At 43.3% G+C, this 115,343-nt stretch carries 102 protein-coding genes, 1 tRNA gene and 1 pseudogene (2 of these 104 running past the window's edge); 36 read left to right on the plus strand and 68 right to left on the minus strand.

Annotation, left to right across the window (positions count from 1 at the left end; genetic code table 11):
• A protein-coding gene (locus tag DBT50_RS05940) for an ABC transporter ATP-binding protein (RefSeq protein ID WP_111853102.1) crosses the window boundary here: on the minus strand, positions 1–270 show its 5' portion. 648 nt of this gene lie to the left of the window's left edge; only the first 270 of its 918 coding nucleotides appear in the window; it begins with the start codon at positions 268–270; its stop codon lies off the left edge, out of view.
• Between the two features lie 392 nt (positions 271–662).
• Entirely contained in the window at positions 663–1,334 is a 672-nt protein-coding gene (locus DBT50_RS05945; RefSeq protein ID WP_111853101.1) for a response regulator transcription factor, read from the minus strand.
• Between the two features lie 111 nt (positions 1,335–1,445).
• On the opposite strand from DBT50_RS05945, the gene DBT50_RS05950 reads away from it, so the two are divergent.
• A tRNA-Arg gene (locus DBT50_RS05950) sits at positions 1,446–1,519 on the plus strand.
• Between the two features lie 316 nt (positions 1,520–1,835).
• On the opposite strand, the gene hflX is transcribed toward DBT50_RS05950, so the two are convergent.
• The 19 genes from hflX to comGA all read right to left on the minus strand — a co-directional run bounded on the left by hflX (position 1,836) and on the right by comGA (position 17,670).
• Entirely contained in the window at positions 1,836–3,068 is a 1,233-nt protein-coding gene (gene hflX, locus DBT50_RS05955; protein WP_111853100.1) for a GTPase HflX, read from the minus strand.
• Positions 3,069–3,087: 19 nt separating this feature from the next.
• Complete coding sequence (miaA, locus tag DBT50_RS05960) at positions 3,088–4,026, minus strand: tRNA (adenosine(37)-N6)-dimethylallyltransferase MiaA (protein ID WP_111853099.1); 939 nt, start codon at positions 4,024–4,026, stop codon at positions 3,088–3,090.
• Complete coding sequence (gene recN, locus DBT50_RS05965; RefSeq protein WP_111853098.1) at positions 4,023–5,729, minus strand: DNA repair protein RecN; 1,707 nt, start codon at positions 5,727–5,729, stop codon at positions 4,023–4,025. The genes miaA and recN overlap by 4 nt, the downstream gene beginning before the upstream one ends.
• Before the next feature lie 15 nt (positions 5,730–5,744).
• A complete protein-coding gene (locus DBT50_RS05970) occupies positions 5,745–6,563 on the minus strand; it encodes a TlyA family RNA methyltransferase (protein WP_111853097.1) in 819 nt (272 codons plus the stop codon).
• Between the two features lie 2 nt (positions 6,564–6,565).
• Complete coding sequence (locus DBT50_RS05975; protein WP_111853096.1) at positions 6,566–7,465, minus strand: polyprenyl synthetase family protein; 900 nt, start codon at positions 7,463–7,465, stop codon at positions 6,566–6,568.
• The gene (locus tag DBT50_RS05980; RefSeq protein ID WP_111853095.1) at positions 7,465–7,710 is read right to left on the minus strand and encodes an exodeoxyribonuclease VII small subunit; all 246 of its coding nucleotides are present in this window, start codon (positions 7,708–7,710) and stop codon (positions 7,465–7,467) included. Before DBT50_RS05980 ends, DBT50_RS05975 begins: the two co-directional genes overlap by 1 nt.
• Entirely contained in the window at positions 7,703–9,088 is a 1,386-nt protein-coding gene (gene xseA / locus DBT50_RS05985; RefSeq protein ID WP_111853094.1) for an exodeoxyribonuclease VII large subunit, read from the minus strand. Before xseA ends, DBT50_RS05980 begins: the two co-directional genes overlap by 8 nt.
• On the minus strand, positions 9,081–9,932 hold the full coding sequence (locus DBT50_RS05990) for a bifunctional 5,10-methylenetetrahydrofolate dehydrogenase/5,10-methenyltetrahydrofolate cyclohydrolase (RefSeq protein WP_111853093.1): 852 nt from the start codon (positions 9,930–9,932) through the stop codon (positions 9,081–9,083). Before DBT50_RS05990 ends, xseA begins: the two co-directional genes overlap by 8 nt.
• 226 nt (positions 9,933–10,158) lie before the next feature.
• On the minus strand, positions 10,159–10,743 hold the full coding sequence (gene nusB / locus DBT50_RS05995) for a transcription antitermination factor NusB (RefSeq protein ID WP_111853092.1): 585 nt from the start codon (positions 10,741–10,743) through the stop codon (positions 10,159–10,161).
• A gap of 13 nt (positions 10,744–10,756) precedes the next feature.
• Positions 10,757–11,128, minus strand: a complete 372-nt coding sequence (locus tag DBT50_RS06000; RefSeq protein ID WP_181566063.1) for an Asp23/Gls24 family envelope stress response protein — start codon at positions 11,126–11,128, stop codon at positions 10,757–10,759.
• A 95-nt stretch (positions 11,129–11,223) separates the two neighbouring features.
• Positions 11,224–11,781, minus strand: a complete 558-nt coding sequence (gene efp / locus DBT50_RS06005) for an elongation factor P (protein WP_013668769.1) — start codon at positions 11,779–11,781, stop codon at positions 11,224–11,226.
• 77 nt (positions 11,782–11,858) lie between these two features.
• Positions 11,859–12,938, minus strand: coding sequence for a M24 family metallopeptidase (locus tag DBT50_RS06010; protein ID WP_111853090.1), 1,080 nt, complete (start codon positions 12,936–12,938; stop codon positions 11,859–11,861).
• A gap of 260 nt (positions 12,939–13,198) precedes the next feature.
• A complete protein-coding gene (locus DBT50_RS06015) occupies positions 13,199–14,149 on the minus strand; it encodes a hypothetical protein (protein WP_111853089.1) in 951 nt (316 codons plus the stop codon).
• Positions 14,136–14,615 carry a competence type IV pilus minor pilin ComGF gene (gene comGF / locus DBT50_RS06020; protein ID WP_181566062.1) on the minus strand — a complete coding sequence of 160 codons (480 nt, stop codon included), beginning with the start codon at positions 14,613–14,615 and terminating at the stop codon, positions 14,136–14,138. Before comGF ends, DBT50_RS06015 begins: the two co-directional genes overlap by 14 nt.
• The gene (locus DBT50_RS06025) at positions 14,584–14,886 is read right to left on the minus strand and encodes a hypothetical protein (protein ID WP_111861681.1); all 303 of its coding nucleotides are present in this window, start codon (positions 14,884–14,886) and stop codon (positions 14,584–14,586) included. The genes comGF and DBT50_RS06025 overlap by 32 nt, the downstream gene beginning before the upstream one ends.
• Positions 14,861–15,313, minus strand: a complete 453-nt coding sequence (locus tag DBT50_RS06030) for a type II secretion system protein (protein ID WP_070559857.1) — start codon at positions 15,311–15,313, stop codon at positions 14,861–14,863. The genes DBT50_RS06025 and DBT50_RS06030 overlap by 26 nt, the downstream gene beginning before the upstream one ends.
• Before the next feature lie 2 nt (positions 15,314–15,315).
• The gene (comGC, locus tag DBT50_RS06035; RefSeq protein ID WP_224783829.1) at positions 15,316–15,639 is read right to left on the minus strand and encodes a competence type IV pilus major pilin ComGC; all 324 of its coding nucleotides are present in this window, start codon (positions 15,637–15,639) and stop codon (positions 15,316–15,318) included.
• A complete protein-coding gene (gene comGB, locus DBT50_RS06040; RefSeq protein WP_070559855.1) occupies positions 15,636–16,721 on the minus strand; it encodes a competence type IV pilus assembly protein ComGB in 1,086 nt (361 codons plus the stop codon). Before comGB ends, comGC begins: the two co-directional genes overlap by 4 nt.
• Positions 16,666–17,670 (minus strand): competence type IV pilus ATPase ComGA, encoded by a 1,005-nt coding sequence (gene comGA, locus DBT50_RS06045; RefSeq protein WP_070559853.1) that lies wholly within the window; start codon positions 17,668–17,670, stop codon positions 16,666–16,668. Before comGA ends, comGB begins: the two co-directional genes overlap by 56 nt.
• 344 nt (positions 17,671–18,014) lie before the next feature.
• Here comGA and DBT50_RS06050 point away from each other — a divergent pair, with 344 nt between their 5' ends.
• Genes DBT50_RS06050 through DBT50_RS06090 form a run of 9 tightly spaced genes read left to right on the plus strand, consistent with a single transcriptional unit; the run spans position 18,015 to position 26,607 of the window.
• Entirely contained in the window at positions 18,015–18,344 is a 330-nt protein-coding gene (locus tag DBT50_RS06050; protein ID WP_070559851.1) for a hypothetical protein, read from the plus strand.
• Positions 18,337–19,374, plus strand: a complete 1,038-nt coding sequence (locus DBT50_RS06055; RefSeq protein ID WP_070559849.1) for a V-type ATPase subunit — start codon at positions 18,337–18,339, stop codon at positions 19,372–19,374. Before DBT50_RS06050 ends, DBT50_RS06055 begins: the two co-directional genes overlap by 8 nt.
• A 14-nt stretch (positions 19,375–19,388) precedes the next feature.
• A complete protein-coding gene (locus tag DBT50_RS06060) occupies positions 19,389–21,338 on the plus strand; it encodes a V-type ATP synthase subunit I (RefSeq protein ID WP_070559848.1) in 1,950 nt (649 codons plus the stop codon).
• Positions 21,339–21,390: 52 nt separating this feature from the next.
• Positions 21,391–21,837 (plus strand): ATP synthase subunit C, encoded by a 447-nt coding sequence (locus tag DBT50_RS06065; RefSeq protein ID WP_083300499.1) that lies wholly within the window; start codon positions 21,391–21,393, stop codon positions 21,835–21,837.
• Complete coding sequence (locus DBT50_RS06070) at positions 21,837–22,145, plus strand: V-type ATP synthase subunit F (RefSeq protein ID WP_070559846.1); 309 nt, start codon at positions 21,837–21,839, stop codon at positions 22,143–22,145. Before DBT50_RS06065 ends, DBT50_RS06070 begins: the two co-directional genes overlap by 1 nt.
• A 14-nt stretch (positions 22,146–22,159) precedes the next feature.
• The gene (locus DBT50_RS06075; RefSeq protein ID WP_070559844.1) at positions 22,160–22,738 is read left to right on the plus strand and encodes a hypothetical protein; all 579 of its coding nucleotides are present in this window, start codon (positions 22,160–22,162) and stop codon (positions 22,736–22,738) included.
• 3 nt (positions 22,739–22,741) lie between these two features.
• Positions 22,742–24,505, plus strand: coding sequence for a V-type ATP synthase subunit A (locus DBT50_RS06080; RefSeq protein WP_070559842.1), 1,764 nt, complete (start codon positions 22,742–22,744; stop codon positions 24,503–24,505).
• A gap of 12 nt (positions 24,506–24,517) precedes the next feature.
• Entirely contained in the window at positions 24,518–25,951 is a 1,434-nt protein-coding gene (locus tag DBT50_RS06085) for a V-type ATP synthase subunit B (protein ID WP_064292165.1), read from the plus strand.
• On the plus strand, positions 25,951–26,607 hold the full coding sequence (locus DBT50_RS06090) for a V-type ATP synthase subunit D (RefSeq protein WP_070559838.1): 657 nt from the start codon (positions 25,951–25,953) through the stop codon (positions 26,605–26,607). Before DBT50_RS06085 ends, DBT50_RS06090 begins: the two co-directional genes overlap by 1 nt.
• Positions 26,608–26,752: 145 nt before the next feature.
• Here the strand turns inward: DBT50_RS06090 and DBT50_RS06095 are convergent, their stop codons facing one another.
• The gene (locus tag DBT50_RS06095; protein WP_070559836.1) at positions 26,753–27,247 is read right to left on the minus strand and encodes a YtxH domain-containing protein; all 495 of its coding nucleotides are present in this window, start codon (positions 27,245–27,247) and stop codon (positions 26,753–26,755) included.
• A gap of 43 nt (positions 27,248–27,290) precedes the next feature.
• Positions 27,291–27,809 carry a DUF948 domain-containing protein gene (locus DBT50_RS06100; RefSeq protein ID WP_013668516.1) on the minus strand — a complete coding sequence of 173 codons (519 nt, stop codon included), beginning with the start codon at positions 27,807–27,809 and terminating at the stop codon, positions 27,291–27,293.
• 167 nt (positions 27,810–27,976) lie between these two features.
• Between DBT50_RS06100 and DBT50_RS06105 the strand changes: the two genes are divergently transcribed.
• Complete coding sequence (locus tag DBT50_RS06105; RefSeq protein WP_070559832.1) at positions 27,977–28,864, plus strand: mechanosensitive ion channel family protein; 888 nt, start codon at positions 27,977–27,979, stop codon at positions 28,862–28,864.
• A gap of 157 nt (positions 28,865–29,021) precedes the next feature.
• Here DBT50_RS06105 and DBT50_RS06110 read toward each other — a convergent pair whose 3' ends face one another.
• From DBT50_RS06110 to racE, 3 genes are read right to left on the minus strand one after another with little or no spacing between them, the layout of a single operon-like run.
• Positions 29,022–29,522 (minus strand): metallophosphoesterase, encoded by a 501-nt coding sequence (locus tag DBT50_RS06110; protein WP_070559831.1) that lies wholly within the window; start codon positions 29,520–29,522, stop codon positions 29,022–29,024.
• A complete protein-coding gene (locus DBT50_RS06115; protein WP_070559829.1) occupies positions 29,519–30,133 on the minus strand; it encodes an XTP/dITP diphosphatase in 615 nt (204 codons plus the stop codon). The genes DBT50_RS06110 and DBT50_RS06115 overlap by 4 nt, the downstream gene beginning before the upstream one ends.
• A gap of 3 nt (positions 30,134–30,136) precedes the next feature.
• Positions 30,137–30,958, minus strand: a complete 822-nt coding sequence (gene racE / locus DBT50_RS06120) for a glutamate racemase (RefSeq protein ID WP_070559828.1) — start codon at positions 30,956–30,958, stop codon at positions 30,137–30,139.
• Between the two features lie 355 nt (positions 30,959–31,313).
• Between racE and DBT50_RS06125 the strand changes: the two genes are divergently transcribed.
• Both DBT50_RS06125 and mgsA read left to right on the plus strand, forming a co-directional pair.
• A complete protein-coding gene (locus DBT50_RS06125; protein WP_083300498.1) occupies positions 31,314–32,534 on the plus strand; it encodes a sodium/glutamate symporter in 1,221 nt (406 codons plus the stop codon).
• A gap of 95 nt (positions 32,535–32,629) precedes the next feature.
• Positions 32,630–33,097, plus strand: a complete 468-nt coding sequence (mgsA, locus tag DBT50_RS06130; protein ID WP_070559826.1) for a methylglyoxal synthase — start codon at positions 32,630–32,632, stop codon at positions 33,095–33,097.
• Between the two features lie 76 nt (positions 33,098–33,173).
• Here mgsA and DBT50_RS06135 read toward each other — a convergent pair whose 3' ends face one another.
• From DBT50_RS06135 to DBT50_RS06205, 15 genes are all read right to left on the minus strand, one after another.
• A complete protein-coding gene (locus DBT50_RS06135; protein ID WP_111852144.1) occupies positions 33,174–33,602 on the minus strand; it encodes a hypothetical protein in 429 nt (142 codons plus the stop codon).
• Positions 33,603–33,847: 245 nt separating this feature from the next.
• Positions 33,848–34,162 carry a thioredoxin gene (gene trxA / locus DBT50_RS06140; RefSeq protein ID WP_064292157.1) on the minus strand — a complete coding sequence of 105 codons (315 nt, stop codon included), beginning with the start codon at positions 34,160–34,162 and terminating at the stop codon, positions 33,848–33,850.
• 158 nt (positions 34,163–34,320) lie between these two features.
• On the minus strand, positions 34,321–36,708 hold the full coding sequence (locus DBT50_RS06145) for an endonuclease MutS2 (RefSeq protein ID WP_070559822.1): 2,388 nt from the start codon (positions 36,706–36,708) through the stop codon (positions 34,321–34,323).
• 74 nt (positions 36,709–36,782) lie between these two features.
• Entirely contained in the window at positions 36,783–37,352 is a 570-nt protein-coding gene (locus DBT50_RS06150; RefSeq protein ID WP_070559820.1) for a CvpA family protein, read from the minus strand.
• Positions 37,353–37,367: 15 nt separating this feature from the next.
• Entirely contained in the window at positions 37,368–37,937 is a 570-nt protein-coding gene (locus tag DBT50_RS06155; RefSeq protein WP_070559818.1) for a cell division protein ZapA, read from the minus strand.
• 126 nt (positions 37,938–38,063) lie between these two features.
• Entirely contained in the window at positions 38,064–39,548 is a 1,485-nt protein-coding gene (gene nagE / locus DBT50_RS06160; protein WP_070559816.1) for an N-acetylglucosamine-specific PTS transporter subunit IIBC, read from the minus strand.
• Positions 39,549–39,580: 32 nt separating this feature from the next.
• Positions 39,581–40,474, minus strand: coding sequence for a DUF7916 family protein (locus tag DBT50_RS06165; RefSeq protein WP_111853086.1), 894 nt, complete (start codon positions 40,472–40,474; stop codon positions 39,581–39,583).
• Positions 40,475–40,681: 207 nt separating this feature from the next.
• Positions 40,682–41,590, minus strand: coding sequence for a DUF368 domain-containing protein (locus tag DBT50_RS06170; RefSeq protein ID WP_070559813.1), 909 nt, complete (start codon positions 41,588–41,590; stop codon positions 40,682–40,684).
• Positions 41,591–41,709: 119 nt separating this feature from the next.
• Complete coding sequence (locus tag DBT50_RS06175) at positions 41,710–42,327, minus strand: ABC transporter permease (RefSeq protein WP_224783830.1); 618 nt, start codon at positions 42,325–42,327, stop codon at positions 41,710–41,712.
• Positions 42,291–43,736, minus strand: a complete 1,446-nt coding sequence (locus tag DBT50_RS06180; protein WP_224783831.1) for an ABC transporter ATP-binding protein/permease — start codon at positions 43,734–43,736, stop codon at positions 42,291–42,293. Before DBT50_RS06180 ends, DBT50_RS06175 begins: the two co-directional genes overlap by 37 nt.
• 174 nt (positions 43,737–43,910) lie before the next feature.
• Positions 43,911–44,552 carry a TetR/AcrR family transcriptional regulator gene (locus tag DBT50_RS06185; protein ID WP_070559811.1) on the minus strand — a complete coding sequence of 214 codons (642 nt, stop codon included), beginning with the start codon at positions 44,550–44,552 and terminating at the stop codon, positions 43,911–43,913.
• A gap of 197 nt (positions 44,553–44,749) precedes the next feature.
• The gene (locus tag DBT50_RS06190; protein ID WP_111852145.1) at positions 44,750–46,561 is read right to left on the minus strand and encodes a DUF2207 family protein; all 1,812 of its coding nucleotides are present in this window, start codon (positions 46,559–46,561) and stop codon (positions 44,750–44,752) included.
• The gene (locus tag DBT50_RS06195) at positions 46,555–47,100 is read right to left on the minus strand and encodes a LemA family protein (RefSeq protein ID WP_111852146.1); all 546 of its coding nucleotides are present in this window, start codon (positions 47,098–47,100) and stop codon (positions 46,555–46,557) included. Before DBT50_RS06195 ends, DBT50_RS06190 begins: the two co-directional genes overlap by 7 nt.
• Before the next feature lie 93 nt (positions 47,101–47,193).
• Positions 47,194–47,880, minus strand: coding sequence for a tRNA (N6-threonylcarbamoyladenosine(37)-N6)-methyltransferase TrmO (tsaA, locus tag DBT50_RS06200; RefSeq protein ID WP_111852147.1), 687 nt, complete (start codon positions 47,878–47,880; stop codon positions 47,194–47,196).
• A gap of 46 nt (positions 47,881–47,926) precedes the next feature.
• Positions 47,927–49,015 (minus strand): alpha/beta fold hydrolase, encoded by a 1,089-nt coding sequence (locus DBT50_RS06205; protein ID WP_111852148.1) that lies wholly within the window; start codon positions 49,013–49,015, stop codon positions 47,927–47,929.
• Between the two features lie 238 nt (positions 49,016–49,253).
• On the opposite strand from DBT50_RS06205, the gene DBT50_RS06210 reads away from it, so the two are divergent.
• The 8 genes from DBT50_RS06210 (at position 49,254) to DBT50_RS06245 (ending at position 58,145) form a co-directional block, all read left to right on the plus strand.
• The gene (locus tag DBT50_RS06210) at positions 49,254–49,904 is read left to right on the plus strand and encodes a hypothetical protein (RefSeq protein ID WP_111852149.1); all 651 of its coding nucleotides are present in this window, start codon (positions 49,254–49,256) and stop codon (positions 49,902–49,904) included.
• A 187-nt stretch (positions 49,905–50,091) separates the two neighbouring features.
• Positions 50,092–51,177, plus strand: a complete 1,086-nt coding sequence (locus tag DBT50_RS06215; protein WP_111853085.1) for a M42 family metallopeptidase — start codon at positions 50,092–50,094, stop codon at positions 51,175–51,177.
• Between the two features lie 312 nt (positions 51,178–51,489).
• Positions 51,490–52,416: a YsnF/AvaK domain-containing protein gene (locus DBT50_RS06220; protein WP_111852152.1), complete on the plus strand. Its 927-nt coding sequence runs from the start codon at positions 51,490–51,492 to the stop codon at positions 52,414–52,416.
• Between the two features lie 218 nt (positions 52,417–52,634).
• A complete protein-coding gene (locus tag DBT50_RS06225) occupies positions 52,635–53,102 on the plus strand; it encodes a GNAT family N-acetyltransferase (RefSeq protein ID WP_181566061.1) in 468 nt (155 codons plus the stop codon).
• Between the two features lie 430 nt (positions 53,103–53,532).
• On the plus strand, positions 53,533–54,888 hold the full coding sequence (locus DBT50_RS06230; protein ID WP_198434763.1) for a DNA/RNA non-specific endonuclease: 1,356 nt from the start codon (positions 53,533–53,535) through the stop codon (positions 54,886–54,888).
• Positions 54,889–55,768: 880 nt separating this feature from the next.
• Complete coding sequence (locus DBT50_RS06235; protein WP_111852154.1) at positions 55,769–56,284, plus strand: hypothetical protein; 516 nt, start codon at positions 55,769–55,771, stop codon at positions 56,282–56,284.
• 38 nt (positions 56,285–56,322) lie between these two features.
• Positions 56,323–56,895 carry a hypothetical protein gene (locus DBT50_RS06240; protein WP_111852155.1) on the plus strand — a complete coding sequence of 191 codons (573 nt, stop codon included), beginning with the start codon at positions 56,323–56,325 and terminating at the stop codon, positions 56,893–56,895.
• A gap of 344 nt (positions 56,896–57,239) precedes the next feature.
• Positions 57,240–58,145, plus strand: a complete 906-nt coding sequence (locus DBT50_RS06245) for an Abi family protein (RefSeq protein WP_181566060.1) — start codon at positions 57,240–57,242, stop codon at positions 58,143–58,145.
• 255 nt (positions 58,146–58,400) lie between these two features.
• On the opposite strand, the gene guaA is transcribed toward DBT50_RS06245, so the two are convergent.
• Positions 58,401–59,951: a glutamine-hydrolyzing GMP synthase gene (guaA, locus tag DBT50_RS06250; protein WP_111852349.1), complete on the minus strand. Its 1,551-nt coding sequence runs from the start codon at positions 59,949–59,951 to the stop codon at positions 58,401–58,403.
• Positions 59,952–60,210: 259 nt separating this feature from the next.
• Here guaA and mvk point away from each other — a divergent pair, with 259 nt between their 5' ends.
• The 8 genes and pseudogenes from mvk to DBT50_RS06290 all read left to right on the plus strand — a co-directional run bounded on the left by mvk (position 60,211) and on the right by DBT50_RS06290 (position 67,521).
• Complete coding sequence (mvk, locus tag DBT50_RS06255) at positions 60,211–61,185, plus strand: mevalonate kinase (RefSeq protein ID WP_111852348.1); 975 nt, start codon at positions 60,211–60,213, stop codon at positions 61,183–61,185.
• 3 nt (positions 61,186–61,188) lie between these two features.
• A pseudogene (gene mvaD, locus DBT50_RS06260) lies at positions 61,189–62,160 on the plus strand (diphosphomevalonate decarboxylase); the annotation flags it as partial.
• 273 nt (positions 62,161–62,433) lie between these two features.
• Positions 62,434–63,555, plus strand: a complete 1,122-nt coding sequence (locus DBT50_RS06265) for a phosphomevalonate kinase (RefSeq protein WP_111852346.1) — start codon at positions 62,434–62,436, stop codon at positions 63,553–63,555.
• 64 nt (positions 63,556–63,619) lie between these two features.
• A complete protein-coding gene (gene fni / locus DBT50_RS06270; RefSeq protein WP_111853084.1) occupies positions 63,620–64,669 on the plus strand; it encodes a type 2 isopentenyl-diphosphate Delta-isomerase in 1,050 nt (349 codons plus the stop codon).
• Between the two features lie 229 nt (positions 64,670–64,898).
• Entirely contained in the window at positions 64,899–65,816 is a 918-nt protein-coding gene (gene cysK, locus DBT50_RS06275) for a cysteine synthase A (protein WP_060778484.1), read from the plus strand.
• A gap of 116 nt (positions 65,817–65,932) precedes the next feature.
• Positions 65,933–66,493 carry a serine O-acetyltransferase EpsC gene (gene epsC, locus DBT50_RS06280; protein ID WP_111853083.1) on the plus strand — a complete coding sequence of 187 codons (561 nt, stop codon included), beginning with the start codon at positions 65,933–65,935 and terminating at the stop codon, positions 66,491–66,493.
• A 186-nt stretch (positions 66,494–66,679) separates the two neighbouring features.
• Entirely contained in the window at positions 66,680–67,162 is a 483-nt protein-coding gene (locus tag DBT50_RS06285) for a patatin-like phospholipase family protein (RefSeq protein ID WP_224785057.1), read from the plus strand.
• Positions 67,163–67,209: 47 nt separating this feature from the next.
• Positions 67,210–67,521, plus strand: a complete 312-nt coding sequence (locus DBT50_RS06290) for a DUF6363 domain-containing protein (RefSeq protein ID WP_224785058.1) — start codon at positions 67,210–67,212, stop codon at positions 67,519–67,521.
• 93 nt (positions 67,522–67,614) lie between these two features.
• Here the strand turns inward: DBT50_RS06290 and DBT50_RS06295 are convergent, their stop codons facing one another.
• The 17 genes from DBT50_RS06295 to DBT50_RS06375 form a co-directional block, all read right to left on the minus strand.
• Entirely contained in the window at positions 67,615–68,508 is an 894-nt protein-coding gene (locus DBT50_RS06295; protein WP_111852343.1) for a DMT family transporter, read from the minus strand.
• A 246-nt stretch (positions 68,509–68,754) separates the two neighbouring features.
• Positions 68,755–70,041: a glycosyltransferase gene (locus tag DBT50_RS06300; protein WP_111852342.1), complete on the minus strand. Its 1,287-nt coding sequence runs from the start codon at positions 70,039–70,041 to the stop codon at positions 68,755–68,757.
• Positions 70,038–72,704 (minus strand): SP_1767 family glycosyltransferase, encoded by a 2,667-nt coding sequence (locus DBT50_RS06305; RefSeq protein WP_111853082.1) that lies wholly within the window; start codon positions 72,702–72,704, stop codon positions 70,038–70,040. The genes DBT50_RS06300 and DBT50_RS06305 overlap by 4 nt, the downstream gene beginning before the upstream one ends.
• A 27-nt stretch (positions 72,705–72,731) precedes the next feature.
• On the minus strand, positions 72,732–72,926 hold the full coding sequence (locus tag DBT50_RS06310; RefSeq protein ID WP_111852340.1) for a hypothetical protein: 195 nt from the start codon (positions 72,924–72,926) through the stop codon (positions 72,732–72,734).
• A 7-nt stretch (positions 72,927–72,933) separates the two neighbouring features.
• Positions 72,934–74,268, minus strand: a complete 1,335-nt coding sequence (gene gtfB, locus DBT50_RS06315) for an accessory Sec system glycosylation chaperone GtfB (protein WP_111852339.1) — start codon at positions 74,266–74,268, stop codon at positions 72,934–72,936.
• On the minus strand, positions 74,265–75,776 hold the full coding sequence (gene gtfA, locus DBT50_RS06320; RefSeq protein WP_111852338.1) for an accessory Sec system glycosyltransferase GtfA: 1,512 nt from the start codon (positions 75,774–75,776) through the stop codon (positions 74,265–74,267). Before gtfA ends, gtfB begins: the two co-directional genes overlap by 4 nt.
• Before the next feature lie 16 nt (positions 75,777–75,792).
• Positions 75,793–78,165 (minus strand): accessory Sec system translocase SecA2, encoded by a 2,373-nt coding sequence (gene secA2 / locus DBT50_RS06325; protein ID WP_111853081.1) that lies wholly within the window; start codon positions 78,163–78,165, stop codon positions 75,793–75,795.
• On the minus strand, positions 78,152–79,114 hold the full coding sequence (asp3, locus tag DBT50_RS06330; protein WP_111852336.1) for an accessory Sec system protein Asp3: 963 nt from the start codon (positions 79,112–79,114) through the stop codon (positions 78,152–78,154). Before asp3 ends, secA2 begins: the two co-directional genes overlap by 14 nt.
• Positions 79,105–80,643 carry an accessory Sec system protein Asp2 gene (asp2, locus tag DBT50_RS06335; protein WP_111852335.1) on the minus strand — a complete coding sequence of 513 codons (1,539 nt, stop codon included), beginning with the start codon at positions 80,641–80,643 and terminating at the stop codon, positions 79,105–79,107. The genes asp3 and asp2 overlap by 10 nt, the downstream gene beginning before the upstream one ends.
• Positions 80,643–82,148 carry an accessory Sec system protein Asp1 gene (gene asp1, locus DBT50_RS06340; protein WP_111852334.1) on the minus strand — a complete coding sequence of 502 codons (1,506 nt, stop codon included), beginning with the start codon at positions 82,146–82,148 and terminating at the stop codon, positions 80,643–80,645. The genes asp2 and asp1 overlap by 1 nt, the downstream gene beginning before the upstream one ends.
• 20 nt (positions 82,149–82,168) lie before the next feature.
• Positions 82,169–83,419: an accessory Sec system protein translocase subunit SecY2 gene (gene secY2, locus DBT50_RS06345; protein WP_111852333.1), complete on the minus strand. Its 1,251-nt coding sequence runs from the start codon at positions 83,417–83,419 to the stop codon at positions 82,169–82,171.
• Between the two features lie 245 nt (positions 83,420–83,664).
• On the minus strand, positions 83,665–92,784 hold the full coding sequence (locus tag DBT50_RS06350) for a Rib/alpha-like domain-containing protein (RefSeq protein WP_146742896.1): 9,120 nt from the start codon (positions 92,782–92,784) through the stop codon (positions 83,665–83,667).
• Positions 92,762–94,396, minus strand: a complete 1,635-nt coding sequence (locus DBT50_RS06355; RefSeq protein ID WP_111853078.1) for an accessory Sec-dependent serine-rich glycoprotein adhesin — start codon at positions 94,394–94,396, stop codon at positions 92,762–92,764. Before DBT50_RS06355 ends, DBT50_RS06350 begins: the two co-directional genes overlap by 23 nt.
• Positions 94,397–94,800: 404 nt before the next feature.
• Positions 94,801–96,015: a M20 family metallopeptidase gene (locus DBT50_RS06360; protein ID WP_111852330.1), complete on the minus strand. Its 1,215-nt coding sequence runs from the start codon at positions 96,013–96,015 to the stop codon at positions 94,801–94,803.
• Between the two features lie 56 nt (positions 96,016–96,071).
• Positions 96,072–96,911, minus strand: a complete 840-nt coding sequence (locus tag DBT50_RS06365) for a MetQ/NlpA family ABC transporter substrate-binding protein (RefSeq protein WP_111852329.1) — start codon at positions 96,909–96,911, stop codon at positions 96,072–96,074.
• 444 nt (positions 96,912–97,355) lie between these two features.
• Positions 97,356–97,592 (minus strand): LPXTG cell wall anchor domain-containing protein, encoded by a 237-nt coding sequence (locus DBT50_RS06370; RefSeq protein WP_111852328.1) that lies wholly within the window; start codon positions 97,590–97,592, stop codon positions 97,356–97,358.
• A gap of 93 nt (positions 97,593–97,685) precedes the next feature.
• Entirely contained in the window at positions 97,686–98,975 is a 1,290-nt protein-coding gene (locus tag DBT50_RS06375; RefSeq protein WP_111852327.1) for a Y-family DNA polymerase, read from the minus strand.
• Between the two features lie 221 nt (positions 98,976–99,196).
• On the opposite strand from DBT50_RS06375, the gene DBT50_RS06380 reads away from it, so the two are divergent.
• The 4 genes from DBT50_RS06380 to DBT50_RS06395 all read left to right on the plus strand — a co-directional run bounded on the left by DBT50_RS06380 (position 99,197) and on the right by DBT50_RS06395 (position 102,276).
• A complete protein-coding gene (locus DBT50_RS06380; protein WP_064292120.1) occupies positions 99,197–99,748 on the plus strand; it encodes an NADPH-dependent FMN reductase in 552 nt (183 codons plus the stop codon).
• Positions 99,749–99,964: 216 nt separating this feature from the next.
• Positions 99,965–100,837, plus strand: coding sequence for a DUF975 family protein (locus tag DBT50_RS06385; protein WP_111821901.1), 873 nt, complete (start codon positions 99,965–99,967; stop codon positions 100,835–100,837).
• A 153-nt stretch (positions 100,838–100,990) separates the two neighbouring features.
• Positions 100,991–101,755, plus strand: a complete 765-nt coding sequence (locus DBT50_RS06390) for a threonine/serine exporter family protein (protein WP_181566059.1) — start codon at positions 100,991–100,993, stop codon at positions 101,753–101,755.
• A gap of 14 nt (positions 101,756–101,769) precedes the next feature.
• The gene (locus DBT50_RS06395; RefSeq protein ID WP_181566058.1) at positions 101,770–102,276 is read left to right on the plus strand and encodes a threonine/serine exporter family protein; all 507 of its coding nucleotides are present in this window, start codon (positions 101,770–101,772) and stop codon (positions 102,274–102,276) included.
• Between the two features lie 72 nt (positions 102,277–102,348).
• Here DBT50_RS06395 and pdxT read toward each other — a convergent pair whose 3' ends face one another.
• Positions 102,349–102,939: a pyridoxal 5'-phosphate synthase glutaminase subunit PdxT gene (pdxT, locus tag DBT50_RS06400; RefSeq protein ID WP_111852325.1), complete on the minus strand. Its 591-nt coding sequence runs from the start codon at positions 102,937–102,939 to the stop codon at positions 102,349–102,351.
• Position 102,940: 1 nt separating this feature from the next.
• Positions 102,941–103,816 (minus strand): pyridoxal 5'-phosphate synthase lyase subunit PdxS, encoded by an 876-nt coding sequence (gene pdxS / locus DBT50_RS06405; protein ID WP_111852324.1) that lies wholly within the window; start codon positions 103,814–103,816, stop codon positions 102,941–102,943.
• 117 nt (positions 103,817–103,933) lie between these two features.
• On the opposite strand from pdxS, the gene pdxR reads away from it, so the two are divergent.
• Together pdxR and DBT50_RS06415 are read left to right on the plus strand one after the other, a co-directional pair.
• On the plus strand, positions 103,934–105,331 hold the full coding sequence (gene pdxR, locus DBT50_RS06410) for a MocR-like pyridoxine biosynthesis transcription factor PdxR (RefSeq protein WP_111852323.1): 1,398 nt from the start codon (positions 103,934–103,936) through the stop codon (positions 105,329–105,331).
• Between the two features lie 88 nt (positions 105,332–105,419).
• Positions 105,420–105,974: a GNAT family N-acetyltransferase gene (locus tag DBT50_RS06415; RefSeq protein ID WP_111852322.1), complete on the plus strand. Its 555-nt coding sequence runs from the start codon at positions 105,420–105,422 to the stop codon at positions 105,972–105,974.
• A gap of 130 nt (positions 105,975–106,104) precedes the next feature.
• On the opposite strand, the gene DBT50_RS06420 is transcribed toward DBT50_RS06415, so the two are convergent.
• From DBT50_RS06420 to DBT50_RS06445, 6 genes are all read right to left on the minus strand, one after another.
• Positions 106,105–106,293, minus strand: coding sequence for a hypothetical protein (locus DBT50_RS06420; RefSeq protein WP_111852321.1), 189 nt, complete (start codon positions 106,291–106,293; stop codon positions 106,105–106,107).
• 9 nt (positions 106,294–106,302) lie between these two features.
• The gene (locus DBT50_RS06425; protein ID WP_181566057.1) at positions 106,303–106,983 is read right to left on the minus strand and encodes an NAD(P)H-dependent oxidoreductase; all 681 of its coding nucleotides are present in this window, start codon (positions 106,981–106,983) and stop codon (positions 106,303–106,305) included.
• A gap of 168 nt (positions 106,984–107,151) precedes the next feature.
• The gene (locus tag DBT50_RS06430) at positions 107,152–108,477 is read right to left on the minus strand and encodes an extracellular solute-binding protein (RefSeq protein ID WP_224786507.1); all 1,326 of its coding nucleotides are present in this window, start codon (positions 108,475–108,477) and stop codon (positions 107,152–107,154) included.
• A 5-nt stretch (positions 108,478–108,482) separates the two neighbouring features.
• Entirely contained in the window at positions 108,483–109,322 is an 840-nt protein-coding gene (locus DBT50_RS06435; protein WP_111853077.1) for a carbohydrate ABC transporter permease, read from the minus strand.
• Complete coding sequence (locus tag DBT50_RS06440; protein WP_111852317.1) at positions 109,319–110,197, minus strand: carbohydrate ABC transporter permease; 879 nt, start codon at positions 110,195–110,197, stop codon at positions 109,319–109,321. The genes DBT50_RS06435 and DBT50_RS06440 overlap by 4 nt, the downstream gene beginning before the upstream one ends.
• The gene (locus DBT50_RS06445; protein ID WP_111852316.1) at positions 110,190–111,275 is read right to left on the minus strand and encodes an ABC transporter ATP-binding protein; all 1,086 of its coding nucleotides are present in this window, start codon (positions 111,273–111,275) and stop codon (positions 110,190–110,192) included. The genes DBT50_RS06440 and DBT50_RS06445 overlap by 8 nt, the downstream gene beginning before the upstream one ends.
• Before the next feature lie 840 nt (positions 111,276–112,115).
• Here DBT50_RS06445 and ltrA point away from each other — a divergent pair.
• The gene (gene ltrA, locus DBT50_RS06450) at positions 112,116–113,504 is read left to right on the plus strand and encodes a group II intron reverse transcriptase/maturase (RefSeq protein ID WP_224785078.1); all 1,389 of its coding nucleotides are present in this window, start codon (positions 112,116–112,118) and stop codon (positions 113,502–113,504) included.
• 214 nt (positions 113,505–113,718) lie between these two features.
• On the opposite strand, the gene gshAB is transcribed toward ltrA, so the two are convergent.
• Positions 113,719–115,343 carry the 3' portion of a bifunctional glutamate--cysteine ligase GshA/glutathione synthetase GshB gene (gene gshAB / locus DBT50_RS06455; RefSeq protein ID WP_111852543.1) on the minus strand. Its footprint extends 667 nt past the window's final position, so 1,625 of the gene's 2,292 nt are visible here — the last part of the coding sequence; the start codon falls outside the window, past its right edge — the gene reads right to left on this strand; the stop codon is at positions 113,719–113,721.

Below are 115,343 nucleotides of genomic sequence, written 5' to 3' on the forward strand. Positions count from 1 at the left end.
GTGAGGATACAGCCCTGGCCCTTCAATCATCATCCCTAGTCTCAGGTCATGCGCCCTGCTTTCCACCCTTTCATTAAAGAAAGTGTAGGAACCAGATGTGGCTTGGATCTGTCGACTTAATATCTTTAGAAGCGTAGTCTTCCCCGCTCCATTCCTACCCACCAAGCCATAAATTTCCCCCGCTTTCACCTGGATAGAGGCCTGTTCTAAAGCCACTTGCTGGCCATAACTTTTAGATAAATTATCGGTTTCAATTGCTAAAGTTGCCATACTGCTATTCCTTTCTTTTTCTTAAGCCTATTATAAAAAATGAAGACTCAGAATAAATAAAGGAAGTGCAAAGAAAGTTCAAAGAATGTTAGAGTGCGACAGTCACACCAAAGGACGAAAGCACTGGAGAAAACTGGAATAAGCTCAACAAAGTTGAGCGTTTCCAGTTTTTGAAGTGGACGTTCGTCCTGTGACTGGAGCAGGTTTGTAAAGGATGTGAGGAAGGATCAGGGAGGGAGATTCCTTGGAAGAAAAGATGATAAGATCAGCTTGCTGATCGTTCAACTTTTCTGAAAGGACATCCCCTACCCCTTCCGAACTCAACTACAGAGTGCGACCGTTACAACAAAGGACGAACGAACACTAAAAAAAGTCATTCACTTTGACAATTCTTATAAACGAAATCCTAGCCCCCAGATAGTTTCAATCCAGTCTTTACCACTGACTGCTTTCAGTTTCTTACGCAAGTTAGATATATGCACACTAAGGGTCTTGTCATCGCCAAAGTAAGCTTCCTGCCAAGCCCCTTCATAGATCTCTTGCTTAGAAAAGATTCGCTTAGGATAAGTCAATAAGAGCCTAAGAATCGCCCGCTCACGTGGAGTAAGTGACAATTCCTTTCCCTGATAGCTAATCAACTGATTAGCTTGATCTAGACTTAAACCTTGACAGGAAATTATTTCCGTATTAGAAGAGCAAGTCCCCTGCTTATTTTTTAACTGAATCTCAATTCGAGCCATCAGTTCGTTTAAGTCGTAGGGTTTGACCATATAATCGTTAGCACCCGCCCTTAATAAAGATACCTTACTTGTGGAGGAATCTTTGGCTGACAGGACAATAACGGGAGTATTATTTTCTTTTCGCAAATTGCTTAGGAAGTCTTCCCCTGTCATGCCTGGCAACATCAAATCCAGAAGTATTAGGTCAAAGGCTGCTTTATCAAGATTAAGTAAGGCTTCCGTTCCTGAATAAGCCTGTTTATAGTCATAGCCATCGCGCTTTAATTTCTCACTTAGCATGTCTTGGATACTAGGATCATCTTCTACAATTAAAATAGTGGTCATTTCATCCCTCCTGTTTATTTTTTTAAAACTTCCTTTGGCTTGTTTGATCATATTAGCATAAAAGCTTGACAAAATCCGCTTGAATTGAGTAGAATATAAGAGTTGTTACTTCTCGGGGTAGCTCAGCTGGATAGAGCAACGGTCTTCTAAACCGTGGGTCGCGAGTTCGAATCTCGCTCTCGAGATAAACGAGTGCATAAAATAAACACTCAAGCAAGTTAAAAAGCTGGTAGATTAATTTCTACCAGCTTTTTTCTATAGATTGATTTTAAGAGACTTATGATAATAAAAATTTCATTTTGGTAATTAACTTTGAGCAGTAGTGGCGCTTTGAAAGTTGGGTCTTAGCCATGACTAAGCAAGCGATGTGAAATATCGGCTAGTAGGCATCAGCCGTACTAGCCGTTTGAAGCTCGCTAGGCGAGAGACCTCGTGCTCGAGCCGGTGCCATGGCTTTTCAAGACCCAAACTTCAAAAGCAGAACGGATGCTCCCTGTTCTTTTACTCTGTTTTAGGAAGCGGAAGATAGTCGGGCTTATAACCCATAATCTGATAAGATTCGCTTTCCCTATCGAATTCAAATTTTTCAATATAAAAACGGTTTTGATAACCCAGCCACTCATTAGCTGCTTGGGGAGCGACTTGAACCGCAAAGGGTTGATAAATCGTCTTCACCTGGTCAATAATTACCTGACGTAAGGCTTCAATATCTTGGCTGTCCTGAGCCGACATCAAGAGGTGAGGACTAGACGGCGTAAGAACCTCTTGGTCTGACTCCACCTGGTCACGCTTATTATAGATATAAAGCTTGGGCAGGTCTTGCATATCCAAGTCATCCAATAATTGGTTGACCACAGCCTCCTGTTCTAAGGCAAAAGCCGAAGAGGCATCCACAACAATCATCAATAAGTCCACATTACGACTCTCTTCCAAAGTTGAATGAAAAGCATCGATAATCATGGGTGGCAGATCTTGGATAAAACCAACCGTATCTGTCAGGGTAATTTCAAAATGATTAGGTAAACTAAATTTCCGCGTTAAAGGCGTTAAGGTAGCGAAAAGTTGGTCAGCCTGGTAGGTTTGGGCATCAGTTAAGGCATTTATCAAGGTGGATTTTCCAGCATTAGTATAGCCTAAGAGGCCGTTTTTAAATAGGCCTGACTTCTGCCGACGTTCCCGGGTTAATTCTCTTTGCTTTTCCACTTCTTTTAACTCATGGCGGATTTTTTGAATTTCATTACGGAGAACACGGCGGTCTTGTTCCAACTTGGTTTCCCCTGGGCCCCGGGTACCAATCCCCCCACCGAGACGGGATAAGACTGTCCCCATCCCAGCTAATCGGGGTAAGAGGTATTCATTCTGGGCCAAGGCCACCTGCAACTTCCCTTCCTTAGACGTTGCCCGACTGGCAAAAATGTCTAGGATTAATTGGACCCGGTCAATGACGGGACAATCAATAGCCTCTTGCAGGTTACGGTTTTGTGAAGGCGACAATTGTTGATAGAAAATCACCAAATCAATGTCTAACTCCTGGCTCAAATCATGGATTTCCCGAACCTTACCGCTCCCGATCAGGTAACGGGCATCTTCTTGGTCACGCTTCTGACTTTGCCGGCTGACCACTTGACCACCCGCAGTTTCTACTAAGGCTGCTAATTCATCCATTTGCATGGTGAAACGCAGGTCAGTGGTTTGTGGGAGTTGTAAACCGATTATTAATACATTTTCTGGCATAGAAACCTCCTTTCACTCTCTATTCTTCTAGGAAAGCTGCCACATCACTAATTACAGTGGCTAAGCTATCCTCTTTTTCGACTAAATTATACCAGTGAACCTGGTCCATCCGATTCTTCAGCCAAGTCAACTGCCGTTTGGCATAATGTCTCGAATTTCGTTTCAGCCGGTTGAGGCTAGTATCTAAGTCCTCTTCCCCCCTTAAATAGGGAAAGACTTCCTTGTAGCCGATGGATTGTAAGCTTTGGCTTTTAGGATCTAGGTCTTGGTCTAAGAGCCACTGGGCTTCCAGAAGTAAACCCTGGTCGACCATCAAGTCCACCCTATAGTTAATGCGCTCATACAAACGCTGGCGATCGCAGTGAAGGCCTATGAAGTAATAGTCATAGGGGCTGTGATGGTCGTCATGGGTTTCCTTGGCTTGGGAGAAGAGTTGATCAGAAAAAGTTCCTACCTCTAGGGCGCGGATCACCCGCTTCACATTATTGGGATGGATCTTTTCCGCCGCTTGGGGATCTAAGTCCTCAAGCTTTTGGTGGAGGGCTTGGTTACCCTGATTAGCTGCAAAGGCTTCCATTTGCCGTCTAAAGTCTGGCCGAGGCTCAACATGACCTCCTAAAGAGAGGTCAAAGAGAAAAGACTCAAGATAGAGTCCTGTTCCCCCAACTAAAATAGGCAAATCTTGGTCCGCTTTGATTTCTTCAACCGCCGATTCAGCATCCCGTTTAAAGTCAGCCACCGTATAAGGCTGGTCAACTGACCTGATATCGAGTAAATGATGGGGAATCCCTTGTCGCTCATCTAGGGTCGCCTTGGCGGTACCGATATCTAAGCCCTGGTAAACTTGCATGGCGTCACCATTAATGACTTGACCATGAAAATGCTTGGCCAATTCAATACTTAGGGCGGTTTTACCTACGGCGGTAGGACCACCAATACAAATTAGCTTAGTCTTCATGAATAATCTCGCCTTCTTTGTTGACGATAGTCTTGAGCTTGTTTCAACTGGTCTTGAGCAGCCCGGCGACTGGCTTCAGTCATGACTTCACCAGTCGTCATATGGCCAATCTCACCAATCCGTTCCTCTTCATTCAAGCGACTCACTTGGGTTTGGGTCTGATCTTCATCACTAACTTTAGCGATATGTAATTGCTGGTCAGCCATAGCAGCCGCTTGGGGCAGGTGGGAAATACACAGGACTTGGGCTGATAAGGCAATCTCAAACATCTTGTTAGCAATAGCTTGGGCCACCCGTCCACTCACCCCGGTATCCACTTCGTCAAAGACCACCGTAGAAGTGGGTCGACTAGCCTGCAAGATGGCCTTAATGGCTAAAATAATCCGCGAGAGTTCCCCACCACTGGCAATTTTATGTAAGGGGCGCAAGGGTTCGCCAGGATTGGTTTGGATATAGAAGGTCACTTCATCCGCTCCGGAAGCAGCAAAGCTTTTTCTTTGTTTAAAGTCAACTGCAAAACGGGTATTCTTCATATACAAGTCGGCCAGCTGTTCTTCAATGGCTGCTTCCAATTCTTCTGCCACTGTCAGGCGTTTGTGATGGAGAGCCTTGGCAGACTTGGCAATGGCTTGTTTAGCCTGCTTAAAGTCAGCCTCTAATTTTTCTTGATGGTTTTCCCGGTCTTGTAAGTCTTGGTAGTCCTTTTGGGCCTCTTGATAATAGGCTAAGATTTCAGCAATCGACTTGCCATACTTATGCTTCAATTGGTCAATCGTGGCTAACCGTTCTTCAATCTGGTCCAGTCGTCTAGGATCATAGGATAAAGAGTCCAAGTTATCGCGGATACTGTAAGCCAGTTCCTGGACACTGTAGTAGGCGGATTGGGCTTGTTCATAATAAGCCTTATAATCACTATCCAAGTCTTCAATTTGTCCTAAAGCCTGGCTAGACTCACTCAGTAAGTCCACCGCATTGCCTTCCCCTTCTGACAAAGCATTGAGAGCCTGACCTAGGGAAGCAACAATGTTTTGATAGCTTTGGAGCTTTTGACGCTCTTCGGTTAATTCATCGTCCTCGCCCTCGACCAATTGGGCCAGTTCAATTTCATTAAGCTGAAACTTCAATAAATCCAGACGTTGGGCCACTTCTTGCTCATTTAAGGCAAAATCTTTGATGGCTTTTTTAGCCTGGCGGTAGTTTTGATAGTCATTTTCGTAGGCTTCCTTCTCTTGGGCAATCCGCTTACCGGCATATTGGTCTAAGAGATCCAAGTGGTTTTTAGGGTCAAGTAAGGTTTGGTGTTCATTTTGCCCATGGATTTCCAGTAAATAATCGCCCAATTCCTTGAGCAGAGAAACCGTTAAGGGCACGCCATTCACCTTGATGGTGTTACGCCCCTTTTGGTCTAAAGTCCGGGTAATTAGTAATTGATCATCTTCAAAGGGGATCTCTTGGTCCTTGAGAAAGTCTCGCCCTGCTTGGGAAAAATCAGGTAGGTAAAAAATCCCCCGTAATTTTAAGGCCTTGGTTCCATAGCGGATAAAGTCGACTGACCCCCGGCCACCAGCTAAGAGCCCGAGAGCATCGATAATGATAGACTTCCCTGCCCCTGTTTCCCCGGTGAGGACCGTCATGCCTTCATCAAAGTCAATGGTCACTTGGTCGATAATGGCAAAATTTTCAATGACGATATTTTGTAACATGACCCCTTTTCCTTTCTAGTGAAATTGTTGGTGGGCAGCTTGGACGACTTCCTGACTATTGACTGAGTCGACAATTTCTCCCTGATGGTCTTCTTGGTGGTTTTGGAGCAAGGTTAAAAACTCGATATTTCCCGTTCCGCCAGTAATTGGGGAATAGGTCAGGTCTAAGACATCGTAGCCCATTTCAGTTGCTGCTTGGAAGATCATTTCAATAACTTCTTCATGGATTTTTCCGTCCCGGACTAAGCCTTTCTTGCCTACCTTATCCTTGCCCGCTTCAAATTGAGGTTTAATCAAGGCCACCACCTTGCCTTGGTCTTTAAGGATGGCTTTAAGGGGCGGCAGGATGAGTTTTAAGGAGATGAAGGAAACATCGATAACCGCAATATCTGGCACGCCTTCAGTGAAGTCTTCCGGTTGGCTGTAACGGAAATTGGTCTGTTCCATCACGGTCACCCGGTCATCATTACGGATCTTCCAATCCAGTTGGTTGGTTCCCACATCCAAGGCATAGGAATGGACTGCTCCGTTTTGCAGAGCCACATCGGTAAAGCCTCCGGTAGAAGAACCGATATCCAAGACATTCAAACCGGAAAAATCTAGGCCAAATTCCTTGATGGCCTTTTCCAATTTGAAGCCCCCCCGGGACACATAGGGCAGTTCATGGCCCTTTCTTTCTAGGACCGATTCGACGGGAATTTTTTCTCCGGCCTTGTCAATTCGTTCTTGTTTTTCATTATAGATCTTGCCCGCCATGATTAGACGCTTAGCCTTTTCCCTGGAATCGGCTAGCCCTTGGCGGACCACCATAATATCTGCACGTTCTTTTGTCATGGCTATCCCTTTCCATAATCCATGCTGAGGTAATTGAGAAAGTCGCTTAATAATTCAGGATCAAAGTCCTCTGATTGACTGCTTAAATCATCCAGGGCAGCTTGGCAGGCTTGGCGTTCATTATCCAAAGCATCAAGAGCCCCCTCTTTACCGAGGAGACTAGGATAAGTATTCTTATCACTGTCTAGGTCCCCGTGCGACTTCTTGCCCCGTTCTTCATCCGTCCACATGACTTCTTGGAGGTCGTTTTGAATTTGATAGGCAATGCCAAAGTGCTTAGCATATCTAGCTAACGAATCCTTAGCAGCCGTGTCAAGATTCATAATTAAAGCGGGAGCCATGATGGCAAAGTATATCAGGGCACCGGTCTTCTTAGCATGTAAGTTTTTAAGTTCTTCGATTTTTAACTGCTTTTCTTCACTAGCCATATCCATAATCTGTCCGTCTACCATGCCTGACTTGCCCGCCGCTTGGGCTAAGAGTTGGACTAGTTGGAGACTGAGCTTAGGATCAATGTCTGCTTGCCCTTGGCTTAAGACTTCAAAGGCTAGGGTCAATAAGGCATCCCCCGCTAAGATAGCCGTGGCTTCGTCAAACTTCTTATGGTTGGTGAGTTGGCCGCGACGGTAGTCATCATTATCCATGGCCGGTAAATCGTCATGGATCAAGGAATAGGTATGGATATATTCCAGCGCACAGGCTGGCGCCAGACCTAAGTGATAATCATAGCCAAAACTCGCTAACGTGGCTAATAAGAGGCTAGGACGGAGGCGTTTGCCCCCATTTTCTAAGGAATAGCGCATAGAAGCTAGCAAACTGTCCTGGCTATCCTGACCTAAGTGGTCGATTAATGCCGCCTCTAAATCACTGTTAATGCTTTGGCGGAAGCTCTTCAAATCCATTATTGGTCCTCATTTCCCTTAGCAACTTCAAATTCTTCCAATTCATCCTGGTCGTTCATGAGTTTAGCCATGGTTTTTTCGGCATTTTCTAAGCTTTGGCTACAGTAATTAGAGAGCTTGACCCCCCTTTGAAAGGCATCCATGGATTCTTTCAGAGGGATGTCGCCGTTTTGTAGTTGAGCGACAATGCCTTCCAATTCCTTTAAAGCTTCTTCAAAGCTGAGTTCCTCAATCTTACTATTCATCATCATTCTCCTTATTCTGTAATGGCTGTAGAGCTTCTTTCTTGGATCCAATAACCTGACTGTTTAAGTAACCATCAGCTAGTCTGAGCTGGACATTATCGCCAATAGTCACTTGGTCAACCGATTCCACCGGTACCTGGTTCTTACTTAAGTAGACATAGCCGCCCGATAAACGCTTGAGGGGAGACAAGAGGTCTAACTTACCCGCCAATTGCTGTAATTGGTATTGCTTACGTTCCAGGAGTTGCCCTTGGACTTGGCGTAATGACTCACCTAGACTGGCTAACTTGTGCTTGTTTTCTAAGACTAATAGTTTAGGACTCAAACCTTGTAATTCCGATTGGACCTGTCTCAGTCGCCGTTCCTCTTGGTAGAGCTTGTTAGACACTAGGTCATTCAAACGATTATCTAAGTCGGCCAACTTGAGCCGGTAACCGTCATACATCTTCTCGGGTTGCTTGAATAGATAAGATGACTTGACTTGCTCTAAGCGGTGCTTGAAGTAGTTCAAACGGTTGAGTTGGATTTGAACCAGCCGCTGCTTATAGTCGTTAATAGTAAAGATTAGGTCATTGAGAACTGGAGTTGCCAGTTCAGCCGCCGCTGTTGGGGTAGCCGCCCGCTGGTCACTGACATAGTCCGACAAGGTTGTATCAGTTTCGTGGCCAATGGATGAGATGACTGGCGTTTGACAAGCAGCAATAGCTCGGACAACTTCCTCTTCATTAAAACACCACAAGTCTTCAATAGAACCCCCACCCCGACCAATAATAATAGTATCGTATTCCCCACTTTGGTCAGCTCTTTGCAGGTTCTTAACAATGCTCTTGGCAGCTTGTTGGCCTTGGACCACGGTCGGATAGAGGACAATCTGGACAATGGGATAGCGACGTCTAGCGGTGGTAATAATATCGCGAATGACTGCCCCCGATGGTGAGGTTACGACCGCAATCCGCTTGGGGTACTTAGGGATGGGCTTAGCTTCAAAAGTAAAGAGCCCTTCTTCGCCTAGTTTCTGCTTCAATTGTTCAAAGCGGACATAAAATTGACCGATCCCATCGGGCTGGATATGGTCAATAATGATGGAATAGCGGCCCGTTTTTTCATAGAGGCTCAGTCTGCCGATGACTTGGACCTTCATCCCATCTTCTAAGTCGAAATTAAGTTTGGAAAATGTTCCCCGAAAGATAATGGAAGAAATATAAGCGTCGTCATCCTTGAGACCAAAATATTGGTGCTTATTCTTGCCCCGGTTACGGAAGCCTGACACCTCGCCCACCAAATGGACCGTTTGCATATAGGGGTCACGGTCAAACTTGGCCTTAATGTACTTGGTTAATTGCGAGACCGAGAGATACTGGTCTTGGGCATCATTCATTCATAACCCTCGTTTCTATGGCGCGGATTAACTGGTCAAAGATCAAGGTTGTGGTTAAGGGGCCTACCCCACCCGGAACTGGGGTCAGGAAACCTGCCTTACTTTCTAAGGCTTCGAAATCCACATCCCCGCTGACTTTTCCCTTTTCATCATAGTTGGTCCCAATGTCAATGACTACTGCGCCCTCCTTAACCATATCCGCTTGGATAAAGTGGGACTTACCGATCGCCACACAGAGGATATCGGCTGCTTGGGTAATGGCTGTTAAATCTTTGGTGTGGGAATGGCAGACGGTAACGGTAGCGTGGCGAGAGAGGAGTAATTGGGACAAGGGCTTACCAACAATATTACTGCGGCCGATAACTACGGCTTGCTTACCCGCAATCTCAATTCCGGAAGCTTCGATTAGACGCAAGGCTGAGAGGGCTGTATTTGGAATCATCTTAGGGGTTCCTTTTAATAAATAGCCCAGGTTGAGAGGATGGAGGCCATCCAAGTCTTTTTCTGGGGCGATGGCTTCAATCACTGCTTGTTCATTGATATGCTTAGGCAGGGGCATTTCCACCATAACACCGTGGACATTAGGGTCAGCATTCTTTTCTTTAATGGCTTGGACCAGTTCCTCAGTCGAAGTGGCTTCTTTTAGGGAGATAAAATCATAGGTCACCCCTAATTTTTCCGCTAGACGGCCTTTAACCTTAGCATAGGCAGCACTGGCATCATCACTCTCCACTAGAAAGGTCACCATCCGTGGCTGAATGCCCTGGTCTTTTAAGGCGGCCACCCGCTGGCTTAAGTCAGCCTTCAGGGGCTCTGTAATCGTCTTCGCTTGCAATGCTTGCATGTTATCGCTCCATTCACTTTACAAATTCTCTTACCACTAAGTATATAAGAATTTTCCCTAAAACAAAAGTCAGGAAAACAGGTCAAAAAAGCCCTGAACCACTAGGACAAACCCAGGCCGGCAGTTACAACTACCTGCTATGGTTCACCCAGTGGTGGTCAGGGCTGACTATTAAAGCACATATTTATTTAACAAGAGGCCTTGATAAAATCACCAATGACCTTAATCAGTGATTCTCCTCTGACTGCTTATTTCCGGCTGTAGCTAAGATACTGGAAAGAACGCCATTGATAAAGCGTCGGGAGGCTTCGTCGGAATAGCGACGGGCTAAGTGAATCGCCTCATCAACTGCAACCACTCCCGGTACCCGGTCATGGTTCCCATAAAGAATCTCATAGGCGCCTACCCTTAAAATAGCCAGGTTCATCGCCTCCAAGCGTTTGAGTGACCACTTGCCTTGGATGTGGTCTTCAATAGCTTGGTCAATACTTGCTTGGTGGGACGCAATACCATCTAAAAGTTCTTGGTAATAAGGCGGTAAGCTGAGCTCCTCATCTTCTGAGACAGCCGCTTGTTTAAAGCGCTTATTGCCCTTCATTTCCCCTTGGCTCTTCTCCAAGGGGAGGCCTTGACTCTTCAATTGGCCCAATTGTTCTTCATCAATTTCTTCATAGCTCAATTGATCTTCTAGATCGTCAAGATTGGCTAATAAGTAAGCAAAGCTCTCTTCTTTCGTGCTTTCTGGCACCATAGCCTCTTGGTAGAGGGTGAGTACCGCTAGTTCACGTATTTGTGATAATCCTAAATTCATTATTGCCACCTAACTATTGTTCCCAAATGGCGAGATCGCAAACCACAACATTGACCCGGTCTACCAGAATATCTGTCATTTCATAGATCGTTTCTTTGACATGTTTTTGTAAAGCCAGCATGGTTTTAGGAATGTCGCGACCATACTCACTGACGACTGCCATTTCAACCACTACTTGGCCGGACTCATCATTATAGAGTCTGACACTGTTGGCTTTTGAAAAGAAAGCTTGAAATGAGCCTTGGTATTCATTGATCGGTAGCGCACCTTCGATATGCTCACAAGCAATGCGGGCTATGGTTTCAATCACTTCTGGAGCTATGTTGATACTTCCCTTAGCATCCACTTCATGGGAAAGGACTTCTTGTGCTGTTGATGTTGTCATATTATCGCCTCTCTTCATGACATCATTCTTTATGAGATAGACAAAAGGATTTTTTCATCCATTAACTGACGGCCACTTGGTAAGTCAACTAGAAACTAAGCCCGGGAAATGTATTCGCCGTCGTTGGTGTTGATGACTAATTTATCACCCTTGTTAACAAAGAATGGCACGTTAACGACTAGGCCGGTTTCCATAGTAGCTGGTTTGCTTCCGCCTGATGCGGTGTTGCCTTTGATTGATGGTTCAGTTTCGGCTACTTCGAGTTCTACGGTGTTAGGAACTTCTAGACCAATGACTTCCCCTTCAAATGAAACCACTGAAACGATCATGTTTTCTAATAAGTATTTTAATTCGTTTTCAATTTTTTCAGTTGGAATTTCGATTTGTTCGAAGGTAGTGGTATCCATGAAGACATGGGAGTCCCCAGCTGCATATAGGTATTGCATTTCTTGGGAATCAATGTGGGCAGTTTCCACTTTTTCCCCTGCACGCCAGGTCTTATCGGTTACGGCACCTGAACGTAGGTTTCTTAATTTAGAACGAACAAAGGCACTCCCCTTACCTGGTTTAACGTGTTGGAATTCAATAATCCGATATAAGTTGCCGCCGTCTTGGATGGTTAAGCCATTTTTAAAGTCATTTGTTGTTATCATTCTTTATCTCCTTTTTTCTTGAAATCATTTCTATTTTAGCATAGACGCGCTAATTTTTCCCTAACTAGCTTGATATTTTACAAAACAATCAATTCACGTGGGGATTTGGTGATGTATTCGTTGCCATCTTCATGGATGAGTAAGTCATCTTCAATCCGGACACCACCTAGGTTTTCCAGGTAAATTCCTGGTTCATCAGTAATAAATTGGTCGGCCTTGAGTACATTTTTACTGTTTGGTCCAGCCATTGGGGCTTCGTGGACTTCCAGACCGATACTGTGGCCTAGTGAGTGGCCAAAGTTTTTACCATAGCCTTGGCCTTCGATGTAGTCACGAGCAATAGCATCCAACTCTTGACCAGTCATGCCAGGTTTGAGGGCTTCTTGGACCATGCGGTTAGCATCATAGACAATTTGATAGATCTTCTCTAGGGTAGAATCCACTTGTCCCACGGCTACGGTCCGAGTCATGTCAGAACAATAGCCTTGATAGTAGCAACCAAAGTCAATGGTAATTAACTCATGGTTGGCGATTAATTTATCCGTAGCAACCCCATGAGGCATGGCTGAGCGTTTACCAGAAGCCACGATGGTATCGAAGGAAATCCCACTAGCACCGAATTCGCGCATCTTAAAGTCCAGGGTGTTGGCAATATCAATTTCACTGATCCCCGGTTTAATGTAGCCCAGGATATACTCGAAGGCCTTATCAGTAATTTCACAGGCTTTTTTGATCTTGTCAATTTCATCAGCGTCTTTGACTTGACGGAGGACTTCAATCATCCCGGAAGCAGGCACCAATTGCACTTCTAAAACATTTTCAAAGTCGTCAAATTGCGCGACTGTCACATGTTGTTCTTCATAACCGAGTTGACTAACCCCATTTTCTTGGAGTAGTTCTTGGATCAGACGCAAGGGGGAAGAATGTGAGGCAGAACCACCTGCTTCAATGACCTCATAACCTTGGCACTGGAGTTTCGCTTGCTCGGTGTAACGAAAATCGGTAATAAAGTAAGCGTTCTTGGTTGTTACTAAGGCTAGTCCACTTGTCCCAGTAAAGCCAGTCATGTAGCGCAAATTATAGGAATCGGTCACTAAATAAGCGCCCAAACTTTCTTCTTGCAAACTCGCTTGGAGCTTTTTGATACGTTCTTTCACAATAGTTCCTCCTTATTTACTGAGTAAGTAATGTAAATCGTACACTCCATTCTACCACAAGTTGGGAAAAATATTTTATAAACTTTATTTGATGCCTCTTTCTTAGGTTGATTGACTATTTTGGGCAAAAATGTTTATGTCTAATGATCTCCATAGAAAAAGGCTGTGGATATAACCACAACCTTCTATAAAATAGAAATTGTCTAATTAAAATTCTCTCCAGCGATTTCGCCCTTTGATGTGACTGTCGCACTCTCTTCTTAAAAATTTAGGTCATAAACAGTATCACTGGCATAGATGGTGACACGACATAGTTGCTGGTCATTTTGGGTGTAGTAGTCAACTTGGCCGAGGTTAAAGTAAAAGCGTTTATTGAGCTTTAGCTTTGCTCGTTGATCTTTAATCTGCTGGCGGACCTCCTTATCCTGCTGGTCTTTGAGTTTGGCTTTGACTTGCTTGAGCTCTTTTTCTTTGGCATCATTCATTCTTTTTTGTCTAGCCTCTTCTTGAGACTCTCTCTCTTCAGGAGAAAGCTCCTCAGCTAAATCTTCCTCCTCTAAATCGGCTTCCTCCCTGGAAGTTTCTTCCGCTGCTTTTCTAGCGGACAGGTCTTCTTGAGCCTGATCATAGTTTGGATAGACATTAACGAGTAAGATTTCTGTCTCCTCATCCTCATTTTCCAGCATTTCCTCTAAACCAGGTCCATTAACTAAGACTTCTTCAGAGTCAGTATCGGTATTGACTTGGATAAGATAGACTTGGTCGGGATCAGAAGTATCCAATTGTCCTTGATCGATTATGGCTGCAAAATACTCCTTATTTAATGAAGGAATTGGTTCATAAGCGTCTCGCTCTTGATTCTGCTTTTCCTTATCTCGCTTTAGACCTGCTTCTTGTTCTTCGCGCTCTTTTTGCTGGGCAGCTTCCTCCTTATCTTGGATCGCTTTTTCGATCCTTTTCTCTTCTATAGCGAGGCGGTCTTCATACTTGGCTTCCATTTCACTTTCTACCTGGTCTTCAATTTTCAAGTATTCATGTTGGTAGGCCATTTCTGCCAAGCTATGGACCAGGTACCCTTCCGCCACTGTCCGCATATTGGTGATATTAACTTGGTAGAGCTTGAGACTGGCTAGCGACAACAAACTTAAGATAAAGAGCAGGGAGAGAGAATAAAAAAGGATGGAGCCCGACTTATCCTTAATCGCTTTCACTTTCCCTAGCCTCCTCTCTAAAGGAAATCAGTGCTTGGTATTCCTTTTGATCAGCCAAGCGGCAATTTACCCTCACCTGGTGGGAGTTGACCATGGTGAACTTTACCCATTCCACCCCCATCAAATAGGGTTGGTGGCCCCGACCTGAGACCAGGCGGCGGATCATTGAAGACTCTTGGTTACTGTAATACTCCATCTGAATCCGTTGGCCACTAGCCAGTTGGTAGTTCAAGCGAGTGCCGGTCGCCCAATTGAGCCGACTATGGCGGGCTTCTCTTTGCAGCTGCATCAAGAAAACGCCCCAATCATCTTGCTGGATATCCTTAACCGCTTGGTAGTGGTTAATCTCCACTTCGACCACCAGGACAAAGAGGGACTGGATCATAAAGAATAAGGCTAGGGCCAGGACTGCTTCAATTAAGGTAAAGGCCGACTTATTCCAAGTCTTCCACACTTTCCAATTCAATACTGACTGCCTCCACTTCTTCTCGACCGGGAACATAGGCGGTTCCCTGGATAAAATTCACTTGCTCTGTTTTTTCTTGGCCGACGCTATCTAGAATATCAGCGTACAGGGTTTCCTGTTGGTCAAGGGCTGCTTGCTGGCGGTTGAAGTGCCCTATCTGTAAAGGAATCATAGTGACAAATAATGATACAAAGGAGGCAATTAAAAATAAAGAAACTAGGGCTTCGACCAGCATAAAGCCAGCCTTATTCCTTACGTTTTTCCACCACATACTTGCCCACTCCTAACTGAAATTTCACCATGTAACGTCCTTGAGGATAGCGTAGGGTAACCGTTCGCGGCTGGATATAACCGGTCCCTGGTTGGATGCTGACCTTTTGGTAGGACTGGATTCGGGTACCTTTGGGTAAGAGGATAATATCTTTTATATAAGGATCTTGTCCCTCCTTGGCCTGCATAATCCGTACCTGGTCAGAGAGAAAATAAAGATAGTAGTATTCGCCCTTGATAATGGCCTCCTTCTGACAGGCTTCATAGCTCTGCAAGATTTTCTGGAGGCAGGTTTCAACAGCTAAATTTTGACTGGCCTTTTGGCTTTGAATCATGGTTACCGTAAAGATCACCCCCACAATAAATAAGGTTAAAACCATGGACAGGAGGGTCATCCCTGCCTTGGCCTGTACTTGCTTAAACTTCATGCTTACTCAGCGGATATGGAATTGAAGCGGTCTGCTTGCTCTTGGCTTAAGTATTCTTCTGCCACCAATTGGTCAATTGTCCCCTCTTGACCATCATGGTCATTTTTGTAGAGGATCTGCTGGGTTTCAACAGTTTGTATGAGGGCTTCGTCCCCGGTTTCCTGGGCACTGTCTCTTTGGTTCATGATATTAGGTAAAAAGAGTAAGATCAGTAAGCCTAAAATAAAGAGGACAACGATCATTTCTAAAAGGGTAAAACCCTCTTGCTTATGGACACCTAATTTTTTCATCATTCGATTCGCTTTATGATTTAAGACATTCATCATCCTGGTATCTCTCCTATCATATTAAACATGGGTAGCATCAACATCAGATAAATGGTTACGATAAATAGAGCAATCACGATAAATAAGCCATTCTGAATCCAACGCATGAGGAGTTTGACCTGGTCTTGGTAATTCTTCAGACAGCGCTGACTGTAAAGACGCATCTTGAGCGCCAATTGACTCAGTAACTCCCCCTGGTGGACAATGGCGGGAAATTCCCGGGTAAAAATATTAACCGCCCTTAGCTGGCCCACAATGGCCTGCCCTTCTTCATAAGAATGAGCTAGATAGTGGCCAAAGTCATAGAGGAAAGGAACTTCTTCTTGCTGGCTAAAGGTATCAATAATCTGTTTAATGGAATAGCCCACCTGGAAGAGCTGGCTAAATTCATAGGCAAAGTAATAGGTGTAATAAAGCCGCAAAAGTCTGCCTAAAATTGGAATTTTAACCAAGGTCTGGGCTTGAACCAAGGGGCCCACCTTTCGCTTCCAAAGTTGAAAAAGCAAATAGAAAACCACTAGCGCCACGACAAAAATTCCTAAAAGTAAGGGGAGGTTTTCCAAGCACCAAAAGAGTAAACCTAGGACTCCAGAGTCAGGACTGGCTTGGAGGCGGTCAAATTGAGGTAAGACAAATCCCCGCATTCCCAGAAGCATGGCTAAAAGTAAGACCACTAGAAAGACCGGATAGCGTAAGCTTTGCCTGATAGTGGCTTGCTGCTGGGCTCTCTCCTTGAGATAGGAACTGATGGTCTTTAGGCCTGGAGCAAAATCACCCCAGCGTTCAGCGACTTGGATTTGGAATTGAATATCCTTAGCCAGTTTCATTTCTCCAGTGGTTTCATAGAAAAAATGCCCTTCAATTAATAAGGCCTCCATGGCTTTAAAGGTCTCTTCCTCCTTGGGATAGAGGGCAGCCAAGAAGGAAAAGATATCAATCATTTGAAAACCTTCCATTAACATGTCAGCGATATAGGCAAGCACTTCCGCTTGGAGGCTTTTATTCCAAGAGGAAGTAATTTCATAATTAGCAATTTTCTTCCAATTGATAGGCCGCCAAAAGTTCGGCTTGGATTTTTCCATGGGTATAAGCCTCCTGCAATTTACTATTTAAAGACTTAAAGTCACTGGCCACTTCTCCCTTAGTGAGGTAGAGGGCCAACATGCGGGCATTCATCCATTCACAAAAAAGTTGCCGCGACACTCCTTCTCCTTTGACAGGAATGAGGCGCTGAGAAGCTACAAACAAGAGCGTTTGCAGTAGTTGTTCTTGGCTCAGTCCCAATTCCTTGAGACGGCCAATGACGCCGATACAGTTCTTGGCATGGATGGTGGCAATCACCAAGTGCCCGGTTAAGGCTGCCCGCATCACCATCTGAGCAGTTTCTTCATCACGAATTTCACCGATCAAGAGAATATCGGGATGGTGGCGGAGACTGGCCTTGATCAAGCGTTCATAAGTTAATCCTGCCTTGCGGTTGACTGAGATCTGTAGAAAGTTGGCTTCCTTAATTTCGACCGGGTCCTCCATGGTGATCACCTGGCAGGCGCGTTCCTGGTAGACCTCTCTTAAGAGATGATAGATGGTTGACGTCTTTCCCGAGGCCACCGGGCCAGAGAAAAGCATGAGTCCACTTTTTCGATAAAGGTATTTCTTCATCTCAACTAAGTCTTTAGCCTCTCGCTCACTGTAATGCCACTGACTTTGGTCATAGAGCAGACGGATCACCAAGGATTCCTGCATAAGGTAGTTGGCTAAGGTGGACAGCCTGAGTTCAATGTCTCCTTGGTCTAATTGATAGATCAAGGCCCCTTCTTGAGGTAAACGTTGCTCGCCCACATCTAAATGACTAATATACTTCAAATAGCGAATCCAACGGCTTCCAAAGTCTAAGTCAAACTGGCGCACCGGCTTTAGGATTCCCTCTTGGCGAAAATAGACTTGGTAAAGGCCCCTTTCTGGCAAGAGATGGATATCATCCACCCGAGCTTGGTAGGCTTCCTTGAGTATTTCTTGAGTGACTTCCTGCAAATTATCCCTCCTATTCCTTCATTAAATACTATGAATGACTTAGGCGTTAACCGCCTACTTATTGGTCCGCAAAACTCTTCACTTTTTATTTTTAATTTTCTCAGCTTTTTAAGCTAAAAATCAGTTTGCTGAACTCTCATCCGTCTGAGACCAAAAATGTCAAATAGCTAAAGCGCTATCATTTTTCTCCATGCAAAAATCGTCAGCGAATGCCGACTTTTTACTGTTTTTTCAAGATTTAATCCCGGGTAAAAATGACTTTAATTGCCTTCTGTCCTATAATGAATTGCAGAGCTCAAACTGGCTTTGTGCTTATAAAATAAAAAAGAAGGATGGTGGAATAGATGGATAAAATCATAGAGCAATTGCACCATATGGAAGTTGATGCCAATCGTCATCTTGAGAGTGTTCAAGAAGAAAAATTAGCCTTGCGTCAAGACTATGACCAAAAAAAAGCTGATTATAAGAAACAAGCTCAAGCAAAATATGACGAAGAATTAGCCAGGGTCCAAGCCCGTAACCAAGACTTACGCGAGAAACGTACCCAAGACTTGCAAGCAAGCTACAACCGACAAATGGAGCAAATCAAACAGCTCGTTGATCATGATCAAGACAGCTACCTCAAGGATTTCTTCAATCAATTACAGGCACTCGGAGTGACAGGCGATGACTAACTATACCGCTATCAACACCAAGGTCCGGGCCATGAAAGGGAGCCTCGTCTTGACTCCAGAAGAAATCGATGACCGCTTAGCAGGTTATACTTTGTCAGACCTCTACCAGGTCCTCGACCAATTGCCCTCCTACCACCAAGTGATGCCCAGCGAACAGAACAAGCTTGACCTCACTGCGGAAAACTTGATTGAACTGATTGATCGGGGCTTGCGCTATGACTTTCTCAAGCTCTACCGCTTTTCTGGTTTCGAACAACGGGCGGCCTTGTCAGTCTATGGGATTCGTTTTGAACGTGAATTTATCACCAAGGTGCTCAGAGGCTTGGAACGCCAAGAATCGGTACCCTTTGTCGTTAACCCCTTTACTGACTACTTGGAAAAACACCGCCACTTTCATATCGGTGAACTAATTACCAAGACATCGGTCCTTGATGCGATTGATACCTTTAGAGATACCGATTACGGTAAATTCTTTGAGGATTATCATGATTATTTCCATGACCACGACTACAACCATTACATTATCAGTACCGTCTTTGAACAATACTGTGCGGTCTTGGTTTGGAAGAAGGCCAGTCGGGTACTTAATGATAAGGCCCTGACCCGCTTTAAGAAGTTATTTGGTAGAGAGATGGACTTAGCCAATATCCGGACCATTTTTCGTTTGAAATTCTACTATAAGGTGGATGAGAACTTTATCCGCTCCCAACTCTTTAGCCCAGGTCGCTATCTCAATGAAGCTAATATCAGTGCCCTCCTGGCTAGCCAGGACAAGAACAGCTTCTTCAATCTCTTGACCAATTTGGGTTACCAAGATTTATTCAAGAGTGGGGAGAATAAGGTCGTAGGATTGAAGCAACAAAAGGCTTGGTTAAAGACCATTGAACACCGCTTCGCTAAGAGTTTACCGCAGTCGGTTTTACCCCTCTTTGACTATCTCAGCCTCAAAGAACTGGAAGCTGACCTCCTCAAAGAAAAGGTCGAAGCCATTGCCTACCAATCCCCTGTTACTATGCCATTCCATAATTGAAAGGAGTTCCTTGGATGATTACAAAGATGAGTATGGTCAACATATCTGGTCCACGTGATGATATCGACCGGATGGCTGACCAATACTTAAGTCATTATGATATTCATTTAGAAAATACGCTAAAGGAATTATCAGAAATTCAGACTTTAAAACCCTATACTAGTCCTGATCCCTACCAACCCTGGTCTGATCGGATTGATAACTTATTACAAATCACGAGTGATGAAGAAGAAGAATTAGAAGGCGATTGTCGCGACTTAGACTTTGACTATATCAAGCGTCTAGTGACTGAAGTCGAAAAAGATTGCTCCGATGTCCAAGGGCAATTAAATGAAGTCAATGAATCATTGGAAAAGTTAGAGGCTGACTACCACACCTACCTGCCTTTTTCCGAAATCGATTATAACTTAGCCGATATTCTTTCCATGGAAAAGATTAAGTTTCGCTTTGGTCGTTTTACTGAAGCCAATTATCGCAAGTTTAAAAAATATATCGACAATATGATTCCTTCCATCTTCATTCCTTCTAAAACCGAAGACGGCTATGTTTATGGCCTTTACTTTGTGCCCGCCGAAGCCCGGCAACGGGTAGACGCTTTGTATTTCTCCCTAGCATGGCAAAGAATTTACCTGCCTGAAGAAAGTGGGACTTTTAAAGAAATTCTCAGCCGTTACCAAGGCGAAATCCAAAAACTCAAGAAGATGCAAGCTGATTTAGAAACCAAGCTTAAAGCCTTCCTCCTACCTGTTAGAGACAATTTATTGGAAGCTAAACAACGTCTCCATAAGTTATCCAAGGCCTTTGGGGTCCGCCGTTATGCAGCCATTACCCGTAACGAATTTGCTAAGAAGGAGACCCGCTATCTCTTAATCGGCTGGATGGATGAAGATGATGCCAAGTCCTTAGTCAACGATGTCAAAGATGATCCTAACGTAACCATCTATATTGAAGACGATAGTGATGAAGATAATATCGAACCACCCACGAAGTTGAAGAATAATTTTTTTACCAAACCTTTTCGCATGATCACTAAGATGTATGGGACCCCCAATTATGAAGAGATGGACCCTACACCCTTAGTGGCAGTAACCTATTCCTTAATGTTTGGGGCCATGTTTGGGGACGTGGGCCACGGGCTCTTACTCTTTTTACTGGGCTTAGCGTCCTACCATCTGCCTAAAGTCGCTATGGCCAAGATGTTCTTGCCAGTGGGTATTTCATCCATGCTTTTCGGTTTCTTATACGGTTCCGTGTTTGGGATTGAAGACAAGATTATTGAGCCCATCTGGTTGAGTCCAAGTAAGGCCATGACCAATGTGCCCTTCTTTGGGACTTTGAACACGGTCTTCGTGGTGTCAGTTTGCTTTGGGATGTTCTTAATTCTCTTAACCATGCTGATGAATTTTGTCTTACGGCTTAAAGAAGGCGAAAAATTAGAAGCCATCTTCGACCGCAATGGCCTCATGGGTTTGATTTTCTACGGATTAATGGTTTTGACCCTGGTCCTCTACATGACCGGTCATTCCTTACCTGCCCTAGGCATCATCATTGCCGTGATGGTTATTTCCCTACTCTGCATTGGTTTTAAGGAACAAATCATTAACTTTATTGAAAAGAAAAAAGCCGACAATGAAGACGGGATCGTGATTCAATTAATCACCGTTTTCTTTGAAGCTTTTGAAACCTTATTATCCTTTATTTCCAACACCATTTCCTTTGTCCGGGTGGGTGCCTTTGCCATCAGCCACGGCGTGATGATGGGGATTGTTTTAATGTTTGCCAATCTAGAAGGTAATAACCCTAACTGGTTGGTCTTTATCTTAGGTAACCTCTTTGTCACTGGATTCGAAGGTTTGGTTGTCTTTATCCAAGTCTTACGGCTAGAATTCTATGAACTCTTCAGTCACTTCTACAAGGGCGACGGGATTGAGTTCAAGAGCGTCTGGTCATCAACCAAGTCATAATTCATAAGTTTTCGATTTAATTCAATTTAATTTTAAAAAAAGGAGAATGAAAATGTCTATTGCTACTATGCTTAAATTAACTATTGCCTTAACCTTTATCCTTGCTTTTGTCCTTCCAGGCGCTTACTACTTCTTAGGCCATGCTGGTCGAGAACGTTATAAGAAAACCTTGGCTTGGAATGTCTTTGCCCTGGTTTCAGGAATTGCGATCGCCTTAATTATTGCCTACCACCCAGAAGTGGCCTTTGCGGCTGGTCAAGAAGCTGGCGCTGCTAGTGACGGCTTAGCCCGTGGTTTAGGTTTTATCGGTGCTGCCCTTTCTACTGGTCTATCCTGTGTGGGTGCTGGTATTGCCGTATCTAACTCTGCTTCTGCAGCTCTTGGTGCTATTAGTGAAGATTCATCTATCTTTGGTCGTTCATTGATCTTTGTTGGTTTGGCTGAAGGTATCTCCCTCTTCGGTTTAATTGTTTCCTTCTCTATCCTAGGTCAACTTTAATGAAACAATATCTCATTAGCGATAATGTGCATTCCTTAACCGGGATGAAACTGGTGGGCGTTGATGGCGTCTTGATCAAGGACCACGATTCATTTGAAGAGGCTTTTCAAGCAGTCTTGGAAAGAAATGATATTGGTGTTTTGATGATTTCGCCCCAGCTGATTGCTGACCACCAAGACCTAGTCGATGAGGTGCGATTCAACCGCTCAACACCTCTGATTGTAGAGATGTTAGGCCCCAATGAATATGCATCCGAACAATCCTCAATCGCTGACACCATCCAGCGTGCCATTGGGATATCCATTTAGGAGAGGAGCCTAGTATGAAACTTGAAGAAAAAATGGCTTATTTTAAGGATCAAGTGACCCAACAAAGCCAATCTGAAATTGACCAACAAATTAACCAATATCGGCAAACTCTAGAAGACGATTACCAAAAATTTCAAGAGCAAACCGATGAAACCTTTGCTCACCGTTTAGTTAACGAAAAAGAAGCCTTACGCAAGGAAAATAATAAGGCCATTTCTCAAATTCAAATCAACCAACAACGAGAATTGTTCTTAACCGAAGAGAACATGAAACTAACTCTCTTCAAAACCTTCACCAAGCAAATCGAAAGCTATCAAGAGAGTGAAGCTTATATTGAACAATTGAAAAAAATGCTGAAGAATATTCAAGCCTACGCAGGTCGTGAAAAATACGACCTCTACATCGATGAAAATGATAGTCATTTAAGAAGTCAATTAGAAAGTTATGCTTCCCACCCTATCATTATCTCTGACCGTCCCTTCATGGGCGGCATCCGGGCGGTATTAAGAGAGCGTCAAATCTTAGTAGACTACTCTTTCTTAACCTTTCTTGACCGCCTCAAAGAAAACTTTGTCATTAAGGAGGCTGATTAATCGATGGGAGAAAATACAATTTATGCCATTAATGGCCCCATTGTTACCGTCAAGGGCAATACTGATTTTTCCATGCAAGAATTGGTCCATGTCGGTAAGAGTCGCTTAGTTGGCGAAGTGATTCGTATCGACCAAGCCAAAACCACCATCCAAGTCTACGAAGAGACCGCCGGCTTAAAACCAGGTGAACCCATTTACGGGAGTGGCTCAGCCATGACGGTTGAGCTGGGTCCTGGCCTCTTGAATAATATCTACGATGGGATTGAACGGCCCCTAGAAGATATCGCTGAATCCAGTGGTTTCTATATTAAAAGAGGGGTCAATGTCGACTCGCTCGACCGCCAAAAAGCATGGCAAATCACCCCAACCGTTCAAGTCGGTGACCAAGTATCAGCCGGTGACGTTATTGCTGAAGTGCAAGAAACCCAAGCCATTAAACATAAAATTATGGTGCCTAATTCTGTGGTCGGTGAAGTGGTTGATGTAGTGGCTCCTGGATCCTATACCATTGAAGAGACCCTAGCTACTATCCGCCAATTTAATGGTGAGGAATACCAAGTCAAGGCCTATCAAAAATGGCCTATCCGTACCCCACGTCCTGTGGCGAAGCGGCTAGAAAGTACTACCCCACTGCTCACTGGGCAACGGATTATTGATACCGTCTTCCCGATTGCTAAGGGCGGGACAGCGGCCATTCCAGGTGGTTTCGGCACTGGGAAAACCACCATGCAACACCAAATCGCTAAGTTTGCCGATGCCGATGTCATTGTCTACATTGGTTGCGGGGAACGTGGCAATGAAATGACGGAAGTCTTGGAAGATTTCTCCAAACTGATTGACCCGCGTTCTAACGCCCCATTAATGGAACGGACCGTCTTAATCGCTAACACTTCCAATATGCCAGTGGCAGCACGGGAAGCTTCCATATATACCGGCTTAACCATTGCTGAATATTATCGGGATATGGGTTATGATGTAGCCATTATGGCCGACTCCACTTCCCGTTGGGCGGAAGCTTTACGTGAATTATCGGGCCGTTTGGAAGAAATGCCAGCTGAAGAAGGTTATCCAGCCTACCTGGCTAGTCGGATTGCAACCTTCTATGAAAGAGCCGGCGACATGGAAACCCTCAACCACGACAATGGTTCAGTGTCAATTATCGGGGCGGTTTCCCCTCAAGGTGGGGACTTCTCTGAACCCGTGACCCAAAACACCAAGCGTTTTGTCCGTTGTTTCTGGGGACTGGATGCCAACCTGGCCCATGCCCGTCACTACCCAGCCATTAACTGGATGAATTCCTATTCTCAATACGTGGATGACTTAACGGCTTGGTATAATAAACAAGTTTCCGAAGAATTCGTGGAGAACCGCTCACAAATGATGGCCCTACTCCACGAAGAAGATGAATTAAATGAAATCGTAAAATTAATTGGTTCAGATATCTTACCTGATTCGCAAAAATTGACCCTTCAAACCGCACGAATTATTCGTTTAGGTTTCTTACAACAAAACACCTTCCACGAAATTGACCAAGCGGTACCGATTGCTAAGCAAGCCAAGATGTTAGATGTGATTCTCTATCTACATTCCCGCTGCCAACAATTGGTCCAATGGGGGATGCCAATGTCTTATATCGCTAAGGCTGATATCTTTAACCAATTAATTACTATGAAGTTTGATGTGCCAAATGATGACTTAGAAGCTTTTGATCATTATTATGAAGATATCGATCGCTTCTATGAAAAAGCAATGCAAGAAAATGGATAAGGGGGAAAATAAATGGCAATTGAATATTTAGGATTAAGTTCGATTGAAGGCCCTCTTGTCGTGGTCGACGGAGTTAGGGGGGCGGCCTATGGTGACATTGTCCGCTTCCGAACTAACCGTTCTGACCAAAAAGTGGGTCAAATTATCACAATTGAAGGCGAACATGCCCTGATACAGGTTTTTGACTCGACTACTGGAATGTCCTTGGATAATACCCATACCCACTTTACCGGTAAGGGGATGGAATTAGGCCTAGGTCCTGATATCTTAGGACGGACCTTTAACGGGATCGGTCAACCGATCGATGGCTTAGGCGCTATCCACGCTGAAGTGAGCCGTGATGTCAATGGAGCGCCCCTCAACCCGGTCTCACGGATCTACCCGCGTGACTATATCGAAACCGGTTTTTCCGCTATTGACGGCTTAACTACCCTGATTCGCGGGCAAAAGCTACCAATCTTCTCCGGTGATGGGATGCCCCATAACCAACTGGCTGCTCAAATTGCTAAACAAGCCAAACTCGGTGACGGCGTAGACGGCGAATTTGCGGTCGTCTTTGCAGCCATGGGGGTTAAACACGATGTGGCCGACTTCTTTAAGCGATCCTTTGAAGAAAGTGGCGCCATGGAACACGTGACCATGTTCGTCAATACTGCTGACGACCCCGTGATGGAACGTTTGATTACCCCACGGATGGCCCTCACTACCGCCGAATACTTAGCCTATGATTTAGGTAAGCATGTCTTGGTTATTTTGACCGATATGACTTCCTTCTGTGAAGCTTTACGTGAAGTTTCTAACGCTAAACAAGAAATTCCTTCCCGTAAAGGTTATCCTGGCTACCTCTATTCCGAGCTAGCTACCATCTATGAACGGGCAGGAATTGTTAAAGGACGGCAAGGTTCTGTAACTCAAATTCCAATTCTAACCATGCCTAACGATGACATCACCCACCCGATTCCTGACCTTACTGGTTATATTACTGAAGGCCAGGTGGTATTGGACCGGAGTATTGAAGGGAAGAATATCTACCCACCAATTAATCCTCTCCCTTCCCTGTCACGTTTAATGAAGGACGGGATTGGGGACGGCTACACCCGTGAGGACCATGACGCGGTATCTAATCAACTCTTCGCCGCTTACTCCCAAGCCATTGATGCCCGTTCGCTAGCATCGGTTATCGGGGAAGAAGAACTTTCTGACTTAGATAAGAAATACTTAGCCTTCGGGGAAGCCTTTGAACAAGAATTTATTGGGCAAAAGCAAGATGAGAACCGGACAATTACCGATACCTTGAACTTAGGATGGGACCTACTCCGTAGCTTCCCACGGACCGAGTTAAACCGGATGGATAGTCAATTACTCGACAAATATTATGAAGATACCACTTATTCTTACAAAAAAGATGCCCTAGATAAGGATAGTAAGCAGGACGGTGAGGACTAATGGAAGTCAACCACACCCCCACCAAGGGGAATCTCATGCAGGTTGAAAAAACCTTGCGCTTATCCAAGAACGGCCACGAATTAATGGACCGTAAACGGATGATTTTAATGAATGAAATTATGTCCCTGGTGCAAAAGGCTAAGAAAGTCCAAGAGCAATTAAAGGAAGCCTATCAAAAGGCCTATGAGTGCCTCTTTGAAGCCCAGAGAGAGATTGGTTTACATACCATTGCGGACTGGGCCCAAGATGTGCCCCAATCCGATAGTCTTAGCCTCAAAGTTCGTAGCGTGATGGGCAGTGAGGTGCCTGAGGTCGACTACCAAGCTGAGGCCATGCAACCGGCCTATTCCTTCTCTCAAACCACCACAAAAATGGATGAAGCCCGGATTGCCTTTGAAACAGTTAAGGACTTAGAGATGCAACTGGCCCAAGTAGAGAACGCGGCTTACCGGCTAGCCTCAAATATCCAAAAAACCCAAAAACGGGTCAATGCCTTGAAGAATATTACCATTCCGCAATTGCAAGACGCTCAAAGAGACATCTCCTCAGCCCTTGAAGAAAAGGAAAGAGAAGAATTCACCCGCCTTAAAGTGGTTAAACGCATCCTTACTGCCAAGGATGAAGCCCAAAAAGAACGCATGCGCTCTGAAGCATAGAGTGCGACAATAGCCAAAAAGAAGTCTAGGATTTGCCTAGGCTTCTTTTTTATACATAATAGCTTATTCAGTAATGTCTTATTTAAAAACGAGTATAAAAAAGGAAGCTGATTGATTCCAGCTTCCTTTTCATTTATCCTAAGCCTTATTTTTTAGCTTGGTTTTTAGCTTCTTCTTTACCGTCTTTGGCTTCTTTTTTAGCGGTGTCTGCGACATCTTTTGATTTTTCTTCGACTTCTTTACCAGCTTTTTTGGCTTCGTCTTTGGCGTCTTGAGCAGCTTCATCGACATATTCCTTGGTGTAGTCGTAAGCTTCCTTAACGTCGTCTTTAGCCTTGTGGTATTGTTCGTTAGCTACACGGCCAGTTTCTTGTAAGGAGTCTTTAAGGGTGTCGGCACTTTCTTGTAAGTTAACGCGGATGTCGTTAGCAGCATCTGAAGTAGCTTCGTAGATAGTGTTTCCTTTTTCGATAGCAAGATCAGCATAGTCCATCGCTGTGTCTTTTAAGTTGTTCGCTTGGTCATTGATGTCTTGACGTAATTCTTTACCAGATTTTGGGGCGAATAATAAAGCTGTTACAGCAGCGGCTGATCCACCAATAATTGCTCCGAGTAAAAATGCACCTGTTTTATTTGACATAAGATATACTTCCTTTCCTTTTTCACACATTCACACTATTCGGCTAAAATGCCTTGGTTTCTGATTGTTCTTGAGCCTTACGCATGTCGCGTTTTTTCTTAAGTAATTTAGCTGATTTTCCAATCTTTTCAAAGCCAGAAACCTTGGGATCAACCTGGCTATTTTCACTGGCTTGACGTACTTTCTTGTAACCGGCTTTGGCTTGATCAACTTTTTCATCCGCTTTATTGGTGATATTCAATACCAAATCGCGGGTAGAATCATTCACATCGGAAATGGAAACTCCAACATCTCCCACTGCTTGGAATAAAGGATCAACCTTAGCTACCTTACCGTTAACGTCTTCCAGTAGTTGGTTGGTCTTATTAAGTAGGCCTTGAGCTTCTACTGAGATACCGTCGACATCGCGTCGGAGAACGGCAATTGTTTTATTGGCCTCATCAACTGTATTCACAACTTCTTTAACCGTTTGTGTCAATTGACGGATAAATAAAACAAGAAAAACCACTAAAACAGCGAAGGATACTGCAGCAATAATTGCCGCTATCTCACTCCATGTCATGCTATACATCACTCCTCACATCTTTAAGTGACTTTCTTATTTTTAATATACCTATATGATACCATTTTTTACCTATAATACAAAATATAATCGCTTCCAGTGGCTTGGCTTTACCTTTATGGGAATAACGTATAAACTATATCTATGAATAAGAAAGGAAAGTCTCAATGCAATTCATCAGTCAATGGTTCACCAATTATCTTGGCAATATCGATATTGAAAGTATTTTATCCCACTTACTCACTACCCTCTTACAATTAGTTCTTACGGTGGTCTTGCTATACATCATTCGCCGAATTACAGTGCGTTTGATTAATACCTACTTTGATAAAACTGCCCGTTTTTCCAACAATAACTACCGGTCAAAAACCATGAAAGCCCTGTTGACCAATATTACCCAGTACGTGTATTACTTCCTGCTTGGTTACTCTACCCTAGCCATTCTTGGCGTACCAGTTGCCACGCTCTTAGCTGGTGCTGGGATAGCCAGTATTGCAGTAGGTATTGGCGCCCAGGGCTTGGTTACTGACATGGTCAATGGCATGTTCATCCTGCTAGAACACCAGCTAGACGTTGGTGATTCCGTAGTAATCGACCAAGTCAGCGGGATCGTAGAAAAGATCGGGATTAAAACCACTGTTATCCGTGGTTTCGACGGAACTATGAATTTTATCCCTAACCGCCAAATTGAAGTGGTGGTCAATAATTCACGAAACCCTATCCGTAGTGAAGTTGATTTATCTTACTTTGCTGATACCGATATTAATGAATTCGTCGCTGTCATTAAGAAACGTCTTGGCGATTTGGCTCCCGACGAAAACCTATCTAAGCCACCGGTATTACTAGGGGTGACTCGAAATGTTGACCACCAACTCGTTTATCGCATTCGCTTCTTCTGTGTAAACGGCAGCCAGGAAGATATTCAAAGCAAGTACTATGAAGAACTCACCAATGCCTTAAGAGAAGCAGGCATAGAACAACCTGACTCCCAAAGAGCTGTCTCTCACATTAGTGTCGATTATAAACATACAGAAACTAAAAACCAAGACAAATAAAAAGCCATGATAAAGATTAATGGATTTCTACAGTAAGATATTTTTTTAGACAAGATCTTAAAGGCTGGGATGATCTTCCCAGCCTTTTTCATGCATTACGTTTTTATTGAATGGTATTTCTGTAATTTTGTCTTTTGGTGCACTTGTCACACTCTCCTTAAGGCAGGAATTTTTCGGGGACTTTTTCGCCGTTTCTTTGGTAGAAGGTGACTTCTTCCTGGCCAGCTTGCCAGTCTAGGATGGCATAGGTGGGAGTGAGATAGTTGCCACGAGGGAAGGTCACGGACCCAGGGTTAATTAAGTGCACTCCATCAAGGAACTGGTCATCCATGATGTGTGTGTGACCATAGACAGCAATTTGACAGCCTTGTTTCTTGGCATATTCAGCGTATTTCTCTACTCCCGCCTTGACCCCATAAAGGTGGCCATGGGTATAGATCAGCCGGCCTTCTGGTGTATCGATAATGCGTTCAGGCTGGTAGGGGCCAAAATCGCAATTTCCCTTCACCGGTTCGATCACATTCCAAATACTGTCGCCAGCATCTAATTCAGAATCACCGCAATGGAGCATGAGGTCAACTTGGTCTTGGTAGCGTGCGACGAGGTCTGAGAGAATCTGGCTATCTCCATGACTATCTGAGATTAGTAATATTTTCATTGCAATTCCACCTTTCCTGCTTCAATATCGGCTTTGAGTTGGGCCATGACTTGACCACGGTGACTGATCTTATTTTTTAAGTCAGGCTCAATTTCTGCTGTAGTTTTTTGGTAGTCTGGAAGGTAAAAGATTGAATCATAACCAAAGCCGTTACTGCCCCGCTCTTCCCTTAGGATTTCTCCGGACAAGTGACCAATATAATGTTTATAGACTTGGCCATCCGAATGACTTAAGACCATGGCACAAGTAAATTGGGCTTGACGCTTGCCATCGGGAATATCTTCCATAGCTAGTAAGACTTTATGGCGGTTGGCTTGATCATTCTTGTCTAAGCCAGCATAGCGAGCCGAATAGATCCCTGGCTCTCCATTTAGAGCTTCAATTTCCAAGCCAGAGTCATCAGCGATAGTGGGAACCTGTAAGAGTTTAGCTGCTGTACTGGCCTTTTGACTAGCGTTTTCTAAAAAGCTGGATCCGGTTTCTGGAATATTATTGATTTCAGGATAATCTAAAAGGGTCTTGATTTTGAAACCTAAGGGGGCAAATAATTGTTGGAATTCCCTGGCCTTGCCAGGATTTTTGGTGGCGATTAAGAGATCATTATTAGCCATGGTCTACTCCTTTTTTGCTTCTAATTGACTGAGGGGGATCCGGCTGACCGGAATATCTTTTTGTAGCCAAGCCTTGGCAATATCCTTGAACAAGGCCACCCCTCCGGTAGTATAAAACTGATAAGTGGCGACTTCTGGGTTCCATGAAGATTCCGCTAGATTATAGAGGTCGAGAATTGCCGAAACATCACTCACGGTTTCAGCTCCGGAATTGACCAAGCGTACCCCTGGTCCCATGAATTTTTGGATCAGTGGAGCTAATAAGGGATAGTGAGTGCAACCCAGAATGAGGGTGTCGATAGCTGTCTGTTTTAAATCATAAAGACTTTCAGCCACGATCTTCTTAGCTATTGGCGAGGAATATTGGCCACTTTCCACTAAGGGCACGAATTTGGAACAGACCAAAGGATACAAGGTTAAATGCTTGTTATGGTTCAATAAGACATTCTGATAGAAATGGCTGTTGATAGTGGCTTCAGTAGCCAAAATCCCGATATGGCCGTTTTCACTATAACGGTTGGCTGCACGAGCACCGGGGTGGATAACACCAATGACCGGAATATTCACCCGTTGGCGGATCCGCTCCAATGACACTGCTGTCGCGGTATTGCAAGCAATCACAAGCATTTTAATATTTTGCTCCAAGAGAAAATCAACTAATTCTTGGGTGAATTCGTTTATCTCTGCCTCTGGCCGGGGCCCATAAGGACAGCGGGCATTATCCCCAATATAAATTATCGACTCATTGGGCAACTGCCGCATGGCTTCTTTGACAACAGTTAAGCCACCCACTCCTGAATCGAGAAAACCAATGGGACGCTTCATGGCGACACTCCTAACAATAAAAACTCAAATCAATACTTCTATTATAGCAAAAGTACTTTTCTAATTATAGTAATCCCTTAGCTAAAAATGTTAGAGCTAATTGGCTTAACAAAAAGGAGGTGTTTGTAATGTTAATTTTTATTACAATTTATTGAAGCCTTAAAAGTGGGCATCTACCAATAAGCCCCAATTTGACAGGCTTTCCTCTGCATTTAATTAGCAATAATTTTATTAGTAAGCAGATCAATATGATATATTAAATGACATAATTAATGACATTAATTTATATTACATGGTATTATAATTATAAGTACTTATTTACATACAATGTTCAATCATATTGAGGAGCGATTATATGATTACAATTAATTTTGATATCGTTCAGACACTCGGCCTTGCAGTGCTTGCCTTATTTTTTGGTAAGTGGATGACCAATGTCTTTCCGGTGCTCGAAGAATATTCCCTGCCCCCTGCCATTGTAGGTGGCTTAGCCTTTGCCCTAGTCAACATGTTTTTACGTTTGACTAACCTGGTCACATTTAACTTGGACACTTCCTTGTCAACCCTATTTATGGTGGTATACTTTACCACCATTGGTTTTTCCGCTAGTATCCAAGCCTTGTCACGGGCTAAGGGTGTGGTGATGAAGTTCCTCTTTATTGCCATTTTAGCCATCTTTATCCAAAATATTCTGGCCCTGGTTTTGGGGAAATTCTTAGATATTCCTGGCCCCTTGGCCCTCTTGCTCGGTTCCCCTGCCTTAGTCGGCGGCCCAGGGACAGCGGCAGCTGTCTCTCCTACCATTGTCAACTTAGGTTACGACAATGCTACCTCGGTAGGGATTATTGCAGCTACTCTAGGGATTGTGTTGGGCTCACTTTCTGGTGGTCCAATTGCCTCAGGTATTGCAAAAAAATATTCCCTATCCGCTAAAGATGAGAATGCATCGGCGAATACCAGCAACCGCTACCACCGCCATCCCCAACACCAACGCTTAACCGCTGAACGGATTGGTTATATGTTGTATGGCACCTTACTAGTGATTTTTGTGGGGACTTTTGTCACCGAAATCATTAACACTGTAGTGGGTAAATTAGTGGGAGGAATCACCTTCCCCGTTTATATTGGGCCGATGATTGTGGCAGCCACCGCTCGGAATATCTCTGATGCCAAGGAACGACCTATCCTTGATGATGCCGCTCTGGATGTGACTTCGGATATCTCACTCAATCTCTTCCTGGCCTTAACCATGGTGGGTTTAGAGTTATGGACTATTATTGATATGGCTCTACCCATGCTTTTAATTATTGTGGCAGAAACAGTCGTTACTCTAGCTTTTGCCCGTTATATTGTCTTTTATACTATGGGGAAAAATTACGACTCGGCCGTGATGACTGCAGGATTTATTGGCTTTGGGATGGGGTCCTCCTCCAACGCCATGGCCTGCATGCGGCAAATCACCCATGAATATGGTGCTAGCCCGTTAGCCTTTCTAGCCGTTTCTATCGTGGGAGCCCTTTTTATTGATTTTATCAATATCTTTGCTATCTACGGCTTCATCCATCTGATTGCTTAGGCCAGCGGATAGTCATCACTTAACTTTCTTTTCCCTAGGAATTTGTTTATGATAGAAATGAACAATGTTCTATTACACAGGAAAGGAAGACCTCCATGCGGATAGCACTCATTGCCCACGACAGTAAGAAAGAACTAATGATCCAATTGACCACGGCCTACCAGGATATTCTCAGTCAGCATGACTTAGTGGCGACCGGGACCACTGGCAAACGCGTTAGTCAAGCGACTGGCCTCAAAGTCCATTGCTACCAATCTGGCCCCTTAGGTGGTGACCAGCAAATCGGTGCTGAAGTCTCACAAAATCAGATCGATTGCGTCATTTTCTTAAGAGACCCCCTAACAGCCATGCCCCATGAACCGGATGTGAATGCTCTGATTCGTCTCTGTGATGTCTACAATGTTCCCTTAGCGACCAATATTGGCAGTGCAGAAGTCCTAGTCCGCGGCTTGGGCGCTGGGTTAATCAATTGGCGAGAGGACTATGCCGATGGTCAGGTTAACCGCGATATCCGCGAAAACCTCAACCATGGTAGCGTCAACCGCCCGCTTAAAGAAGATTAAGCAAAATAATAAGGTCAACTCAGACTTCTCAATTATGAGAGAATCCGAGTTGACTTTTTCTTTTTACTTATTTTTTTTAGTGATCAACCTGCCGCCAGTTATGGTTATTCCACCATAGTAGGACTGACAAGACAAACACTGAAAGGTATAAAGCATAGACGACAAAATCAGTATTTAACTGGGTTCTTGCCATCAAAAAGTCGTCAATGGGAAAGGCTGCGTAATAAATCGCATTCATTAGGATAAGAAAGAGAGCGTGTTTCTTCAAGGCCTGTTTGGCTTGAGAACTCCCCTCCTTAAAGTAAACGAGAAGACCTAAAGTCAGCAGGAGAATTGATAATAGACCGATAGCTGGGTAGGAAATCACTACCAAGGACATCAATAATCCTCCTAGGGCTTCTAAAATGTCCGGACTAGACATTACCCAGGCCAGACCTGACAAGGCAAAAACGACCAGGATATAGATAAGGGGAATTGCATTTAAGAAACGAAGTAACTTAACCATTTGGATCATCTCCTTATTGGTATGCTTTTTTGAGCTTTACAAAGTTTTCTTTCCCATCTATTTTTAGTATAAATAAAAATCCATTCATGTAAAATCATAAGTCTCAAAGTGAGTGATAAGATAAAAGTTTAAATTTGAGAACAAATCCGCTAGTCTCTAGAGCGATTACCCCCAAAAATTAAATAATAAATCCTCAGAAAAATAAAAAGTGCCGCACTTTAATGCAGCACTCCTTTAACTCTTACTTAGTCTAAATGATTTTCAAGGATACTTTCCAATTTTTCTTTTGGTGTGTAACCAACCAGTTGTTCAACGACTTGGCCGTCTTTTTTAACGATTAAGGTTGGGATGGACATAATACCAAATTCACGTGGGGTATCAGGATTTTCATCCACATCCATCTTAGCAAATTTCACTTGGTCGCCCATTTCTTCATCGAGTTGGTCAACAATTGGAGATTGCATCCGGCAAGGACCACACCAAGTTGCCCAGAAGTCGATTAAAACGACACCTTCACTGGTTTCTTCTACAAAATTTTGATCAGTTAATGTTTGTACCATTTAACTTCCTCCTCAAATTATTTCAATTAGTCACTCTATGAGCAATGCTTTAAAGTGGCAGGGAGTCGCTACTGACCTCCCCCTCACTTTCAGGCTTAATTATAGCATGTTCTCCCATTTAGCAAAATATTTTGCTTACTTTTATTTAGTAAAGGCCATTAGTCGCCAAATTTAACAATAGTTGCCCCTTGGCCACCCAGGTTATGGGGAGCGTAGGAGAAGGATTTAACCCGTTTATTATTTCTTAAGTATTTCTGTACCCCGTCCCGGATCACTCCAGTACCGAAGCCATGAATAATGGTGACTTGGGGGTAATTGGCCAGGAGAGCCTGGTCGATATAGCGGTCAAGAGCGGTCATGGCCTCCTCATAGCGCATACCCCGGAGGTCGAGTTCAGACTTAATATTCTTACTTTGACTAGCCCGTACGCTACTCGAGCCCTTCTTCCCCTTAGACTTAGGCTGACTTTTTTCTTGGAGCTCTAGGTCCTTTTCGGGGATTTCCATCTTCAACATGCCCATTTGAACCAACCAGTGTTTATCTTCGCGTTTTTCCACCAAGGTTCCCATCTGACTATATGGGATAACCTTGACTTCGTCGCCAACTTCCAAGTCCTTATTTTTCTTGCGTTTTTGACGTTTGAGCACCTTGTTCTTTCTCAACTGTTGCTCTTCTTGGGTCAAGTTAGCGATTTGTTTTTGTTTGTCAATCATTTCATGTTCTTTGACGGTTTGGCCCTGTGGATTATTCTTCTGCCATTCTCTAATATCACCCAATAGCTTATCAGCCTTTTCCTGGGTCTTAGCTACCAGGTCATTCGCTTCTCTTTTAGCCCGGTTCAAATAGGTGATCTTATCATTTTCCAGGGCGTGGTAGGCCTTCTTCAAATCAGCCAGTAACCTGTCAGCCTCTTGTAAATCTTGGCTTAGGGCTTGGTTATCCCTTTCATAGGCTTGGCGCTTCTTATCCAAGTCATCGATCATTTCGTTTAAGGACTGACTTTCTTCTCCGACATAATAGCGGGCCTCGTCCACGATGCTTTGATCCAAGCCTAAGCGTTGGGAGATATCAAAGGCATTAGAACGGCCCGGTTGACCGATCAATAGTCGGTAAGTCGGCGTTAAAGTTTTCTCATCGAATTCAACACTGGCATTAATGGCATTGGGTTCTTCAAAGGCATAGGCCTTTAGCTCAGGATAGTGGGTGGTTGCTAGAACCGTACAGCCCACTTGAGCAAGCCGGTTTAAAATTGCCATCGCTAGGGCAGCCCCTTCTTTAGGGTCAGTTCCCGAACCCAATTCATCGATTAGGACTAAGGATTGGTCATCAATTGCCTCTAAGATCGAGATAATATTAGTCATATGACCAGAAAAAGTTGATAGGTTGGCTTCAATCGATTGCTCATCCCCAATATCAGCAAAGATATGGTCAAAGACTCCAATGCGGCTATCAGCCTTGGCAGTAATATAAAGCCCCGATTGACCCATTAGCTGCAGTAAACCCGTAGTCTTTAAGGTAATGGTCTTCCCACCGGTATTGGGCCCGGTAATGATTAACATGCAATAATCGCCATTAAAGCTTATAGTATTTGCTACAGCAGTTTTTGGATTTAATAAGGGGTGAACGGCTTCCTCTAAATTTAAAGACTGGTGATCCGTAGCAATGAGAGGCCGGTGGGCGCCCTGCTTTTTGGCATAGCGCCACTTGGCTTGGATGAAATCAAGTTGCCCTAAGATTTGGTTATTTTGATCAATTTCATGACTATGGGGAGCCAGGTCGGCTGATAACTCCGCAAAAATCCGCTCAATTTCTGCCTGCTCTTCGATCCGCAAGCTATGGACCTTATTGTTGGATTCCATCACGACTTGGGGTTCAATATAGAGGGTCTGACCTGAGGCACTTTGGTCGTGGACCACGCCACCAAACTTCCGCCGATATTCTTGTTTAACCGGTAAGACATAGCGGTCATTACGGATGGTCACAATTTGATCACTCAGATAGTCGGCTTGGCTGGATTTAATGATATTATCCAAACTCATCCGAATATGGGCTTCTTCTGCCTTGATACTTTGGCGAATACTATGTAAGTGACTGCTGGCTTCATCATAGACAGAGCCATCACTAGCAATGGCCTGGTTAATCTTTTTAGCCAGGTCCTTATGGTTAGCAAAGTCACTCACATAGCCTTGCATTTGCTCTACGTCAAGGTCTAAATCCTCAATCTCTTTAAAGAATTGACTGACTTCACTGACGCTTTTCAAGACCCGACCCACATGGGCCAGTTCTTGGCCATTCAAGATGCCGCCGATATCTAAGCGCTTCATCAAAGGCCCCACATCAACTAATTGGCCCAGGGGCAGACTGCGTTGGGCTTCATCAATGCTTTGCATTTCATCGACATCAGTCAAAGCGGACTCAATCTTTTCGGGTTCGGTCATGGGTTTAAGCTGTAAGGCTATGTTTTTACCCAGGGCCGTCACAGTTTCTTTGGCTAGGGCCCCGGTAATTTTATCGAATTCTAAGATTTTTTCTATTTTTTTATTCACAGAGATGCTCCTTTTTCACGATAAACTGACCATCTAATAAAAAAAGAGGCTATGACCAAAGTCAGAGCCCCTAGTTAAATAGCAAGTGCTATGCCGGCAAACCATAAGTTAAAGACTTCATGGGTAAGGAAGGGGGTACGGCGGATAAAGAACTCGGCCACACTATTATGACTTAAGAAGCCTTGGACACCTTCCAATCCCAGTAAAGACAAAATGGCAAAGACAAAAAACAAGGTGAACCAGGCAGTGATAAAACCAGTAATAAAGCCGCCCAGGCTCAAAACCTTTCCTTGGCCTTTTCGATACTTAGACGGTGAGAAGAGGTAAAGAATAAAACTCTTAATAACTTGGACCCCCACTAAAATAAGGGCAAAGGCCATGGCTCGGTAGTAAATCACATCCATATTAGTCAAGACGGCATCAGGATAGTATGAGAAGTCACTGGTCATGGAATAGCCAGGAAAAGGGATAATCAATTCTAACTTCTCCGCTAAAGGTAAAAAGTACTCCTTAGCCACAAAGAAGCTGACTCCTAAGGATAGGACCTGCAGGAGCTGCACACCAAAAGTCCGGCGACTATAATCCATAATGGTTAAGGCAAAAAATATCAGGACTAAGATTAAGGTAATGGTGGTATTAGACAAGCCAAGCCCTCCTTTCTAATCGCGGGGCGTCTTAGAGAGGCCTTGGGCTTTCTTAGCTGCAAAGGGATCATAGTAAACCACAGAAGGGTCGGCTTTTTTCTTGCCTTGGTTAGCTTTAGCCTGCTTTGAAGTTTTTTTACCACTTTGCCCTTTATTTTCACTCGCCTTAGCCTGGCTTTGACTTTCACGGAGTAAGTTTTGACTAGCTTGGCTATAGGAAGGTTGACTTTTAGCTTGGATCAGCTTGCCTCCTTCAGAGAAAGCGGTCAAATGAGGTTGTTGAATAGTTTGCTTTAAGGCTTGTAGTTCAGACTCTAAGCGGGCTTTTTGCCGGCTTAGGCGTTCAATTTGCTCTCTTTGGCTGGCTATTTCAGCTTCACTCTCTAGCCAGTGGGAGGTCGCATTAACAGCGACTAAGAGGGCCATTTTCTGATTTGAAAGAATTGAAGGTTTGCTTTTAATTTCATTTAAGGCGATATTTACCCGGCGAACCACTTCTTCAATATGTTCTTCAGATTTACTGCCAACAATTTTTACTGTTTGTTTTCCAAAATGAGCGGTATATTCTTGTTGCGACTCAGTCATGAACAGTCTCCTTTCCTGAACATTTACTCCTTATTCTACCATTGACACGAGGGCTTGACTAGTCATTGCCTTAATAATAAAAAGAGCTGAGAAAGTTATCCCAGCCCCTTATTCAATTTTATAAAATTAGTCTTTATCTTGGCTTTTATCTGTTTCTAAAATATCTTTTAATTCATCGGCAACAAACTGAACATCGGTACCGACCACGATTTGTAAATTATGTTCATTCACTTTTCTTAAGCCAGGAACACCGGTAGCCTTGATTTTGCCTTCATCAATAGCATCTGTATCCTTCAATTGAAGACGTAGGCGGGTAGCGCAATTGGCTACTAATTGAAGATTATCTTTTCCTCCAAGACCTTGGTAAATATTTTGGGCCATGACTTGGTATTTATCTCCACTTTGCTTAGCGTCCTTAGCTGCATGGCTTGCTGTTTGGTCTGCTTCACTGACCGCTTCCCGTCCTGGCGTTTTAAAATCAAAGCGACGGATTAAGAAGTCGAAAAGGAAGAAATAAATGACAAACATAGCTAGACCTAGAACAAGGATCATCCATTGGTTATTAGCCATAGGCATCCGCCAAGACAAGACCATATCAATCAAACCTGCTGAGAAGGAAAAGCCTAGGGTTGCATGTAAGGCTGAGCAAATAAAAAGGGACAAGCCGGTTAAACAAGCGTGGACAGCATAGAGGGCTGGAGCGGCAAACATAAAGGAAAATTCCAGTGGTTCGGTAATCCCAGTCACAAAGGCTGCAACAGAACCAGCAATCAGTAAGGAAGCAACCGATGCCCGGTTTTCTGGACGAGCATTCTTATACATGGCTAAGGCGGCCCCAGGTAAACCAAACATCATAATCGGGAAGAAACCGGCTAGGTAGCGTCCTGTCACCCCAGGTTCTCCTTGACTGGACCAGAAATTACCAATGTCATTAATCCCAATGGTATCAAACCAAAAGACATTATTAACAGCATGGTGGAGTCCAAAGGGAATCATCAGTTTGTTAGTAATGCCGTAGATACCCGCTCCGATATCTCCTAAGTTAGCGATGCCGGTCCCAAAGGCTACTAAACCACCATAGACAGTGGGCCAAAGGAAGAGTAAGATAACCGCTAATACTGCTGACAAAGCAGCCGTTACAATAGGAACGGCTCGCTTACCACTGAAGAAACCTAGCCATTGGGGTAACTTAACATTGTGGAAACGGTTATACATTTCTCCAGCAAGAACCCCGGAAATAATTCCTATGAAGACATTATTAATGGCCTTAAAGGCTGGGTTAACTTGGTCGATGGCTTGGCCGGTTATTCCACTTAAAATTTCCGGACTTAATAAGGTGGTGATCATTAAGAAAGAAACCGCCCCACTCAAGGCAGCTGCCCCGTTATTATCTTCAGCAATCCCCATGGAAATTCCCAAAGCAAACAGTAGAGGCAAGTTATTAATCACGACTAAACCTGCTTGAACTAGGAAAGTCGCTAAAACGTTCGAACTTCCTTGTAAGGCATTAGCATCGATGGCATAGCCAGTTCCCATAAATAAAGAGGCCACTACCAATACGGAAACAGGCAGCATCAGGGACCGGCCGATTTTTTGTAAGTAATCTAACATATGAAATCTCTTTTCTCTCTAGTATTCAATAATTAACGTCTCAAGGACTGAGCCATTTTGAAATAGGTGTGGCGCTTACCACGGATAGCAATGCTTAAGGCCATAATATTTTCGGGGTCTGGCATTCGTCCATAGCTCCCATCACCAATATGATGAATATCCGCCCCAACCTGCTTATTATTTAAGGCAAAGGAGCGAATGGTATCTGGACTAGCACTTTCTTGGCTGGTGCCAATAGTTGCCATCACTAAGCCATCTTGGGCTTGGACTGCTTGGCAAGCTTGATGAGCTTCTTCTAGTAATACTCCAGGCACTGTGCCGACACTAGGCATCAAGACCCCGTCCGCACCTGCTTCAATAAATTGCCTAAATAAGCTAGCATCAATCAAAGTTACTCGTTTACCGGCACCATGCATTTTCCCCGCTAAGATTAAACCAGAATAAGCTTGCCGGCCCGCTGCTAGGGCAGCTAAGATATCGGCATTAGTCACACCCGTCGAGGGATTAGCGGTTACCATGACAAAATCCACGCCTAAGTCTTCTGCCGTGGCGAAAGCTTTGGAGCTCGCCCGTCTTCCTGGACTAATTTCAACCTTTTCATCGAGGACCTGACTGTCAGCAGATACGGGTTCCAGGTTGATGCCAATGGGACGCCCGGTAAGTTCTTTAATGGCTTCAATCACAGGCTGCTTGCTTTCAAACCCCTTAATTTTGGGGTGAAAGACATCCAATTCATTCAAACAGATGAGGTCTGCCCCAAAAGCCGTCATCACTTCGGCGTTGGTTACCCCCTCAATTAAAGGAGCAGCGGTTACCACCGTTTCAGCCATAATAATCCGGCCTTCACTGGCTTGAATACTTTTTTTGAGCTCATCCTTAGTAAAGTTTTTAACTTCACTGGGAAAAGCACTTATCAAACGTTTCATAAATCGACTTCCCACCTATCTAAGAAAAATCTGAATTACCTGCAGCATTTATAATAATTGAAAAAAGTAAGCATCTCAATATCTTTTTAGTTAATAATAAAAAGCGTGTGACAGTCACAAAAAGGAGCTTCGTCCTGTCACTGAAAGAGATTTGGATTAGAGTGTAAACAAAAAAGAATGGAAGTTTCATCCATCCTTTCAAAAATTTTAACGATTATCGGGTGAATATTTCTCTTCGATGCCACTAAACCAATAAGAGAAGATAACCCCCGCCACAAACATTACTATGGCCAAAATTAAAGTTGTCATAAAACTCAAGCCTGTTTCCATTAACCCTTCTGGAGTAAAAGCTGGAAAGACCACGGTCGGAAAGATAGCTAAAGAAGAACCGATCACAGTTCCTAAAATAAAGTGGTACATTTTGGCATAGTAGTGGTCAAAAAGCCAGTTAGCTACTTTGGCTAGGGCCAAGACACAGAGAATAGCACCAAGGCCTAGAGGAATAATGACGCCCATGTTTAAATGAGATATTCCCGCTGACATCTTTTCGTATAAGCCAAAGTAAATCAAGAAATTACTTGGGCTCATGCCTGGGACAATCACGCCTAAACCGATCAAGGCCCCAGAAAATAACCAAACCCCAAAACTAGGTGTTAAGTGAGAAAAATGTTGGCCACCAAAGACCATTAAGGCAAATAAGGCCAAGGCAGTCAGACCCATGACCAGGTAATCGGCTGTGCTTCGCCCTTCTTGCCCGGCTTGTTTAAAGAGAGATGGAAAAGTTCCTACCACAAAACCGATAAAGAGGCAGGTAAAGAGGGCCTCATAAGAACCAAAGGCCTTCATAACGAAGAAGGAAAAGAGAATAATCCCAATGACAAAACCGATACCTACTGGGATAAAGTAACGGACATTTTGCCAAAATTTATGGGTAATATTGCCTAAGAAATTCAGTAATTTGTCATAAATACCAAAAATTACTGCTAGAACCCCACCAGATAAGCCTGGTAAGATTCCCCCAATACCGACAAAAGCTCCCTTGACCAAGCGTAACCACCAGTCCTTTGAAAAGACTTTGTCTTCATTTTCAATGTCATTATTATGTGAATCAGTCATTAAAATGCCTCCAAATTAATCATTAATTTCACCATTATAACCGAAATTCAGCCGTATAGGCCGTTTTTCGGTAAAATTAAACTTTCTTTAAAGAGTGGCCCGATTCGCCCAACTAAGATTTACTCTGCCCGTAAGGCTTCGACCGAGTCAAGTTTGGAAGCCCGGTTGGCGGGTAGGAGACCAGAAATAGTAGCAATCACCACAGCAATAGCCAAGCCGATAAGTAGGAATTGCCAAGTAATATCTAACATGGAGACTTGGAAGAGCTGATTTAAGACCTGGTTAGCTAAAGCAGCAAAGGCAATGGCCAGTCCTCCCCCTAAAAGTCCGGAGAAAAGACCGATCAAGAAGGATTCAGAAATAAAGATACGGCGAATATCCTTACGCCGTCCTCCAATAGCCTTAATGACCCCAATTTCTTGGGTTCGTTCCACGACACTAATATAAAGAACGGTTAAAATCATGATCGCAGAAACCAGTAAGGAAATACCGGCCACACCGATAAGGACAAAGGTGAAGATATCAATCATTTCCGTAAAGGTTTTGACCAAACTTTCGGTGGCCGAGCCCCGATAGCCCATATCCGCGATGCTCTCCTTGATTTGTGGGGTCAGACTCTCATCTTCTGCCAATAAATACACCACATTGGGCTTGAGGTCAATGTCTTGGTCAGCTGCTAACGTTTCTAAGTCATCATAGTTTAAATAAACGGTGTCAAAGATAGCCGCTGATCCCATAGTCTCGTCAGCCTGGTAAATGCCAGAAATAGTAAAATCTGCTTTGAGATCTTTTGTTTCAAAGTCAACTTGAGGCTCAGCTTTTGACCGATTGCTGACTGACCAGTATCTTCAGCCAACTTATCGGCAATCCCACGACTAACTAAGATTTCTCCCTGTTCGGGTAAATGGCCTTCAGGCAGGTTAGCGGGAGTGATTAATGACGAAATCGTCTGTAAGTTCATGAAGGGGTAGGTCGGATCCTCTTTTTTGAGGTAATCGGTCCCTAAAGAGAAATTGGTATAGCCAACTTCAAGGGCTTCTACCCCCGATATCGCCCCAAGTTCTTCAATATTTTCCTGCTCGAAGGCCGGATCTTGAAAATCGGGGCTGATAGTGGTTTGGGGAAGATTTTGTCCCTCTTTTGACCGGTTGCGCTCTTCCGTGGCTTGCATTTCTGGATTATTCATAGGCATGCGGACTTCAGTCACCTGGGGATTGACCTGGCTTTCCATGGTATCCGTCAAATAATTATTGACCCCCGACCCTAAAGCTAACATCAAAATAATACTCATAATTCCTACTGAAAAGCCAAAGGCAATCAAGAGATTACGCGACCACTTAGCCCGCATATTTTTTAAGGCCAGTTGGATAGCTGACCAGAAAGAAAAGGCATTGGAAGAGGCTTTCTCCACTTGGGGAAGCTGGCGCATGCCTTGATAGTTGGCCAGTGCTCTTTGATTTTCATTAACCCTTTCATCGGCAACGATTTCGCCGTCGCCAATCCTGACTAAACGGCTAGCGATCCCAGCCACTGCTTGGGAATGGGTGACAATAAGGACTAATTTTCCTGAAGCAGCGATTTCCTTAAAAATATCTAAGACGGCGTCAGCTGTCTGTGAATCCAAGGCTCCGGTCGGCTCATCAGCGATAATAATTTCTGGATTATTGACTAGGGCTCGGGCAATAGCCACCCTTTGCTTTTGCCCACCCGATAACTGGTTGGGCCGCTTATGGACTTGTTGACCGAGACCTAGTTGCTCAAGGACAGCCCGGGCTTGTTTTTCCCGTTTGCCTTTAGAAATATTGGATAAATTCATCGCTAGGGCCACATTTTCTAAGACCGAAAGATGGGAAATTAAGTTAAAGTTTTGAAAAACAAAGCCAATCTTATCCTTATGATAATTAACTAAGTCGCGCTCCTTGAAGTCAGCGATGTTCTCCCCTTCAACTCGAATTTCTCCAGTAAAATCAGTATCTAAACCACCAATTAAGTTCATGAGGGTAGATTTACCGCTTCCTGATTCACCAACAATGGCGACTAATTCTCCAGCTTCAAAATCCAAGTTAATATCCTTTAAGGCCTGGAATCGGTCGCCATTAGCCAGGGAATAGTATTTATTCACGGCATTTAAGCTTAATATTGCCATATGCTTACTCCTTACTTTTACTTGCTTTTTATTAGGAAAGCATTGACTAAGACAGTCTCTTAGTCAGTTACTTCATTGAGTGAGGACTCACTTTTAACTCAAGTACAGTAACACTAAGTCCTCCAGAGCGCAAACAATATGACAATAATCAGACCTTGCTGGCAATAATAGGCTTTAGCAACACAGGCCCCTGACAATAAAAGCTTCAATATAAGACAAGGCTTGAGCAAAATCTTCCTGACTCCCACTCTCGAATTGAACCCACTGGAAGGATAAAATCGGTGAAATCATGAGCCGAACAATCAGGGCATTGGGCCAGTTATTCAGTTCTCCCTTGTCCTTAAAATACTCTAGAATGTTAAAAAAGCCCATCTTCAAATGTAGCGGAATCAATTCAGCCAAACGCTTTAAGAAATTTTCCCGGTAAAGCATCTCTTGGGCAAATATCTTCATCACCTTATAGTGGTCAGAATCCTCTTGGAAACAATTGGCTAGAATATGGTGGACAAAGTCTTGGAAAATCCACTTGTCATCTTTAATCCGTTCTAAGTCAAATTCTTGGGCATATTTTTCCTTAGACATTTCAGCAATGATGGGTAAGATACAAGCGAAGAGTAAGTTTTGTTTGCTCCCAAAGTGTTTGAAGAGCGTTCCTTCCCCTACGCCGGCCCGACCAGCGATTTCTTTCGTCGAAGTATTGCTGTAGCCGTAATCGGCAAATAAATCAATACTTGCTTGGAGGATAGCATGCTGGCGCGGGGTCAAGGTTTCCTGACGCGAAAATTTTCCTACAAAGTTTTTGATATATGCATCCATCAACAAGTCCTCAATCTTTTTAAATTATAGTAATGCTTTTATTATATCAAAACCTTCACTATTTAATAAATAAATTAAAATATTTTTAAGTTGTATATAAACAATATTAGTCTTTCTATTCTTATCGCTAAACCAGTCCACAAAAAAGAGGCAAGACCTTGGTCCCACCTCTTCTAGAGTCTAAAATAATGTGTATATTAGCGGGCACCGCCGCCTCCACCTCCGCCGAAGGCTCCGCCCCCGCCACCAAAACTCGAAAAGCCCCCGCCACCACTAGACATGGCTGAAGTCATTTCTGGCGCTATGGATTGGGTATAAGAACGGTTCATAATATTAGCAATATAGTAATACTGCCAGAAGTTAATATCACCAGTACCGGTATAAACCGATTGTTTTTCAAAATCAGGATAGAGATTGGCAAATTCTTTAGCAACTTCTGCAGCGATTCCTAAAACCGCTGCATAAATTAATAAGCGGTCCCACAGTGCCACTTCTTGAGCACCACGTTCATTTAATAAGGAGAAATCCTTAAGATAGTTATAGAATTTGACCCAATTATCTCTTAATTGATGACCTTTGTCGGTAAAGGGATAAGTCACCTGGCTATCCGCTAGGTAGCGCTGGTCTTGGTCTTCCTTAGCCTTGGCGTAGGTCTTATTTTGAATAAAGTCCCCTGCCAGCAAATAGTTTTTACTATAAGACCGGTAAGATATGGAGACGCCTTTTAGTCGATCAGTACGGCTTTGACAATATTTTTTGAAGTCCTTTTCTGAAAACTGACCCTTGTCATCCGCAACTTCATTAAAAATCCGCCACCAGTCCTTAATGGGATCCAAATCTGGCGCTTGGTAAGCGGAATTCACCATAAAGTAATGATTATCCTTGAACAAACCCGTTTCGCCTCCTAACTTGAGGCCGCCTTCTTTCACCAAGTAAAGGATGGTCCCGGTTAAATAGTTGCTATCGAGGTCATCAATGGCCAGTTGGTCCAAAATGAAGTAATCCGAATAAATATTATCAGCAGGCAGGTCACGGTAATACTGACCGTCTAATTCCTGACTTCTCCGTTCAATAGAGGGGTACCACTTCTTCAAAGCTCGTTTACTCTTGATGTACTGGAACTCACCAGCTAGGATACCGACTACCCCTAGTCCACCAAGTCCTATCAGACCCCATTTGATTAGCTTAGGCATCCCCTCACCTGGCATGGAGGTAATGTCTTCAACCGCAGCATTACTATCATAGTCTTCCCAGTTATAGTCGGACCCTTCAAAGGCTTCCTTAACATAATCATCAAAGGCCTTATCCGAAGTCCACTGGGTTGGGTAGGTTCCTTGAGGAATACGGACTAAGAGGATGCCGCTCCCAGAGCTAGGCAAGCTTTCCTTAGATTCAGCCACGACTTTTCCATCTTCAATATGGACTTGGCCACGAAAACCAAAGCCCCAAACCCGATTGTTTTCCAGGTTAAAATCTTCCTTTTCCGAAGCAATGGTCATGCGTATACTTTCTGGGCTGTCTGCCAAATTATCGGAAATAAAGCGCCAATAGATCATTTGATTAGTAGTCGTTTGCATCACAAAATTAGAGATTCGGTAGGACACCTGGTAAGTGTGACGACCATAGTCAGAAATCCCCCAGTTGAGCTCACTATTTTCATTGCGACCAAATTGATAGGCCTTGGCATTAAAAGAAGCATCCACATCCCAAGACTTTTGTGGGCTAAAGGGCTGGCCATCCATGCTGACTTGGTAGTCAGATAATTCTTGGGCATCCGTCAAAACCAGGGGTTTATAAATTTCAGTTCCTTCATGGGTAGTAATATCCCAGTACTCAGTAATCTTGGCGGATCCATCTTCCTGGAGGACAGTATCCACCGTGATGGAATGGATATCCTGGTCAACCGCTAAGACGGGCTCCTGGTCTGAACGAATCAAATCAAAAGAAAAGATAACAGCCAGGGCTAGGGCTAGTTTTAGTAATAGGGAAAATGGGCGTTTGACTACCATTGAGGCATCTCCTGTTTTTCTTCACTACCCCGGAAGTATTCTTCAGGATAGAAACCAGTCATTCCTGCAACTAAGGAATTAGGGAAAGTTTTAATGGTGCGGTTATATTTAGTAACCGTGTCATTAAAAATCATCCGGGCTTGACGGACATTGTTTTCATAGTTATTGACACTGTCCATGGTAGTTTGGTAAACAGCAGCTGCTTTCAATTCTGGATATTGTTCGACCACGACGTCAATCGACCGCATGGCTTTTTGGAAGAGGTCTTGGTCATGTTCCACTTCTTCAACCGTCGCATCTGGATTAATTTTTTGCCGGTTTTTCACCACATTAATCAAGGTGTCGGCTTCATGACTTTGGTAGTTCTTGGTAGCTTGGATCAAATTCGTCAAGGCGTCCCAGCGTGATTCCACTTGAGCAGCTATTTGACCCATGGAATTATCAATCATTTCCTTGGATTGGATCATACGGTTATAAGCACCAATCCCCCAAACGACGATTAGAACGAGAATGACAACAAATGCAATTGCGATAATCATTAGATTTCCTCCCTTTTTGACGGCTATCTGCATAAACAGTAATTATTTCTGCCCTTATTTTACCCTAAGTGACTCAGGAATCCCAGTTAGATCCTAGTCGCTAATCGGGTCAAGGGATAAAATATAACAAGTCTGGTCTTTCACTTCAAAGCGAATATTATAGGATCCATAAAGCATCCCATATTCACGATCCTCCTGCCTTTGGTAAGCAGGCCTGGGATCAGCGGCTAAGACCTCAGTAATCCCCTCTCTTTCCGCTTGAGAAACTTGGTCCGCCAGGTCCTTGGGCCAGTGGACTTGGAGGGTATTAAAGGCCACCTGGTCAATAAAACCAGAGTGCCCGTCATTTAAAGCATCTGATTCACTAGAATAGGGTTTAATATCATAAATTGGTGTCCCGTCCACCATGTCGATCCCCGACACAATTAACTTGGGGCCCTCGGGACTATCACTTTCTAAGCCTTCAAATTTCACGGCTGACAAGGCTAAACGATTAGGACGGAATGGCGAGCGCGAGGCGAAGACGCCCACTCGCTGGTTGCCTCCTAAACGTGGCGGTCGGACGGTCGCTTTAAAAGGTGCACTCTCCTTAACTTGAGAAAATCCCCAGATTAACCAGAGATAGGTAAAGTCTTCAATTCCTTTAAAGGCTTCCAACTGACGGTATTCTTTTTCAAAGATAATTTCCCCATAGGAATGTTCGGCCTTAACCCCTTGGCGTGGAATGCCAAACTTTTCCTTAAAGGGAGTATAGATATGGGCTATGGGATGAATTTCCATCGGATGACCTGCCTCCTTCTTATCCTATTATTTATTAACAATTCTCTTAATACTTATCAAAACAGGCCCTGACCCGTTCAGCAAATCGATCAGGATCATCAAGATAAGGGCTATGACCGCAATCTTTCAGCAAGTAAAAGGCCTTATCGGGAGCGGTTATGGACTGGTAATAGTTAAAGACCTGACTAAAAGGCGCGGTCCAGTCTCTTCCCCCAGAGATAAAGTAAATCGGTACCTGGTAGGAATCACCCTGGGCCAGTTTAAATTGATTGGAAACAATCATTAAGGGAGCTTGAATAGCAATATAATACGACAATTGAAAGAGAAAAAGTCCATACCATCTTAAATCCATCCAAGAAAAATCAGGCGCGGTCAAGGCAAGCCATGTCCCTTTTAGGGCGTCTATGAGAGGGTTACCCGGTAAATATTTTCCCGCTACCTGTTCAATGGTTAAGTAGTCTTGGGCGGGAATCAAACGGTGGTTGAGTTGGTCATCACTGGCCCGTTTTAAAGAACAAATTTCCAGTAAACCGTCCCTATCCCCTGCTGCTCGGGCAGCGTTTTCTGCCTGGTCGAGCAGGTTTCTCTGGGAAGCAATGATATCAATAATCTGGCTCACTCCCAGATAGGCCCTAACCTTATGGGGATGGGTTTTAATATAAAGGCTGCTCAATTGACTTCCCCAAGAGTGACCGATAATAAAGATTTTCTCTTGCTTAAAACGAGCCCTTAAATAATCCACGACCTCATCCATATCATCGATGACTTGGGCTAGGGTCATCCCTGAGACTTGCCCTTGATTTAAGTAATAAGTTCGTCCCGCTCCCCGCTGACTCCAATAAGCAAAGGTATAATCAGCTTCAAGGGCAGGTTGATAAGCATAGGTCAAGAAGGGGTTAGCCATCCCTGGGCCTCCGTGGACCCATAAAACCACTGGATTAGTCCTTTGATTACCTCTTAATTGCAAGGTCTGTTGGATACCGCCCGCTTGAATGATGACATTTTCTTGGATTCCTTGGGGAGATCTTATTCGACTTTGACGGGCATGCTTCTTCCTCTGCAGCAGGATAGCTAAACTACTAAGCCCTAAAACACCAAGACTGGCCTTGAGGAAACCTTTAAAATTCTGTTTCATGGTCGCTTCTTTCCTCTTCTGTTATTTGTTCAATTATAACACGATTTATTGGCCACTCTGCCCGTCAGCTAGGATTTTGACTGGATAAATGACCCGCCTCCTAAGGGGGAAATTTATTTTTCAGCGAGGTTACAGATAACTTATTATTTGATTAAATATTAGCCAAAGTTTTTTATTTGTCTTTGGGATTTGCTATACTTAATGCAATTCGTAAAAGCGCTATGAAAGGAGTCCTCTGATGAAATTACAAAAGTTCTCACTGATAAGCCTATCTCTATTAACTACTGGTCTCCTCCTCAGCTCTTGTCAAAATCAAGCCAATGAGGCAGCCAGTGCTCAAGCTCAAAACCAAAGTCAATCTCAAGCCCATACGATTAAAGAAGATGCCGATAAAGAAGCTAGTCAGCACAATCTGGAAAATCCGGCTGATAGTACCAAACAAGAAAATATTGACAAAGATGCCAACTACCAAGTCAATCAAACAATTCCAATCTTCTGCCCTGACGATCCAGAAAAATTAATTGCCGAATTGAAAGTAACGCAAGTGTCAAATACTGTCAACGCCCTGCCCCAAGACATGGTTGAAGATCCTAACTACGACCACAAGACCCTAGCCACAATTGAAATTGAATATAAGAATATCGCTTCTGAGGATGCCATGGCCATTGGACCAGAAAACTTCACGATCACGGACCAAAATGGTAATCAATTAGAAGCCATCGACCGAGTAGATGGGGACAAATCCGTAGACCAAGGCCAAATTGCTCGCTCACAATTCTTTGTCAAGTATGACCCCAGTCAAGCTTTTGACCAAATTACCATGGACCTCCACCCCCTTAATGCCCAAGAGCCCATCGCTCGTATCCATGCCAAGGTTAGCCACGATTAATAGCTAGACGATCGACTCACGATTAAATAATAGCAAAAGTGCATCAGACAGCCTTAGAAGCATTGTCTGGTGCACTTTTTATCAGGTACGCGGCCTTTTATCACTAAAGCCCATGTCTTCTCTCTAAAAACGTGCTAAGCTATGATTAATTATAGATTAAGTTCTACTTTAGAAAGGACGTTTGATGATGGATTATTTACAATTAATTGAAGATCTAACCAATGCTAAAGGGATGTCCGGCTTCGAAGATGAGGTCATCGAGGTCATTAATAAACACAAGGGAAATTATACCTTGCAAGTAGATAATTTAAAAAACTGCTACCTTAACCTGGACCAGGTCGACCCCACTAAGCCTACCGTCATGCTAGACTCCCACCTGGATGAAGTGGGCCTCATGGTGAAAGCCATTGACAAGGATGGCCTCATCCTCATTCAAACTATTGGCGGATGGGTCCCCTCTAACTTAACTGCCCAAGTCTTCTACGTCCGTAATCGTGAAGGAAAATATTATAAAGGGATTTCAGCCACCAAGCCCATTCACTTTATGACTCCTGAAGAACGGGAGGAAAAAATCGCCATCAGCGATATTAAGATCGACATGGGCGCAACTTCTAGAGAACAAGTCGTCAATGACTTGGGGATTGAAATAGGTCAACCAATCGTACCAGCCACTAAGTTCTCTTATAATGAAATCACCCGAACCATCCTGGCCAAGGCCTTCGATAACCGGATTGGAACCGCCTGTGCAATCGCCATTATGCGCGACTTAGCGGATGAAGTGGGCGATTTTCCCTTTAACCTCGTCGCCGCCCCTGCTGCTCAAGAAGAAGTGGGCACTCGAGGCGCTTCGCTAACGGTTAAACGGGTTCAACCTCATATCGCGATTATCCTGGAAGGGACACCCGCCGATGACTTTACCAATGCCAAAGAGCTCTTACAAGGGCAACTTGGCCAAGGACCACAAATCCGTCACCGTGACAATTCCTATGTAGCCAACACCCAATTAATCGACCTCTTTAAGCAAGCTGCAAGAGCTGAGAATATTCCGAGTCAACATGCTGTCCGCGAAGGCGGCGGCACCAATGCTGGTCCTATTCACCTGGGTAATCTAGGAACACCTTGCGCCACAATCGGTATTCCCAGTCGCTACGCCCATACCAATGCCTGCTTCTGTTCCTATGATGATTTTTTGAATACGACCCACCTGGTTAAAACTTTCCTGCGCCGCCTGACGCTTGAAGATATCCAACAATTTGACCTAAAGACCTATTAAAAACAAATAGCGAATTTTCTTGAAAAGGACCTATGTTTTGAATAGCATAGGCCCTTTTGTGGTGATTTTGGAAGATGCCCCTTATCTTATCAAAAAGACCTCTGTTAAGCCTGCCTTACAGTTGAATTGTATGTACAAATTATATTTATTATTGTATTATTTATATTTTAAAAATGAAATAATTAGCCATTTAGAAGTCTTTAAGTTGGAAAACGCTTTTATTTTTATTTAAAATATAATTAAGCATAAATAAAGTATGAATTGTGCGATTATATCACTGTAATTGGATGTCTTAAGAAAGGGTGTATCATAATGACTAAGCGTTTTGTCTATGATGTATTTTCTACTAATGATCAAGCCCGTGCTGCGATTAGCGACTTGATCAGTAAGGGTGTTCCCCGTTCTGCTGTCGTTTTAGTATCCAATGCCCCAATTGACCAAGAATATGGTTCAGAGGTTGACGTGGTCACTTCTGATGAATTAATTGAAGGAGAAGAAAGAAGTTGGTGGGACAATGTCTTAGGTTTCTTCTCTGATGACGAAGAAGACACCAGAAATGACGATATCGACTACAAGGGTTATGAAGCTTCCTTGAACCGTGGCGATATCTTAGTCCTCATCGATCAAGAATATGAAGGCGCAGTAAGCAACCTCGAACGTTCCCCTTACACCACTGGCCCTGAAGCAAGTGAAGAAGCTACTGGCTATGCTACCGCTGGTGTGGCAGGCGCAAGTGCTGGTGCGGTTGAACCTGAATATGAAAAAGAAGCTGTCCATACTGATACCCAAAGACCAGTCAATGAGGCAAGCTCCCGTCAAGAAACCCCTCCAAGCACTGCTAAAACAGCTGATAACGATACCGAAAGAATCCGTCTCCACGAAGAACAAGTTGACGTTCAAAAACACAAAAAAGATCTCGGTGAAGTTCAAGTGTCTAAGAATGTCGTTGAAGACACCAAGACGGTAGAAGTGCCCATTCAACGGGAAGAAATTCATATTAAGAAAGTAACCCCTAGTGAGGGCGAAGTGGATGACAATGCCTTTGAAGAAGAAGAATTTGTGGTTCCAATCTCTGAAGAAGAAGTTTCTGTGAATAAGAATACCGTGGTAACTGGTGAAGTTGAAATTGAAAAACAAACTCACCAAGATACCGAAACCGTTTCTGAAACCACCCGTCGTGAAGAACTGGATGTTCAAGATGACACGGGTAAGGTAATCGATGACGATGCCAAGAAATAGGTTCCTATAAGCCAGCCTTTCATTACAAAACGATCCGCCATTAGAAGCTTTTAATGGCGGATTTTCTTTTTTTGTCTACCATTGATTATATGAGGAATTTTAAAAAAGAAATAAGCACAAAAAATAAGAATTGCACAATAATCTTTAGTCAATTTTTCTACACGACTCTGTCTTATCCGCTTGAGCTTGAATCAGCAAATTGGGAGGAAGAAATTATAATGAATACCGATTTAAAAATCACTAATGAATCAAATGCCTTTGAAATTCAGCAAGGACTCCATTTATTAGCTGACGTCGACTGGAAAGCCGCTAGCTACCTAGCCACTAAATTAAAAAATAAATGCTTGAAAAATACTGAAATGATTTATTTTTGTCGGGACCAAGCTGGTCAATTGATTGGCTTTGCCGCTCTACTTTTAGAAGATATTATTTCCAATGCCAATTTTGGTCCATTTTTAAGCACGGTTTACGTCAACCCCTCCTACCGTAAGCAAGGTTTTTCTTACCAATTGGTAAATAAAATCGAATTATTTGCGAAACATATTGGGTATACAAAGATATATACGATTACCCAACATGTCGGCCTCTATGAAAAGATGAACTATCATTTCTTTTGCCAAGGAGTTGACGACATGGGAAGAGATGTGCGCGTTTTAGAAAAAATTTATCAATCGATAAGTAGTTAGTAAAAATCGTAAAATTACTAGTAGACATGATAACTCCCCTTAGTTGGCATCATTGTTTATAGAAAACTTAAGCCCGCCATTCTTCACAAAATTAGCCACTGCTAGATTGCTTAGAGGTGGCTTTTTTTATTAAAAAAATCTGTTCACTTGTAAAGTTTATTTAATAATTGAAACTTTATTTTATATTTACACAGATTACTTTTCTTGTATAATAACCCAAAATATATATATGCTGTATTAGAGAAAGACTTGAAAGGTCCCACTAGTCATTAGCTAAAGGCTAGGCTTAAAAGAATTGGCCTGGCTTGTTTATGAATGCTCAACCTTAAAATAAAATGTTTCTATTCAATTTAAGGCTGAATTTTACTAGTGCCCCCTTTCAATTAACTTCCTTTAATCCATTAATTAAATCACTTAAAGGGGAGATTTTATGAAGAAATCCATACAGGGATATCCTGGCTGCCTAGGAATAATACTTTCCATCTTATTCATAGGCATTATTTTCATGCTTTTTGCTTATCTGGCACCATTTATACTTGCCCTATCGCTCTTTTTTATCTTCTATTTTACCAAGAAAAAAGTCAATCAGAGAAATAGGAATATCGCCACTTTTTTTGCGGTTGTCGGTCTTTTTGGGACATTATTTGTAACTCCTACCTTATTTAACCACAAAGAAAGCACTTCCAACCAGGCTGCCGTCAGTCAAAGTGCTTCAAAGACTTCAGAATCCAAAAAAGAAAAAGCTAAGAGCGAATCGGAAAGTAAAAAATCCCAATCCGATGCTGAAAAGGAATTATCCAAAAGTAGAGATGTCCCTCAGGATAAGGCCTATGTTGAGGTCAATGGGAATAAACCCTTCTTTACTGATGAGGATTTAAAGAGTAATGAAGCCTATGAAAAATACGGTGACTTAGATAAACTCGGCCGGGTTACTGCCGCCAACGCCGTATTAGGGACAGAATTAATGCCCGATAAGGTAAGAGAAAGTATCTCTGAAGTTAAACCTACTGGCTGGAAGCAAGCCCGCTATGTGAATATTCCTGGTGGTTGGTTATATAATCGATGCCATCTGATTGGCTATCAATTAACTGGCGAGAACGCCAACCCTAAAAATTTAATGACCGGTACCCATTGGTTTAATAATGAGGGCATGCTCCCCTTTGAAAATTTTGTCGCTAACTACATTGAAAAAACCAACAATCATGTGAGATATCGGGTAACTCCAGTTTTTGAAGGAAAGAATTTATTAGCCAGCGGTATCTATATGGAAGGCTACTCCATCGAAGATGAAGGAAAAGGACTCTGTTTCAATATTTACATTCCTAACCGGCAAAAAGATGTTGAAATTAACTATGCCGATGGAAGCAGTAAAGGTCCAGCTGGCCCACAAGAATATTCAAAGGATACCCAGTTAGAAAGACTTCCTCAGTCAGAAAACAAGGCTAAAACTGAAAACAAGACCGAGAACAAAGATGAAAAGCCTAGCCCTGCTACTGAGTCTACCGCTCAGCCAGAAGTAGAAGGCCAACCCGCTAATCAAGCATCCGCTCAAGAGTCATCTCCTAGTCCAGCTCCGGCCCCAGAGCCAGTGCAACCGCCTGCTCCTGCACCAGCTCCGCAACCAGTACAACCACAAGCTTCGCTAGCCGGTATTGATACAGATGGCAATGGCATTGTTACTATCAAAGAAGCTAGAGCGGCAGGTTTCTCCATGCCAATCAGAAGTGACCACTGGCTATACCCTTATATGATCGATCGCGACGGCGATGGCATGGTGGGCGAATAGAAGAAATGATATCGACGTGTATCAAACTATCAATAATAAGACTAACAGTATAATGTTTATATAGATCTAGTTGATAAAGATAGTAATTTAAAGTTGTTATTTAATGATTAACTAGGTCATATAAATTATTATTTTAATCAAATACATGACTAATATTATTAACTTACAATCTGACTAACTTATTGGTCAGATTTTTTCTTTGCTCTCATTTTTCGATTTCATCCATAATGCTGTTGAATTTTTTACACCTCTTGGCTTTGAGTTAATACATATTAACGAATAATCCTACTAAGTCTTATCTTAGAACAATTAAAATCGATCTTACAGTAAGAGTCAATAGAATTAAGTCAGTTCTAAAATATCATTTATCCCGTTAAATAAAGAAATTTAATTCTATAAGTAAATATTCTCATTTACAGTATCAATGAGAAAGTGATTTTATAAGGTAATAACTAGCATCATGTTATATATGAGTGAAAGTTGCCTCATATATTTAATTTCATATTCTTTAGGGATATATCCCATTAAATTTCACTTATACTGAAATAATGTTACTATATTATTAAAATGAAACTATAAGATGTTTAATTCAAATTTAAAAGATTGATGTAATATATTTTGTACAGAGCAAGTATAGTTGGGCCAAATGTTAGGTTGAAAAAAGTGATACTAATATAGGCCCAGGGAAAATGAACTTACACCAATAAATATTGATACACCGCTATTGAACAAAATAATATATATATAAATGTAATTTGTTTTTTTATAACATCACTAAAAATTTAATGTCCACTCATAATATAATATAAAATTTGATTGTATCATATAACCACAAAAATACTTTATAGGAAGGAAATAACCGATGGACTGAAAAGAAAAGATGAATGAATTAAGTTTAAAATCAAAGGAATTAGCTGAAACTGCTAAGGATAAATATGATGATTATAAAGTCATTCAAAAGAAGGCTAATCAAGAGATACATATGAAAATAGGTAACAAGGCTATTCGTCAAGATATTAATGGTCTCTATTACCTTGGTCGCTATAGCGAAGATGCCCCTCGTTTTACTTTTGAGAATATCGACTTTTCTGGTAGTGAAATTATTACACATACTAAAGGAAAAACAAAAAGAAAAGGACGTGCTGGTAGTGCTCTATTAGGAGGATTAGTGGGCAATATGGTTTTACCCGGTGTTGGTGGTATTGTTGGTGCTGCTACTGGAGCCAGTCGAGGCAAAAAAGGATCATATGAATCTACTTCGACACAAGAAGAGAAACCTGGTAAAGGACGTATCTATCTAAGAAGTGTTGTTGATGGTGAAATCATTCAAATACCATTTAAGGCTACTTCCGCAGAATTCGAAAATATAAAAAGATTTTTTAATAAAACAGTTTAATTATTAGATAGTTACTTTGTAGTTTAGGAGGAAATATAGTGAAAATGAAACTATTCACTTTAGTGAAAACATCATTATTAATGCTCAGCGCCTTAACACTTGTTGCTTGCGGTAATACAAATGATCAAAATGAGTCTTCTTCATCAGAAGAACAAACTAGTCAGATTGCTTCTAATGAATCAAATAGTGAAGAAAATACAGAAAATAAATATAATCTTTCTGAAGAACAATTAAAAGAAGTTAATGCTTACTTATCTCAAAGTTTAGAAGAAGATCATAATTTCGCACTAGGTAAATTAGATGAAAATGGTAATCCCACTGAGAATGGTACGCCTGATCCTGACATGCAGTACTCATTAAATATCACTGATTTATCATTTGATAATGATGGTGTCCTTGTTGCACAAGTTGATCCAAATTTCATGGAATTACCTGAAAATGAAAGACATGAAATAGCTAGTCAACTTCAAGGTAAAGGTGAGCTCGCTCTCATGATGAAAGCGAATATTCAGCCAGAAGATCATCATGTGTTTCTATCCGTTCGTTTTAATTCCGATATTTTAGGTCATTCTAACATGTCTAATCCTAGTGAAATAGAATGGAATAAATAATATAGCTCTGCTATCTACTTACCTTTATTAATCGGAGCTATAAGCCTCGACTGCTGCTTATAAAATTTTAAAGATGAATTGTAACTGTTCAGCTTCTATTTTAAGCTTCCTTATAATTCATTTTCTAGTTAACTATAATCATGTATATCAATGAATACTTAATCAAAGGAATCTTTTACTTGAATATTTCCCCTAATCTGATACCATATGAATAGAGAAAGCGCTGGTATCTCTCAGGAGACCAGTACGACTAGCACCTCTGTTCATATTGAATGGAGGTGCTTTTTATTAATAAAGAATTTAAATCACTTGAAGAGCAAATAAATCTATTAAAGCGTCGGAGATTGACTATCGATAATGAAGATCGTGCCAAACAATATCTATTAACAAATAATTATTACAACTTGATAAATGGATATAGCAAATATTTTCAGGAAAGTACTGACAAATATATTCTAGGTTCCAATTTTAGTGAAATCACTTATACTAACTTTTACGACCAACAAATAAAGCATTACACGTTGAAAACTGTTCTAGAAACTGAAAATCATATCAAATCCATAACTGCATATCTATTTGCAAAAGAATATCCAGATACTAGATATGCTTATTTAGATATTAATTGCTATGACCACACAAAAACAGTCGCGGCTATTAAAACTATTTCCAAATTTTCTGAGAAAATAAACTACTATTCCAAGTCAAGGCAACCTAGTAACTCTATTCAACATTATGTGAAAAGCTACGATAATGTACCAATTTGGGTAATAATTAATTATTTAACTTTAGGCGAACTTCGGTATTTCATAAAAAATCTTCCTCAAAGTTTAAGAGATAAAATCGCTAAAGAAATGCGAACCTTTATTTCTGAACATATAAAAGATATTAAAGGTCCCTTTTCCATTGATATTTTTGACAGTTTTCTCGCTGCAATTAATGAACTAAGGAATACTTGTGCCCATGATAAGAAATTAATTGGCTTTCGTTTAAGGTCTGATATTAAATATTATGATGATTTACATAAAAAATATAATATCAAAAAAACCAGTGAAAGAAGAAGTTTCTATCACACATTTATACTGCTTCAATGCTTTACTAGCCAAATTGAATTTAATAAGTTGCATAATTCTATTTTAAAATCTTTAAAGAATTTAGATAAAAAAATTGAATCAATAGATTTTAATATTATCCTTAATCAATTAGGTTTTCCTAATGACTGGCATAATAATTCACAAAAACTTCCTCAGTAGCATAAGTAACAAAATTTTCTCCCTCTAACTCGTCAAAAGAATAGAACTAATTTTTAAAGATCCTATAAAATGCTAATTTGCCTCTATTTTCATATTGTATCTACAGAAATAGCTTCTTTATTAATAAGCCCAATTTAAGCCCAAAATCTCCATTTTCAATTCTACATTTGCAAACACTATGCCTAAAAAACTTATTGTAACAACAAAAACCGCTACCAGAAATTCTAGTAGCGGCCTTTTTTATTATCTTTTCAATTATTCCCATTCCACGGTTGCTGGTGGCTTAGAGGTAACATCTAAGACCACGCGGTTAATGCCATCTACTTCATTAACGATGCGACGGCTAATGTGGTCGAGGATACCATATGGAATCCGCGCCCAATCCGCGGTCATCCCATCCACTGAGGTAATGGCACGGATAGCAATGGTGTATTCATAGGTCCGTTTGTCGCCCATAACCCCAACTGACTTAAAGCCAGGGAGAACGGTGAAGTATTGCCAAATGTCTCGATCTAAACCAGCATTGGCGATTTCTTCACGGAGAATGGCGTCTGATTCACGAACAATGTGAAGTTTTTCTTTGGTGACTTCGCCAATCACACGAATGGCTAAACCAGGACCTGGGAAAGGTTGACGCCAAACAATGTTATCTGGCATGCCTAATTCCGTTCCCACAGCGCGCACTTCATCCTTAAATAAGGTGTTGAGAGGCTCGATGAGTTCAAATTGCATGTCTTCAGGCAGTCCCCCAACATTATGGTGAGACTTGATGGTTTCAGCGGTTTCGGTTCCTGATTCAATCACGTCAGTATACAAGGTCCCTTGAGCTAAGAAATCCATCCCATCTAACTTGGTCGCTTCGTCATCGAATACGGCCACAAATTCATGGCCAATAATCTTCCGTTTAGTTTCAGGATCAGAAACGCCAGCTAATTTCCCTAAGAAGCGCTCTTGGGCATCGGCTTTGATGATGTTTAAGCCGAATTTGCCACCTAGGGTTTCCATCACTTGGTCAGCTTCACCTTTACGGAGTAAACCGTGGTCAACAAAGATACAGGTCAATTGATCGCCAATCGCTTTTTGTAAGAGAACACCAACCACGGAAGAGTCTACCCCACCGGAGAGGCCGAGGAGAACTTTCTTATCACCAACACGGTCACGAATGCTCTTAATTTGCATGTCAATGAAGTCAGCCATGGTCCAGTCTCCCTGGCAACCACAAATCTCATAGACAAAGTTTTTCAACATTTGTTGGCCATGGATGGATGAGCGTACTTCAGGATGGTATTGGAAACCATAAACTTGGGCTTCTTCGTTCTCAAAAGCAGCAGCTGGGCTGTGAGGAGCCACACCTGTGATTTCAAAACCTTCAGGGATCTCAGCAATACGGTCGCCGTGACTCATTAAGACGGTTTCTTTATCGGCTAAATCTTTAAATATTTTAGAATCGGTCTTTTGAATGGTCATTTCTTGTTGACCATATTCGCGTTTGTCAGAGGCTTCAACCACACCACCGAATTTCTTAGTGATTAGTTGCATCCCATAACAAATTCCTAAAACTGGTATTCCTAAGTTAAAAATTTCCTCGTCAATATCGAAGGAGCCTTCTTCATAGACTGAGTTAGGTCCTCCCGAAAGAATGATTCCCTTCACCTGCCCCTGGTCTTTAATTTCTTGAGCAGTTTGCCGGTGAGATTGTAATTCAGAATAGACTCCCAGTTCACGAATACGGCGGGTAATCAGTTGGTTGTACTGGCTACCGTAGTCAAGAACGATGATCTTTTCTAGGTCCTTTAAGGCTTTCATCCTAAGTTATCACTCACTTCCCTTATAATTTCTTTCTCATTTTATCAAAAACGCGCACATAATTCTAGTATTCCTTTCCTTTAATTCGGATTTATTACTTTTTCTATCTATTTAACCGATACAAAAGGAGATCCTTTAGCGGGTTCGTCTTTTTATAAAGTATTTATTAAAATACTGCAGGAGATAATTCCAAGTTGTTATAATTAGGGCTTTTATTGTATGATAAGGCTATTAGAAATGGCGGAAACGAGGGAAAAACATGCGCGAAATTTGCGGCAAATCACATGGAAAATTAATTTTAATGGGGGAGCACAGTGTGGTCTATGGACAGCCATCGATTGCCCTGCCCTTTCGAGCAGTAACCATCCAAGTCAAGCTGGAACCGGCTGGTAATTATTCCTACTTATTCAGTGATATCTATGAAGGCCCCGTTGAAGAAGCCCCCAAGAAACTTGACGCCTTGGTGGGGCTCTTTAACCGCCTCCGCCATGATTTCTTAAGCAGTCATGACCATTTCCTGATTAAAGTGAAGAGTAATATTCCGGTTGAACGTGGCTTAGGGAGCTCAGCGGCCTTATCCGTAGCCTTTATCCGTGCCTTTTTTAATTACTTAGGTAAAGATTTATCCAATGAAGTCTTACTTGATTATGCGGACTTTGCCGAAACCATTAGTCACGGGACCCCTAGTGGCCTTGATGCCCGGGTTACGGCCTATAACCAACCCCTCTACTTCAAAAAGGGGGAAGCAGCCCAACCCTTCCATTTCCATACCCCCTATTGGCTAGTGATTGCTGACACTGGGATTTCAGGAAATACTAAGCAAACCGTAAAAAATGTCCGGGATGCCTATGAAAGCCCCTTTGCTAGCCGGCAAATTGCTACCCAAAAAACCATTAAACATCTGGGACTTTTAACCACCGACCTGACCCAGGCCTTAAAAGCACCGCAGCCTTCCTTAGAGAAACTGGCTACTTTAATTAATGCGGCCCAACATGACCTGGCTGCTCTCCAAGTCTCCAGCCCAGAATTGAGCTGGGGAATTGATTACATGCGCCAACATGGAGCCGTGGCAGCCAAATTGACCGGTGGCGGGGGTGGGGGCTGCTACTACGCCCTAGTCCCTGACCGTCAAAGCGGTGAAAAACTCATCCAGGCCCTAGCGGATAGTCCTAGTGCCTGTCAAAGCTGGTTAATGCCTTTTTCAAGTGAATCAAATACAAGTGAAAAGGAGTAAACTATGGAAAAATATCGTGGTATTTGTCGAGCCCATACCAATATCGCCCTGATTAAATATTGGGGAAAACGTGATGATGAACTCATCCTACCTATGAATAGTAATCTCTCTCTAACCTTGGACCGTTTTTATTCAGAAACCCAGGTCCGCTTCTCTAAGGATATCGTGGAAGACTGCTTCCAACTCGATGGCGAGTGGCAAGACAACAGTGAAGTTGAGAAGATTAGCCGTTTTGTTGACCTCTTCCGTCAATTGGCCCAGGTGGATTTGGCTTGTGAAGTCATTTCCTACAACCATGTGCCCACTGCAGCAGGCTTGGCCTCATCAGCTTCTGCCTTTGCGGCCTTAGCGGGCGCTTGTAATCAGGCCCTCCGCTTGGACCTGGACCCCCTTGCCCTCTCCCGCTTAGCCCGACGCGGATCAGGATCAGCTACCCGGAGCATTTTTGGTGGCTTTGTCGAATGGGAAAAGGGAAGTGGCGACCATGATTCCCAAGCTGTCCCCTTCGATGATGCCAATTGGGATGTGGGCATGGTTGTCCTGGCCTTAAACACCAAAAAGAAGGCCATCAGTTCTAGGCGTGGGATGAAGCACACGGTTGCAACCTCGCCCTTCTATCAATTATGGCCCCAGGTGAGCGAAGAAAAGCTCCTAGAAATGAAAGCCGCTATTAAAGCTCGAGACCTGGATTGGATGGGAGAAATAGCTGAAAACCACGCCATGTTAATGCACGCCACTACCCTATCGGCCGACCCCGCCTTTACCTATTTAGAAGCAGAATCACTCAAGGCTATTGAAGCGGTCAAAGGGCTACGCCAACAAGGCTATAAGGCCTACTTCACCATGGACGCCGGTCCTAATGTGAAGATTCTCTGCCCTTATTCCCAGTCCCAAGCGATTATCGATGCCTTGGCGCCTGAATTTGGGGCTGACCGACTAATTGCCAGCCGCCCGGGCCCAGGTATCCAATATTTAAAAGCATTTTCTGAACAGAAAACTCGCACCAAAGCTTCACAAAGCGTGAACCAAGAAGAAAGCCATGAAGACGACAAGCTAGAGCTGCTCAATGAAGAGTTGGGTGAAGACAGCTTAGACAGCCAAGAAGAATTTATGAAACGTTTAGCCAAGCAAAAGCTCACCCTGCAAGAAGAGTTAGAAGAAATTTTTAACCACTCTGCCCCTCACAACTTTTTTAGACCATCGAATCCGCTCCCCCATGATCCCAATGATTCACAGGAGGAATTGTAAATGGAAACCATTATTAGTAAACGCCCAGGAAAGTTATATCTGGCTGGTGAATACGCCATTGTCCATTCCTTTCAAGGGGCTTTATTAGTAGCGGTTGATGCCTATGTCACCGTCGAATTGCGCCCCCTTGACCAAGCTCAGTCGCGCTTATCGACTAACCAGGCCCAAGAAACTTTTATCTGGACAGTTAGCGATGACGGTGAGATCTCTGGGATCCCTAAGCAATTCTTATTAGTCAAGACATTGATCCAAACAGCCTACCAGTATTTAAGAGAAAGCGGTCGTGTGGCAAATTCTTTTAGAGCCATTGACTTAAAGATTACTAGCGAACTAGACAGTCCTGACGGAAAAAAATATGGCCTAGGCTCCAGTGCTGCAGTCAGCATCGCTATCCTAGAAGCAATTCTTAAATGCTACCAGGTTAACCAAGACTACTCCAAGAAAGCCTATGCCTATCTCCTCTATCAGCTAGGAGCCATCGCTCAAATCAAAATCGACCTCAAGGGCTCCTTTGGCGACTTGGCTGCTTCAGCTTTTGGAGGCTGCATCTATTACCAAAATTTTGACCATACTTGGTTGAAGGAAAGAATCAAGAATGAAGGAATGAAAGTCCTAGACCTCATCCAGATGCACTGGGATGGTCTCATGATCGAACCGCTGACCCTATCTCCCGATTGGAAGCTCCATGTGGTCTGGACCGAAAAACCGAGTTCTACCGAAGCCATGTTAGCCGGTAGGTCAACAAGAAAAAAAGAGGCCCATGAGTTCTCACTTAGCGAACGCCATTTTCGCTATGCCAGTCAACAGTGCGTGATTCTAATCCGCCAAGCCATTATCGACCAAGATTACTTTGTTTTTACTAAGGCCTTAACTTATAACAGTCATTTATTGTATAACTATACCAAGCACCGGCAAAAACCTTACTTAACCGCCGCTTTAAAGTCAGCTATCGATTTGGCCCGAGCTGCCGGAGGAACGAGTAAGGTTTCCGGAGCGGGGGGCGGGGACTGTGCCATTGCCTTTAGCGACCAGCCAGCCATTGGGGAGCAGATTGACCAGGCCTGGCATGAAGCCGGTATCCACCAACTCGACTTGGGACTGTGTCCTAGCTTCATCCAGTAATTCATCCACTTCTCACAAATAGGCGCCATTGACCAAATTATTCTAAAGTTTAAAGGAGAATTCTATGAAGAATCGTAAAGATGACCACATTAAGCTTGCCGATTGGCAGTATGCTCAAAGCGCTACTGATTTCGATGCCATCCGCTTTGTCCACCATTCCCTGCCCCATATTGACGCTGACCAAGTTCAACTCAATACCCAGCTCTTCGGTCAAGAATTCCCTTTTCCTTTCTTTATTAACGCCATGACTGGAGGCAGTGAATGGACCAAGGCCATTAACGAAAAATTCGCCACCGTGGCCCGGGAAACTGGCTTAATGATGGCAACTGGGTCAGTCTCCCAAGCCATAAAAGACCCCGACACAGCCGATAGTTTCCAAATTGTCCGCCAAACTAATCCTGAGGGCTTCATCATTGCTAATGTGGGCATGAATCATGGCCTAGCAGGAGCTAAACAAGCGCTTGAAATTACCGAGGCTGATGCCCTCGCTATTCATTTAAATACCCCTCAAGAGCTGGCCATGCCAGAAGGCGACCGCCACTTCCAAGCCGTTAGGGATAATCTCCAAGCCATTGTTGAAGGGGTTGACCGCCCAGTCATGGTCAAGGAAGTTGGCTTTGGCATGAGTCGTGAAACGATTGAGGAACTTCTCTCACTTGGTGTCAAGACAGTGGATATCAGTGGCCAAGGGGGAACTAACTTTATCGCTATCGAGAACGAGCGCCGCAGTCTTAAAGATATGGACTACCTGACGCAATGGGGGCAAAGTACCGCAATCTCCTTACTCGAAGCCCAAAGCCTAAAAGATCAAGTCGACATCATCGCTTCAGGGGGCGTAAAAACCCCACTCCATGTGGTTCTGTCACTCGCCTTAGGAGCTAAGGCAGTTGGGATGAGTGGGCAATTCCTCCATCTGGTTCTCAATCACGGCGTTCAAGAAACCATTGATTGGGTAGAAGAATTCAAAGACCAGGTCCGCATGCTCATGGTCCTAACCAATAGCCAAAGCCTTAGCGACCTAGAAAAGACTGACTTGATTATTTCAGGACCAGTAAGAGACTGGTGCCAAGCCCGTCAGATTCCCTACCAAGACTTTAGTCACCGTTCTCGCTAATAAGCTTATTAACTAATCACTCCCTAGCCCCACGGTTAGGGCTTTTTTGCCTTATTTATAATTAATAGCCAAATCTAGCGATCAGTAATGATTGGTAATTTATTCCCAACTTTTGAAGGGGTTAGCTTTGCAGAAGAAGCATTATGCGTTATAATAGTATTAGCTACTTGCTAACAAAAAGTAAGTGACAATTTATCTTTCTATCCACAGCTTAAGGAGGAATTTTAAAATGGTTTATAACAATATTTCTGAAGCAATTGGTAATACACCAATTATTAAATTAGCACACGAAGACAAGGATTCTGCTGATATTTATGTGAAGCTAGAATCTCGTAACCCAGGTGGTTCAGTCAAAGATCGTCCCGTTAAATATATTCTCAAGAGCCTACTCGACTCTGGCGAATTAAAAGAAGGCGGAACAATTGTTGAATCTACCTCAGGAAATACTGGGGTTGCCCTTTCCATGTTAGGTGCCGCTTTCGGACTCCATGTGATTATCGTGATGCCAGAAACCATGTCGGTTGAACGTCGTAACTTGATCCAAGCTTACGGGGCTGAACTGGTCTTAACCCCAGGGTCTGAAGGGATGAAAGGTGCCGGCGAAAAGGCAGCAGAAATTGCTAAAGAAAAGAACGCTCCTATCTTTGGCCAATTTGTCCGCCATGAAAACGTTCAAGCCCATGAAGAAACCACCGCTAAAGAAATCTTAGCCGACTTAGACCAAGTGGATGGCTTCGTGGCTGGTATTGGTACTGGTGGTACCGTGACTGGTGTTGGTAAAACCTTAAAAGCCCATGACAAAAACACCGTGGTTTGGGGTGTTGAACCTGAAGGCTCCCCACTATTAAACGAAGGTAAAGCTGGATCACACAAGATTCAAGGGATTGGGGCTAACTTCATTCCTAAGATCTTAGACCAAAATGTTCTCGACAAAGTTGATATCATTTCCAACGAAGATGCTATCCAAGGTGCTGTTCATTTAGCCCATGAATACGGTATCCTCGCTGGTTTCTCATCTGGTGGTAACTATGTTTCTGCTAAACGTCTAGCTAAGGAACTTGGCCCTGGCAAACATGTTGTAACTGTCCTTCCTGATACTGGTGAACGTTACCTCTCTACCGGAGCATTCTCAAATGACGGAGAATAAGGCAAGCGGTCAAGACCAGCTTCCCTCTGACATGGAGAAAAAAAACCATCAAAATCCAGTCACAAACAGTTCCAGGGATGACCCTCCCCTCACTTCCTAAGGAGGCCATCGAAGCGATGGAAGATAATGAAGATAAGTGGGTCCGCCTAGCCAAGATCATCTACGATAATGACCCTGCGGCCCACTCCTGGCAAGAAGTCTATGACCTCTACCCCAGCATTAAAGCGCTCCGAGCCCATGAACAAGCCCACCACTATTACAATAATGGTGACTACTATCTAGCCCGCCAATTAGCTGAAGAAGCCAGAAAAGAAACTGGGATTGAAATTCACCCAGGAGCCAAACTCAGTGATACGGTCTTTATAGACCATGGCATGGGCGTGGTAATCGGTGAAACAGCTGTGATCAGTGATAATGTCAAGCTATTTCACGGCGTTACTTTAGGTGGTGTCGGTAGAGAAAAAGGCTGCAAACGCCACCCTACAATACAAGACCATGTTGAAATTGGAGCGGGTGCTAAACTATTAGGCAATATTACCATTGGCCACCACAGTAAAATTGGGGCTAATGCGGTTGTTCTAGAAGATGTTCCGCCCTATGCGACGGCAGTTGGTATGCCGGCTCGGATTATCCTCCATGATAAAAACTGGAACCGAATTGGTGACTATGTCATCTAATTAATGCATGCAAACAGCTTATCTAGTCATGAATCACTCCCCTAACTAAGACATCATTTCATGGCTGATAAGCTGTTTTTGTTTATTCAATTTTTGCTGAAAAGCGAGACCCTATTAGCTCTGATAAAAAATACTTATGTTAAAATAGATACAATTAACATCATTGTGGAAAGGAATGTGGGCATTTTGACTGTTGGACTTGTTCTTGAAGGTGGCGGTATGCGGGCCTTATTTACCGCAGGAGTATTGGATGTCTTTTTAACTGAAGGCATTCGTGTAGAACAAATTGTCGGGGTTTCAGCGGGTGCTCTCTATGGAGTCAATTATCCCTCCCAACAGAAAGGCCGAGCCTTGCGTTATAACAAGAAGTATATTAAGGATAAACGCTATATTAGTCTAAGTAACTGGGTAAAAACTGGCAATATTGTGTCGACCGATTTTGCCTACCATCAAGTCCCCTTTGAACTTGATCCCTTTGATGAGGAGACCTATGAGGATACTCCTACAGATTTTTATGCGGTGGTTACCAATGTGGAAACGGGTCAGGCCGAGTATCCATTAATTGAAAATGCCAAAGAGCAAATTGATGTCTTGAGGGCTAGCGGTTCCATGCCCTTCGTTTCTAAAGTCGTTCCAATTAATGGTAAGCAGTATTTAGACGGGGTTTAGCTGATTCCATCCCCTACCGCTTCATGCAGTCTTTAGGAGTAGATCGCTTGATTATCGTTTTGACCCAACCCTATGGCTACCGTAAGCAAGATAAGAATACTTTCCTTGCTAAAAAAGTCTATGGCAAAAAATACCCTCATTTAGTGGAAACTATCGAAGACAGACCATCCATGTACAATCAACAGGTCGCTGACGTGGAAGAATTAGCCAGAAACGGCCGTGCCTTTGTCCTCCAACCTGCCCAACCCTTAGAGGTCAAACGCCTGGAACGTGATCCCGACCGCTTACAAGCCACCTACGACCATGGAGTTGACGTGGCCAAAAAACAGGTAGTCACATTGAAAAATTACCTTGGATAAACAATAAAAAGCATGGTCTGCTTTTAAACTCAATTCTTGTTAGAAATTGAGTTTAGCTAAACCATGCTTTTTTAATAGACTGCAAAACCTGATTTATTCATGGGCAGTTAGAAAGACCGTCAACAGGATAAAGGCCATGCCCAAGTAATCGATCAAAGCAAAACTTTCGCCTAGAAGCATCACCGATAGAATCGTTGCTGTTAAGGGCTCTACCGATCCAATTAGAGAAGCAGCTAAGGGTCCAATAAAAGTCACACTGGAAAGATAGAAAATATAAGGAACAATGGTCCCTACAATAATGGTTAAGGTAAACCAAGCTAAAAAGTGGAGGGAAAGTTCTGGTGGGACTAGGTGCTCAAAATTAAAAAATATCAAGAAAATTCCACCAAATAGCATGCCAATTCCCGTAACCGGTAAAGATCCATAGTGATCAATGACCTTTAAAGGAAGGACATTGAGGAGTGCTAGACCTATTGCCGACATCAATCCCCAGAAAAAGGCCTCTTTGGATAAAATAAAGTGGCCTAACTGACCATGGGTGACCAAGAGAAAGACGCCGATAATAGTAAATAAGAGGGCCACAATCTCTCTTCGAATGGGCCAGCGACGCCCAACTAAGCAATAATAAACCAGTAAAAAAATCGGCCCGATAAATTGAAGGATAGTCGCCATCCCTGAATTACTATAGTGAATGGTCATCAAGTAGGAAAACTGGTTAAAAACTATCCCACAAATCCCAAATATTGCCATTTGTAGTAAAGATCTTTTATCTTTTTTTAATTTATCTAAGGGCAATTTTCGCTTATAGGCTAGGAAAAGGAAAATCGAGATCCCTGCCGTCAACATCCGATACATGGTCAGCTGCAGGGGCATCATATTATAGGTCTGCATGAGATGCTGACTCAAAACGCCTCCTAGTCCCCAGGAGCTACAAGCTAAAATCGTGGTAATAATGGCTCGTTTTCTAATCCCGCTTTTAATATGCATAAATAACCTCTCATCTTTATTAATTAAGTTATTTAATAGTAATAAAAACTATCATTAATTAACCTAATTAATATTAATTTTTACTCACTTAAGAATATAAAATATCTAATAAGTAAATTCAATGAGAACTTGGCAGTTTTTCTAAAAATAATTTTGTATTTTCGATCAAGCTTGACTAAAAAAGCCAGTTGCTCAAAGTTGAGAAAGACTGGCATTAAAGGATTATTCATAGTGTGAACTGTTAGGCTATTCTGAACAACGTGTATCTTCTTTTAGTAAGGATTTAATCTTAGCGACCATGGCATCCCCATCATCTACAGGGAAAATCAGCGCTTCATCGACTAAGTCTGGTCGGTGGACGGTTGAATCAAAGGCAACCACTGGTAAGCTCTTTTGGATAGCTCGACTGACGATATTATCGACCTCATTATAATGGTTAATATCTAAATAAATATCAGCTTGGTTTAGTAGGTCTTCGATTAGATCGTTATGAGCAAGTGGGTGGATAAAGACGTTTTCCACTTTTTCGGCTAATTCAATGAGGTTAGGCGCCACAGAAGTATATGCTGCGATATGTATGCAAAGCTCTGGAAGCGCACGAGCTAAGTCTTCAACATGCTTCAAATCTGCTGAATAGGTCAAAGTGAATGCATGATAAGGGAAATTCTTAAAACTAAAGTAGCGCTTGTATTCCTCTTCCCAAACTTCTCTAGAATCTTCTTCAAAATCTTGATACATTGTCCGACTTTGGTATAGCTTAGATAAGTGAAGAGCAAGGGTTGCCGGAAGATAGACATCATAGTCAGCCATATAATCAATTTTTTCTTTGTAGTGGCTGATGTAATCACCCAAACGCTTAGCTAAATTGGTGTTTTCAGTAGACATAATAGAAGTATCATGTAAACGATAATGATAGAGGTCTATATTGATATAACATATTTTATTTGCCTCTAAGTACCATTTATAGGTAACGGCTAGGTCTTCATAGTATTTTCCTACTGGGAAGAGATGCTTAGCTACAATTTCCTTTTTGATGAGTTTAGCCCAGACGGTAACAAAAGGGTCCCATAACTTGGCTAATTCTATTCTTTCAACAGCCTCTACAGAACTATAAGTAATCATTTCAACATCCCCGGCGGGTTTATGAATAATATCTCCTTGATTATTAAAGTGTATGTGTGACGACATCACAATATCTACCTCTTGTGCTTGAGCGATTCGGTACAGCACATCCAAGCTACTTTCGGCGATCTTGTCGTCAGAATCTAGGAAAAAGATATAATCTCCCTTAGCTTGACTAATTCCAAAATTTCGTGCAACAGATACGCCTTGATTTTCCTGGTGAAATAACTTAAAACGTTCATCTCTCTTACAGTAGTTATCTGCGATAACAGGAGAAGCATCTGGAGAACCATCATTAACCATGATCACTTCAAAATCTTTAAAAGTTTGCCTTCTCACAGACTCTAGGCATTCGATAAGATATTTTTCTACATTGTAAATGGGGATAATAATTGATATGGGTAGATTCATTGGTCTCCTCCATCACTCAAATCCAAAATAATCTCAGAAAGATAGTCTGCATTGACTGCTTCATCAATATTTTCATCGTAATTATGTTCAGCAGTGTGTTTGGCAGGCAGTTTCACCTTGTGGTCTGCTCCCATTAAAAACCATTCGTATTCGGAGTCAATATGGCCCAGGTCAATAACTTGATCAAGCTCATGGTAAAGGTCATAGGCGATTACTTTAGCTGTTGGTCCTAACATCAAAAGGACTAAGGCTCCCTTATGTTCCTCCAAGATTGCAGATTCAATTTGTTCAATTTGGCTAAAAGCATTCTTATGGGGCCCAATAATCCGCCGAACAGACTTAGCACCCTTGAAGAGGTCATTACCTACTCCTGAACGGGAGTACATGCCCTCAACAATCAATAGGTCGCGGTCCTGCCACAGGGCCTTTAATTTATCGAAGTAGCGAGCGCTCGGTGTCTTATCGACTAAATCAATGTAAGGTCTTGAAATAAAGCTATTCCCATACCAATCCGCTGTACATAAGCGGGCATAAGCTTTTCTATAGATACTCAAATTGTCCTGCCAAAAATCATAAAACTGTTCTTGATAGCGATCCCAACCAGTAAAGATATCTGGTAGACAAACCATAAAATCTTCATCACTTGTCCGTCCTAGAATTTCTTTGAGTCGGTCTGCTAATTTCGGATCGTAATGTTGGTAGTGGACACTGAGGCCTGAAATGATAGCCATTTCGCCATCGCCGAAACGTGCCACTGAAGGATGATGAGACCGGATGTAGTCTAAGCTTTCATCAATGGATAAAATTCGAGGCTGAAAACTGGTCAGCTGCTCGTTCTGTTTCGCTACTCTCTCAGCAAATTTCCTTAGATCAGTAACCATCGCTTCAATCTGCTGCCTTTCATAAACATGCTGCCCTGCTAAGTCAGGATGATGAGCCAAACCTGCAAAAGTAAATATCTCAAGACCCAGACGGTGGGCCGTTTCTACACTATGGCCAACTTCAGCAAAATGGTTGATATCCAAATAGAGGTCTGCTCCAGCTAAGAGGTCCGCCATTGCTTCTGAACCCGCTTGGGGATAGAGCATTACATTCTTGTATCGATTCAGATCCAATAACCGGTCCCCCATCAAGGTCGGCGCAGCAATATGGAAGCTTATCTCAGGACATCCGACAATCAGGGTTTCAAGCTGCTCTATTTGGTCGGTATTGGTACAGATGACAGCCCGACAACTTGCCGTTAATTCTTTTTTCTTCATGATTCGGTCAATATGGCAAGCCATGCCTTGAACATCACCTTGAGAATGGATCTGCCGTCTAGAGATCAAGTCAGGTCGATGGCAGGCGCTATCAAATGATAGAACAGGAATTTCCTCTCTCACACAGGCCTCTAAGGTCCCAGGAATCTCATCTTGGTAGTTTATATCTAAGTAAATATCTGTATCTTCAAGTAAGTGGTCAAACAAGGCTTGGTCTGCAGAGGGATAGAGGCTGCAATTGGCATATTGCTTGAGCTGCATGAGTTTTGGGCTCATATTCGTTGGTGCTGCAATTCGGAAAGAATAATCGGGCATATTTTGAATCAGCTCTTCAATGGCTTCGATTTCCTGGGAATTAGTAAAGACGGTAACTTTTCCTTTGAAGTACTGAGCTTTGTGTCCATCTTTTCTGATCATCTGGTGGACCGTTTCAACCAAAAGCTTTTGTATGAAGTAGCCATTCTTGATCAAAAGATTAAATTCTGCCACATTTTCTAGAAGTTTATCATAATTTGCTTTGGAAAAATTTTCCAATAAATCTGGTAATTCATCTAGACTGCGGATCGCTATCCCTAGACCGTTATCAACGACTATATCTTTCTGACCGATATCTTCTGGAATAATCACTGGTATCCCCGCAGCCAAATAGGTCGATAACTTATAAATACAGTTATAGTGATAATAATCATACCAAGGGCCCTCACTGCCACCCCAAACTAAACCAAAACCGCCCTTTGACAAGCGACGCATCAAGTTTTCTTGTGGAAGCCAACCCTGGTAATTAAAGGCTGGGTGCTGGTTATCTTCAGGAGCTTCGCCATAAACTGTCAGGGGATAATCAAGGGGCCATTCTTTTTCCAAGCGAAATTTCTCAGGAATACCGGCAAAATGTACCTGGCGGGAGAATCTCGCTTGGTCGAGCTGGAGGGGCTGGATATAGTCCCACATTTCTTGGACCACATAGCGATCAACTTGGACGCCATAGCTAAGTAATTGCTTATACAGAGGCTCGCTAGGTACAATCAGTAAATCAGCCTGGTTAAAGATCGCCACATATTCTTGAATTAGCGACGAGGGGCTCTCAAACATTAAGAAGGGCACATCGTTAACAAAGAGGGCCAGGCGCGTTTGCCTTTGTCTTAACTGATCAACTAAGGCCCGGTCGAAGGCTAACTCATTCCAGCTGGGGAATTGTACAATCACTAAGTCACCTGGACTAACACCTGCTAGGATGCCCTCTATCCGGATTGTTCGCTCAGCCCCACCTTCTCCTCCGTGGCTTAGGGTAGGAATAGCCAGTTCATTAAAGTCAAAATTCTTGGCTATCTTAGCAACCTGATGTTGAGAAATCTGCGCGGTGCTTGATTGGGCATGGCCATAGAGCACGGTGAGAAATTTTTTCATCTTAACTATCCTTTCACTCTACAAATCTCAACCATTAAATACTGCTAACAAGGATAAGATCAAGCCTAGGATAATCGATAGGCCCATCAGTATCCCCAAAATTGTTGGGAGTTTGGAGAGCTTATCTTCTTCCTTATCTTGGTCTTCAACTTTTTCATTGCGTTCTTTAGTTACCATCCGTTTAATTTCCTGGTCTAGGACATTTTTATCTTTATCTTTCATCGCATCTCTAACCTAACACTCTCTGGTAATCTGCCACTGTTGTTTGTCCAGCATAGGAGAGCTGGGTCGCTAAGGCGCTATCTCGTTCTTCCTGGTCTTGAGCTAAGGTCTGCATGAAAGCAACTAAATTCACCGGGTAGTCAGCGCTAAAGCGGTGGCTAGGTGCTATATATCTAGGCTGGTGGAGGGTCTCGTTAAAGCCGAGGATAATCTGACTGTGGTTAAAGGCTTGGCGGACAGCATTGTAAATTTCAATACTATGGTTAATATCTAAATAACAATTACAGGTCTTAAATAGCTCTGCCACCCTGTCCTTAGAAATATTCGGATAGAGATGGAGGTTATCATAACTATCAAGATTCATCAGTTTGTCCGACATTTCAGTAATGGCTCCCACATGGAATTGCCATTCAGGAAGCATCTTAACGATATATTCCAAGGACTCCACTTGGTCTGTATTGGTCAAGATGAGCGCCTCATTGGCTTGGCTCATTGGTTGTTCTAGGGAATAGATATAACCTAAATGATCGAGCTTGTCATCAATCGATGGGATTCCTTGTTCATCCATCAAGTGCCTTAACCGGTCATAGCTGGTAAGATCATCTACAATCACCCGCTTGGCCCGTCCAGTTCCTCCATTGAAGATCAACTGCATGTTGCCAGGAATTTCGTCTGCAATAGGCTCTTGCCAGAACAAGATATCCTGTCCAGCCACATCCAAGCGATGAGAAACCAGGAAGGGTAAGGCTAAAGAATTTATCAATAAAGCAGATAGATCCCAGCCACTTACTTTCAGATAAAAGCAAAAAAAATCAATTAAGTCTTTAAAGAAATAATACTTACCTTGGTAGGTCAGGCTGACAGCAGCAGTCACTAGATTGTGAACAATAACCTCGCGTCCTTGGGTATCATAGTAGGACTGCATGGACATGCCACCAGCTGTATCAAAAGCAATCCGGCTAAAGTGACGACCAAATTGATTATAAAGATCAACAAAGGCCACCCGTCCTTGTTCGTCCAACCAGTCGACCTTGTTAATTAAACGGTTTTCCTTAGGTTCTGCGTAATAGATCTGTGCCTTGACCTGTCCCAAGTCTTTGACCTGAGCCTTACTATTGTCACCAGAAATTTCCCAATAAGAGCCCACAGACAAATCATTAAAATAAAGTGCCTTGGCTGACTCATCCTCTTCCCCCATAAAGAATTGATAGGGACTCAAAACTCCCTCGGGTAAAAAGCCTTCGTCCTTAAGAACAATAGTTGGCCACTGGTAGCCCGCTTGCTTTAAGGACTGTTGTAAGTCACGGCTAGCTTCATTATAATTATCGAATACATTAATCATGACCGCACCTCCTCCAATAAACTATGCCAAGCAGCTATAATTTTCTCATCTAAGAAATCCTCCGCCCGTCGGTAGGAAGCTTCTTGCATGGCTTGTCGATTTGCTTCTCGGTAATACTTAAACAAGTTATCCGCTAGGGCTTCGATATAATCTTCCGCATCCCTGCCCGGCTGGTAGGAAATCAGATAGCCATTGATGCCATCCTCAACAAAAGTCACATTCCCATAATTCACTTCGAAGCCAATAATTGGTAGGCCAGCAGCAATAGCTTCTAATAGCGTCAGGCCAAAACCTTCACTCGTTGACCCCGCAAAATACAAGTCATATTTTTGGTAAACCTGGTCAAGGTCTTGGTGGCCTTTAAGCTGAATATAATCCTCTGCGCCTAGTTCCTTAATTAAATCCTTTAGGGTATTTTCTTTAGTCCCCTTACCATAAATATCAAAAGTGATTTGAGGAAGATGCGGCTTCAGCCGTGCTACCGCCTCAACAAGCCAATCCACATGTTTCTCTGCAGCTAATCGCGAAGCAGTCATCAGGCTGAAAGCTTGCCGCTCACCAGGCTTAGGATATTTCAAATCCGAGATGCTTCCCACAGGAATAGCGTAGACCTTAGCTTCTTTATCATAATAATGCGCAAACTGTTGGTCTAAGACTTCCTTTTGGGCCTGGGTAGAGGCGATAAAGAAATCAACCGCATCACTATGCATGAACTGGTAGTCATAATAATTATTCCAGAGGATGTAGTCGTCGGTTGTTGGTCCTTCACTAAAGTGCTCCGCATGGATAATAACACCAATTTTAGCTGGGGGAGCATATTGGAAGACAGCCTGACCCGTACCAGTTGCCCGGTCCAAAATAACCACATCTTTTTCGGATAAGTCTAATTTTTGAATAAAATAGGCAAATAATTCCTCTTTGTTATAAAGAATAGCATCTGGCATTTTAAAGATGCTGTGGTCGCCATCAACAATTTCCTCATAAGCGACAGAGCCGTCCTCATTGAAATAGCGGCGCTGATAGAGCTTTGCCTTGTTATCCTGAGGGGCATAGTACTCCGAGAGAAAACGCGTATAGTTATAGTAATCCTTGCGCACCAAACAGCCGTTGACAACAAATTCCACCCGGTTTACTAAATCATCGCTACCTTCAACAAGGTAACAGGTCGCATACTGCTGGCCTTGGTCATAATAGAGCCGGACAATGTTATCGCCCTCTTTCTTTTCCTCTTCAATCAAATGGGCCAAGCTGGCCTTCACATCTGCTAGGCGATAGGAAGTCGCTCGGATCTTGATATCTGTGAAATAAAGATACATCCAAATAATGTCTTCATCTCTAAAGCCAATGTTTTGGGTAAAGTGGGCAATATTTTCATTTAGGATAAGGTCTACAAAGACAAACTTAGCTGCTTCCTTTAATTGATCGAAAATTTTCGAGCGATAGATTTGTGAATACTCGACCCCACTCGATGCCCAACCAATACCTAAGTTAATATTATAAATTGTCATAAGCTCCTCCTCTTCCCTAGGCAAATTGTACTAATGGCTGGCCTGTATCTGACTGACTTACTTCACTCAGTGAAAGATAACGAACAATCTCAAAATAGATCCGTTTACGCATTTCTTGGTAGGACCAGTAGGCTTCATGTTGATATTCATAAATAGGATTTTGCTGGGCTGACCGCCTGCTCATCACAACTTGCTTGAATTGAGTGAGGTAGTCCACCTGTTCAATCCAAGTAGTATCGATGGCCTTCAATAGACACTTGCGAACAAAATCGTCAAATAAAGTCTTATTTCTAAATAGGCCTTTCTTGTTTTGAAACTGTCTTTTAAATATCATCATTAAATAATCCTGAATCTGCTTATCAGTCATATGATCAATCTTTTCTAAATCAGGACTCATATTATAGGAGAGATAATCATAGATAAAGCGTTCGATTTGAAAAGTTCGTGACTGATCAGAATTTAGCGATTGTGTGAAAGACTCAAAGACTTCTTGGGCAATCGTTTCAAAATCAATCGTTTTTAAGCCTTCCCCGGCTAAGAGGCTATTACGGTCACGGTAAATTAATTCGCGCTGAATACGCATATCTTCGTCCATTTGGAGGATTTGCTGGCGGGAGCTTTCACTGCTACTATCACTAGCCTCTTGGGCTTGCTCAAAATACTTTTGGTAGCGAAAATTTGATAAAGGGGTAACCTGTTCAATCGCCTCATCGTTATCAGAGTAATAGCGAATGTGTTCAGGCCCCCACTTATGGATTAATTCATCTTCTAAGGAAACAAAAAATTTACTCATACCGGGATCACCTTGACGACCAGCTCGCCCCCTCAATTGCAAGTCGATACGCTCACTTGTCATGTGTTCAGTCCCAATCACGGCTAAGCCTCCTAGTTCAGTAACCCCTGGTCCTAACTTTATATCCGTCCCCCGCCCTGCCATAGCGGTGGCTACTGTGACGGCTCCCAGTTGGCCAGCTTCTTTAACCATTTCGGCTTCTTTGACAGCATTATAGGCATTCAAGACATTATGAGGAATGCCTTCTCTGAGTAAAATAGCTGAATATAATGAGGACAACTGAACGGATCCAGTTGCAATGAGCAAAGGTTGTCCCATAGCATGGCGTTCCTTGATATATTGAATAGCCGCAAAGACTTTTTCTGGGAAACTACGATAAATGCTATCTGGTAAATCTTTACGTATAACTGGCTTATTAGTAGGAATAGAAACAACTTCCATATTATAAGTTTCTATAAACTCATCCTCAGCCGGTTTACCTGTGCCTGTCATTCCGGCTATTTTATCAAATAATTTAAACAAGTTCTGATAGGTAATGGAAGCCATTGATCGATTATTTGCAGTTAGTGAAACCTGTTCCTTGGCTTCAAGTGCCTGGTGTTGTCCAGATTGAAGCCTAGTTCCTTTAAGTAGACGGCCGTCTGTAGAATCTAAGAGGACAAGCTCATCTCCTTGGACAACATAATCTTTCTCATTTTCAAACAGACAGTGTGCTCGCAAGGCGAGACTAACATGTCTAACCAGCTCTTGGTTGTCTTTATGGTAAAATTTTTCTAATCGAAAATAATCTTCAGCACGCTTAATGCCTTTTTGAGTTAGCCAGACCCCATCTTTTTCATCAGTCACATAATAGTCTTCCTTGTCGTCTAAACTCACCACAAAAGCATCAGCTAATGCATAAAGATTCGATTGGACGCGGGGTGAGCCGGCAATAACTAAGGGACTCGTTGCACTATCAAGCAAGACAGAATCAACTTCATCAATAATCACATAATAGAAATCACGTAGATATTGTTCATCCCGTGAGTCAGCCAAATTCTCAATTAAATAATCGAAACCTAAACTGGAATGGGTAGTATAGACAATATCCGCTGCGTAGATAACCTTCTTATCTTCTGCGCTTAGGTCATCCTCATCTTCAGGTGCGCCCATGGCAATCGATAGGCCCATAAATCGGTAGAGTAGTCCCATTTCTTCAGCATCCCGGCAACTTAAGTAGTCATTCACTGTCACTAGAATAACTCCACGTCCAGTCAGAGCATTCAGATAGATATGCAGGGTTGCTGTTAGTGTTTTCCCCTCACCTGTCTTCATCTCAGCAATATGGCCTTCATGGAGAACAATACCACCAAGAACCTGGACATCGTAAGGATACATCCCTAGAACCCGCTTAGCTGCTTCTCGAATCGCCGCAAAGGCTTCAGGTAATAGTTCGTCTAGAGTCTCCCCAGCTTGATAGCGTTCCTTAAATTCCTGAGTTTTATGGCGAAGTTTCCCCTCAGATAAGCTAGCCATGGCATCTGCTTCTTGATTTACTTTATTTAATATCTTTCGTAACCGACGCAAGCGGCCCCTATCTAAATTAAATTTTGGCATTACTGTCACTCTCACTTATTAAATGCTCCAATTGCGGCTTGTAATCTAATAACAGAGCTGCTCCCCACTCTGAACCTTTAATTAACCCTTGTGCATATACTTTAACATGGGATTTGACTAAGTCTCGATAGGTGACATGTCCTTGACTCAAGCGACTGGTTATATTTAGGCTTGCCTGCAAATCATTATAAGCACGCTCAGTCAATACATCCTCGGTAATATATGCCTTAACCCCTAACCTTTCAGCATGATAAAGAGCAGCTAAATTACTGATTGGACCATAACCGACGAAGATTAAGTGTGGATTTTTGCTAAAAATCTGGTCAATTAACTGATGAGCTTCCTCTCGTAAATAAAGATGAGCATTTGTCAAAGTTGAACTCATATAAGTAAACTGACTTGAAGACCTCCATAAAGAAGATACTTGTGGGCCATTACCTAATTCATCAAAGACCAGGTAATTGCTTTTTGTCTTTGAGTGTATCCAATACTGCTTCCCAGTTTCTTTGGAACGCTCTTCTTCATAGGGGACTATAGTGATTTGATTAAAGTCAAAAGACACGCACCCTCCGTGATGCATCGCTATTTCATAATAATTATAAGTATCAGGGACAGTGAAATAATCTGACGGAGTATTTAAATAGTAGTCTTCAATCAGTTCACCATAGAAGTCAAAGAAGGATACTTTAAAAAAGATCGTTCGTTCAGGAACGGTTTCCCCTTGAAAAAGCAGTTGATAAGATTTTCCTCGTGTTAATAGGGGTAATCTTGCACTGTCCTTAGTCATTTGAAAGACACTACGTGATGACCAAGAAGTGATTCGTTCACCAGAAGGCATTAGGGTATTTTTAAATTGGATATGATCGGGATTTTTCCAAATAATTTGTGACCCATAGGCATAGTCTTCGCTTTTAGTCTGTCCCCATCGTATTGCTTTTCCTACTTGCATGCATTATCCCTACTCTCTGCCTCTTTCAATAAACGCTTATACTGATTAAAGAACCAATTAGTAATTCCTGGGGTATTATCATTATGTCGGCCAAGAAAGCTCTTGCTAATGACTTTGGTATGCTTATCTTTTAGCACCTCTAAAAGATTGTAATAGGCGGTATCATCATAATCATCATTTCTCATATAGGTCACCGCAAAGGTCGTTCCCTCATAGTTCCCTTTGTCCATCTGGTCAATGATGTTCTGGTTCAGAAAGTTTATCGCTTCTTCTTGATTTCCATGATCGAATCGATTGACTAAGTCTAAAGAAGTTTGAAAATCAATTGGCCTAACTAAGCGTTGCTTCTTGGCCATATTTCCTAATGAAAGCAAGGGCTTCCCTATAACAACTGCATAAGGGTGATAGAAACTACTAAAATAACAAGCTCCCGTAGTTCCCATCGACAAGCCAGAAAAAATAATTTCCTCTTGGGAAAATCCAAGATTTGCTAAACATTCATTAATTTTACTCAATAACTTATCCTCTAATTCCTGGCTCACCTGGTAAAAAGCTCCGCCTTCTGATCTAGGATCTCCTACCAGGATAAAGGGATGATCCAGATTTTTCATCATCCAAAATCCCTCAAAACCCTCGGCTGTCCGGTAACCAGAAAAGTATACGTTTAAAGGTGACTTTAAATTCCCAGGATGGAAATAAAAAATCAATTCCTCGCGATTCTTATCTCTTATAATTTCTCCTCCTGGCAGAAATTCGCCTATGCCATTCCGTGCATGCCTTACATGTAGATCCCTTAAACTCAGGTCACCTTGTCCCCTTACCTCTAAGCAGCTGGTGACATAACTATCTTCTTTGGGCTCTAAGAGAATCTCTTCTTTAAGGTCTTCCTCACTATGCAGTGTCATTTCTACTACCTCATTAATGGAGCCTAGGCGGGTATAGTAGAGTCGAAGTCGTATTTCAAGAGAATTAGTTGTCTGATATTCCAACCATAAATCTAGATAACGATCACGGCTAGCAACAAGATTTCTCTGCCAATAGAGTAAGGGAGTCCACTCCCTCTCAGAGATAGCATCAATAATTAACTCATTATGCCCTTCAATGCGAAAATTCCCCTTAAACTTCTCTTGAAGTTGAATTAATTTAATATTCATCCTCTCTCCATAGTTTCCATCAAAGTACCGCTTGGTCATTTCCACAACAAAATATTCAGAATCCATAATATGAACAAATTTTGCTAATTTAAATTCAAACCAAGAATGAAAAGCACTTTGACGATAGTAACTATTAAAGCGACTATCAATAAAAACACAATAGGCTTCCATATAGTCTAATAGGTCATCTGCATATGCCTGGGGAACTTCTTCTGTTATAAGAACAAGGGAAAAAGTGCCGGACTCTTGGTCAAGCTCTGTTTCTTCTATACTGTCATAAGGTTTATTCAAATCAATGAATGTCCAATCGACCTCACATAGAAAGTCTACCCCTAGTGACCAGTCCTTTGTTCCTAACTGCAATACCCGAGTCACTAATTCTCACCTCCTAGATAAGCCTGCCAGCTATCTACAATTTCTTTACCTTGGTAGCGATTAATCTTTTCAACTGCATAAACCAAAGCCTCATTCCAATTCTTTAAGCCTGTTAGATAGTAATCAATGCCTTGACTTAATTGGGTAATATTTTTTGCAATCCAGCCATTCTTCTGGTGTTCAACATAAGAACTGCTTTCTTGGTTTATCTGTGGTATGCCGGCACTAATAGCAGCTATTTGTGTATAGAGATTAGGCGCTTGGGCCACATCTATCACTAGTCTTACTGTGCGAAATTCTTGAATTAAATCTTTATCGGTCTGCAAAATGACTAATCGAAAAGCAGGTTCAACTTCCTTATCTGGTAGTTTATCCTGAAAATCCTCATCTTTTTCTTCCTTAGGATTAATAATGTATTCATAAGACTCAAGCAGATCTTGCAAGACTAATTCCTTGTCGTAAGATAAACGAAAACCAGCTAAAATAACATGAATTCGTTGATCTGCTTTTATTTTTTTCAGCATTAAGTCTAGAAAATCCTTTATTTTCTCATTCCCTATTCCATCAATTTGGAAAAAGACTCTAAGTGATTTAACTCTCTGACTCAAGCCTAAATGCAAACGGGTATCAAAGGGAGTAAGGTTAAGAATTCTTTGTGGCTTAATCTCCCAGTTCATCTGCAATAATTCGCGATTTTCATCGTTATCGACAACAATTAAGTCAGCAGACTTTAATAATTGTGAATGCAAGTCAAAATCTCGACTAGAAAAAATGGAATAAACCACTTTTCCCTTGCTAATAGCGTGTAATAACAAGTCATCATGCTGGCTATTATTAGCAATAATAAGGGTGTCTTTCTCAGATAAATGATTAGTTAAATATTCTGATACACGCTCCTTAATAAAATCGGTCATGGAGTCATATTTCTTTACCCGATCAGTTTGATAAAAATCCACTTGGTCACTTTGATAATCATGGGATAAAACGCGCTGCCCTGATAAGTTGAAAAAATCTTGCTTAATGATCTGATTATTTGCATAAAAGTAAGCGCTAGATAAGTATCCACGATCATCAAAAACCAAACGTTTAATTACCTGTCCTTTCCGGTAATAAGCGACATCATGTATCCAACCCTCTGAACTATAATAGATGTCCGCATAGCGATCCCCTTCTAGGTAGGCTAACATGGCAAATGGTGTGGGCACAAATTGAATACCACTTGGCCAAATCAAATCTTCCAAGGAGATAGCTTGACTAGTTCCTCCAGAAAACCCTTGAACCTCATCAAAAACGGACCAGAAGTCAACTTGATCTAGGGCCTGATCATGCAATTGATTTCTTAAATGAGGCATATAATTCAATAGGAGTAATTGAATATTCTCTCCAGCTCCTTTGAAAATACGCATCTGATTAACACTATCGTCAAAAACTAATTGCTCATAGGACAAGTTGGCTTCGCCCCATGTTTGGTGTTCTCCATACCAAGAAGGTACAAAATAATACATTCTAACCCCCCTCTCTTTGCTTACTCAAATATTCCCTTGTATTTTTCACGTATCCGCAAGGCCTTTATCTCTTCTAAAATTCCTAAACTAAGTGAAAACAAGATTAATATACTTGAAGATAATCTCAAAGTGCTAGCGTATTCAGGATAAATAAGCCCTAATAAGGCTGGTACCCCCACGACGAAGGTCATATAGGTTGTCCCGATAATAGCCATATTAAAAATCGTTTTTCTAAGATAGTCTTCCGTGGGTTTACCAGGATTCACTCCGCTGATATAGTCTCCTGACTTTTGTAAATTTTCAGCCAGTTCTTCTGGATCAGTATTGACAAAGGCAAAACCTAGACTTAGGAAAATAATAATTACTAGGTAAATACCAACGCCTAAAGGCTGGGTCATTCCCAGATTTGCCATTAAATTTCTCGCCCAATCAGCACCTGGATTGAAGTTTAAAATCAATTGCAAAATATAACGTGGCAAAGCGGTCAGGGTTACCGCATACATGATTGCCATACCCCCACTTGGATTAACCTTAATCGGGAGATAAGATTTTTCAGCAAAATCATTATTGATCATCACACGGTTTAAAGGAATTCTTCTTTCCCCTTTCTCCATCAAAATAGTAGTCAAAGCGGTAAAAGCTGCAAAGAGACCAGTGAAAATTAGCAAGTATATTTCTTCTCTACTAAGTACTCCTCTTGCATAAGTCTGTATGGCAGAAAAGTTACGAGGAATTCTTAACAGCATGTTGGATAAGATAATTACCGTTGGACCACCTATTCCAAATTCAGTATTTTTATTACCTAACCAAATAAGGTAAAAACTCCCTCCTAATAAGAAAATCATAATTGCTAGTTGCATAAACCAGTCTGGTAAGGAGGTTTCTCTCATCAGAGGAAAGGTCACTACCATACTCAAAGCTTGGATAGCACCAATGAAAAGAGTTAGAACGTTACGATAGATGTTTTCTTTCTTCATGGGTATTTTTAATTTTTTATACCATTTAGACATGGAAACAAAGCGCCAAATAATCATCGTTGACATGTAGGGACCGATTCCTAAAGAAAATAGTGAGGCCCGCTGCATATCCCCTCCGGTTACACTAAGCGCAACCGACAGAAAGTCATCCATCTGATTCTGGGCCCGTAAAGCTTGAAGATCCACAAGTGGCAAAGGGAGCGTTTTTCCAATAACAAGGATAAATAGAATAAGTGCTGTAAATAATATTTTTTGTTGAAATAATGATAAATTGAAAATTCGCTTCAAATTCATAGTCACAAGTAAGATTCTCCTTTCTTCTTTATTTTATATAAAAAATAAAAGGGTTGGGAGAAAAATCTCCCAAGCCCTATTATCTTAAACGCAATACTATACTGCTACACGATAATTAAAGTTTATCCATTGTTTCGTGTTAATTACAGGACAGTTTTTATTAAATTCAGGCGGAGGAGAAAGCCTCTTCTACCTGTTAGCTTAGCAATTCTTTCATCCTTTAGGCAAGAAATTGCTTGGCTGTATTATTTTTCTTTGCGTTTTTTTGAAACAATACCAAGACCTGCGAAAACAAAGAGCAGTCCTGGAGTTAATAATGGGGACACAGCACCCGTCTTAGGTAGGACTTGGTTAGTTGCTACCAATTGTTGACGGTGAGCTGATGGTTCTGCAACAGCGGTCTGTCTATCTGGTCTTCTTTCATCATTAGCGATTAATGAAGTTTGATCAGATTGAGAATCAGAGCTTGACGCTGAAGCGGAATCTACATGATCAATTGCTGATCCACTATGGCTTGAATCAATTATTGTAGGTGCTATTACACCAGCTGATTCAGAGGATTCATCACTTGTTGAAGCAACTTCGGATGAAGTCGCTTCTGATACTGTCGAGGTCTCTGATCCAGTGTAAGAATCACTTCCTGAATCTGGTGCTACTAGAGCTTGTGAAGCTGACTGACTAGCGCTGATTGAAGCAGATTCTGACAGCGAGATAGATTCTGATGTTGAGACAGCTTGGCTCAGACTTATTGATGCAGATTCACTTTGAGAAGCACTAATCGAAGCTTCTAGTGATTCGCTTTCAGAAGCAGATAATGAGGCAGAGAAGCTCTCAATATCAAACTCTGGTAGTTCTGACTCAATCCATCCTGGCCCATGCGAGTGAACTTCAGAACTAGAATCAACTTCAGAAGTTGGTGCTTGGCTCTGAGTTTCTGATAAGAGACTAGCAATTACAGAATTTTGCTCAGAGATCGTAGCAGATTGCTCAATACTGGTTGAGGCCAGTTGTGATGCAAATTGTGAATCAGATCTAGAATCAAGTTCAGATAGGGAAACATGTTCACTAATTATTTCAGACATGGCCACAGATAAACTGTGAGTCGATTCGCTGTGCGCTACAGAAGTGCTGTAGGCACTTGCCGATGCTGCTTGTGACATGGCTTCAGAGAGACTATGTGCTGATTGACTAGCAACTTGGGATGTGCTATGTGCCAATTCACTTGCCGCTTGTGAAGTTGCTACAGATGTGCTTGCCACTTGGCTTATCGCTTCGGAAGTTGCTACGGATGCGCTGTGGGCAGATTCTGAAGCTGCTGTTGAAGCACTATAAGCAGATTGGCTATTTGCTACTGATGTACTGTAGGCACTTGCTGACGCTGCTTGTGACATTGCTACTGACGTGCTTGTCACTTGGCTTACTGCTTCTGATGTTGCCACCGATGCGCTGTGAGCCGATTGACTAGCTGCTACGGATGCACTGTGAGCGGATTCGGAAGCTACTGTTGAAGCACTATAAGCAGACTGGCTATTCGCTACGGATGTACTGTAGGCGCTTGCTGACGCCGCTTGGGACATAGCTACTGATAAACTATTAGCTGAGTTTGATGCAGCTACAGACGCACTATGAGCGGACTCGCTTGCTGCTTGAGACATCGCTAATGAGGTACTTGCTACCTGACTCACTGCTTCAGAGGTCGCTACTGACGCGCTATGTGCGGATTCGGAAGCTGCTTGCGACATTGCTACAGATGTGCTTGCTACTTGACTCACTGCTTCTGAGATTGCTACTGATGCACTATGAGCGGATTCGCTGGCTGCTACGGACGCACTATGAGCAGATTCACTTGCTGCTTGGGACATTGCAACAGATAAACTATTCGCCGATTCGCTAGCAGCTTGTGACATGGCTACCGATGTGCTTGCCGCTTGACTCACTGCTTCTGAGGTTGCTATTGAAGCGCTGTGAGCTGATTGACTAGCCGCTACAGATGCGCTATGGGCAGATTCGCTGTTCGCTACGGATGTACTGTAGGCACTGGCTGAAGCTGCTTGGGACATCGCTACGGATGTGCTTGCAACTTGACTTACTGCTTCTGAAGTCGCTACTGATGCGCTATGGGCAGATTGACTAGCCACTACGGATGTACTGTGCGCTGATTCACTGGCGGCTTGTGACATGGCTACTGACGTGCTTGTCACTTGGCTTACTGCTTCTGAAGTCGCCACCGAGGCACTGTGTGCGGATTCGCTAGCTGCTGTTGAAGCACTATAAGCAGACTGACTATTCGCTACGGATGTACTGTAGGCGCTTGCTGAGGCCGCTTGAGACATTGCTTCAGATAAGCTATGAGCGGATTCAGATGCAGCTACTGACGTGCTTACTGCTTGGCTCACTGCTTCTGAAGTTGCTACTGATGCGCTGTGGGCAGATTGACTAGCGGCTACTGATGCACTGTGGGCAGATTCAGACGCAGCTACTGATGCATCGTGAGCTGCTTCGGAAGTGCTTGCTGCTTGACTTACTGCTTCGGAAGTTGCTACGGATGCGCTATGTGCAGACTGGCTGTGCGCTACTGACGTGCTGTAGGCACTTGCCGAAGCTGCTTGGGACATGGCGACTGAAGTGCTTGCCACCTGGCTTACTGCTTCTGATGTTGCCACTGATGCGCTATGAGCCGATTGACTCGCCGCAACAGACGCACTATGTGCAGATTCAGACGCAGCTACTGAAGTACTTGCTACTTGGCTGACTGCTTCTGAAGTCGCTACTGATGCGCTGTGTGCCGATTGACTCGCTGCTACGGACGCACTGTGAGCGGATTCGCTGTTCGCTACTGACGTGCTATAGGCACTTGCTGAAGCCGCTTGGGACATGGCAACAGATAAACTATGCGCTGATTCGCTAGCTGCTTCGGAAGTCGCTACTGATGCGCTATAGGCAGATTGACTAGCTGCTACGGATGTACTGTGCGCTGATTCACTGGCGGCTTGTGACATGGCTACTGATGTGCTTGTCACTTGGCTTACTGCTTCTGAGGTTGCTACGGATGCACTATGAGCCGATTGACTAGCTGCTACTGAGGCACTGTAGGCACTTGCTGAGGCCGCTTGTGACATTGCTTCAGATAAGCTATGAGCGGATTCAGATGCAGCTACTGACGTGCTTGCTGCTTGGCTCACTGCTTCTGAAGTTGCTACCGAAGCGCTATGAGCCGATTGACTAGCTGCTACGGACGCACTATGAGCAGACTCGCTAGCTGCTTGGGACATCGCTACGGATGTGCTTGCCACTTGACTCACTGCTTCTGAGGTTGCTAGTGATGCGCTGTGAGCCGATTGACTAGCAGCTACGGATGCACTATGAGCGGACTCGCTAGCTGCTTGGGACATCGCTAGTGATGTGCTTGCCACTTGGCTTACTGCTTCTGAAGTCGCTACTGATGCACTGTGTGCCGATTGACTAGCGGCTACCGATGCACTGTGCGCGGACTCACTGTTCGCTACTGATGTACTGTAAGCACTTGTTGAGGCTGCTTGTGACATGGCTACAGATAAACTGTTAGCTGAATTCGATGCAGCTACTGATGCATCGTGAGCTGCTTCGGAAGTGCTTGCTGCTTGACTCACTGCTTCAGAAGTAGCCACTGATGCGCTATGAGCCGATTGACTAGCAGCAACAGACGCGCTATGAGTGGATTCGGATGCAGCTGCTGATGTGCTTGCCACCTGACTCAATGCTTCGGAAGTCGCTACTGAAGCGCTATGGGCAGATTGACTAGCAGCTTCGGATGCACTATGAGCGGACTCACTAGCTGCTTGGGACATCGCTTCAGATAAACTATTAGCTGAATTCGATGCAGCTACAGACGCACTGTGAGCTGATTCTGAAGCTGCTGCGGAAGCGCTATACGCACTTGCTGAGGCCGCTAGAGACATTGCTTCAGATAAGCTATGAGCGGATTCAGATGCAGCTACAGACGTACTTGCTACTTGACTTACCGCTTCGGAAGTCGCCACAGATGCGCTATGGGCAGATTGACTAGCAGCTACGGATGCACTATGAGCGGACTCACTAGCTGCTTGGGACATCGCTTCAGATAAACTATTGGCTGAGTTTGATGCCGCTACAGACGCACTATGAGTTGATTCAGACGCAGCTACTGATGTACTTGCTACTTGGCTCACTGCTTCGGAAGTCGCTACTGACGCGCTATGTGCGGATTGACTAGCGGCTACAGATGTACTGTGTGCGGATTCTGAAGCTGCTTGAGACATCGCTACGGATGTGCTTGCTACTTGACTCACTGCTTCTGAAGTTGCTACTGATGCGCTATGAGCCGATTGACTAGCAGCAACAGACGCACTGTGAGCAGATTCGGATGCAGCTACTGACGTGCTATAGGCGCTTGCTGATGCCGCTTGGGACATTGCCTCTGACAAGCTGTGCTCAGATTCAGACGCAGCTGCTGAGGTACTTGCTACTTGGCTTACAGCCTCGGAAGTTGCCACTGATGCACTGTGAGCCGATTGACTAGCGGCTACAGACGCACTGTGCGCGGATTCGGATGCAGCTGCTGATGTGCTATAAGCGCTTGCTGAAGCTGCTTGGGACATAGCTACGGATAAGCTATGCGCTGATTCACTCACTGCATTCTGCGTAGATTCAGATAATGAATCATTGTCTTTTTCAACGTTTACCGTCACATTATCATGGTCTACCTGACCAGTTGGATAATTTGTAACAACAGCTGGTAGACTCTGAACACTATCTTCTTTATGCCCAGCAGCTGGCGTATAAGTAATTTCCCCAGTTATTGGGTTAATTGAAGCTGTATCACCATTATCCAAAGTCACTTCAGTTGTTGTTACACCTGCTGTGTTCGGATCTTGGAAAGCGAATGTTGTTCCAGTTGGTACATCGGACATCGCCTTCTTAGTAGTGATTGTCTTCAATGGGTCGTTTGGATAAGCAGGGTCTTGAATTTCAGCTTCAGTGAAAATGGTTGGCTTGATCGTGATCGAACCTTGGCCAGATTCTGCATGATTTACTGCAGGATATGCTGTATCATAGACGGCTTTATCCTTCATCTTAACTGTCACAGTAACGTCAGCTTGATCCTTAGTCCCATCTGGATATTCCACAGTAACTGGCACAGTATAGTTTCCTGGAGTCTTGCCATCTGGTAAGGCACTTGGATTATCCACCGTTACGTTTGGCGTTTGACCTGGATAGGCTGGATTCTCTTCGTAGCCAGGAACTGTTACTGCTTTTTCAATATCAGCTGTAGTTGTTGGATCCCCATATTCTTTTTCAACTGGAGCCACACTTGGATCGTACTTATCGTTTTCTGGTTGAGGCTTAACCGTTACAGTTGCTGTAACTTCATCAACTGTTCCATCTGGATACGTAACCTTAACCGGAATATTAACCTGTGTCTCAGTTGGATGGTTGGTCCCCGGTGTAAAGCTGATAAGTCCAGTATCTGGATCAATTGTTGCTTTATCCCCATCTGCTGTATTGAAACCTGTGCCACCAGTACCTACATTAATGCTAAATTTGGTTCCTGCTGGCGGAGTGACCCCTTGCTCTTGATGAGAAGGACCGGTTGGATCATTTGGATCGTTCGGCACATTAGCAGTAAAGTTAGGCGTTAACTCAGTAGCTGTTGATTCACCAGCTGTAACTGTTGGTTGAGGATAGCTTGGTTGATAGGTGTCTTCATTCGATTTATTAACAACAACCTTAACGGTCACTGGATCTGTTGTGCCATCTGGATACTCTACAGTAACTGGTACCTCATGAACACCTGGGGTCTTGCCATCTGGTAAAGCATTTGGATTATCGACAGTTACTGTTGGTTGTGGTAAAGCTTCACCGTTCTCTCCAGTTGTTGGATAGTTTGGAACCGTTACTGAATTCTTGATTTCTTCTTCCGTTGGAGATTGACCATAGTCTTTTTCAATTGGAGTTACTTCAGGTGTGTACTTATCGTTTTCCGGTTGAGGCTTAACAGTTACAGTAACAGTCGCTGGATCTGTCGTCCCATCTGGATAAGTCACAGTTATAGGAACTTCATGAACACCTGGCGTGTTGCCGTCTGGTAAGGTCGCTGGATCATCAATCGTTACGGTTGGTGTTTTTCCTGGATAAGATGGATTTTCGTGGTAACCAGGTACAGTTACCGCACCCTTGATCTCATCTTCAGTGGTTGCCTGACCGTAGTCTTTCTCAACTGGTTGTACTTCAGGTTGATACTTATCTTTTTCAGGCTGTGGTTTAACCGTTACCGTAACTTCTGTTTGGTCTTGTGTGCCATCTGGATAAGTTACTGTCACTGGAACCTTGTGTTCGCCTGGGGTATTTCCATCTGGTAAAGCATTTGGATCATCCACTGTTACGGTTGGCGTTTGACCTGGATAAGATGGGTTTTCTTGGTAACTAGGTACAGTTACCGCATTCTTGATTTCATCTTCAGTAGTTTCTTGACCATAGTCTTTGTTGATCGGTGTTACTTCAGGCGTGTACTTATCCTTTTCCGGTTGTTCCTTAACCGTTACAGTAACAGTCGCTGGATCTGTTGTCCCATCTGGATAAGTCACAGTTACAGGGACTTCATGAACACCTGGGGTCTTCCCGTCTGGTAAAGCATTTGGATTATCAATCGTAACAGTTGGCGTTTGACCTGGATGAGCTGGATTTTCTTGGTAACCAGGTACAGTTATGGCTTTCTTGATTTCATCTTCAGTTGGCGATTGACCGTAGTCTTTTTCAACTGGGTTTACAGTCGGATCATAGAGTTCATTCTCAGGCTTGCGGGTAATGTCAACATAGACATCGACGGTATCTGTTGTGTTATCCGCATAAGTAATGGTGACTGGAATTTGAACGGTTTGGCCAGCCTTGCCTTCAGTGAAGCTTGCAGGGATAGTGATTGAGCCGTCAGCGTTGACGGTGACGCCTGCTTCGCTTGTCGTGAATTGGCTAACTTCTGGATGAGCCACTTGGCCGTTCTTGATGAAGGTTGGTGCAGCGACGGTGTCAGCTTGACCTTCTTCAACGGAAACATTGTCATAGCCTGGCTCGAATTCCTCAGCCATAGTAACTTTTTGCCATTGGGCATAGACAGTGGTTGAGTTTTGGAAGGCGGTTTCAGGCGTAATGTAGTTACCTGAGCCGTCTTGGGCGGTATTCCAACCTAAGAAACGGTAACCTTCCAAGGTCGGATCATTGGCCATATTGCCTTCGAGACCGTTATTGGTGTAACCCACTTCATTGGAGAAGTCTTCGTTCCGAGGAACATCGGAGTTCTCAATGGCTGTCGTGTTGCCAGCTGCATCATTCGTTTCTACTGGCGCAGCGTAAGTCATCACGCGACGAGCAGAGGTCCCGTTAGGATTGTTGAGATCGTAAGTCACCTGGATAAGCACGCGGGCGATAACCGCATCTGAACCTACAGACGTTTGGATGGCTTCCTCATCTTCAGAAAGCGCTCTTTCTTCGGCGTCTTTAGCGGTTTGGTAGTTAAAGGATCTTGCCACAATTGGTGAATCCTTGACTACCCGGTCTGTATCAGGAATGGCATATTCAAACTTATACAAGCCCTTGCCTGCTTCTGGATAAGTCTTGCCGCCTTCAACGGTGTAAGTTGCGCCTGGTTCTGCCGTGTTGCCTGACATAGTTCGAACATAGCGGGTCTGACCTGAATTGGCATCAATGTAGGAAATTTCCACCAATTGGTTAGGCACATAGGTATAGCCGGTAATCACCTTGTCAAAGTCATACATATCCTTAACGACTGGCATGTATTGGGTTCTGTCGAGTAAGGCTGAAGAGTTCACTTCTGTCCCGATGATTAAACGTGGGGCATAGGATGTTTCAGCCTGACCTTGACCAAATTCAGCAACCTTGACACCATTGATATAAACTTCACCGCTGTTATCAACTAATTTACCATTTGCTCCGGTATAGAGGCTAATATCGGATCCAGCGGCTAGCTTGAAGTCGTGAGGCAAGGTATAGGTATAAACCGTATTATTGGCATTGACATCAAAGTCGTAGCGGGCATCGGACCCTCTGGCACCACGGGAAGCTGGGTAAACCCCTAAGTGACCGATGATTGGTGCTTCGCCAGCTTTCATGGCTAATTTAGAAGCAGAATCTGCCCAATAGAGGATCTCACCATTGACCAAGTCTGACCGTTTGACACCCTGGTTAGTTGGTCTAGCAAAGCGGATTTCAATTTTATCCCCTTGTCTAGCTACAACATCCTGATTTGTTGTCATCTTCACCCGGTCAATCCCATGGTCATTTTCAATGATCATGCCCGTATGAACTGAAATCGCAGTCATTTCAGGCTGTTGATTATTGATGGTTGGGTAAAGTTTCTTCAGATTGTCTGAATCGATATTCAAAGTTGTCAAGGTAAATTGTTGGCCTGATAGCTCAGTCGAAACATTATCGATAAAGCCTTGGGTTCCCTTGTTGGTGTAAACAATCTGGCCGATTTCATCGTTGGTTTCGAATTCTTCAGGTGCGTAAATAACATAGGCCATATCCCCAACCACATTGACCTGGCGTCGAGTGAATCCTGTGCGGACATCATTTGGATTAACGGCGCCCTTCATTCCTGAAGTGATAGAAGGCTCAACATAACCAATATAGCCAAATTCGTCTTCCTTGAGAACATCTAAGAGTTCCTTATCGAAAGCCAAACGATAGGCAATGGATTGACCGTTGAGATTTTCATTTCGGTTATTAGTATCCTTCTTGTGGAATTGACTCGCCACATAGAGCTTGTTTTCAGACGGATTGTAAGAAACCGTATTTTGGCTAGACACAAAATCTGGGGCCTGGTCGACAGAAGATATAACTTGCAGGTAAGGATTGAGTCCTGTCTTCAGGTTAGTAGAAGTTGTCTTAGGAATAGTCACGGACTGGGTGTAGGCCCCATAACCGGTCAATTTCATATTAGAATCGGCCGTGTCTCCCATAAATTTAGTGTAAACATTCCCATTAGCATCGAGAAGCCGAGCCTGGATCGTCGTGTCAATGTTATCCAACTCTTCTCGGGTCACATTGTCCCGCAGGTAGAGACGGATAGGCGAACGCTTGGTCTCGGTTCCTGTCTCGATATTGTTCATCACTAAGATCTTATTATTAGCCTGGCTACCATTAGTGAAGCGGTAAACTTCGCCATTTCGGTCTTCATAGTAAGACTTGGTCCAGTCGATCCGTTTCTGAAGATCATCAGAAATCCTTAAGTTAAGTCGATTCCAAGCGTAAGCTGAACGCGGGGTATGGGTATACATCATATCAATCACTTGATCCCCATCAGCTGTCTCATGGAAGCCCTTGTATTTCAATTGCTGAACACTCAAACAAAGGTTCGGATGGGTTATTGATGACTCTTAATTGTTGTCCAGGTTCCAATTCCCAACGCATGGAATTTTGACCCTTAATGGAATCTTCATCCCAGTTAGGCTCCAGATAATACTTCTTACCCGTATCCACGTCTTCAAAGTATTTCCGGCCATCTTGGTCGATCTTCGGTGTCAAGATCGTATCTGCTGTGGTCGAATCGTTGAGGTCAGAAATAATCTTATCGACCTCTGCTGTGGATTGGGCAGTATCGATCTTAGCTTGAACAGCTGCCACATGGGCTGGGTCAGCGCTAGTGGCTTGCGAATTAGTGGCTTGGGTCCGTGCGTCTAGGATGGTCTTGGCGCTCGCTTTAGCGGATTCTTTCACACGGTTCAGTTCCGCTTCCTTCTGCGCTTTGTTTTCAGCACTTTCCTCTCCTGGCCCGACATTAGCGGCAGGATACTTAGCTTGAGCTTCTTGGACCACTGCAGAAATTTCTCCAATGGTATTTGCCGCATCGATTTGTGCCTTATAAGCTGCTAAGTCGCTGCTTGCTCCTGCCTTGCCGGCTAAGGCTTTCTCTAAGTCTTCCTTAACTTGAGCCTTATTACCCGCTAGATCGCTGACAGCCGCATAGTAACCCGCTTGGCCGCGATCATCTTCCTGGGCGGTTGAACGCTCTAGGCCTGCTTGTAAGTCATTAGCTTGACGTTCTGCTTCAGCTTTGGTTTTTCCATTATTTAAGCTCGCTGCTCCAGCCAGATCCGTAGCATCACTAGCAGTTCTCGCCACAAAATTGTTGACTGGCACTTCAGGAATTTCTACCCCGCTAACTCCATAATGTTTTTCTGGACTAGAGGCACTTCTTAAGCCAGCATCATTTTGAACCGCCAGGCGATCTTCAACAGCTTGTTCTCTTTCATCAGCCGCTACTGGAGCTTCTTGGCTTGGTGAAGCGGAGGCTTCCTCAATAACACCAGCATCCTTATCAACTAAGCTTTCTGAACTTTCACTAGAATTGGATTCAGATTCACTATCACTTTCACTAGTGGCAGCCGATTCTGATGCGCTAATCGTAGCGGATTCAGAACTTGAGACAGAAGCTGATTCAGAGGCTAACAATGACTCGGATTCGCTAAGAGATTCAGACTCACTAATTGAAAGTGATTCCGATTCACTGGCACTCACTGATGCGGAGGCACTTTGGTCAATGTTTTCTGAAGCTTCATCCGCGACTTCACTTGCTTGAACCGTTTCGGTCGTTGATTCGGCTGCCTTCAATGCGGCGGAATCGGTATTAACTAAGGTTTCTTTTTCAAGAACTTTTTCCTTAGGTAGTTCATCCGCATTCACTTGTGGTGTGGTTAAGGCTGCACCACCGGCTAAGGCACCTAAGGCAGTCAGTCCTTTAAATAGGTACTCCTTTTTATCTGTTGAAGGCTTTTCTTCAACTTGGGAGGATTCAATATGCTCAATTACGGGTGATTTTCCGAAGAAACGCAGTAAACCAAATTGTGAAAGACATGATTTCACCCAGGACTTCCCGGCTTTGTACATCTTCACTCGTGTCTTACGTTCAGTTTCTAGATAATCCCCATGCCTAAATTTCCTCATATGCAACTCCTTCTTAATAACAATTAAAAGACATAGATCAGACTAAAAATATAAGAAAATACCTGAGACAATAAGGGCTCAAGGTACATTATTTAGTTAGGATTATCTCATATTTTTTGTAAAAATAAAGCAAATTTAAGATTTTATACGCTTTAGTGTATTCTTTTTCGCAAAAAAGAACATTATTTTAGAAAATTGTATTTATTTATATATTTATCCAATTGTGGTCAAGCTGAAATGGTCTTTAATGGTTCTTAGAACTGAGTTTGACGACGACTTTAAAACAAAAATTTTTACCTTTTTCCAAGAAAAAAGCTCCTAGCTTAGCGATTAACTAAGATAAGAGCTTAGGAGGTTGTTGTGTATTTAGTGTTAACTGAATCTATTTATAAAGTCTGACCTGTCTAGTTACCCTTGGCTAGGGCTACTTGGTGGTCAGCTTTAATTTGGGCTAATTTATCGGGATCGAGAATTAAATCCAAGCCGGTTAAGGCCAGTAAAGTGGCAGCAATACGGATGGAATCGAGCCCCTTGGCTGACTTCGCTGCGGCCACTAGTTCTGTTGAGTGGCCGGGTACGGGTTCTTCAGAAATGGCTAGGAAGGGTTGGATTGTAGGTACCACATAAGAAATATTGCCTACATCAGATGACCCATGGGCTTGGCTATCTGGCTCCTTAACCGTATCTAAATCCAAGCCCACTTCGTCCGCATGACTGAAGAAAATCTCATCAAAGGAGGGAGTAATGATCATATCATCGACCTTGTTTTGGAAGAGGCCAAACTTCAACTCTGCACCTGTGGCATGGGCGGCTCCTTCAGCAATTCTTTTTACTTTCTCTCTGACCTGGTCGAGCGTATGGCGGTTATAAGCACGAATATAGAAACGCCCCCGGCAATAATCCGGAATCACATTAGCCGCCTTACCGCCATCGAGAATCACGCCGTGGATGCTGACATCATCATGGAGGTGAAGACGTAAGGCATCGATCCCGTTAAAGGTCAGAATTAATGGTTCCAAGGCTGAGATCCCGTCCTCTGGGTTAGCAGTAGCATGCGCTGACTTACCAAAGAATTCAATATCGACAGGATCATTAGCGTATAAGTGGCCACTAGGACTGGTGTCACCACCAGGATGCACACAGAGAGCCGCATCGACATCATCCAAAAAGCCTTCGCGGACAAAGCTTTCCTTGGCTGAGCCGTTCTCCCCACCTTCTTCACCAGGCGTCCCGTAGACCCGAATTTCACCACCGACTTGATCAACAACCTGCTTCAAGGCCGCTGCGGCCAGGCTGGAATAATTACCAAAGAGATTGTGGCCACAGCCATGGCCAATATCAGGTAAGGCATCGAATTCAGCCAAGTAAACCAGAGTCGGCCCTTCCTTGTCGCTCTTATAGCGGGCATCGAAGCCAGTGGGATGACCAGCGACGTCTTTTTTCACCGTAAAGCCTTCCTTTTCCAACTGCTTGGTTAAAACCTCTTGGGCAAAGTATTCATGGTTACTGGTTTCAGGATTGGCGTGGATTTTTAGGGCGTTGTCTTGGTAAGTGGCTAAATTGTCTTTGACATAGTTCTTAATGGTTTCTTGTAGGGCTTTTTTATCGGTAGTGGTCATTTGACATACTTCCTCTCCATGTGATGGTTTCGTTTTTGCTAGGGTGTGGTTAAGGTCTAATTGCGTCCAAATAGTTTCCAAGCAGCAACATTGGCCCCGTTGGATTTATCCTTAATCACTTGTTCAGTTTCATCAGTTTGGTAGGTATCAACAACCTTCTTATAGGTTGGGTTATCCTTATCTTCTTGGCGGGCTACCACAATATTCACATAAGGTTTAGACCGTTCATCGACCGGTTCTTTGAAAATAGCGTCTTGGGGTGCTAAACCGGCATCCACAGCATAACCACTGTTAATGAGAGCGATATCCACATCATTTAAGGTCCGTGGGGTTTGGGCCGCATCCATTTCTTCAATCTTTAAGTTTTTAGGATTTGAAGTAATGTCATCCACTGTTGGGGTAATGCCAGCGGCGTCATCCACTTCAATGAGACCAGCAGACTCTAAGAGGATAATGGCCCGGCCACCATTGGTCACGTCGTTAGGAATCGACACAGTGGCCCCGTCTTGTAATTCTGACAGGTCCTTAATCTTATGGGAGTAGATCCCTAATGGTGCCACTACGGTATTCCCAATGGAGACTAAGTCCGTGCCGAATTGTTCATTGAATTTATCTAAGAAAACTTGGTGTTGGAAGGCATTGAGGTCAACTTCCCCCTCTTCCAAGGCCTTATTAGGTTGGTTATAGTCAGAGAATTTGACGTATTCCAAGTTAATCCCCTCACCTTTGAGACGTTCTTGGACGGTATCCCAGTCGCGGGTGTCATCCCCAACCACACCCAGTTTGACTGTGGTTTCTTGCTTGCCTTCACTGCCACTACCACTATTAGACCCACAACCTGCCAAAGCAAGAATACTTAATGCACTTGTTACTAATACTTTTTGCCATTTCTTCATTATAAAGACCTCCTAATATTTTCCATAAAAAAAGTCCCTTACTATTCACTTGAATAGCAAAGGACGACGTATCGTGTTACCACCTTTTGTTCAGAGTACTACTATGGATATCATTGTAGTAACCCCCTCGACCTAGCCGAGACCCTAAGTGTCTAGACTAGCGCTCCTGCTATCGACCGAGCCCAGCCGACCTTGTCTACTTATTGACAAGATTTCCTCAAAGGCCATCTTCAGCGCCTTTCACCTGGTCCCTCTCACCAAACGGAACCTCTCTTCAAAGTGGCTAACACTTACTCTCCTTATCAACGGATGATTTTATGGATAATTAACTATGTACCTAGTCTATCACCAGGAATCGTTCCTTAGCAAGTGTTCGCCTGATACCGGTTTATCATCACTAGTGTTCGCCTTTATCGATAACTTAGTATAAAAACTGCTTATTCTCTATTTTTTACGGTTACGGAAGAAGAAAAAACCGCCCACGATCAGTAGGACGACACCGACAATTAGGGCTGTTCTTGTCACTTGGGCCCCAGTTTGTGGCAGGCTTTGGCTGTAATAAGTTCCCGCTAATACATTAGTCCCATCACCTAGTAAGAATACCACTAAGGCACTGAAGAGACTTAAGAAGTAAGCCGACAAATTGTTACTTATTTTTGACAGGGTCTTTGTATCTTTCATCAGAATCTTCCTCTCTCATTTTCTAAGCCCATTATAGCAAACATAAGCCTTACACCAAATCCATAGCCCCCCTGCTGGCTTCTCAATCACGACTTAAGCCTGGTGGCCGCCGATCAACTTATTGCGCTCCAGACCAGTCGCCCCTACCACCAAACTATTGGCGTAAAAAAGCGAACTAGGGCCATAGTGGTCATGGATTTTTTGCATGGTGTCATAGAGACGTTCTTTCTGTAAGGTACGTTCAGGGTCTTCAAAGAGACTGAGCTGGATACCTACCTTCTCTTGAAACTTGCTGGCGCTGAGAGCGATTTGACGGATAGGTTGCCGATCTTCATAATACAAACGAAAGAGTTCCACCCAGGCGGCATTGAGGTCTTCAGGACGGTCGGTGGGATCAATGGGGACTTGATGGCGGAAGCCACGGTCAACTACCTCATGGGAATAGCCCACTGACAGCGAGACTTGACCGGCGAGTAAATGGTGCTGACGTAAGCGGGCCGCGATATCGTTACCCATCTCGCGAATAATAATGGCCACTTGGCCCGGATCAGTATAATCGCGCTGGAGAATTTGACTCTTACCAAAAGACCGCGAGGAAGGTACATATTTGTCACGGATAATACTGTGGTCAATCCCGTTAGCATGTTCAAAGAGTTCCACACCAATAATTCCTAGTCGCTTTTGTAGGAGGTAGACATCCGCATGGGCCAAGTCGTCCACGCTGTAGATCCCTAATTGGTTGAGCCGGCGTTCTAAACCCTTGGCAATGCCCCAAAAATCCCTCAGTGGGGCAATCTTCCAAACCGTTTCGGGGATCGAGTCATAGGACCAGTAATCAATGTAGGGAGGGGTCTTCTTGGCCGAGTTATCCAGGCATAATTTGGCTAAGAGCAGATTATCTCCAATCCCCACCGTGGCGGTAATTCCAAAAGCCTGGTAGACGTCGGCTTGAATCTGACGGGCGATAGCTTCATTACTGCCAAATAACTTGTGACTATAAGAAACATCCAAAAAACTTTCGTCAATACTATAGATATGGAGGTCTTCTGGAGCAACATAGTTCAAGAAAATCTCGTTAATATCCAGGTTAATCTCAATATATTGGCTCATATTTGGGGGGACAATTTGAATATTGTGGTGGCGGGGAAATTCGAAGAGACGGGACCCGGTTTTCAAGCCATACTTGGCCTTGACGGTTGGGGTAGCAGCAAGAACCAGCCCACCATTGGCTTCTCCCCGTGACATGACCACCAATTCTGCTGTCAAGGGGTCCAGTTGCCGGGCCACACATTCCACACTAGCGAAAAAAGACTTCATGTCGATGCATAGGATGTCGTGTTTGGGTTCTTTACTATAATCAAAATCATAATTGTAGCGTTTCATGACCATTACCTCGATTTGACTCAGTGATTCACTTGAGGACTTTTCTTTATTTTACGAACATATGTTCTATTTGTCAAGATAATCTTCGAGGCGCCTTTCAAGGCTTATGAAAAGTACTTACTTTTTGTGAGCAGATAATTTGTTATTTGAAGCCTTAGCTTTTAAACTAGTTAGTGTAGATAGAAATTAAAAAATAAAAAAATGAAAGAGGAGATATTATAATGACTAAGTATGGTGTTGTTTTAGGTTCAATCCGTAAAAACTCATTTTCAGAAGCTATTGCTAAAGGGATCGTAAAAGGTTTACCTGAGGATGCAGAAGTCACCTTCATCGAAACCGCTGACCTTCCCCTCTATAGCCAAGACTATGACGAAGCGCCAGAACAACCGAAAGAATATACGCGTTTCCGTGAAGAAGTGAAAGCTCAAGATGCTATCATCTTCGTGACTCCAGAACACAACCGTAGTGTTCCAGCAAGCTTGAAGAACGCCATTGACTTAGGTTCTCGTCCATACGGTTCCAGTGTTTGGGAAGGTAAACCAGCACTTGTTGCTTCTCAATCACCAGCAGGAATTGGTGGGGCCATTGCTAACCACACCCTCCGCCAATCCTTAGTCTTCTTAGATATGCCAGTGATGCAACAACCTGAACTCTACATTGGTAACTCCGCAAACTTCATCGGTGAAAACGGTGAAATCACAGCCGAAGATACCCAAGAATTCTTAGCTAACGCTGGTAAAGCTTTCGCTGAATTTGCCGCAAAATTCGTTTAAGCCTAAGATTTTAACCAGATAAAATACCGACATCGGGCCGTGACTCCACAAGAGACACGGCCCTTTTTAATGGCTCACTTTGTATAAAATAGTCAAGCGATTCGCTATTTAATGACTTGAAGAACTTCGTTTTTTTCATTTTTAAATAAAGTCTGCTGTGTTATCCTAGACTTAAGAAAAATTATTAGTCACTTAAACTCAGGAAAGGAGTTTATTATGGATAAATTAGCGCTTCCTAACCGGGCGATCCGTCAAGCAGAAAAAGAAATTACCCCAAAAAGTCTCAAGTTCTTACTGGCTGACTTTGCTATTATTGTGATTCTTAGTTCTGCCATTGCATCAATTACTGACTTTACCTTTGCCCGTTTTCAGTTCTCCGAGAATTCCATTGATTTGGTCAACACCTTGATTTCTACCCTGGTCTTCGCCCTGCTGAGCTATGGCATGACCTGGGGCTTGGTCGACGCCGCAAAAAATCATACGCCCTATCAAGCTTTGAGTGTGTTCCGACCCTTTAAGAAGCATTTCTGGCATAATGCTTGGACCAGCCTCTTAGCGCAAATCGTCAACATTATTGTGATTTGGCTAATCTCTTTTCTAACAGCCTTTGCCCTCCTCGTTTTTGCCGCTCTAGTCTTTGGCTCTGACGATGCCTGGCTCATAGTTGTCCTGGTTGGCGGGGGACTTTTGATTGGCTTAATTGCTTATTGGGTCAATATTAGTTTAGCCATGACCCCTATCCTGTTGAAAGAAGAACCTGAGATGGGTGCTTTCCAAGTCATCACGACCAGCTGGGGCTTAATGAGAGGCAACCGCTGGAGATATTTCTGCTTGATGCTTAGCTATAAGTGGATCGCCTACCTGCTCATTTTCATCTCCCTCCTTGTGAGTTTTGGGGTGATTGTCTCTGTCGACACTAGCTATGGTTCAGGACTCAATATCTTAGGCCTGGTCCTCTTCTTTGCTGTCGCCCTCTTCATCGTGTTCGTTTCCGTTTACTACGGTCTGCGCTCCAAAGTAGCCGCTGCAGTCTTCTACCAAGCCCGGCTCGAACAAGAACGCGGTATTATCGAAGGCCAATTTAACTAAGATTAAAAACTTTAAAATAAATGATTAAGAGTGACTCACTAATCAGTGGGTCATTTTTTGTGCGTGCGATTGCTTAAATAAGACCGACAAAAGTCTTTCTATGCTAGAATGAGAGTAAATGACTGGCCCAAATTATCCAGGAAGGAGATTACTATGGCAGCCATCAACGAAGAACAAAACCACTTACTTTTATCCACTTGTTTACTGGCCGGGAAGATTATGATGGAATCGGGTTCCGAATCCTACCGGGTCGAAGATACTATGCAACGGATCGCCCAAAACAGCCACCGTTTCGATACCGCCTCCTATGTCACCAACACGGCCGTCTTTATGAGCTTAAACAAGCACTCAGACATGCAAATGGTCTTAGTCAAAAAGACCTCCACCGACTTAGCCAAAATTGATGATACCAACCAACTTTCCCGCTCTTACGCTGAAGGAAAACTTAACCTGGAAGAACTCTATCAGGCGCTCCAGGCCGTTGATAAGCAAGAAAAAACCTTCCCCTTTAGTGTACAATTATTAGCTGCGGGAGCTGCCAGTGCTGCCTTTATGCTAATGATTGACTCAACCAACTACTGGGATATTGGTTTTGCCTTTGCCATTGCGATCATCGGTTTTGCTATTTCCGAATACTGCAAGGTAGAATTTGAAATTACCTTCCTCAGTGACTTTTTTGCAACTACCGTCATCGGCTTTTTAGCCCTATCCCTAAACCGCCTAGGACTGGTCAATAACCTGGACTCCTTGATCACGGGCTGTATCATGCCTCTCCTCCCAGGACTGGCCATTACCGGTGCCCTTCGTGACCTCTTTGCCCGCCAGTTAATTTCGGGCATGGTTCAAGCGGTTAACGCCATCCTAATTGCCATCGTACTCGGTGTCGGTATTGCCCTCACCCTGCAATGGTTAGGTTAGAAAGGAGTTCAGCCATGTTTACCATTATTGAACAGTTTGCCTTGTCCTTTTTTGGGACGGTCGCCTTTTCCACCATTATTAACGTCCCTAAGCGAGCCTTGATTTATTGTGGCTTAACAGGAGCCAGTGGTTGGATGACCTACTACTTTTTTATGTCCTGGTTTGGGGACTTAATCGTCGCTAACTTCATGGCCGCTATCGTTATCGGGATTATCTATATTTACCTCTCGCGCAAGCTGCGCTTACCGGTGATTATTTTAAATACCCCCGCGATTCTACCCTTGGTTCCTGGTAATGCGGCCTACCTCTTTATCCGTTATGCCGTGCAAGGCAATTATCAGTTAAGTGTCTCCTACCTGATGGACGTTTTCAAGGTTTCCGGAGCCATTGTTTTTGGTTTTATGTTTGTTAACCTAGCTGAACAACAAATCCGTCGCCAACGCCAAGAACGGGTCCGCCGGCGTTTAAAGAAGAAAGCGGCCAAAGAAAAGGCCGAAAAAATGAAAATGGCTAAGTCTTAGTTCTTCGCTTAAATCGCTAGTCATCAAAAAAATCAGTGCCACTGTGAGCACTGATTTTTTTACTTCATGGAATTATTTTATGGCTGCTTGCTTAAAGTCTTCCACTTTTTGAAGAAAGTACTGGTGGATCCGGTAATCCTGGGTCAGTTCGGGGTGGAAGGCTAGACCAATTTGATTTTCATATTCAACGCCCACCACCTTACCATCCACTTGGGTCAGAACTTGAACATCTTGATCATAGTCAGCAACATAAGGTGCCCGGATAAAGACTGCCGGGTAGTCACTAAGGGGACCAACTTGCGTTTGGGTAGCAAAACTGCCTAGTTGACGGCCATAGGCATTCCGCTCCACGGTCACGGGTAAGGTCCTTAGGTAACGATTAGTGTCGTTGGCTATGTGGTCGGCTAGAAGAATTAATCCAGCACAGGTAGCTAGGGTTGGTAGCCCATCTTGAATCAATTGGCGCACGGGTTCTAATAGACCTAACTTTTCCAGCAATTGCCCCTGGACTGTACTTTCCCCTCCCGGTAGGACAAGGCCATCAATATCATCCAGATCCAGGTCTTTGAGTTGACGAATTTCTTTTACTTGGGCTCCCAGCTGGCGGAGGATATTCTCATGCTCAATGAAAGCCCCTTGGAGGGCGAGTACAGCGATGGTCATCTTACTGGCCTCGCTCTTCCATAATGATTTGAATTTCACTTGGATTGATCCCCACCATGGCTTCTCCCAAGTCTTCAGATAAGTGGGCAATTAATTGGGCATCTTGGTAGTTGGTCACAGCTTGAACGATGGCGGAAGCCCGCTTAGCTGGGTCTCCTGACTTGAAGATTCCTGAACCAACAAAGACCCCTTCAGCCCCTAATTGCATCATTAAGGCGGCATCAGCTGGGGTGGCTACCCCACCGGCAGAAAAGTTAACTACAGGTAATTTACCATGGTCGTGGACATATTGGACTAAATGATAAGGGACTTTAAGTTGTTTAGCTGCTTCATAGAGCTCATCTTCTGCTAATGAAGCGACTTGGCGGATTTGGGCATTGATCTTTCGAAGGTGACGGACAGCTTGAACCACGTCACCTGTTCCTGGTTCTCCCTTAGTTCGAATCATGGAGGCTCCTTCTTCAATCCGACGTAGGGCTTCTCCTAGGTCACGAGCCCCACAAACAAAAGGCACCTTGAAGGCGGTCTTATCAATATGATAAACGTCATCAGCAGGGGAAAGAACTTCTGATTCATCAATATAGTCAATCTCAATGGCTTCTAGAATTTGCGCTTCAACAAAGTGACCAATCCGTACCTTAGCCATAACCGGAATCGATACCGCCTCTTGGATACCCTTAATCATTTTCGGATCACTCATCCGGGAAACCCCACCGGCTGCTCGGATGTCAGCTGGAATCCGTTCCAGAGCCATAACTGCTGCAGCTCCAGCAGCTTCGGCAATTCGCGCTTGTTCTGGTGTGGTAACATCCATAATTACCCCACCCTTTAGCATCTGGGCCAGGGCTTGGTTTAATTCATATTGTGTCTTTGTCATATAATGACCTCCTTGATTTGTTGCTTTGCGCTTGTTAAGCTATATCATAAATTAAAAGTGGTCATAGACAAATAGTCAAAGTCACAATAAAAAAGAAGCCAGTAAGGAGAAGAAAAGATGTTAACCTACCATCTAAAAAAAGGCCCAATCCCCCTTTATCAACAATTATACCAAGCTATTAAAAGCGATATCATGGCCGGTAAACTAGTCAATGAAGAAAAACTACCTTCTAAACGCAGCTTAGCCAGAAATTTAGGCGTTAGTACCATAACGGTTGAAAATGCATATGACCAGTTGATTGTTGAAGGCCTCGTTTATAGCCAAGAGAAACGGGGCTATTATGTCAATGAGTGTCACGGCCTTCCCAGTCTAAAAGCGCAAGAAAAAATCGACCACCATATCCGCCTTCCCCAAGAAGAACACTTTATTTTCAACTTTTCCGAAAATCAAAGTCAGTCCGATAGCTTTCCCTTTTCGATTATGAACCGGATGATGCATGACACCATCGTCAATTACCATGCCGACCTGCTCAAACCGCCCCTGGGTGGTGGAGTGGCCGCCTTAAGAGAAGCGATTGCTAGTCACTTGGCTTCCTTTCGCGGGATGGCTGTCGATCCCAAGCAGATTATTGTCGGAGCAGGGACGGAATACCTCTACGGCTTACTGATTCAACTCCTAGGGCGGGACAAGGTCTATTGCATTGAAAATCCGGGCTACCCCAAACTACGGCAAATTTACACCAAGCAAGGCGTTGATTGTCGCTTGGCCGGGATCGATGACCAGGGATTAATGGTGAAAGAACTCGATAAAAAGCAAGCCCAAATCGCCCACCTTAATCCCACCCATCACTTTCCTACTGGCATCACCATGTCGGTCAGTCGCCGCTACCAATTGCTGGCCTGGGCCAATGAAGCCAATGACCGTTACCTTATTGAGGATGATTATGATAGTGAATTTCGCTTCCATGGTAAGCCCCTCCCCACCCTGCAAAGTATTGATGCCAGTGCCAAAGTGATTTATCTCAACACCTTTTCCAAGTCCCTGGCTCCGACCATTCGCATTTCCTATATGGTTCTCCCAGCCCAACTGGCCAACCAATTCTATCGAGACCTCTCCTTTTACTCCTGCACCGTGTCAACCTTTGAGCAGTACAGTCTAGCCCAGTTTATCCAAGAAGGCTATTTTGAAAAGCACATTAATCGCATGCGCCGCCACTATAGTAAGAAAAGAGAAAAAGTCACCCAGTTGATTAAAGACCACTTTTCCACTGATCAATGCCAAATTATCGAAGGTGAAACCGGGCTCCACCTGGTCTTAAAATTACAGACTTCCCTGTCCGATCTAGAAGTAAAAGAACGTTTACTTCAGCAGGGAATCGGGATTAAGAGTGTTTCCGACTATGATATGGAGCCAGTGGCGGAAAGTCGCCAGCTCTTTCTCTTGAATGATGCCGCCGTTGACCTCAGTAAACTCCAGAAAGCACTCGCCATCGTCAAGACAGAATTGTTTTCCTAGCTTATGTCTAGCTAATCAATGCCGGACTGGCTAGTTTTTTTAAGGGGAATGATATATAATGAATTAACTTTTTGGGAGGTTAATTATTATGAAGCATTTAGGTAGCCAAAAACTAGAAAGTGAGCGCCTCATCTTACGACCCTTTGAATTGACTGATGTCGACCAGGCCTACCAGCACTGGACCAGTGACCCGGAAGTCACCAAGTACCTAACCTGGCCCAGCCACCAGTCTCCTGCTGTCACCAAGGAAGTGATTTCCCAATGGGTGGCTAACTATAGTCGCCCAGACTTCTACCAATGGGCCATTGTTCTAAAGGCAAGTAATGAAGTGATCGGTAGTATTTCCGCCGTTGATGTCAAAGAAAAAATTTCTGCCGTCCATATTGGCTATGCTATTGGCCGAAAATGGTGGGGCTTGGGGATAACTACCGAAGCCTTTGAGCGTATTATTCCTTTCTTCTTTGATGAAGTTGGAGTCAACCGGATTGAATCCATGCACGATCCTAAAAACCCAGCCTCTGGCAAGGTCATGGAACATTGCGGCTTAGTTTATGAAGGGACCCTCCGCCAAGCCGACCGAAACAACCAAGGTCTCTGTGATGCCGCCTACTACGGCCTCCTAAGAGAAGATTATTATCGTTAAGACAAAAAGCAGCGAAGAACGGGTGACCCAAACAGTTGGACTAAGCATTCAACTTTTGGGAATCACTACAACAATTCGCTGCTTTTTTCTATTTCTTAGCCTTATTTCGATAGGCTAAGTTGTTAACTTTTTACCAATTTTCCTTGTCCCAAGACAAGCCATCTAATTGTCCGCTAGCTTGCTGGTAACGTAAATCCAAGGCTTCAATGGCCGCTTGGCAGGCCTTTAGATAGGCGCGTTGGCCGTAGTCTTGACTTTCCTTTTCGGCCTTCTCGAGAACTTCTTTGGCCCAGGGGCCTAATGGATCATGTTCAATCATAATAACCTCCTAGTGTCGTGTCGTTTTTGGCAAGGTGGCTTCCAGCATTTCTAATTCATCCAGTCGCCCCTCCCAGGCATCGATCAATAAGTCAATTTTGCTTATAAGTTCAGGAGAAAAATCTTCCTGCCGACTTCTTAAATGATCGATTAACCAACGGCTCCTTTGGTTAAAACTGCCCCGTTTAGGATTCAAGAGATAGTATTGAAAGGCAACATATTTCTTGGCTTGGGCCTCTTCACTGAGATAGTGGTATTGACTGAGAATAAAGGCAGGAAGAAATTCCCACTTTAAGGTCTGACACAGGGTTTGATAAGGGCTAAAGAGGGTCGATAAGCTGACATTGTTCTTCCCGCCAGCCTGGTAATAAGACAAGGGGCTCCCTACCGTCACTATCAAACCCAGTGATTTTCCTGCAAGATGCTTACCATTCTGGTCTAGGAAATCATCACTTAACAGGTCCTGTAACCATTGCACCATATGGCCGGGGGCTTGGTACCAATAGAGGGGGAACTGTAAATAAATTCGCTCACTCTCTAAAAGGGTTTCTTGGGATTCCTGGATAAAGTCATCATTATAATTGGTTGGGACAGGGATAAATTTAATTTCTTTGGGGCAAGCTGCCCTTAGAAATTGGTGACTACTAGAATTTTCCAATTCAGGATGTCCACAAAAAATACTTACTGTCACTCTACCCATCTCCTTTTCCTGGTTCGCTTCCTATTGTAACAAATCACTCACAGCTTAGCAGTCTAGCGGGCTCAGAAAGAGCCGTTTTAATGAACCCTGTTAAATTTAGTCATAAAAAAAGCCAAGTCAGTTTTATCCTAACTTGGCTTTTCCTGTAATAATTTTTTATTAATCTTCCCTAGCATTGACTTGGTCGAGGGCTTTTTGAGCGGTTTCTTGGGCTTCAGCTAGGGCTTCTTCTGCTGGGATATTTTGCAGTTCTACCTTATCTCGAGCGTCAGAAAGGGCTTGATAAATTTTACCACCGGTAGGATCCGTAAAGCTATATGAAGCATGGGTCGATTGGTCCATGGGCGTCTTATAGGCCGGATTTTCAGCTAGGAATTCACTAAAGCCTGGGACCTGATTCATAGTTTCATCAATACGGACTGGTACATAACCCACCGCCTTGGTCCAGTCAGCTTGGACTTGGGGACTGGTAAAGTATTTAATCCATTCAAAAGCCGCTCTTGCCTCCTGGTCAGAGGCTTGGTCAGGGATAGCTAAGTATAAGCCTTCCGACATAGGGCGGGGTTCATGGCCATTGTAGCCTGGTTGTTCTGCTGAACCAATAATATCAAAATCAAGGTCCGCCTTATCACCAGATGAACCCGTATAGCTGATCGACTTACCGGTCATAACATTGTCAATAGTCCGGTACCAATATTCCCAACCTTGTCCCCCAGATTCAATGGGACTGGTGCCGTCATGGATATTTTTCCGGATGAAGTTCCAGGAATCAACCCAAGGCGCTTGGTCAATCAGAACCTGGGTGCCATCATCAGAAATAATTTGCCCACCAGAACTATAGGCGATGTCAATCAAATTATCGGTCCCCCACATTAACTGATGACCATTTTCAACATAGCCATCTTCTTGTAGCTGTTTAGAATAAGCCATCACGTTTTCCCAGGAATCATACATATCATCAGGGTCAACACCCGCTTCGTCTAAGATATCCTTACGGTAATACATGACCTGGGTGGTCCCAAAGGCCGGGAAACCGTAGACTTTACCGTCAGAAATGGCTAAGTCCATAAAAACTGGCAGAAAGTCATTGGGATCCATGGTAGCATCCATGAAATCGTTGAGAGGTTTAAGAATTTGCGAGTCCGATTGTTCGACAATGTCATCCGATAAGACCACTGCCGGAGCGATGTCAGCTGCAATGGCCGCTTGGAGTTTCTGATAGGTTTCATCATAATTAGCCTGAGCCACACCGATCACGCGAACTTGGTCTTGGCTATTATTGAAGTCCTCAATAATTTCCTCCATGGTTTGTCCGGCAATGGAACCCAGACCATACCAAAATTCTATTTCCACCCGGTCACCGCTTGCTTGGTCACTATGCTTGCGGTCATATTCAGCTAGGGCTTCCTGGGCTTGCTGGGAGCACCCTCCCAGGAACAGCAAGGCAGTAAACAGGGTCAGTAAAATTCTTACAAATTTCTTCATCTTGATCATCCTTTCGTTCCCGAGCCAGAAATCCCTTGTACAAACCATTTTTGTAGGAGGATAAAGAGAATCAATAAGGGAACCACAACCAGGGTATTAGCTGCCATCAGCCGTGGAAGGTTATCGATAAAGTTCCCTTGAGTGGTAAAGAGCTGGTTCAAACCATTGGAGACCAGCATCTTGGCCTCACTAGAGATGATCAGGGATGGCCACATGTAGTTATTATAATGGGTCACAAAGTTGATCAAGGCGGTGGTTAAAATCGCTGAACGTGAATAAGGAACGATAATCCGCCATAAGATTTGCCAAGAATTGGCCCCCTCCACTTGGCCGGCTTCGACTAATTCAATCGGCACGGAACGGAAGGTCTGCACCAGATAAAAAATTGAGAAGACACTAGCAATATTGGATACAATCAAACCGGTTAAGGTATCTAAAAGTCCCATTTGTGCTAGGATCACAAAAGATGGCACATAGGTAGTGGCCACCGGTAACATATAGGTTAATAAGATGGAGGTATAGAGAAATTTTTTCCCTTTAAAGTGGAAGAAGACTAAACCATAAGCCATCAAAGCACTCAGAACTAACTGCACAATAACAATGACTAAAGCCGTAAAGATACTGTTAAAGATATAGAGGTCAAATGGCCCTAATTCAAAAACACCCGCAAAATTCTTAAAGGAAAGAAAATCAGGAGCTAAGGACGCAGGATCAGATAAGATGGTTGCCGCATCTTTAAAGGCATTTGATGCCATCCATAATAAGGGATAAACCATTAAAAAGCTGAGGAATAAGAGTAAGATCGAACGGATAATTCCCTTACTATCCCATTTTTTATTTCTCATGCCACACCCTCCTTACGGTAGTGCCCTTGTAAGCTAAAGATCGCAAAGGCTAAGAAACCAGTAATGACTAGCATAATCACTGACAAGGCCGTTGCCTTACCCATGTTAAACTCTTCAAAGGCGAGTTGATAGAACATGTATAACAAGGTTCGTGTCGCCCCAGCAGGCCCACCTTGGGTTAAGACGTTAATTTGGTCATAAGCTTGGATAGAAGAAATTAAGGTAATCACCGATAAGAAGAGCGTCGTGGGTAGGGTCATGGGGAAGTAAATCGTCCGGATCCTTTGCCAGTAACTGGCCCCAGCAATATCACAGACTTCATCATAGGCTGGCGAAATACTGGACATGGCAGTGGAATAAAATAACATGGCCCAGCCCGCATTCTTCCAAACGGTCACGACGATCACAGCCACCATGGCAAAGGTGGAGGAAGACAACCAGTCCGGTCCCGAAACCCCAATATGGGCTAAAAGATTATTGATGAGTCCTTCCGGTTGATACATCCAAGACCAAACAATGGAAACCGCAACCATAGGCGTCACCCAAGGGGCAAAGAGACAGGCCTGGATGAAATTATGCATGAATTTTTGCCGAATTAATAAGAGAGCTAATAAAAAGCCGATCACTAAGGTCGGTATCACTGTCCCTAGTGAAAATACCACCGTATTCCACAAGGATGAAACAAATTCTTCAGAAGTGATCAGGTCGGTGTAGTTTTCTAACCCGACAACGTCATAAGTTGGTGAGATGTAGTCCCAATTGGTAAAAGAAATGAAAAGGGAAATGAACATTGGCAGGAACCAGAAAATTAATAAAGGCAGGAGTGGGACTAAAATATAAATAAGCCACTGCTTTTTATTCATGTCTTTAATCATTTTCAGTCACCAGTCTTTCCCCACTTTCCTTGTCGAAGTAGTAGAGATCCTTACTATCTAGATTAAAGGCAATTTCCTGACCGGCTTCATAGCGCTTATCAGTCGATTCTTTAATGATGACTTGTGAGATCTCTAACTTGACATGGAGGTCATAGTCAGCCCCCAGGAGTTCCACCATCTGGATAGTCCCAGTAAAGTGAGCTTGGTCAACATTATCCGTCACTTTGGCTTTTTCTGGCCTAAAGCCAACCACAATGTCCTGGCCTTCAGCGAAATCGCCAGGTAAGTGGTCGACTAAGACTCGGTCGGTTTTGGATAAAATCTTGCCCTCTTTGACGTGGGCTTGGATGGTATTCATCGGTGGTGTTCCCAAGAAGGTTGCCACAAAAAGATTCTTAGGGTTGTTATAAACCTCCCAGGGAACTCCAATTTGCTGGATTTCTCCTTGGTTCATCACGACAATCCGGTCAGCCATGGTCATGGCTTCGGCTTGGTCATGGGTCACGTAAACTGTGGTGGCATGGAGGTGCTTTTGTAAATTAACAATCTCACTCCGCATCTGCACCCGGAGCTTAGCATCCAAGTTACTCAAAGGTTCATCCATCAATAAAATACCAGCTGACTTAACGATGGCTCTGGCAAGGGCAACCCGTTGCATCTGACCGCCTGATAAGGCCGCTGGTTTTTTATCTAAATAGTCGCTTAAGCCCACCAATTCAGCAGCCTCTTTGACCGCTTGTTCGCGTGTGCTCTTGTCGACCTTTCTAATTTTTAAGCCAAAGCCAATATTATCGGCAACCGATAAGTGTGGGAAGAGTGCATAATTTTGAAAGACCATGGCAATATTGCGGTCTTTGGCATCTTTATTATTCACCACTTCACCATCAATTAATAAGTCACCTTGGCTAATTTCTTCCAAGCCGGCAATCATCCGCAAGGTGGTTGATTTACCACAGCCAGATGGGCCGACAAAGACAATAAATTCTCCGTCACCAACATCTAAATTAAAGTTTTTGACGGAGTAATTTTTATTGCCAGGATAACGTTTACTCACATTTTTCAATTCAATTGTTGACATTAATATCCCCCTATCTGAAAGAAACAGGGACTAATCAGTAAGGAATAGGCAATGCCCAAGCTACTGATTAATCTCTCAATTACAATCGAACAAACGTACGTCAATCCTACTCTAACATATATTTTTTAAATTTTCATTAAATACACTCCTCTATTAAAGGAATGCCCTAATTTACCCTTGATTGACGAGCAAATTATAGGAGTGGGGATATCGCAATTTGCATGCAGCAGTGATCGATAAAACCGTTGACAAGCAAGCCAAAAATCAGTAAACTAGACTCCTAATAATTTTTTCATCGCTTTCATAATCCATTACTTATGAAAGCATGGCTACAAAGCACAAAATCCCTGTTTTGTGACTAGCTTGTAGATACAATTGACCACGTGAAAAGGCCCAGTTTCTAAACTGAGCCTTTTTTCTGGTGCGCCTGGCATGGGCGACAACTCGGTGGTGAAAGTCCACTACAGGCCTTTGCAGTAGGAACTGTTAGCCAATGACAAGGGTGTCCACCGTGAGGTGGAATCTGAAGGAAGTTGGAGGCAAATACTTGCACTGACGTACAGAAACTTCATAAAGAAAGGCTGTCAAAAGATGGATGAGCTTGCCAGACAAAGTGAAGTCCAATACTGCACGAATCTGAGACAGTAGATGAAGCAGTGACATGAGTAGAAAGTTGTCGTTCTTACCCAGGGAGATCTCACAGACGGCGCAGGAGTCCCCTTATAAGAAGCCGGTCGAAAAAGGTTTACTGTGAGAAGTCAGCCGAAGTCATAGTAGTTTCCAGAGGAAACGAAGGACTGAACAATATCCATGTTTATTTAGATGGGAGGTAGCTCAATTATGGGAAAAGCAGAAAAGTTGCGGAAGCAACGCAGCCTACAGAGGAATAAGGTGGAACCTGAAAAGTATGTAGATGTGCTTAGTGGTAGAGCTATTGAATATATGAAAAGACATGATGGGTCTCTAATGAGTCTCGTTGTCAGAGAAGAAAACCTCATGCGAGCAGCTCAATTAGTTCGTAAGAACAAAGGAGCAGCTGGTATTGATGGTGTTTCCGCAGAAGCTGCGGAAGCTGAAGTAAGAAAGTATCTTAGACCCTTACAACAGAAATTGATGAATGCAACATATAAACCTCAACCGGTCAAGCGGGTAGAAATTCCCAAAGCCAATGGAGGAGTTCGTCGATTAGGTATTCCTGTGGTCAGGGATCGCATTGTTCAACAAGCCATTCGACAAGTGATTGAACCAATCATAGATCCTCAACTATCACCTTATAGTCATGGCTTTCGTAAAGGCAAGAGTGCACATAGTGCACTGAAACAATGTGTCGACTATTACGAAACAGGCTATAAAGTTGTGGTTGATTGCGATCTAAAGAATTGTTTCGATAATTTTAATCAAGATAAAATGATTCATTACTTGGAACAAATGGTAAAAGATCCAGCGATATCACGTATTCTTAGACGTTTTATGAGTGCAGGTGTTATTGATATGTCTGGTCAATTTATTGACAGTCATACGGGTACCCCTCAAGGGGGTGTTATTTCACCGCTTCTATGTAATGTTTATTTAAATGAATTGGATAGAGAATTAGAACGTCGTGGACATCGTTTTGTACGTTACGCAGATGACTTTGCGATTTTCGTCAAATCTAAGCGAGCAGGAGAACGTGTGCTAAAAAGTATTACTACTTACATTGAAAAAGATCTTCGATTAACCGTTAACCATGAGAAAAGTCAAGTGGGTTCGCCAACCCGTTTAAAATTCTTGGGTTGCCTTATCAAGCCTACCCGAAAGGGTTGTCGTTTTCGTCCGACGAATGAAGCGAAGAAGAAATTCAAAGCAAAGTTAAAACGTCTGACAAGTCGAAAGCGACCAGGTACCTTTAAAACCATTGTAAAAGAGATCAACCAAGTCACACAAGGTTGGATCAACTATTTTGGAGTAGGCTATATTAAAACCTATATTGAAGAGATAGAACAATGGTTAAACCATCGCCTAAGGCAACTCATTTTGAAGCGATGGAAAAACTGTCGAACGAAGATTATACGCCTCATGCGGTTGGGATTGGATAGTGAAAGCGCGAAGCGTATTGCTTTCTCACGCAAGAAGTATTGGCGTCTATCCAAGACACCGGAGGTGCACTACGCTCTGACAACAAAAAGACTCCGTCAGTGGGGATTAAAATCATTAACCCTCCTGGCGGAGTCTGCCTATTTAAGATATTGAACCGCCGTATACGGAACCGTACGTACGGTGGTGTGAGAGGTCCTCTGTCCGACTAACGGACAGAGTCCTACTCGATCTAACTTTTATCACACTCTATTTAAACCTGCTCCAGTCACAGGACGAACGTCCGCTTCAAAAACTGGTTACGCTCAGCCGCACTGAGCTTATTCCAGTTTTCTCCAGCGATTTCGCCCTTTGATGTGACTGTCGCACTCTATTTCAAAAATTCTTTTTCAGGGAAGAGATAGTGGAGCAAGGATTCAGTCACACGGACGCCTTGGCCTTGGGCAGGATAGACGTGCATCATCATCATGGGGTTGAAGTTGGCTTCAATAAAGCCATAATTGGCCCCAGTTTCACTCACTTGGGCAGCTTGTTTAATGTCTTGGACCATTAAATCAATTCCTGTAATGTTAACGCCTAAGGCTTGAGCCATCTGACTGGCGATGTCTAGATAAGACGGATGAACTTGGTCAGTGACATCGATGGAGTCGCCTCCGGTGGAAATATTGGAGTTTTCTCTTAAGTAAGCCTTTTGACCTTCTCCTAAGACACTGTCAAAGGTCAAGCCTTGTTGTTTAAGGTTCAAGGCTTCAATATCGCCCAGCTGAATCTTTTCCAATGGGGTGCGGTGGTCTAAGCCTCGCTTAGGGTCTTTATTCTTCTCAGCGACTAATTGAGCGATTGTCGCTTCCCCATCGCCGATTACATTAGCAGGCACCCGGAGTAAAACAGCGAAGGTCTTGCCATCGAGGACAAAGAAGCGGTACTCTACCCCTGGCACATAGTCTTCTAAGAGCACACTATCGTCAGCATCAAAGGCGATCCGACCGGCCTCTAGGAGCTCTTCACGGCTAGGCCCTTGCTTAAAGATGGAAATGCCGATCCCCATATTAGTCGATTTGGGTTTAACTACTAAGGGGCGGTCAAGATAGAGACCAGCTGCCGCCTCGATTTCGCTTAAACTGTGATAGGTCCGTGATTTAGGGGCTTGAAAGCCAGCTTCTTGGATAATTTGTTTGGTGACCTCTTTATTAGCTAAGAGATAGTGAGAAATATAGGTGTCCTTACTGGTGATATTTCCATTTTTAACATATTCAATGTGGTTCCCAACTGAGAGACGTAGTAAATTGTCCGACCGGTCTAAAATTTCCACTTGGATCCCTGAACGAATCGCATCAGCTATAAAAATCTGGGTGGAGAGCTCCATATCGGTAAAGCCACCTAGTTGATAAGGAGCCTTCAGAGCATTTTTACGGTTCTTTTCAGCAATCGCTAAGCCAGACGCTAACCAGTCTTCCACAGTCGGATAAGCTTTAACAATTTGAGCCGCTGGGGTTTCTTCTGGAGCTTCCAGGCGGTGGAGAATCTCTTCAATCAAGTCTACTTTGTCTTGGCTTACTGCTAAGTTTGCTAGCATTTCACGCATACCATTTGCGATTTCCTTACCTTCGTCATAGTAAGCGGTTCGGCTGAAAGGATCTTCATTAGCCACTTGGGTCTTCATCTTAACCCCCTCTTCAATTTCAGGGTCATCCGCCATTTCATCGATCCAGAGCAAGTAGAGTAAGAAGTATTTAATAAAGACCAGCTCTTTTAATTGAATGCCATAAGGGGCGTCGCCTTGGATATCGGTATTACGCACTTCCAAGTACTTAATCCCGGTATGGAGGAGGTCTCTGACCTTTGCACCACCCCGCAAACGCACATTAGAATAAAATTCCTTCTCAGCAATGAGATGGCCGGTTTTGACATTATTTTCTAGGGTGGTGATGTAAGTTTCTAAATCGTGGTAGGAAACATGGACATCCTCATGGTTAACATAGCCGTGCTCAGAAT

Source organism: Aerococcus tenax (assembly GCF_003286645.3).
GTDB classification, from domain to species: domain Bacteria; phylum Bacillota; class Bacilli; order Lactobacillales; family Aerococcaceae; genus Aerococcus; species Aerococcus tenax.

Bases quoted from the DNA above. Each gene is read 5' to 3' on its own strand.
- DBT50_RS05945 (WP_111853101.1), bottom strand. From the start codon at position 1,334: ATGACCACTATTTTAATTGTAGAAGATGATCCTAGTATCCAAGACATG.
- hflX (WP_111853100.1), bottom strand. From the start codon at position 3,068: ATGCCAGAAAATGTATTAATAATCGGTTTACAACTCCCACAAACCACT.
- miaA (WP_111853099.1), bottom strand. From the start codon at position 4,026: ATGAAGACTAAGCTAATTTGTATTGGTGGTCCTACCGCCGTAGGTAAA.
- recN (WP_111853098.1), bottom strand. From the start codon at position 5,729: ATGTTACAAAATATCGTCATTGAAAATTTTGCCATTATCGACCAAGTG.
- DBT50_RS05970 (WP_111853097.1), bottom strand. From the start codon at position 6,563: ATGACAAAAGAACGTGCAGATATTATGGTGGTCCGCCAAGGGCTAGCC.
- DBT50_RS05975 (WP_111853096.1), bottom strand. From the start codon at position 7,465: ATGGATTTGAAGAGCTTCCGCCAAAGCATTAACAGTGATTTAGAGGCG.
- DBT50_RS05980 (WP_111853095.1), bottom strand. From the start codon at position 7,710: ATGAATAGTAAGATTGAGGAACTCAGCTTTGAAGAAGCTTTAAAGGAA.
- xseA (WP_111853094.1), bottom strand. From the start codon at position 9,088: ATGAATGATGCCCAAGACCAGTATCTCTCGGTCTCGCAATTAACCAAG.
- DBT50_RS05990 (WP_111853093.1), bottom strand. From the start codon at position 9,932: ATGCAAGCATTGCAAGCGAAGACGATTACAGAGCCCCTGAAGGCTGAC.
- nusB (WP_111853092.1), bottom strand. From the start codon at position 10,743: ATGAATTTAGGATTATCACAAATACGTGAACTAGCGGTACTCACCCTC.
- DBT50_RS06000 (WP_181566063.1), bottom strand. From the start codon at position 11,128: ATGACAACATCAACAGCACAAGAAGTCCTTTCCCATGAAGTGGATGCT.
- efp (WP_013668769.1), bottom strand. From the start codon at position 11,781: ATGATAACAACAAATGACTTTAAAAATGGCTTAACCATCCAAGACGGC.
- DBT50_RS06025 (WP_111861681.1), bottom strand. From the start codon at position 14,886: ATGTGGTGGAAAAACGTAAGGAATAAGGCTGGCTTTATGCTGGTCGAA.
- DBT50_RS06030 (WP_070559857.1), bottom strand. From the start codon at position 15,313: ATGAAGTTTAAGCAAGTACAGGCCAAGGCAGGGATGACCCTCCTGTCC.
- comGC (WP_224783829.1), bottom strand. From the start codon at position 15,639: ATGATGAATGTCTTAAATCATAAAGCGAATCGAATGATGAAAAAATTA.
- comGB (WP_070559855.1), bottom strand. From the start codon at position 16,721: ATGGAAAAATCCAAGCCGAACTTTTGGCGGCCTATCAATTGGAAGAAA.
- DBT50_RS06050 (WP_070559851.1), top strand. From the start codon at position 18,015: ATGGATAAAATCATAGAGCAATTGCACCATATGGAAGTTGATGCCAAT.
- DBT50_RS06055 (WP_070559849.1), top strand. From the start codon at position 18,337: ATGACTAACTATACCGCTATCAACACCAAGGTCCGGGCCATGAAAGGG.
- DBT50_RS06060 (WP_070559848.1), top strand. From the start codon at position 19,389: ATGATTACAAAGATGAGTATGGTCAACATATCTGGTCCACGTGATGAT.
- DBT50_RS06065 (WP_083300499.1), top strand. From the start codon at position 21,391: ATGTCTATTGCTACTATGCTTAAATTAACTATTGCCTTAACCTTTATC.
- DBT50_RS06070 (WP_070559846.1), top strand. From the start codon at position 21,837: ATGAAACAATATCTCATTAGCGATAATGTGCATTCCTTAACCGGGATG.
- DBT50_RS06075 (WP_070559844.1), top strand. From the start codon at position 22,160: ATGAAACTTGAAGAAAAAATGGCTTATTTTAAGGATCAAGTGACCCAA.
- DBT50_RS06080 (WP_070559842.1), top strand. From the start codon at position 22,742: ATGGGAGAAAATACAATTTATGCCATTAATGGCCCCATTGTTACCGTC.
- DBT50_RS06085 (WP_064292165.1), top strand. From the start codon at position 24,518: ATGGCAATTGAATATTTAGGATTAAGTTCGATTGAAGGCCCTCTTGTC.
- DBT50_RS06090 (WP_070559838.1), top strand. From the start codon at position 25,951: ATGGAAGTCAACCACACCCCCACCAAGGGGAATCTCATGCAGGTTGAA.
- DBT50_RS06095 (WP_070559836.1), bottom strand. From the start codon at position 27,247: ATGTCAAATAAAACAGGTGCATTTTTACTCGGAGCAATTATTGGTGGA.
- DBT50_RS06100 (WP_013668516.1), bottom strand. From the start codon at position 27,809: ATGACATGGAGTGAGATAGCGGCAATTATTGCTGCAGTATCCTTCGCT.
- DBT50_RS06105 (WP_070559832.1), top strand. From the start codon at position 27,977: ATGCAATTCATCAGTCAATGGTTCACCAATTATCTTGGCAATATCGAT.
- DBT50_RS06110 (WP_070559831.1), bottom strand. From the start codon at position 29,522: ATGAAAATATTACTAATCTCAGATAGTCATGGAGATAGCCAGATTCTC.
- DBT50_RS06115 (WP_070559829.1), bottom strand. From the start codon at position 30,133: ATGGCTAATAATGATCTCTTAATCGCCACCAAAAATCCTGGCAAGGCC.
- racE (WP_070559828.1), bottom strand. From the start codon at position 30,958: ATGAAGCGTCCCATTGGTTTTCTCGATTCAGGAGTGGGTGGCTTAACT.
- DBT50_RS06125 (WP_083300498.1), top strand. From the start codon at position 31,314: ATGATTACAATTAATTTTGATATCGTTCAGACACTCGGCCTTGCAGTG.
- mgsA (WP_070559826.1), top strand. From the start codon at position 32,630: ATGCGGATAGCACTCATTGCCCACGACAGTAAGAAAGAACTAATGATC.
- DBT50_RS06135 (WP_111852144.1), bottom strand. From the start codon at position 33,602: ATGGTTAAGTTACTTCGTTTCTTAAATGCAATTCCCCTTATCTATATC.
- trxA (WP_064292157.1), bottom strand. From the start codon at position 34,162: ATGGTACAAACATTAACTGATCAAAATTTTGTAGAAGAAACCAGTGAA.
- DBT50_RS06155 (WP_070559818.1), bottom strand. From the start codon at position 37,937: ATGACTGAGTCGCAACAAGAATATACCGCTCATTTTGGAAAACAAACA.
- nagE (WP_070559816.1), bottom strand. From the start codon at position 39,548: ATGTTAGATTACTTACAAAAAATCGGCCGGTCCCTGATGCTGCCTGTT.
- DBT50_RS06165 (WP_111853086.1), bottom strand. From the start codon at position 40,474: ATGAAACGTTTGATAAGTGCTTTTCCCAGTGAAGTTAAAAACTTTACT.
- DBT50_RS06170 (WP_070559813.1), bottom strand. From the start codon at position 41,590: ATGACTGATTCACATAATAATGACATTGAAAATGAAGACAAAGTCTTT.
- DBT50_RS06175 (WP_224783830.1), bottom strand. From the start codon at position 42,327: ATGGGATCAGCGGCTATCTTTGACACCGTTTATTTAAACTATGATGAC.
- DBT50_RS06180 (WP_224783831.1), bottom strand. From the start codon at position 43,736: ATGGCAATATTAAGCTTAAATGCCGTGAATAAATACTATTCCCTGGCT.
- DBT50_RS06185 (WP_070559811.1), bottom strand. From the start codon at position 44,552: ATGGATGCATATATCAAAAACTTTGTAGGAAAATTTTCGCGTCAGGAA.
- DBT50_RS06190 (WP_111852145.1), bottom strand. From the start codon at position 46,561: ATGGTAGTCAAACGCCCATTTTCCCTATTACTAAAACTAGCCCTAGCC.
- DBT50_RS06195 (WP_111852146.1), bottom strand. From the start codon at position 47,100: ATGATTATCGCAATTGCATTTGTTGTCATTCTCGTTCTAATCGTCGTT.
- tsaA (WP_111852147.1), bottom strand. From the start codon at position 47,880: ATGGAAATTCATCCCATAGCCCATATCTATACTCCCTTTAAGGAAAAG.
- DBT50_RS06205 (WP_111852148.1), bottom strand. From the start codon at position 49,015: ATGAAACAGAATTTTAAAGGTTTCCTCAAGGCCAGTCTTGGTGTTTTA.
- DBT50_RS06210 (WP_111852149.1), top strand. From the start codon at position 49,254: ATGAAATTACAAAAGTTCTCACTGATAAGCCTATCTCTATTAACTACT.
- DBT50_RS06215 (WP_111853085.1), top strand. From the start codon at position 50,092: ATGGATTATTTACAATTAATTGAAGATCTAACCAATGCTAAAGGGATG.
- DBT50_RS06220 (WP_111852152.1), top strand. From the start codon at position 51,490: ATGACTAAGCGTTTTGTCTATGATGTATTTTCTACTAATGATCAAGCC.
- DBT50_RS06225 (WP_181566061.1), top strand. From the start codon at position 52,635: ATGAATACCGATTTAAAAATCACTAATGAATCAAATGCCTTTGAAATT.
- DBT50_RS06230 (WP_198434763.1), top strand. From the start codon at position 53,533: ATGAAGAAATCCATACAGGGATATCCTGGCTGCCTAGGAATAATACTT.
- DBT50_RS06235 (WP_111852154.1), top strand. From the start codon at position 55,769: ATGAATGAATTAAGTTTAAAATCAAAGGAATTAGCTGAAACTGCTAAG.
- guaA (WP_111852349.1), bottom strand. From the start codon at position 59,951: ATGAAAGCCTTAAAGGACCTAGAAAAGATCATCGTTCTTGACTACGGT.
- mvk (WP_111852348.1), top strand. From the start codon at position 60,211: ATGCGCGAAATTTGCGGCAAATCACATGGAAAATTAATTTTAATGGGG.
- DBT50_RS06265 (WP_111852346.1), top strand. From the start codon at position 62,434: ATGGAAACCATTATTAGTAAACGCCCAGGAAAGTTATATCTGGCTGGT.
- fni (WP_111853084.1), top strand. From the start codon at position 63,620: ATGAAGAATCGTAAAGATGACCACATTAAGCTTGCCGATTGGCAGTAT.
- cysK (WP_060778484.1), top strand. From the start codon at position 64,899: ATGGTTTATAACAATATTTCTGAAGCAATTGGTAATACACCAATTATT.
- epsC (WP_111853083.1), top strand. From the start codon at position 65,933: ATGGAAGATAATGAAGATAAGTGGGTCCGCCTAGCCAAGATCATCTAC.
- DBT50_RS06295 (WP_111852343.1), bottom strand. From the start codon at position 68,508: ATGCATATTAAAAGCGGGATTAGAAAACGAGCCATTATTACCACGATT.
- DBT50_RS06300 (WP_111852342.1), bottom strand. From the start codon at position 70,041: ATGAATCTACCCATATCAATTATTATCCCCATTTACAATGTAGAAAAA.
- DBT50_RS06305 (WP_111853082.1), bottom strand. From the start codon at position 72,704: ATGAAAAAATTTCTCACCGTGCTCTATGGCCATGCCCAATCAAGCACC.
- DBT50_RS06310 (WP_111852340.1), bottom strand. From the start codon at position 72,926: ATGAAAGATAAAGATAAAAATGTCCTAGACCAGGAAATTAAACGGATG.
- gtfB (WP_111852339.1), bottom strand. From the start codon at position 74,268: ATGATTAATGTATTCGATAATTATAATGAAGCTAGCCGTGACTTACAA.
- gtfA (WP_111852338.1), bottom strand. From the start codon at position 75,776: ATGACAATTTATAATATTAACTTAGGTATTGGTTGGGCATCGAGTGGG.
- secA2 (WP_111853081.1), bottom strand. From the start codon at position 78,165: ATGCCAAAATTTAATTTAGATAGGGGCCGCTTGCGTCGGTTACGAAAG.
- asp3 (WP_111852336.1), bottom strand. From the start codon at position 79,114: ATGCAAGTAGGAAAAGCAATACGATGGGGACAGACTAAAAGCGAAGAC.
- asp1 (WP_111852334.1), bottom strand. From the start codon at position 82,148: ATGTATTATTTTGTACCTTCTTGGTATGGAGAACACCAAACATGGGGC.
- secY2 (WP_111852333.1), bottom strand. From the start codon at position 83,419: ATGAATTTGAAGCGAATTTTCAATTTATCATTATTTCAACAAAAAATA.
- DBT50_RS06355 (WP_111853078.1), bottom strand. From the start codon at position 94,396: ATGAGGAAATTTAGGCATGGGGATTATCTAGAAACTGAACGTAAGACA.
- DBT50_RS06360 (WP_111852330.1), bottom strand. From the start codon at position 96,015: ATGACCACTACCGATAAAAAAGCCCTACAAGAAACCATTAAGAACTAT.
- DBT50_RS06365 (WP_111852329.1), bottom strand. From the start codon at position 96,911: ATGAAGAAATGGCAAAAAGTATTAGTAACAAGTGCATTAAGTATTCTT.
- DBT50_RS06370 (WP_111852328.1), bottom strand. From the start codon at position 97,592: ATGAAAGATACAAAGACCCTGTCAAAAATAAGTAACAATTTGTCGGCT.
- DBT50_RS06375 (WP_111852327.1), bottom strand. From the start codon at position 98,975: ATGAAACGCTACAATTATGATTTTGATTATAGTAAAGAACCCAAACAC.
- DBT50_RS06380 (WP_064292120.1), top strand. From the start codon at position 99,197: ATGACTAAGTATGGTGTTGTTTTAGGTTCAATCCGTAAAAACTCATTT.
- DBT50_RS06385 (WP_111821901.1), top strand. From the start codon at position 99,965: ATGGATAAATTAGCGCTTCCTAACCGGGCGATCCGTCAAGCAGAAAAA.
- DBT50_RS06390 (WP_181566059.1), top strand. From the start codon at position 100,991: ATGGCAGCCATCAACGAAGAACAAAACCACTTACTTTTATCCACTTGT.
- DBT50_RS06395 (WP_181566058.1), top strand. From the start codon at position 101,770: ATGTTTACCATTATTGAACAGTTTGCCTTGTCCTTTTTTGGGACGGTC.
- pdxT (WP_111852325.1), bottom strand. From the start codon at position 102,939: ATGACCATCGCTGTACTCGCCCTCCAAGGGGCTTTCATTGAGCATGAG.
- pdxS (WP_111852324.1), bottom strand. From the start codon at position 103,816: ATGACAAAGACACAATATGAATTAAACCAAGCCCTGGCCCAGATGCTA.
- pdxR (WP_111852323.1), top strand. From the start codon at position 103,934: ATGTTAACCTACCATCTAAAAAAAGGCCCAATCCCCCTTTATCAACAA.
- DBT50_RS06415 (WP_111852322.1), top strand. From the start codon at position 105,420: ATGAAGCATTTAGGTAGCCAAAAACTAGAAAGTGAGCGCCTCATCTTA.
- DBT50_RS06420 (WP_111852321.1), bottom strand. From the start codon at position 106,293: ATGATTGAACATGATCCATTAGGCCCCTGGGCCAAAGAAGTTCTCGAG.
- DBT50_RS06430 (WP_224786507.1), bottom strand. From the start codon at position 108,477: ATGAAGAAATTTGTAAGAATTTTACTGACCCTGTTTACTGCCTTGCTG.
- DBT50_RS06435 (WP_111853077.1), bottom strand. From the start codon at position 109,322: ATGAGAAATAAAAAATGGGATAGTAAGGGAATTATCCGTTCGATCTTA.
- DBT50_RS06440 (WP_111852317.1), bottom strand. From the start codon at position 110,197: ATGATTAAAGACATGAATAAAAAGCAGTGGCTTATTTATATTTTAGTC.
- DBT50_RS06445 (WP_111852316.1), bottom strand. From the start codon at position 111,275: ATGTCAACAATTGAATTGAAAAATGTGAGTAAACGTTATCCTGGCAAT.
- ltrA (WP_224785078.1), top strand. From the start codon at position 112,116: ATGGGAAAAGCAGAAAAGTTGCGGAAGCAACGCAGCCTACAGAGGAAT.